General features: G+C 68.5%; 109 protein-coding genes and 1 pseudogene (2 of these 110 running past the window's edge). 44 read left to right on the forward strand and 66 right to left on the reverse strand.

Going from position 1 to position 112,995, the window contains the following annotated elements; translation table 11 throughout:
• The 4 genes from hypE to EJ105_RS03555 form a co-directional block, all read left to right on the forward strand.
• On the forward strand, positions 1-46 hold the 3' end of the coding sequence (gene hypE / locus EJ105_RS03540; RefSeq protein ID WP_250165324.1) for a hydrogenase expression/formation protein HypE. 1,025 nt of this gene lie to the left of the window's left edge; 46 of the gene's 1,071 nt are visible here — the last part of the coding sequence; its start codon lies beyond the left edge, outside the window; its stop codon occupies positions 44-46.
• A gap of 36 nt (positions 47-82) precedes the next feature.
• A complete protein-coding gene (locus EJ105_RS03545; protein ID WP_250165325.1) occupies positions 83-682 on the forward strand; it encodes a HupE/UreJ family protein in 600 nt (199 codons plus the stop codon).
• 148 nt (positions 683-830) lie between these two features.
• Entirely contained in the window at positions 831-1,811 is a 981-nt protein-coding gene (locus EJ105_RS03550) for a phosphotransferase enzyme family protein (RefSeq protein WP_250165326.1), read from the forward strand.
• Between the two features lie 255 nt (positions 1,812-2,066).
• Entirely contained in the window at positions 2,067-4,445 is a 2,379-nt protein-coding gene (locus tag EJ105_RS03555) for a Tex family protein (protein WP_250165327.1), read from the forward strand.
• 60 nt (positions 4,446-4,505) lie between these two features.
• On the opposite strand, the gene EJ105_RS03560 is transcribed toward EJ105_RS03555, so the two are convergent.
• Complete coding sequence (locus tag EJ105_RS03560) at positions 4,506-4,901, reverse strand: hypothetical protein (RefSeq protein ID WP_250165328.1); 396 nt, start codon at positions 4,899-4,901, stop codon at positions 4,506-4,508.
• A 209-nt stretch (positions 4,902-5,110) separates the two neighbouring features.
• Between EJ105_RS03560 and EJ105_RS03565 the strand changes: the two genes are divergently transcribed.
• The 8 genes from EJ105_RS03565 (at position 5,111) to EJ105_RS03600 (ending at position 10,731) form a co-directional block, all read left to right on the forward strand.
• Positions 5,111-5,557: a host attachment protein gene (locus tag EJ105_RS03565; protein WP_250165329.1), complete on the forward strand. Its 447-nt coding sequence runs from the start codon at positions 5,111-5,113 to the stop codon at positions 5,555-5,557.
• A 100-nt stretch (positions 5,558-5,657) separates the two neighbouring features.
• On the forward strand, positions 5,658-6,164 hold the full coding sequence (locus EJ105_RS03570) for a TspO/MBR family protein (protein ID WP_024276807.1): 507 nt from the start codon (positions 5,658-5,660) through the stop codon (positions 6,162-6,164).
• Positions 6,165-6,183: 19 nt separating this feature from the next.
• Positions 6,184-6,378: a twin transmembrane helix small protein gene (locus EJ105_RS03575; RefSeq protein ID WP_029556086.1), complete on the forward strand. Its 195-nt coding sequence runs from the start codon at positions 6,184-6,186 to the stop codon at positions 6,376-6,378.
• 5 nt (positions 6,379-6,383) lie between these two features.
• Entirely contained in the window at positions 6,384-6,977 is a 594-nt protein-coding gene (locus EJ105_RS03580; protein ID WP_250165330.1) for a cob(I)yrinic acid a,c-diamide adenosyltransferase, read from the forward strand.
• A gap of 225 nt (positions 6,978-7,202) precedes the next feature.
• Entirely contained in the window at positions 7,203-7,934 is a 732-nt protein-coding gene (locus EJ105_RS03585) for a rhomboid family intramembrane serine protease (RefSeq protein WP_029556088.1), read from the forward strand.
• A 132-nt stretch (positions 7,935-8,066) separates the two neighbouring features.
• Entirely contained in the window at positions 8,067-8,816 is a 750-nt protein-coding gene (locus tag EJ105_RS03590; RefSeq protein WP_029556089.1) for an electron transfer flavoprotein subunit beta/FixA family protein, read from the forward strand.
• Entirely contained in the window at positions 8,816-9,760 is a 945-nt protein-coding gene (locus EJ105_RS03595) for an electron transfer flavoprotein subunit alpha/FixB family protein (protein ID WP_250165331.1), read from the forward strand. The genes EJ105_RS03590 and EJ105_RS03595 overlap by 1 nt, the downstream gene beginning before the upstream one ends.
• Before the next feature lie 89 nt (positions 9,761-9,849).
• Entirely contained in the window at positions 9,850-10,731 is an 882-nt protein-coding gene (locus EJ105_RS03600) for a 3-hydroxybutyryl-CoA dehydrogenase (protein WP_029556091.1), read from the forward strand.
• Positions 10,732-10,773: 42 nt separating this feature from the next.
• Here EJ105_RS03600 and EJ105_RS03605 read toward each other — a convergent pair whose 3' ends face one another.
• Both EJ105_RS03605 and EJ105_RS03610 read right to left on the reverse strand, forming a co-directional pair.
• The gene (locus EJ105_RS03605; RefSeq protein ID WP_250165332.1) at positions 10,774-12,135 is read right to left on the reverse strand and encodes an ATP-binding protein; all 1,362 of its coding nucleotides are present in this window, start codon (positions 12,133-12,135) and stop codon (positions 10,774-10,776) included.
• Positions 12,132-12,854: a response regulator gene (locus EJ105_RS03610; protein WP_250165333.1), complete on the reverse strand. Its 723-nt coding sequence runs from the start codon at positions 12,852-12,854 to the stop codon at positions 12,132-12,134. Before EJ105_RS03610 ends, EJ105_RS03605 begins: the two co-directional genes overlap by 4 nt.
• A 199-nt stretch (positions 12,855-13,053) precedes the next feature.
• On the opposite strand from EJ105_RS03610, the gene EJ105_RS03615 reads away from it, so the two are divergent.
• From EJ105_RS03615 to EJ105_RS03645, 7 genes are all read left to right on the forward strand, one after another.
• Entirely contained in the window at positions 13,054-13,671 is a 618-nt protein-coding gene (locus tag EJ105_RS03615; protein WP_250165334.1) for a hypothetical protein, read from the forward strand.
• 181 nt (positions 13,672-13,852) lie between these two features.
• On the forward strand, positions 13,853-14,914 hold the full coding sequence (locus EJ105_RS03620) for a substrate-binding domain-containing protein (RefSeq protein ID WP_250165335.1): 1,062 nt from the start codon (positions 13,853-13,855) through the stop codon (positions 14,912-14,914).
• An 8-nt stretch (positions 14,915-14,922) separates the two neighbouring features.
• Positions 14,923-15,951: an ABC transporter substrate-binding protein gene (locus tag EJ105_RS03625; protein ID WP_250165336.1), complete on the forward strand. Its 1,029-nt coding sequence runs from the start codon at positions 14,923-14,925 to the stop codon at positions 15,949-15,951.
• A 21-nt stretch (positions 15,952-15,972) separates the two neighbouring features.
• Entirely contained in the window at positions 15,973-16,791 is an 819-nt protein-coding gene (locus EJ105_RS03630; RefSeq protein WP_250165337.1) for an ABC transporter permease, read from the forward strand.
• Between the two features lie 9 nt (positions 16,792-16,800).
• Entirely contained in the window at positions 16,801-17,592 is a 792-nt protein-coding gene (locus EJ105_RS03635) for an ABC transporter permease (protein WP_250165338.1), read from the forward strand.
• On the forward strand, positions 17,589-18,629 hold the full coding sequence (locus EJ105_RS03640; protein ID WP_250165339.1) for an ABC transporter ATP-binding protein: 1,041 nt from the start codon (positions 17,589-17,591) through the stop codon (positions 18,627-18,629). Before EJ105_RS03635 ends, EJ105_RS03640 begins: the two co-directional genes overlap by 4 nt.
• A gap of 3 nt (positions 18,630-18,632) precedes the next feature.
• Positions 18,633-19,457, forward strand: a complete 825-nt coding sequence (locus tag EJ105_RS03645; protein WP_250165340.1) for a phosphodiesterase — start codon at positions 18,633-18,635, stop codon at positions 19,455-19,457.
• Between the two features lie 58 nt (positions 19,458-19,515).
• Here EJ105_RS03645 and hemA read toward each other — a convergent pair whose 3' ends face one another.
• Positions 19,516-20,799 (reverse strand): 5-aminolevulinate synthase, encoded by a 1,284-nt coding sequence (gene hemA / locus EJ105_RS03650; RefSeq protein ID WP_029556101.1) that lies wholly within the window; start codon positions 20,797-20,799, stop codon positions 19,516-19,518.
• Positions 20,800-21,627: 828 nt separating this feature from the next.
• Here hemA and EJ105_RS03655 point away from each other — a divergent pair.
• Together EJ105_RS03655 and EJ105_RS03660 are read left to right on the forward strand one after the other, a co-directional pair.
• Positions 21,628-22,758 carry a type III PLP-dependent enzyme gene (locus EJ105_RS03655; protein WP_029556102.1) on the forward strand — a complete coding sequence of 377 codons (1,131 nt, stop codon included), beginning with the start codon at positions 21,628-21,630 and terminating at the stop codon, positions 22,756-22,758.
• Positions 22,759-23,010: 252 nt separating this feature from the next.
• Positions 23,011-23,565, forward strand: a complete 555-nt coding sequence (locus EJ105_RS03660) for a GNAT family N-acetyltransferase (RefSeq protein ID WP_250165341.1) — start codon at positions 23,011-23,013, stop codon at positions 23,563-23,565.
• Positions 23,566-23,646: 81 nt separating this feature from the next.
• Here EJ105_RS03660 and EJ105_RS03665 read toward each other — a convergent pair whose 3' ends face one another.
• The 4 genes from EJ105_RS03665 to EJ105_RS03680 form a co-directional block, all read right to left on the reverse strand.
• Positions 23,647-23,985 (reverse strand): MmcQ/YjbR family DNA-binding protein, encoded by a 339-nt coding sequence (locus EJ105_RS03665; protein WP_250165342.1) that lies wholly within the window; start codon positions 23,983-23,985, stop codon positions 23,647-23,649.
• 37 nt (positions 23,986-24,022) lie between these two features.
• Positions 24,023-25,453, reverse strand: coding sequence for a homospermidine synthase (locus EJ105_RS03670; protein WP_250165343.1), 1,431 nt, complete (start codon positions 25,451-25,453; stop codon positions 24,023-24,025).
• Positions 25,454-25,694: 241 nt separating this feature from the next.
• Positions 25,695-26,939 carry an MFS transporter gene (locus EJ105_RS03675; RefSeq protein WP_250165344.1) on the reverse strand — a complete coding sequence of 415 codons (1,245 nt, stop codon included), beginning with the start codon at positions 26,937-26,939 and terminating at the stop codon, positions 25,695-25,697.
• Positions 26,940-27,171: 232 nt separating this feature from the next.
• Complete coding sequence (locus EJ105_RS03680) at positions 27,172-28,389, reverse strand: polyhydroxyalkanoate depolymerase (RefSeq protein WP_029556107.1); 1,218 nt, start codon at positions 28,387-28,389, stop codon at positions 27,172-27,174.
• Between the two features lie 398 nt (positions 28,390-28,787).
• On the opposite strand from EJ105_RS03680, the gene EJ105_RS03685 reads away from it, so the two are divergent.
• Together EJ105_RS03685 and EJ105_RS03690 are read left to right on the forward strand one after the other, a co-directional pair.
• Positions 28,788-29,438 carry a glutathione S-transferase family protein gene (locus tag EJ105_RS03685; protein ID WP_024276784.1) on the forward strand — a complete coding sequence of 217 codons (651 nt, stop codon included), beginning with the start codon at positions 28,788-28,790 and terminating at the stop codon, positions 29,436-29,438.
• Between the two features lie 19 nt (positions 29,439-29,457).
• A complete protein-coding gene (locus EJ105_RS03690; RefSeq protein WP_250165345.1) occupies positions 29,458-30,246 on the forward strand; it encodes a TSUP family transporter in 789 nt (262 codons plus the stop codon).
• 28 nt (positions 30,247-30,274) lie between these two features.
• On the opposite strand, the gene EJ105_RS03695 is transcribed toward EJ105_RS03690, so the two are convergent.
• The 3 genes from EJ105_RS03695 to EJ105_RS03705 all read right to left on the reverse strand — a co-directional run bounded on the left by EJ105_RS03695 (position 30,275) and on the right by EJ105_RS03705 (position 33,396).
• Positions 30,275-31,426, reverse strand: a complete 1,152-nt coding sequence (locus EJ105_RS03695; protein ID WP_029556109.1) for a patatin-like phospholipase family protein — start codon at positions 31,424-31,426, stop codon at positions 30,275-30,277.
• Positions 31,427-31,494: 68 nt separating this feature from the next.
• Complete coding sequence (locus EJ105_RS03700) at positions 31,495-32,244, reverse strand: acetoacetate decarboxylase (protein ID WP_250165346.1); 750 nt, start codon at positions 32,242-32,244, stop codon at positions 31,495-31,497.
• A gap of 147 nt (positions 32,245-32,391) precedes the next feature.
• Positions 32,392-33,396: a WD40 repeat domain-containing protein gene (locus tag EJ105_RS03705; RefSeq protein ID WP_250165347.1), complete on the reverse strand. Its 1,005-nt coding sequence runs from the start codon at positions 33,394-33,396 to the stop codon at positions 32,392-32,394.
• A gap of 149 nt (positions 33,397-33,545) precedes the next feature.
• Here EJ105_RS03705 and hrpB point away from each other — a divergent pair, with 149 nt between their 5' ends.
• Positions 33,546-36,047, forward strand: a complete 2,502-nt coding sequence (hrpB, locus tag EJ105_RS03710) for an ATP-dependent helicase HrpB (RefSeq protein ID WP_250165348.1) — start codon at positions 33,546-33,548, stop codon at positions 36,045-36,047.
• Positions 36,048-36,114: 67 nt separating this feature from the next.
• Here the strand turns inward: hrpB and EJ105_RS03715 are convergent, their stop codons facing one another.
• Positions 36,115-36,507: an acyl-CoA thioesterase gene (locus EJ105_RS03715; protein ID WP_250165349.1), complete on the reverse strand. Its 393-nt coding sequence runs from the start codon at positions 36,505-36,507 to the stop codon at positions 36,115-36,117.
• Positions 36,508-36,817: 310 nt separating this feature from the next.
• Between EJ105_RS03715 and EJ105_RS03720 the strand changes: the two genes are divergently transcribed.
• A complete protein-coding gene (locus tag EJ105_RS03720) occupies positions 36,818-37,939 on the forward strand; it encodes a linear amide C-N hydrolase (protein ID WP_250165350.1) in 1,122 nt (373 codons plus the stop codon).
• A 50-nt stretch (positions 37,940-37,989) separates the two neighbouring features.
• Here EJ105_RS03720 and EJ105_RS03725 read toward each other — a convergent pair whose 3' ends face one another.
• From EJ105_RS03725 to tesB, 9 genes are all read right to left on the reverse strand, one after another.
• Entirely contained in the window at positions 37,990-38,871 is an 882-nt protein-coding gene (locus tag EJ105_RS03725) for a hypothetical protein (RefSeq protein WP_250165351.1), read from the reverse strand.
• A gap of 240 nt (positions 38,872-39,111) precedes the next feature.
• Positions 39,112-40,404: a M16 family metallopeptidase gene (locus tag EJ105_RS03730; protein WP_250165352.1), complete on the reverse strand. Its 1,293-nt coding sequence runs from the start codon at positions 40,402-40,404 to the stop codon at positions 39,112-39,114.
• A 113-nt stretch (positions 40,405-40,517) separates the two neighbouring features.
• The gene (locus tag EJ105_RS03735; RefSeq protein WP_051460529.1) at positions 40,518-41,927 is read right to left on the reverse strand and encodes a M16 family metallopeptidase; all 1,410 of its coding nucleotides are present in this window, start codon (positions 41,925-41,927) and stop codon (positions 40,518-40,520) included.
• A 127-nt stretch (positions 41,928-42,054) separates the two neighbouring features.
• Complete coding sequence (locus EJ105_RS03740) at positions 42,055-42,789, reverse strand: hypothetical protein (protein WP_250165353.1); 735 nt, start codon at positions 42,787-42,789, stop codon at positions 42,055-42,057.
• Between the two features lie 52 nt (positions 42,790-42,841).
• Entirely contained in the window at positions 42,842-43,372 is a 531-nt protein-coding gene (gene lspA, locus EJ105_RS03745; protein ID WP_250165354.1) for a signal peptidase II, read from the reverse strand.
• Positions 43,373-43,477: 105 nt separating this feature from the next.
• Complete coding sequence (ileS, locus tag EJ105_RS03750) at positions 43,478-46,495, reverse strand: isoleucine--tRNA ligase (protein WP_250165355.1); 3,018 nt, start codon at positions 46,493-46,495, stop codon at positions 43,478-43,480.
• Positions 46,496-46,825: 330 nt separating this feature from the next.
• Positions 46,826-48,322, reverse strand: coding sequence for an ammonium transporter (locus EJ105_RS03755; protein WP_024276770.1), 1,497 nt, complete (start codon positions 48,320-48,322; stop codon positions 46,826-46,828).
• Between the two features lie 29 nt (positions 48,323-48,351).
• On the reverse strand, positions 48,352-48,690 hold the full coding sequence (locus tag EJ105_RS03760) for a P-II family nitrogen regulator (protein ID WP_024276769.1): 339 nt from the start codon (positions 48,688-48,690) through the stop codon (positions 48,352-48,354).
• A gap of 329 nt (positions 48,691-49,019) precedes the next feature.
• Positions 49,020-49,895, reverse strand: coding sequence for an acyl-CoA thioesterase II (gene tesB, locus EJ105_RS03765; protein WP_250165356.1), 876 nt, complete (start codon positions 49,893-49,895; stop codon positions 49,020-49,022).
• A 206-nt stretch (positions 49,896-50,101) separates the two neighbouring features.
• Here tesB and EJ105_RS03770 point away from each other — a divergent pair, with 206 nt between their 5' ends.
• A complete protein-coding gene (locus tag EJ105_RS03770) occupies positions 50,102-51,403 on the forward strand; it encodes a ubiquinone biosynthesis hydroxylase (RefSeq protein ID WP_250165357.1) in 1,302 nt (433 codons plus the stop codon).
• A 54-nt stretch (positions 51,404-51,457) separates the two neighbouring features.
• Complete coding sequence (locus EJ105_RS03775; protein ID WP_250165358.1) at positions 51,458-53,335, forward strand: ABC-F family ATP-binding cassette domain-containing protein; 1,878 nt, start codon at positions 51,458-51,460, stop codon at positions 53,333-53,335.
• Here the strand turns inward: EJ105_RS03775 and EJ105_RS03780 are convergent.
• The 23 genes from EJ105_RS03780 to EJ105_RS03890 form a co-directional block, all read right to left on the reverse strand.
• Positions 53,304-54,248 carry a LysR substrate-binding domain-containing protein gene (locus EJ105_RS03780; protein ID WP_250165359.1) on the reverse strand — a complete coding sequence of 315 codons (945 nt, stop codon included), beginning with the start codon at positions 54,246-54,248 and terminating at the stop codon, positions 53,304-53,306. The genes EJ105_RS03775 and EJ105_RS03780 overlap by 32 nt on opposite strands.
• 81 nt (positions 54,249-54,329) lie before the next feature.
• Positions 54,330-55,403, reverse strand: a complete 1,074-nt coding sequence (locus EJ105_RS03785) for a YeiH family protein (RefSeq protein ID WP_250165360.1) — start codon at positions 55,401-55,403, stop codon at positions 54,330-54,332.
• A gap of 87 nt (positions 55,404-55,490) precedes the next feature.
• Positions 55,491-56,048 (reverse strand): SH3 domain-containing protein, encoded by a 558-nt coding sequence (locus EJ105_RS03790; RefSeq protein ID WP_197022944.1) that lies wholly within the window; start codon positions 56,046-56,048, stop codon positions 55,491-55,493.
• Positions 56,049-56,133: 85 nt separating this feature from the next.
• Positions 56,134-56,907 (reverse strand): ferredoxin--NADP reductase, encoded by a 774-nt coding sequence (locus EJ105_RS03795; RefSeq protein WP_250165361.1) that lies wholly within the window; start codon positions 56,905-56,907, stop codon positions 56,134-56,136.
• A 7-nt stretch (positions 56,908-56,914) separates the two neighbouring features.
• Positions 56,915-57,250 carry a ferredoxin FdxA gene (fdxA, locus tag EJ105_RS03800; protein WP_024276762.1) on the reverse strand — a complete coding sequence of 112 codons (336 nt, stop codon included), beginning with the start codon at positions 57,248-57,250 and terminating at the stop codon, positions 56,915-56,917.
• Positions 57,251-57,565: 315 nt separating this feature from the next.
• Positions 57,566-58,441, reverse strand: coding sequence for an ABC transporter ATP-binding protein (locus tag EJ105_RS03805; protein ID WP_250165362.1), 876 nt, complete (start codon positions 58,439-58,441; stop codon positions 57,566-57,568).
• 7 nt (positions 58,442-58,448) lie between these two features.
• The gene (locus tag EJ105_RS03810; RefSeq protein ID WP_250165363.1) at positions 58,449-59,417 is read right to left on the reverse strand and encodes an ABC transporter permease; all 969 of its coding nucleotides are present in this window, start codon (positions 59,415-59,417) and stop codon (positions 58,449-58,451) included.
• A 5-nt stretch (positions 59,418-59,422) separates the two neighbouring features.
• A complete protein-coding gene (locus EJ105_RS03815) occupies positions 59,423-60,853 on the reverse strand; it encodes an ABC transporter substrate-binding protein (protein ID WP_250165364.1) in 1,431 nt (476 codons plus the stop codon).
• Between the two features lie 169 nt (positions 60,854-61,022).
• Positions 61,023-61,799 carry a Crp/Fnr family transcriptional regulator gene (locus tag EJ105_RS03820; protein ID WP_024276758.1) on the reverse strand — a complete coding sequence of 259 codons (777 nt, stop codon included), beginning with the start codon at positions 61,797-61,799 and terminating at the stop codon, positions 61,023-61,025.
• An 80-nt stretch (positions 61,800-61,879) separates the two neighbouring features.
• Positions 61,880-62,485 (reverse strand): nucleoside deaminase, encoded by a 606-nt coding sequence (locus EJ105_RS03825; protein ID WP_250165365.1) that lies wholly within the window; start codon positions 62,483-62,485, stop codon positions 61,880-61,882.
• 148 nt (positions 62,486-62,633) lie between these two features.
• A complete protein-coding gene (locus tag EJ105_RS03830) occupies positions 62,634-63,056 on the reverse strand; it encodes a F0F1 ATP synthase subunit epsilon (protein ID WP_029556130.1) in 423 nt (140 codons plus the stop codon).
• Between the two features lie 131 nt (positions 63,057-63,187).
• A complete protein-coding gene (locus EJ105_RS03835; protein WP_024276755.1) occupies positions 63,188-63,421 on the reverse strand; it encodes a hypothetical protein in 234 nt (77 codons plus the stop codon).
• Positions 63,422-63,448: 27 nt separating this feature from the next.
• Entirely contained in the window at positions 63,449-64,885 is a 1,437-nt protein-coding gene (gene atpD / locus EJ105_RS03840) for a F0F1 ATP synthase subunit beta (protein WP_029556131.1), read from the reverse strand.
• A gap of 33 nt (positions 64,886-64,918) precedes the next feature.
• A complete protein-coding gene (locus tag EJ105_RS03845; RefSeq protein ID WP_029556132.1) occupies positions 64,919-65,794 on the reverse strand; it encodes a F0F1 ATP synthase subunit gamma in 876 nt (291 codons plus the stop codon).
• Between the two features lie 36 nt (positions 65,795-65,830).
• Positions 65,831-67,363: a F0F1 ATP synthase subunit alpha gene (gene atpA, locus EJ105_RS03850; protein WP_250165366.1), complete on the reverse strand. Its 1,533-nt coding sequence runs from the start codon at positions 67,361-67,363 to the stop codon at positions 65,831-65,833.
• Positions 67,363-67,917 carry a F0F1 ATP synthase subunit delta gene (locus tag EJ105_RS03855; protein ID WP_347881300.1) on the reverse strand — a complete coding sequence of 185 codons (555 nt, stop codon included), beginning with the start codon at positions 67,915-67,917 and terminating at the stop codon, positions 67,363-67,365. Before EJ105_RS03855 ends, atpA begins: the two co-directional genes overlap by 1 nt.
• A 236-nt stretch (positions 67,918-68,153) precedes the next feature.
• The gene (locus tag EJ105_RS03860; RefSeq protein ID WP_024276750.1) at positions 68,154-68,879 is read right to left on the reverse strand and encodes an amino acid ABC transporter ATP-binding protein; all 726 of its coding nucleotides are present in this window, start codon (positions 68,877-68,879) and stop codon (positions 68,154-68,156) included.
• The gene (locus EJ105_RS03865; protein ID WP_029556135.1) at positions 68,857-69,516 is read right to left on the reverse strand and encodes an amino acid ABC transporter permease; all 660 of its coding nucleotides are present in this window, start codon (positions 69,514-69,516) and stop codon (positions 68,857-68,859) included. The genes EJ105_RS03860 and EJ105_RS03865 overlap by 23 nt, the downstream gene beginning before the upstream one ends.
• Positions 69,513-70,187, reverse strand: coding sequence for an amino acid ABC transporter permease (locus tag EJ105_RS03870; RefSeq protein ID WP_250165367.1), 675 nt, complete (start codon positions 70,185-70,187; stop codon positions 69,513-69,515). The genes EJ105_RS03865 and EJ105_RS03870 overlap by 4 nt, the downstream gene beginning before the upstream one ends.
• A 74-nt stretch (positions 70,188-70,261) precedes the next feature.
• Complete coding sequence (locus EJ105_RS03875) at positions 70,262-71,071, reverse strand: transporter substrate-binding domain-containing protein (RefSeq protein WP_394009890.1); 810 nt, start codon at positions 71,069-71,071, stop codon at positions 70,262-70,264.
• 237 nt (positions 71,072-71,308) lie between these two features.
• Positions 71,309-72,658 carry a S41 family peptidase gene (locus EJ105_RS03880; RefSeq protein WP_029556138.1) on the reverse strand — a complete coding sequence of 450 codons (1,350 nt, stop codon included), beginning with the start codon at positions 72,656-72,658 and terminating at the stop codon, positions 71,309-71,311.
• Positions 72,655-74,088 carry a murein hydrolase activator EnvC family protein gene (locus EJ105_RS03885; RefSeq protein ID WP_250165368.1) on the reverse strand — a complete coding sequence of 478 codons (1,434 nt, stop codon included), beginning with the start codon at positions 74,086-74,088 and terminating at the stop codon, positions 72,655-72,657. Before EJ105_RS03885 ends, EJ105_RS03880 begins: the two co-directional genes overlap by 4 nt.
• 92 nt (positions 74,089-74,180) lie before the next feature.
• Positions 74,181-76,043: a M3 family oligoendopeptidase gene (locus tag EJ105_RS03890; RefSeq protein WP_250165553.1), complete on the reverse strand. Its 1,863-nt coding sequence runs from the start codon at positions 76,041-76,043 to the stop codon at positions 74,181-74,183.
• Between the two features lie 277 nt (positions 76,044-76,320).
• On the opposite strand from EJ105_RS03890, the gene EJ105_RS03895 reads away from it, so the two are divergent.
• The 3 genes from EJ105_RS03895 to mepK all read left to right on the forward strand — a co-directional run bounded on the left by EJ105_RS03895 (position 76,321) and on the right by mepK (position 81,055).
• On the forward strand, positions 76,321-77,046 hold the full coding sequence (locus tag EJ105_RS03895; protein ID WP_250165369.1) for a response regulator: 726 nt from the start codon (positions 76,321-76,323) through the stop codon (positions 77,044-77,046).
• Between the two features lie 96 nt (positions 77,047-77,142).
• Positions 77,143-79,164, forward strand: coding sequence for a L,D-transpeptidase family protein (locus EJ105_RS03900; RefSeq protein ID WP_250165370.1), 2,022 nt, complete (start codon positions 77,143-77,145; stop codon positions 79,162-79,164).
• A 355-nt stretch (positions 79,165-79,519) separates the two neighbouring features.
• Positions 79,520-81,055: a peptidoglycan L,D-endopeptidase MepK gene (mepK, locus tag EJ105_RS03905; RefSeq protein ID WP_394041519.1), complete on the forward strand. Its 1,536-nt coding sequence runs from the start codon at positions 79,520-79,522 to the stop codon at positions 81,053-81,055.
• Positions 81,056-81,088: 33 nt separating this feature from the next.
• Here mepK and EJ105_RS27740 read toward each other — a convergent pair whose 3' ends face one another.
• Positions 81,089-81,352 carry a DUF2312 domain-containing protein gene (locus EJ105_RS27740; RefSeq protein ID WP_029556144.1) on the reverse strand — a complete coding sequence of 88 codons (264 nt, stop codon included), beginning with the start codon at positions 81,350-81,352 and terminating at the stop codon, positions 81,089-81,091.
• 201 nt (positions 81,353-81,553) lie between these two features.
• Here EJ105_RS27740 and EJ105_RS03915 point away from each other — a divergent pair, with 201 nt between their 5' ends.
• On the forward strand, positions 81,554-82,486 hold the full coding sequence (locus EJ105_RS03915; protein ID WP_250165371.1) for a DMT family transporter: 933 nt from the start codon (positions 81,554-81,556) through the stop codon (positions 82,484-82,486).
• 71 nt (positions 82,487-82,557) lie between these two features.
• Positions 82,558-83,085, forward strand: a complete 528-nt coding sequence (locus tag EJ105_RS03920; protein WP_029556146.1) for a DUF1036 domain-containing protein — start codon at positions 82,558-82,560, stop codon at positions 83,083-83,085.
• 6 nt (positions 83,086-83,091) lie between these two features.
• Here the strand turns inward: EJ105_RS03920 and EJ105_RS03925 are convergent, their stop codons facing one another.
• From EJ105_RS03925 to EJ105_RS03975, 11 genes and pseudogenes are all read right to left on the reverse strand, one after another.
• Positions 83,092-83,766, reverse strand: coding sequence for a hypothetical protein (locus tag EJ105_RS03925; RefSeq protein ID WP_250165372.1), 675 nt, complete (start codon positions 83,764-83,766; stop codon positions 83,092-83,094).
• A 143-nt stretch (positions 83,767-83,909) separates the two neighbouring features.
• Positions 83,910-84,035: a type B 50S ribosomal protein L36 gene (gene ykgO, locus EJ105_RS03930; RefSeq protein WP_024276737.1), complete on the reverse strand. Its 126-nt coding sequence runs from the start codon at positions 84,033-84,035 to the stop codon at positions 83,910-83,912.
• Positions 84,036-84,179: 144 nt separating this feature from the next.
• Complete coding sequence (rlmH, locus tag EJ105_RS03935; protein ID WP_029556148.1) at positions 84,180-84,662, reverse strand: 23S rRNA (pseudouridine(1915)-N(3))-methyltransferase RlmH; 483 nt, start codon at positions 84,660-84,662, stop codon at positions 84,180-84,182.
• A 34-nt stretch (positions 84,663-84,696) separates the two neighbouring features.
• A complete protein-coding gene (gene rsfS, locus EJ105_RS03940) occupies positions 84,697-85,101 on the reverse strand; it encodes a ribosome silencing factor (RefSeq protein ID WP_024276735.1) in 405 nt (134 codons plus the stop codon).
• Positions 85,102-85,186: 85 nt separating this feature from the next.
• Positions 85,187-85,864, reverse strand: coding sequence for a nicotinate-nucleotide adenylyltransferase (locus EJ105_RS03945; RefSeq protein ID WP_250165556.1), 678 nt, complete (start codon positions 85,862-85,864; stop codon positions 85,187-85,189).
• Entirely contained in the window at positions 85,864-87,105 is a 1,242-nt protein-coding gene (locus EJ105_RS03950; protein ID WP_250165557.1) for a glutamate-5-semialdehyde dehydrogenase, read from the reverse strand. Before EJ105_RS03950 ends, EJ105_RS03945 begins: the two co-directional genes overlap by 1 nt.
• Before the next feature lie 182 nt (positions 87,106-87,287).
• The gene (locus tag EJ105_RS03955) at positions 87,288-88,235 is read right to left on the reverse strand and encodes a hypothetical protein (protein ID WP_250165373.1); all 948 of its coding nucleotides are present in this window, start codon (positions 88,233-88,235) and stop codon (positions 87,288-87,290) included.
• A gap of 144 nt (positions 88,236-88,379) precedes the next feature.
• The gene (proB, locus tag EJ105_RS03960) at positions 88,380-89,552 is read right to left on the reverse strand and encodes a glutamate 5-kinase (protein WP_250165374.1); all 1,173 of its coding nucleotides are present in this window, start codon (positions 89,550-89,552) and stop codon (positions 88,380-88,382) included.
• Positions 89,553-89,576: 24 nt separating this feature from the next.
• Positions 89,577-89,696, reverse strand: a pseudogene (locus tag EJ105_RS03965) (type II toxin-antitoxin system VapC family toxin); the annotation flags it as partial.
• A gap of 35 nt (positions 89,697-89,731) precedes the next feature.
• Positions 89,732-90,769 carry a GTPase ObgE gene (gene obgE / locus EJ105_RS03970; RefSeq protein WP_024276730.1) on the reverse strand — a complete coding sequence of 346 codons (1,038 nt, stop codon included), beginning with the start codon at positions 90,767-90,769 and terminating at the stop codon, positions 89,732-89,734.
• A gap of 123 nt (positions 90,770-90,892) precedes the next feature.
• A complete protein-coding gene (locus EJ105_RS03975) occupies positions 90,893-91,342 on the reverse strand; it encodes an RICIN domain-containing protein (RefSeq protein WP_250165375.1) in 450 nt (149 codons plus the stop codon).
• A 153-nt stretch (positions 91,343-91,495) separates the two neighbouring features.
• Here EJ105_RS03975 and EJ105_RS03980 point away from each other — a divergent pair, with 153 nt between their 5' ends.
• The 3 genes from EJ105_RS03980 (at position 91,496) to pdeM (ending at position 94,900) form a co-directional block, all read left to right on the forward strand.
• A complete protein-coding gene (locus EJ105_RS03980; protein ID WP_250165376.1) occupies positions 91,496-93,673 on the forward strand; it encodes a primosomal protein N' in 2,178 nt (725 codons plus the stop codon).
• Positions 93,670-94,131 carry an NUDIX hydrolase gene (locus EJ105_RS03985; protein ID WP_250165377.1) on the forward strand — a complete coding sequence of 154 codons (462 nt, stop codon included), beginning with the start codon at positions 93,670-93,672 and terminating at the stop codon, positions 94,129-94,131. The genes EJ105_RS03980 and EJ105_RS03985 overlap by 4 nt, the downstream gene beginning before the upstream one ends.
• Positions 94,132-94,198: 67 nt before the next feature.
• On the forward strand, positions 94,199-94,900 hold the full coding sequence (pdeM, locus tag EJ105_RS03990) for a ligase-associated DNA damage response endonuclease PdeM (protein WP_250165378.1): 702 nt from the start codon (positions 94,199-94,201) through the stop codon (positions 94,898-94,900).
• An 11-nt stretch (positions 94,901-94,911) separates the two neighbouring features.
• Here pdeM and EJ105_RS03995 read toward each other — a convergent pair whose 3' ends face one another.
• From EJ105_RS03995 to EJ105_RS04005, 3 genes are read right to left on the reverse strand one after another with little or no spacing between them, the layout of a single operon-like run.
• Positions 94,912-95,505 (reverse strand): Smr/MutS family protein, encoded by a 594-nt coding sequence (locus EJ105_RS03995; RefSeq protein ID WP_250165379.1) that lies wholly within the window; start codon positions 95,503-95,505, stop codon positions 94,912-94,914.
• Positions 95,502-96,797, reverse strand: a complete 1,296-nt coding sequence (gene mltA, locus EJ105_RS04000; protein WP_250165380.1) for a murein transglycosylase A — start codon at positions 96,795-96,797, stop codon at positions 95,502-95,504. Before mltA ends, EJ105_RS03995 begins: the two co-directional genes overlap by 4 nt.
• 3 nt (positions 96,798-96,800) lie before the next feature.
• A complete protein-coding gene (locus EJ105_RS04005) occupies positions 96,801-97,514 on the reverse strand; it encodes a Tim44/TimA family putative adaptor protein (RefSeq protein WP_250165558.1) in 714 nt (237 codons plus the stop codon).
• 315 nt (positions 97,515-97,829) lie between these two features.
• Between EJ105_RS04005 and EJ105_RS04010 the strand changes: the two genes are divergently transcribed.
• The 4 genes from EJ105_RS04010 to EJ105_RS04025 all read left to right on the forward strand — a co-directional run bounded on the left by EJ105_RS04010 (position 97,830) and on the right by EJ105_RS04025 (position 101,885).
• Positions 97,830-98,804, forward strand: a complete 975-nt coding sequence (locus EJ105_RS04010) for a tripartite tricarboxylate transporter substrate binding protein (RefSeq protein ID WP_250165381.1) — start codon at positions 97,830-97,832, stop codon at positions 98,802-98,804.
• 63 nt (positions 98,805-98,867) lie between these two features.
• Entirely contained in the window at positions 98,868-99,335 is a 468-nt protein-coding gene (locus tag EJ105_RS04015; RefSeq protein ID WP_029556161.1) for a tripartite tricarboxylate transporter TctB family protein, read from the forward strand.
• Positions 99,332-100,822, forward strand: coding sequence for a tripartite tricarboxylate transporter permease (locus EJ105_RS04020; protein WP_250165382.1), 1,491 nt, complete (start codon positions 99,332-99,334; stop codon positions 100,820-100,822). The genes EJ105_RS04015 and EJ105_RS04020 overlap by 4 nt, the downstream gene beginning before the upstream one ends.
• A gap of 121 nt (positions 100,823-100,943) precedes the next feature.
• On the forward strand, positions 100,944-101,885 hold the full coding sequence (locus tag EJ105_RS04025) for a glucokinase (RefSeq protein ID WP_024276719.1): 942 nt from the start codon (positions 100,944-100,946) through the stop codon (positions 101,883-101,885).
• Between the two features lie 9 nt (positions 101,886-101,894).
• Here the strand turns inward: EJ105_RS04025 and EJ105_RS04030 are convergent, their stop codons facing one another.
• Positions 101,895-102,752: a LysR family transcriptional regulator gene (locus tag EJ105_RS04030; protein WP_029556164.1), complete on the reverse strand. Its 858-nt coding sequence runs from the start codon at positions 102,750-102,752 to the stop codon at positions 101,895-101,897.
• Between the two features lie 96 nt (positions 102,753-102,848).
• Here EJ105_RS04030 and EJ105_RS04035 point away from each other — a divergent pair, with 96 nt between their 5' ends.
• Positions 102,849-103,775: a DMT family transporter gene (locus EJ105_RS04035; RefSeq protein WP_250165383.1), complete on the forward strand. Its 927-nt coding sequence runs from the start codon at positions 102,849-102,851 to the stop codon at positions 103,773-103,775.
• On the opposite strand, the gene EJ105_RS04040 is transcribed toward EJ105_RS04035, so the two are convergent.
• Positions 103,763-104,557 (reverse strand): transporter, encoded by a 795-nt coding sequence (locus EJ105_RS04040; RefSeq protein ID WP_250165384.1) that lies wholly within the window; start codon positions 104,555-104,557, stop codon positions 103,763-103,765. The two genes, EJ105_RS04035 and EJ105_RS04040, sit on opposite strands and share 13 nt — an antisense overlap.
• 318 nt (positions 104,558-104,875) lie before the next feature.
• On the opposite strand from EJ105_RS04040, the gene EJ105_RS04045 reads away from it, so the two are divergent.
• A complete protein-coding gene (locus tag EJ105_RS04045) occupies positions 104,876-105,661 on the forward strand; it encodes a Bax inhibitor-1/YccA family protein (RefSeq protein ID WP_029556166.1) in 786 nt (261 codons plus the stop codon).
• Between the two features lie 89 nt (positions 105,662-105,750).
• Here EJ105_RS04045 and EJ105_RS04050 read toward each other — a convergent pair whose 3' ends face one another.
• Both EJ105_RS04050 and ribA read right to left on the reverse strand, forming a co-directional pair.
• Positions 105,751-106,506 carry an SDR family oxidoreductase gene (locus tag EJ105_RS04050; RefSeq protein ID WP_029556167.1) on the reverse strand — a complete coding sequence of 252 codons (756 nt, stop codon included), beginning with the start codon at positions 106,504-106,506 and terminating at the stop codon, positions 105,751-105,753.
• Positions 106,507-106,592: 86 nt separating this feature from the next.
• Positions 106,593-107,705: a GTP cyclohydrolase II RibA gene (ribA, locus tag EJ105_RS04055; protein ID WP_250165385.1), complete on the reverse strand. Its 1,113-nt coding sequence runs from the start codon at positions 107,703-107,705 to the stop codon at positions 106,593-106,595.
• A gap of 129 nt (positions 107,706-107,834) precedes the next feature.
• On the opposite strand from ribA, the gene EJ105_RS04060 reads away from it, so the two are divergent.
• From EJ105_RS04060 to ptsN, 3 genes are all read left to right on the forward strand, one after another.
• On the forward strand, positions 107,835-109,151 hold the full coding sequence (locus EJ105_RS04060) for a dihydrofolate reductase family protein (RefSeq protein WP_250165386.1): 1,317 nt from the start codon (positions 107,835-107,837) through the stop codon (positions 109,149-109,151).
• 177 nt (positions 109,152-109,328) lie between these two features.
• Complete coding sequence (gene hpf / locus EJ105_RS04065; protein ID WP_250165387.1) at positions 109,329-109,913, forward strand: ribosome hibernation-promoting factor, HPF/YfiA family; 585 nt, start codon at positions 109,329-109,331, stop codon at positions 109,911-109,913.
• Between the two features lie 397 nt (positions 109,914-110,310).
• A complete protein-coding gene (gene ptsN / locus EJ105_RS04070; protein ID WP_029556172.1) occupies positions 110,311-110,775 on the forward strand; it encodes a PTS IIA-like nitrogen regulatory protein PtsN in 465 nt (154 codons plus the stop codon).
• An 84-nt stretch (positions 110,776-110,859) separates the two neighbouring features.
• Here the strand turns inward: ptsN and EJ105_RS04075 are convergent, their stop codons facing one another.
• From EJ105_RS04075 to EJ105_RS04085, 3 genes are all read right to left on the reverse strand, one after another.
• Positions 110,860-111,126 carry a BQ00720 family protein gene (locus EJ105_RS04075; RefSeq protein ID WP_024276708.1) on the reverse strand — a complete coding sequence of 89 codons (267 nt, stop codon included), beginning with the start codon at positions 111,124-111,126 and terminating at the stop codon, positions 110,860-110,862.
• A gap of 43 nt (positions 111,127-111,169) precedes the next feature.
• A complete protein-coding gene (locus EJ105_RS04080) occupies positions 111,170-111,595 on the reverse strand; it encodes an Hsp20 family protein (protein ID WP_024276707.1) in 426 nt (141 codons plus the stop codon).
• Between the two features lie 143 nt (positions 111,596-111,738).
• A protein-coding gene (locus EJ105_RS04085) for an FMN-binding glutamate synthase family protein (protein WP_250165388.1) crosses the window boundary here: on the reverse strand, positions 111,739-112,995 show its 3' portion. Its footprint extends 453 nt past the window's final position; 1,257 of the gene's 1,710 nt are visible here — the last part of the coding sequence; the start codon falls outside the window, past its right edge — the gene reads right to left on this strand; the stop codon is at positions 111,739-111,741.

Here is a 112,995-nt window from a genome sequence, read left to right on the forward strand (position 1 = left end):
CATCGTCGACATGCTGGTCGGCGATCAACTGCCCCGCATCTGCTGAACCTTTTTCAAACCGTCAAACACCGGGGAGACTTTCATGCACCGCACGATCCGCACAGCAGCCGCCGCTGCCACCTTGACCCTCCTGCCGCAGCTCGCCTTCGCCCATACCGGCGTCGGCGACGTGCACGGCTTCAGCCACGGCTTCGCCCATCCCCTCGGCGGCCTCGATCACCTGCTCGCCATGGTCACGGTGGGCATCTTCGCCTGGCAGCTGGGCGGCCGCGCCGTGTGGGCGGTGCCCGCCACCTTCGTCGGCCTGATGGCCGTGGGCGGCGCGCTCGGCATCTCCGGCATCGACGTGCCGTTCGTGGAGCTGGGCATCGCCTTCTCGGTGATCGTGCTCGGCGGCGTGGTGGCCTTCGGCGTCAAGGCGCCGCTGGCGGCGGCCATGGCCATGGTCGGCTTCTTCGCCATCTTCCACGGCCACGCCCACGGCGCGGAAATGCCGGCGGATGCCTCTGGCCTCGCCTACGGCCTCGGCTTCATGTCGGCGACCGCTCTCCTCCACATGGCCGGCCTCGGCCTTGGCATGGCCATCGGCCGCTTCGGCGAGCTGCATGGCGAGAAGTTCGTGCGTGGCGCGGGCGCGGCGGTGGCTGTGGCCGGCGTCGGCATCCTCGCCGGGCTCGTCTGAGCCCGCGCGGCGCCTGAGCGAAGGCCACGAGAAAAGCCCGCGCGGCGCCTGAGCGAAACCAATCGGCGCCGGTCGCAGGTCGGCACCGATGGTGCGCGCCCTCCAACATGCTATAGCGCCCGTCCGACACGCTTGAGGGGCCGGACGGGTGCTGTACGACGAGGCGTATCTGGCGCGGACCGAAGGACTCGTCCGCACCCATCTGCCGGACTGGAGATTGCCGCCGGACGCGGCGCTCCAGCTCCTCTCCATCTCCGAAAATGCCACCTTCCGCGCCACCGCCGGCCCGCAGGACATGGTGATCCGCGTCTACCGGCCGGGCTATCACGAGGCGGCGGAAATCCGCTCCGAGCTGGCCTGGATCGAGGCCCTGCGCGCCGACGGCGTGGTGCCCACCCCCGCCATCATTCCCACGCACGACGGCCACCTCCTGAATGAGGTGAGCGCGGACGGCGCCCTGCGCCGGCTGGCCGCCTTCGCCTTCGTGCCCGGCATCGAGCCGCAGGAGGGCGCGGACCTCGCCCACTGGTTCACCCGCCTCGGCGCCTTCCATGCCCGCCTCCACGCCCATGCCAAGGGCTGGCAGCGGCCGGAGGGGTTCGCCCGCAAGGTGTGGGATTTCGAGAGCATGCTGGGCGACCGCCCGCTCTGGGGCGATTTCCGCGTCGCGCTGGGGCTGGATGCGGCCGGCCGCGCGCTGCTGGAGCGCACGGCGCGCGCTCTGAAGGACCGGCTCGCGCCGCTGACGACGCCCGAGAGCTTCGGCCTCATCCATGCCGACCTGCGCCTCGCCAATTTGCTGGCCGATGGCGACAGCCTGACCCTCATCGATTTCGACGATTGCGGCTTCTCCTGGTACCTTTACGACTTCGCCTCCGCCGTCTCCTTCATGGAGCATTCGCCGCTGGTACCCGCGCTCAAGGAGGCGTGGATGGAGGGCTACCGCTCCCTCGCCCCTTTGCCGGCGGATGCCGATGCGCAGCTCGACGTGTTCGTGATGCTGCGGCGCATGCTGCTCACCGCCTGGGTCGCCTCCCACGCCGAGACGCCAACCGCGCAGGCCATGGGCGCGCCCTATACGGCCGGGACGCTGGCGCTGGCCGAGACTTTTCTGACGCGGCGGAGGTAGGCGCCGTCCTCCCCCCTTTGCACCGCCGTCATCGCCCGGCTCATCCGGGCGATCCACGGTTGGACGGGTTCGGGTTTCAGGACAGCGTGCAGGCGGATGGGTGGATCGCCCGGACGAGCCGGGCGATGACACGTAACAATGTGAGGGCGACAGATAAGGGCACCCGAACGGCGCTTTCCCCAGCCGCAACGTGACATCGCCCCATTGCTCGGCTATGGGCGTCCCCCCGTGTCGCAGGACAGTTGAGGAGACCCCATGGCCGCCGCACCGCAGGGCAACGCAGACGCCATCGCCCGCCTCATCGCCGCCGAGATCAATGCCCGCCCGGCGCAGGTGACGGCCGCCGTCTCCCTCATCGACGAAGGCGCCACCGTTCCCTTCATCGCCCGCTACCGCAAGGAGGTGACGGGCGGCCTCGACGACACCCAGCTGCGCACGCTGGAAGAGCGCCTCTCCTATCTGCGCGAGCTGGAAAGCCGCCGCGCCGCCGTGCTCTCCTCCATCGACGGGCAGGGCAAGCTCTCCGACGAGCTGCGCGGCAAGATCGAGGCAGCCACCACCAAGGCGGAGCTGGAAGACCTCTACCTCCCCTACAAGCCCAAGCGCCGCACCAAGGCGGAAATCGCCCGCGAAAAAGGCCTCGGCCCCCTTGCCGAGGCGATCCTGTCGGATCGCTCGGTCGCTCCCGCAACGCGCGCGGCCGCCTTCCTCAATGAGCAGGTAGCGGACATCAAGGCGGCGCTGGATGGCGCCCGCGACATTCTGGTCGAGACCTTCGCCGAGAATGCCGAGCTGGTGGGCCGCCTGCGCGGGCACCTGAAAGCCAATGCCATGCTCAAGGCCAAGGTGGCCGAGGGCAAGGAGGAGGCGGGCGCCAAGTTCCGCGATTATTTCGACCATTCGGAAAAGTGGGCAACCGCCCCCAGCCACCGCGTGCTCGCCATGCTGCGCGGGCGCAACGAGGAGATGCTGACCCTCGACCTCGTGGTGGACGAGGATGCCACCACCCCGGTGAAGCCCGCCGAGCGCATCGTGGCCGAGGCCTACGACATTCCTCTCGCCAACGGCGCACCGGCGGACGGCTTCCTGCTGGAGGTGGCGCGCTGGGCGTGGCGGGTGAAGCTCTCACTCCATCTCACCGTGGAGCTGATGGCCGAGATGCGCGAGCGCGCGGAGGAGGAGGCCATCCGCGTCTTCGCCCGCAACCTCAAGGATCTGCTGCTCGCCGCCCCGGCCGGTTCGCGCGCCACCATGGGGCTCGACCCCGGCATCCGCACCGGCGTGAAGGTGGCGGTGGTGGACGGCACCGGCAAGCTGATTGCCACCAGCACCGTCTATCCCTTCCAGCCGCGCAACGACGTGCAGGGCGCCATGGCGGAGCTGGCGCATCTCATCCGCCGCCACAATGTGGAGCTGATCGCCATCGGCAACGGCACGGCGAGCCGCGAGACGGACAAGCTCGCCGCCGACCTCATCGCCGCCTTGCCGCCGGACGCTTCGGGGAAGAAGCCCATCAAGGTGGTGGTGAGCGAGGCCGGCGCCTCGGTCTATTCCGCCTCGGCCACCGCCGCCGCCGAGATGCCTGATATCGACGTGTCGATCCGCGGTGCCGTCTCCATCGCCCGTCGCCTGCAGGACCCGCTGGCGGAGCTGGTGAAGATCGAGCCCAAGGCCATCGGCGTCGGCCAGTACCAGCACGACGTGGACCAGGCCCGCCTCGCGAAAGCGCTCGATGCGGTGGTGGAGGACGCGGTGAACGCGGTGGGCGTGGACCTCAACACCGCCTCCGCCTCGCTGCTCGCCCGCGTGTCCGGCCTCGGCGCCTCGCTGGCGGAGGCCATCGTGGCCCATCGCAACTCCGTGGGCGCCTTCAAGACCCGCAAGGAACTCTTGAAGGTCGCCCGCCTCGGCCCGCGCACCTTCGAGCTGGCCGCCGGCTTCCTGCGCATCCCCGAGGGCGCCGAGCCGCTGGATGCCTCCGCCGTGCATCCGGAAGCCTATGAGGTGGCGAAGAAGATCGTCGCCGCCTGCGGGCGCGACGTGCGCCAGATCATGGGCGATACGGCCGCGCTGAAGGCGCTGGACCCGCGCGCCTTCGTGGACGAGCGCTTCGGCCTGCCCACCGTGCGCGACATCCTCACCGAGCTGGAGAAGCCCGGCCGCGATCCCCGCCCGGCCTTCAAGACCGCCACCTTCGCCGAGGGCGTTCACGAGATGAGCGACCTCAAGCCCGGCATGGTGCTGGAAGGCACGGTGACCAACGTCGCCGCCTTCGGCGCCTTCGTGGACATCGGCGTCCATCAGGACGGGCTGGTGCACGTTTCGGCACTCGCCGACCGCTTCGTGAAGGACCCGCACGAGGTGGTGAAGGCGGGCGATGTGGTGAAGGTGCGCGTGGTGGAGGTGGACGTGAAGCGCAAGCGCATCGCCCTCTCCATGCGCAAGGACGATGCCGGCGCGCGCCCCGCGGGCGGGCGGCCGGAGCAGCCGCGCAATGACGGGCGAGGCAACGATTTCCGCCGGCCCCAGCAAGGCAAGCCGGGGGACAAGGGTGGCGACAGGGGCGGCGACAGGGGCGCTCAGGGCGCCTTCGGCGCGGCGCTGGCCGATGCCATGCGGCGCAAGGGTCAGTAGTCCCGAACGAAAACGGCCGGGCTCAACGCCCGGCCGCATTCAAAAGCACAGACGGATGCGTCAGCGCCGGGCGTGGACCCGCGCGAGCTTCGGCACGAGGCGCGTCAGGCGGGCGCGGCGGCCGGAGGGCGGGCCGTCCTCGTCATCCATCAGCATGACGGCGAACCCCATCTGCACGCTGCCGAAGGTGATGCCCAGCGCCATGGTGAGCACCCCGAGGGCCAGAAGCCCATCCGGCGAGTGCGCGAACAGGCTGGCGAGATGCGCCACGTCGAAAGCGACGAGAAGCGCCACGAACAGGGCTGCGACAGCGATGCCGATGGCGGCGTGGCGGAGAAGGAAGCGGACCAGGAACGGCATGGCGGTATCCTCGGTGCGGGGCTGGGCGCTCTGGCTTTGCGTCAGCCCTGACGATACGTCAGAACCCTCGGCGCCGATCACCGCGCGGATCGCCATTCAGCCGCAGACCCTTTCACAAAAGCGTCTCACGCCGCTTCCGATACGACAAGCGCCCGCCCGTCGACACAAGGTCGCAGAGGCCGGCGGAACGGTTTGTCCCTGGACAAGGCGCCGTCCCTTCCCATGTGACACACAGGCATGGACACCGGCCCCAACGGACGCTCAAGCCGGCGCTTCAGGCGCCCCGCGATCAGGGAGACAGGGACATGACGAAAGCCGACAAGATGAACCGCCTCGTGGTGGTGTGCGACGACGCCAAGGCCGTCCTGCTCGCCGATACGGGCATCCCCCCGGCGCCGCGCCTGTCGGTGATGGAGAGCTTCAGCGAACCCCATCCCGGCACCGCCGCCCTGGGCACGGACCGTCCCGGCCGGGTGCATGAATCCGCCACCGTCGCCCGCAGCGCGGTGGAGACCACCGACTTTCACGCCCAGGCGGAAGCCGCCTTCATCGCCCGCGTCGCCGGGCGGCTCGATGCGCTGGTGGCCGCGGGCGAGGCCCCGGCCCGCATCCTGCTCGTCGCCCCGCCCAAGGCGCTGGGCGTGCTGCGGGAGGCGCTGTCTCACCGCGTCAGGCCGCTGGTGGACGGCGAGATCGCCAAGGATCTGGTGAAGCTCCCGGTGGACGAGATCGCCGGCCACATCGCCACCTGAGCACCTCTTACCGGGGCCCGCGAAACGATCCACCGGGGGTTGGCGTTCGGATAAGGAGAAGCCGCCGCCCGCATGGCCGGCGGTGAAAAGGTGCTTCCACATGTCCGTGACCTCCCCCCGCTCGCTTTCGCCCTGCGCCGTCTCCCGGCTGCGGCTCGCCGGTTGCCTCGTGCTGATGCTGGCGGTGGGCGCTGTCGGCGGGGCGGTGACCTCTCCGGCCATCCCCGCCTGGTATCAAGGTCTGGTGAAGCCGGGTTGGACGCCGCCCAACGCCGCCTTCCCCATCGTCTGGACGCTGCTCTATCTGATGATGGCGGTGAGCCTCTGGCGGCTGTGGGACAAGGTGCCCCCCTCCTCCGCGCGCACCGTGGCCATCGGCCTGTTCCTGACGCAGCTGGCGCTCAATTTCATCTGGTCCCCGGTGTTCTTCGGCCTGCACGCGATCCACGCCGGCCTCGTCATCATCATCGGCCTCGTGGTGCTGCTGGCGCTGACGCTGCGCGCCACCTTCCCGCTGGACCGCACGGCCGGCTGGCTGCTGGTGCCCTATCTCGTCTGGGTGTGCTACGCCTCGACGCTCAATGCCGGCATCGCCGTGCTCAACTGAGCGCCGGGAGGAAACGAAGATGGTGCACTGGTCGATCTATCTGTTCATCCCGCTGGCGCTGATGCTGGTGGCCGGGGTGCTCTTCCTCGGCCTGTTCAACTTCGCCTCGGGCGGCTCGCCGCAGCGCTCGCAGAAGCTGATGCAGATGCGCGTGCTGTTCCAGTTCCTCGCCATCATCATCGTGATGGCCACCATCTTCGCCATGGGCCGCTGACGGCCATGGTCAAGCTGAACAAGATCTACACCCGCACCGGCGACGACGGCACCACCGGCCTCGGCACCGGCAAGCGCGTGCCCAAGTACGATTTGCGTGTCGAGGCCTATGGCGCGGTGGACGAGACCAACGCCGCCCTCGGCATCGCGCGCCTCCATCTCTCCGGCGAGCCGTTGCTCGATGGCATTCTGGTGCGCGTCCAGAACGACCTGTTCGATCTCGGTGCCGACCTCTGCGTGCCCCCCGCCGCCAACGAGGAGCCGGGCGCGAGCCTGCGCATCGTCCCCGCGCAGGTGACGCGGCTGGAAGAGGATATCGACCTCCTCAACGCCGAGCTTTCTCCCCTTACCTCCTTCGTGCTGCCGGCCGGCACCGCAGCATCCGCCCACCTCCATCTCGCCCGCACGGTGTGCCGCCGGGCCGAGCGCATCATGGTCGCATTGTCGCACCAGGGCGAAGGCACGGTGGGAGAGGGCGCGGTGGGCGCGCCGGCGCTGCACTATGTGAACCGGCTCTCCGACCTGCTGTTCGTCGCCGGCCGCTATGCCAACGCCCGCGGCGCGGCGGACGTGCTGTGGGTGCCGGGCAAGAGTCGCTGAAGGAACCGCTGAAGGCGCCGGACCTGACGCCGGCTCCGTCGCCAAGGCGCGGCCCTCCGCGTCAGAGCGCGTCCCCGTTCCGCCGAAAAGGAAAAGCGCCCTAGGCTATTGAGCCAACGCATTTTCCTCACGCGGGGCGGTATCCACCCCGCGCGAAAATGCTCTAAGCTTGTCGGCACGGGACAGGACGGCCGCAGGCGGCGGACGGGTCCCCGGGACCGTCTGATGTTCGTTCCGCTTGCCGACACCAATCCCTTGGAGCATGTGCGACGCCCCTACGTCACCTGGGGGCTGGTGGCGCTGAACGTGTTCGTCTTCGTCGCGCTCCAGCATGGTGCGTTCGGGCCGGTGAGCGAGGCCGGCGTGCTCGGCTTCGGCGCCATTCCCGCCGTGGTCAGCGGCGTCGCCATCCTGCCCGAGGGGTACGAGCGGCTGCCGCCGGCCCTCACCCTCGTCAGCTACATGTTCCTGCACGGCGGATGGCTGCACCTCATCGGCAACATGGCCTTCCTCATGGTGTTCGCCGACAATGTGGAGGACGCCATGGGCCATGCCCGCTTCCTCCTGTTCTACCTGCTATGCGGGGTCATCGCCGGGCTGGTCCATGTGGTGGCCGAGCCGGGGTCGGAGGCGCCGCTGGTCGGGGCGTCCGGGGCGGTGGCCGGGGTGATCGCGGCCTATCTGGTGCTGCACCCGAACATCCGCCTGTGGGCGCTGGTGCTGATGAAGATCCCGCTCCGGGTCCCGGCCTACTGGGCCATCGGCGCCTGGTTCGGCCTTCAGGTGTGGCAGATCCTGTCGAGCTCGGACCAGGAGACGGCGTGGTGGGCGCACGTGGGCGGCTTCCTCGCCGGAGCCGTTCTGGTGGCGCTGATGCGCCGGCCGGGCGTCGCCCTGTTCGATCGCGATCCCTCCGGCGTGCCGAGCGTCCGAACGCCGCGCCGGAGCGAGCGTTGACACACTTTCTGGCCCCTCCTACGTTGCCCGCCCGCAAGAAATGCTGCAATGCAGGGATAAGAGCGGAAGTCACGTTTATCGGCGGATTTTACGACCGCCGGTCGAGATTTCGGGAACGGGGAGCGCGTGTCGATGAAGATCCTGGTGCCCGTTAAGCGGGTGGTGGATTACAACGTTAAGGTCCGGGTGAAGTCTGACGGGTCGGGCGTTGAGCTCGCCAACGTCAAGATGTCCATGAACCCGTTCGACGAGATCGCGGTGGAAGAGGCGCTGCGCCTCAAGGAAGCCGGCAAGGCGACCGAAGTGATTGCGGTGTCCATCGGACCGGCCCAGGCCTCCGAGACGCTGCGCACGGCGCTGGCCATGGGCGCCGACCGCGGCATCCTGGTGAAGACCGATGGCGTGGTCGAGCCGCTCGCCGTCGCCAAGATCCTCAAGGGCGTGGTGGGCGAGGAAGCCCCCGGCCTCGTGATCCTCGGCAAGCAGGCCATCGACGACGACTGCAACCAGACCGGTCAGATGCTGGCGGCGCTCCTGGGCTGGCCTCAGGCCACCTTCGCCTCCAAGGTCGTGGTGGAGGACGGCGGCGCGCTTGTCACCCGCGAGATCGATGGCGGCCTGCAGACCCTCAAGCTCAACGGCCCGGCCATCGTCACGACGGACCTGCGCCTCAACGAGCCGCGCTACGCCTCGCTCCCCAACATCATGAAGGCGAAGAAGAAGCCCATCGCCGAGAAGACGCCGGCCGATTACGGCGTCGACGTCGCCCCCCGGCTCGAGGTGCTGAAGACCGCCGAGCCGGCCGGCCGCAAGGCGGGCGTGAAGGTGGGCTCGGTGGCCGAGCTGGTGGCGAAGCTCAAGGATGAGGCGGGGGTGATCTGATGGCCGTTCTGCTCATTGCCGAACACGACAATTCGGCCCTCAACGGCGTCACCGCCAAGGCCCTCACCGCCGCCGCCGCCATGGGCTCGCCGGTGCATGTGCTGGTCGCCGGCCAGAACGCCAAGGCCGTGGCCGAGGCCGCCGCGAAGCTCTCGGGCGTCGAGAAGGTGCTGCTGGCCGACGACACGCTCTATGCGCACCGTCTCGCCGAGCCGCTGGCGGCGCTGCTCGTCTCGCTGGCCCCCGGCTACGACGCCATCGTCGGCCCCTCCACCGCCAGCGCCAAGAACGTGCTGCCCCGCGTCGCCGCGCTGCTGGACGTGATGCAGGTGTCGGACATCATCAAGGTGGTGGCGCCCGACACGTTCGAGCGGCCCATCTATGCCGGCAACGCCATCCAGACGGTGAAGTCCAACGACGCCAAGAAGGTGGTGACGGTGCGCACCGCCTCCTTCGCCGCCACGCCCGAGGGCGGCTCGGCCGCCATCGAGACCGTTGGCGCGGCGTCCGACCCGGCGCTCTCCACCTTCGTGGAAGAGAGCATCGCCGCTTCCGACCGTCCCGAGCTGACCGCCGCGAAGATCATCGTGTCGGGTGGCCGCGCGGTGGGCTCGCGGGAGAAGTTCGCCGAGCTGATCGAGCCTCTGGCCGACGCGCTGGGCGCGGCGGTGGGCGCCTCGCGCGCCGCGGTGGATGCGGGCTATGCCCCGAACGACTGGCAGGTGGGCCAGACCGGCAAGGTCGTCGCCCCCGAGCTCTACGTCGCCCTCGGCATCTCCGGCGCCATCCAGCATCTCGCCGGCATGAAGGACTCCAAGGTCATCGTCGCCGTCAACAAGGACGAGGAAGCCCCCATCTTCCAGGTGGCGGACTACGGCCTCGTCGGCGATATCAACACCGTCATCCCTGAACTCAAGGCGGAAATCGCCAAGGTTAAGGGATAGGATCACTCTGGCTGCGGCCGGACCACCACCGGCCGCAGTTTCGGGGAGGCCCGCCCCGGTCACCGGCAACAAGGCGAAACGAGAGAATCATGCCGCTCGAGATCAAGAAGGTCGGGGTCATCGGCGCAGGCCAGATGGGCAACGGCATCGCGCACGTGTGCGCGCTCGCCGGCTACGACGTGGCGCTGAACGACGCGGACCCCGACCGCATCCGCTCCGGCCTCGCCACCATCAATGGCAACATGGCCAAGCAGGTGGCCAAGGGCACCGTGTCCGAGACCGACCGGCAGGAAGCCCTCGCCCGCATCGTCGCCGCGGACAAGACCGAGGATCTCGCCGACTGCGACCTCGTGATCGAATCGGCCACCGAGCGGGAAGAGGTGAAGCGCAAGATCTTCTCCGGGCTCTGCCAGGTGGTGAAGCCGGAAACGCTGCTCGCCTCCAATACCTCCTCCATCTCCATCACCCGCCTCGCCGCCGCCACCGACCGGCCGGAGCGCTTCATCGGCATTCACTTCATGAATCCGGTGCCGCTGATGGAGCTGGTCGAGCTGGTGCGCGGCATCGCCACCGACGACGAGACCTTCGAGGCCTCCAAGACCTTCGTCACCCGTCTGCACAAGACCTATGCGGTGGCCGAGGACTTCCCGGCCTTCATCGTCAACCGCATCCTCCTGCCGATGATCAACGAGGCCATCTACACCCTCTATGAGGGCGTGGGCTCGGTGGATTCCATCGATCGCGCCATGAAACTTGGCGCCAACCATCCCATGGGTCCGCTGCAGCTCGCCGACTTCATCGGCCTCGATACCTGCCTCGCGGTGATGCAGGTGCTGCACGAGGGGCTCGCCGATTCCAAATATCGGCCCTGCCCACTGCTGGTGAAGTATGTCGAGGCCGGCTGGCTCGGCCGCAAGACGCAGCGCGGCTTCTACGACTATCGCGGCGAGAAGCCCGTCCCCACCCGCTGAGGCATCCGGCGGAGAGGTCGGGCACCCCGGCCTCCCCGCGGATCAGCCCGGCCCGACGTCGCCGGGCTCCTGGTCATCGCCGGCTGCGGCGGCGGGCAGTTCCACCCGCTGCAAAAGACCGCCCCCGGGCCGGTTCGAGAGAATGAGCCGTCCGCCATGGCGGACGATGATCTCGTTGGCGATGGCGAGGCCGAGGCCCGCGCCGGGGATCTTCACCTGCCGCGCCGGATCGACCCGGAAGAACGGCTCGAACACCCGCCCCATCAGCGCCTCGGGAATGCCGGGGCCATCATCCTCAATCACCAGCACCACCCGCGCCGCATCCGCGCTGACCGCGAGCCGCGCGCCGCCGCCGTGGGTCGCGGCATTGACCGCGAGGTTGCGCACCGCCCGCTTGAGCGAGAGCGGCCGCCCCGCGACGCACGCCGGGGACGCGGCGAGGAGAACGACGGCGAGCCCGATCTCCTTCAGTTCCATCGCCACGTCGGCGGCAAGACGGTCCATCCGCACCGTCTCCAGCGTGCCCCCCTCCACCTCCTCGCGCACGAGGCGGATGGCGCTGTCGGCGATGCGGTCCAGCTCCGCGAGGTCGGAGAGCCACTGGGCGCGCTCCTCCTCGTCCGGGATGAATTCCGCGCGCAGGCGCATGCGGGTGAGCGGCGTGCGCAGGTCATGGGCCGCGCCGGCGACGATGCGCATGCGGCTGTCCATGGAGGCCTTCAGCCGCGCCGAGAGCCGGTTGATGGCGACCGCCGCCGCGCGCACTTCGGTCGGCCCCCGTTCGGGCAGCACGGGCGGCTCGCCGTCGGGACCGATGCGGAGCGCCGCCTCCTCGATGAGCGAGAGCGGCTTGGTGAGCCGGCGCACCGCGAACACCGCCACCACTGTGACCCCGGCGACCATGAAGGCAAGCCACGCGGCAAAGCCGAACGTGCCGCCCGGAGGGCCGGGCGGCGGCAGCGGCTGACGGCGGCCATCCACCACCAGCCAGCGCCCGTCCGGCAGCGCCAGGGCGGTGACGCCCGTCGGCCCGCCGGGGGGCGCGGAACCGGGCGCATCCGGCGCTCCGGAGGGCGGCGGGCGGCGCAACACCCGGACGGGCAAGGTCGAGCCGAGCCTTGCCAGCGCCTCGCTCATGAGACGGGTCTCTTCCGGATCGATCTCACCCGCGGGCGGCACCGGGCGCAGCAGCGCCTCGCCGGATTGTGACCGGACCTCGGTGCCGCGCGGAACGGCCGCGGCCAGATCGGCCATGATGAGAAGGTCCGCCGCATGGGTGCCGTGGTCGCCGAACGGCGGCCAGAGCGGGCGCGCGACGAAGAAGGAGGCGCCATTGGCCAGCGCGATCACCACCAGCACCGCCACCACGAGGATGGCGGAGACCTGGGCGCGCAGGGTCCTCACAGCGCGTCCTCGATGTCCACCCGCACGGAGAGCTGGTAGCCGCCGTTGCGCAGCGTCTTCAGGATCTGGAACGCGCCCTGGTCGCCGAGCTTGCGCCTGAGCCGGCTGACCAGCACATCCACAGAGCGGTCGAACGGGCCGGCCTCCCGGCCGCGGGTGATGTCGAGCAGCTGGTCGCGCGAGAGAATGCGGCCGGGCCGCTCCAGGAAGGCCATCAGCAGGTCGAACTCGGCCCCGGTGAGGGGCACCTCCGCGCCGTCCGCCGCCGTGACACGGCGCAGGTCCGGCTCGGCGCGGAAGCCGGCGAAGCCATAGGCGCGGACGGCGGAGGAGGCGGGATCGGTGACGCTGGTGCGCCGGAGGACAGCGCGGATGCGGGCCACCAGCTCCCGCGGATTGAATGGCTTGCCGAGATAGTCGTCCGCCCCGATCTCGAGGCCGATGATGCGGTCCACGTCTTCCTTCAGCGCGGTGAGCAGGATCACCGGGATCCGCGAACGGGCGCGCAGGGCGCGGCACAGATCGAGGCCGGAGGCGTCGGGCAGCATCAGGTCCAGCACCACGAAATCGATGCGCTGGGTGGTGAGCTTCTCTTCCATCTCCCGCCCGTCGCCGGCCGCCGTCACGCGGAAGCCCTGCGCGGCGAGATAGCGGCTGAGCAGCTTGCGGATTTCGAGATCGTCGTCGACGACGAGAATATGCGGACCGTCCTGTTGCACCGGTTCCTCCGTTCGGGCCGATGCTAGCCCGCCTCCCGTGCCGCCGCACGCATCCGTGCTTCCCAGCATTGCCACGGGGCGGCTGGCAACATTGCGTTACAAAATCCGCCCGGCAGGACATCTAACGATACCTCCCCGACCTCATTTGGCTACGAGCCGCCTCCATCCTCGCGTCAACCTGATGGACAGGAGGCACGCCATGACGTGCAACACGCCGATGCCGAAGACGCCGCGCCAGAGTTTCCGGGCCCTCATCCTCGCCGGGGCGACCCTCGGCATTCTGGCCGTCGCGGGCTTCATCGTGTCCTCGCCGGGATACGCCAAGGTGGACGACCACATGCCCCCGCAGGACCAGTTCGCGGCCGGGCCGGATAATCCGGCCATGCCCTTCGGTCCGCCGGGTCCTCCCGCCGCGCCCCGCGGCCCCGCTGGCGGTCCTCCCCCCGGCCCCATGGGCCTCGCCCGCAATCTCGCCGCCGCCGAAGCCGCCCTTGGTATCCGCGCCAACCAGCTCGACGCCTGGCGCGACTTCACCGATGCGCTGCAGGAGGCTTTGCCGCCCCCGCCACCGCCGCCTCAGCCCGGTGCCGCGCCGCTCTCCCTCGTCACCGCGTTCGGCGCGCGCAGCGAGGAGGCCGGCAAGGCCGGAACCCGGCTCCTCAAGGCCGTGGACGCCCTGAAGACGCGCCTCTCGCCCGACCAGATCGAGAAGCTGGGCCGCCTCGAATTCGCACTTCTGCCACCGCCTCCGCCGCCCCCCGGCGGGCCGCTCGGTGGCCACCCCGATCACCTCCCGCCGCCCCCTGCGCGTCCGTGAGGTCACGAGAAGGAAGGGAATCTCGCCGCCCTTGATCTTCCCTTCCCCGCAGCGGGCGTGCCTCGGCACGCCCGCTGTCCGCATTTCAGGACCCGTCCCAACCCGTCACACGCCTGTCGCGCGTTGCACCTATTGATCTGAAAACGGTTTCACGCTCCATTGGAGCCCACCGGGGTCGGACGTGCCGCGCATCGTCACCATCAGGACCGTCGCCGAGCGCGCAGGCTGCTCCATCGCGACGGTCAGCCGCGTCATCAACCGCTCGGCGCCGACCAGCGCCGAAGTTGAGGCCCGGGTCCGTGCGGCCATCGACGAGCTGGGTTTCCGCCCCAGCGAGATCGGCCGGGCGCTGAAGACGCTCAAGACCCGCACCCTCGGCGTCCTGATCCCGAGCCTCACCAATCCGGTGTTCGCCGCCTCCGTGGCGGGGATGCAGGCGGCCGCCCGCGAGCGCCGCCACACCCTGCTCCTCACCGCCACCGATTACGACCCCGCCGCCGAGGCGGAGCTGGTGGAAACGCTGGTGGCGCAGAACGTGGCCGGCCTCGTGCTCACCGTCGCCTGCGCCGAGAACAACGCCACCCTCGACCTGCTGGAGGCGGAGAGCATCCCCTTCGTGCTCGTCCACAACGAGCCGGACACCGATGCCCGTGCCGCCGTCTGCGTGGACAATGCGGCGGCCACCTGCGCCCTCACCGAAGCGATGATCGCGGCCGGGCACCGCAACATCGCCTATCTCGCCGGCCGCTTCGCCACCTCCGACCGTTCGCTCCGGCGCTATGAGGGCTATCGGGCGGCCATGGAGAAGGCCGGGCTCGATGCCACCGCGCCGCTGGAGCTCGACTATCTGGGCGACGCGCCGAGCCACGCCGCCGCGCTCGCCGGGCTGTTCGGCGGCCTTTCCGCCCCCACCGCGGCGCTGTGCTCCAACGATCTGCTCGCCCTCTCCGTCATCGGCGCGCTGCGCGACCTCGGCATCCGCGTGCCGGACGACGTGTCGGTGGCCGGCTTCGACGGCATCGCCCTCGGCCGGGCCATGAGCCCGAGCCTCGCCACCGTGGACACCCCCACCCGCCTGATGGGCGAGCGGGCCGTGGAGCTGCTGTTCGAGATGATCGAGACCGGCGCCGCCCCCCGCGTGGAGCGGCTGCCCTTCAGCCTGCGGTCCGGCGGCACCCTTGCCGCCGCGCCGAAGCGAACCCGCCGACCGGAACCCACCCCACCGTCCCTCCCCACCCCGTGAGGTCCGCCATGCGTTCCCTCAAGACTCTTTCCGCCGCGACGCTTTCCGCCTTCGCGCTCGTCGCCGTGGCGGCCATCGCGCCCGCCCGGCCGGCCGCGGCGGCGGACGCCATCTGCTACAATTGCCCGCCCGAATGGGCCGACTGGGGCGCCATGCTGAAGGCCATCAAGGCCGACACCGGCATCGACGTGCCGCAGGACAACAAGAATTCCGGCCAGTCCCTCGCCCAGATCCTGGCCGAGAAGGCGAGCCCGGTGGCGGACGTGGCCTATCTCGGCGTCACCTTCGGCATCAAGGCGAAGGATGCCGGCGTCACCCAGCCCTATGAACCCAAGGGCTTCGCCGATATCCCCGAAGGCCTGAAGGACAAGGACGGCAACTGGTTCACCATCCATTCCGGCACGCTCGGCCTGTTCGTGAACAAGGATGCGCTGGGCGGCGCGCCGGTGCCGGCCTGCTGGGCGGACCTGCTGAAGCCCGAATACAAGGGCCTCGTCGGCTATCTCGACCCCACCTCCGCCTTCGTGGGCTATGTGGGCGCGGTGGCGGTGAACGGCGCGCTGGGCGGCTCGTTCGACGACTTCAAGCCGGGCATCGAATACTTCAAGAAGCTCCAGGCCAACCAGCCCATCGTGCCCAAGCAGACGTCCTACGCCCGCGTGGTCTCCGGCGAGATCCCGATCCTGTTCGACTACGATTTCAACGCCTACCGCGCGAAGTACAACGAGAAGGGCAATTTCGCCTTCGTCATCCCCTGCGAGGGCTCCGTCGTCGTCCCCTATGTGATGACCATGGTGAAGGGCGCGCCGCACCCCGAGGCCGCCAAGAAGGTGCTCGACTACGTGCTCTCCGACAAGGGACAGGCCATGTGGGCCAAGGCCTACCTGCGCCCCGCCCGCAACATCACGCTGCCGCCGGAGATCGCCAGCCGCTTCCTGCCGGCCTCGGACTATGCCCGCGCCAAGCCGGTGGACTATGCCCGCATGGAGACCGCGCAGAAGGCCTTCTCCGACGCCTACCTCAACAACGTGAAGTGAGGCGGGCGTTCGCCTGAAGCCATGCACAGCGCCGATCGCCTCGCCCGCCTGTTCCTGCTGCCGCTGTTCCTGTTCGTGGCGGCCTTCTTCCTGCTGCCCATGGTGCGGCTCGTCGGCGTCGCGGGGTCCGGCCCCAACGGTATGGCGGAATATGTCGCCATCCTCACCAACCCGAGGCACTTCGCAACGCTGGTGGCGACCCTCGCCCTCTCGGCGGCGGTGACGGCGGCGACCCTCGCCATCGGCACCGTCGTCGCCCTGTTCCTCGCCCGCAACCGCTTCTGGGGCCGGCCGCTGCTGGTCTCGTGCCTCACCCTGCCGCTGGCCTTTCCCGGCGTGGTGGTGGGCTTCATGGTGATCCTGCTGGCCGGCCGGCAGGGGCTGCTTTCCAGCCTTTCCATGGGCCTCGGCATGGGACGATGGGTGTTCGCCTATTCCATGGCCGGCCTGTTCGCCGGCTATGTCTATTTCTCGCTGCCGCGCGTGCTGGTGACGCTCATGGCCGCGGTCGAGAAGCTCGATCCGGCATTGGAGGAGGCGGCCCGCTCGCTCGGCGCGGGGCGCTTCGAGGTGCTGCGCGACGTGACCCTGCCCGGCATCGCCCCGGCGCTGATGGCCTCCGGCGCCATCGCCTTCGCCACCGCCATGGGGGCGTTCGGCACTGCCTTCACGCTGGCGACGCGCATCGATGTGCTGGCGATGACCATCTATACGGAGTTCACCCTGAACGCGAACTTCGCCACCGCGGCGGCCCTCTCCATCGCCCTCGGCCTCATCACCTGGGCGGTGCTCGCCCTCTCGCGCAACCTCGCCGGTGGCGGCGTGGCGGCGGCGGGCTGAGGGCTATCCATGAAAACCCACCGCCTCACCTTCGCCTTCCAGCTGTTCGTCACCCTGCTGGCGGCCGCCTTCCTGATGGTGCCGGCCGGCGCCTCCATCCTCGCCGGCTTCACCGCCAACTACTTCCGCGGCGTCTCCTCCGGCCTCACCCTGGATTGGGTGAAGCAGGTGCTGGCGCTCTATTCCGACACCATCTGGCTCTCCATCGGCATCGCGCTCGGCACCCTTGCGGCGACGCTGGTCCTCGCCGTGCCCGCCGCCTGGGCGCTGGTGCGACGCCCCTCGCGCCTTGCCCGCATCGTGGAAGAGGTGGTGACGCTGCCGGTGGCGGTGCCCGGCCTTGCCTTGGCGCTGGCGCTCATCCTCGCTTATGGCGCCATCCGCGAGTTCCGCATGAGCCCGGCCTTCATCCTCACCGGCCACGTGCTCTACACCCTGCCCTTCATGCTGCGCGCGGTGATGGCGGTGCTTGCCGCCGTGGACATCCGCTCGCTGGAGGAAGGCGCGGCCTCGCTGGGCGCCTCGCCGCTGCAACGCTTCTTCCATGTGGTGCTGCCCAATGCGAAGGGTGGCATCCTCGCCGGGGCGCTGATGGTGGTGACGCTCTCCATCGGCGAGTTCAACCTCACCTGGATGCTGCACACCCCGCTGACCAAGACGCTGCCGGTGGGCCTCGCCGACAGCTACGCCTCCATGCGCCTCGAAATCGCGAGCGCCTACACGCTGGTCTTCTTCGTCATGATCGTGCCCCTGCTCCTCGCCCTCCAGCTGTTCGGCCGCACCACCGGGAGCGCGCGATGACCGCACCCACCGGCGCCGCCATCTCCATCGCCGGCTGCGGCAAGACCTATCCGGACGGCACGCGGGCGCTCTCGCCGGTGGATCTGGAGGTGAAGGCCGGCGAGACGCTGGTGCTGCTCGGCCCCTCCGGCTGCGGCAAGACCACGTTGCTGCGCCTCATCGCCGGGCTGGAGACGCCCGACGCCGGCGGGCGAATCGCCTTCGACGGGGCGGACGTGACGGCCCTGCCCATCGAGAAGCGCAACGTGGGCATGGTGTTCCAGTCCTACGCCTTGTTCCCGAACATGAGCGTCATCGACAACGTGGCCTATGGCCTGCGCGTGCGCGGTGTGGCGACGGCGGCGCGGCGGGCGCAGGCGGCCTCCGTGCTCACCATGATGCGCATCGAGGCTCTGGCCGAGCGGCGCATCGACCAGCTCTCGGGCGGCCAGCGCCAGCGCGTCGCCCTGGCCCGGGCACTCGCCGTGCGGCCGCGCGTGCTGCTGCTGGACGAACCCCTCACCGCCCTCGACGCCGCCCTGCGCGAGCATCTGCGCAGCGAGATCGATGCCCTGCTGCGCCGCCTCGCCATCACCGCCGTCTACGTCACCCACGACCAGGCCGAGGCGCTGGCACTGGGCGACCGCATCGTGGTGATGAAGAACGGCGCCATCGCCCAGGTGGGCACGCCCCGGGAGGTGTACTTCCGGCCGGCGGACGATTATGTCGCCGGCTTCGTCGGCATCACCAACCGGCTGGAGGGCATCGTGCGCAACGGCCGATTCGAGACCGCCGCCGGCATCCTGCCCGTCGCCGCCCCGGACCGGGCCAAGGCGCACCTGCTGTTCCGCCCCGAGGCAGTGCGCCTCGTGAGCCCGGCCGAAGCGACGCTGGTGTTCCAGGTGGCGCAGGTGGAGTTCCAGGGCCCGCGCCAGCGGGTGACGCTGAATGCGGGCGACGGAGCCCGTATCATCGCCGAGGCGCCCGCCGACCTCGACCTCGCTGCCGGCGCGGCCATCGGCCTTGCCCTCGATGCCAACCGCTACACTCTGGCCTGACCCATGCTGATCGCCCAGCTCACCGACACCCACATCCGCCGCCCCGGCACACTCGCCTATGGGGTGGTGGACACCGCGACCTATCTGGAAGCGGCGGTGGCCCACATCCTGGCCCTCGACCCGCGCCCCGACGCGGTGATCGTCACCGGCGACCTGACCGATTTCGACGACCCGGAGGAATTTGCCCGCTTCCGCGCCATCGTCGCGCCGCTCGGCCTGCCGCTGTTTCCCGTTCCCGGCAATCACGACAGCTCCGGCGGGCTGCTCAAGGCCTTCCCGGAGATCGCCGCGCGCTGCGCGGGTGGGCGCGTGAACTATGTGGTGGAGGATTTCCCGCTGCGGTTGGTGATGCTCGATTCCACCGTCTACGGCCGCCCCCATGGCACGCTGGGCGAAGAGGGCCTCGCCTTCCTCGATGCGACGCTGGCGGCAGCGCCGGACCGGCCGGCATTCGTCTGCGCCCACCATCCGCCGTTCCTCACCGGCATCCGCCACATGGACGTTCAGAACCTGTTCGACGCCGCGGCGCTGGAGGCTGTACTGCGGCGGCATCCGCAGGTCGTGGGCTTCACCTGCGGCCATGTGCATCGGGCGGTGACGACCACCTTCGCCGGCATCGCCGCCACCATCGCCCCGGCCCCGGCCCATTCGGTCAGTCTCGCGCTGGACCCGGATGCGCCGCCCACCTTCCACATGGAGCCGCCCAGCCTTTCGCTGCACCTGTTCGCGGAGGGACGGCTCGTGACCCACCGTAGCTTCATCGGCAGCTTTTCCGGCCCGCATCCCTTCTTCGGGCCGGACGGCAAGGCCATCGGCACGCCCGCCTGAGGCTCCAAAACAAAAAGCCCCGGCAGAGCCGGGGCTTTTCAATCGGGGAAAGATCGGGTCAGCCGCCGGCCACCGGCAGCGGGATCGGCGCCGGGCCGGCCGCGGTGCTGCGCGAGGCGGTGTGCTGCGCCACCCGGTCCGCGTAAGGCAGCTCCAGCCGCTCCCACACGTCCGACAAGGCGGTCGCCAGATGGGCGATGAGCGCATCGTCGTGGAACGGGGTGGGGGTGATGCGCAGGCGCTCCGCACCGCGCGGCACGGTGGGGTAGTTGATGGGCTGGATGTAGATGCCGTACTCGGCGAGGAGCAGGTCCGACGCCATCTTGCAGGCCTTGGCGTCGCCCACCATCACCGGGACGATGTGGGTCGGCGTCTCCATCTGCGGCAGGCCGGCGGCGGCGAGGGCCGCCTTGACCTTGGCCACCTGGGTGCGCTGACCGGTGCGCTCGGCCTGCGAATTCTTGAGGTGACGCACCGAGGCGGTGGCCGCTGCGGCGATCGCCGGCGGCAGCGCCGTGGTGAAGATGAAGCCCGGCGCGTAGGAGCGCACGGCGTCGATGACGAGGCGCTTGCCGGTGATGTAGCCGCCGACCACGCCGAAGGCCTTGCCCAGCGTGCCCTCGATCACGTCCACCCGGTGCATGACGCCGTCACGCTCGGCGACGCCGCCGCCGCGCTCGCCATACATGCCGACCGCGTGCACCTCGTCGAGATAGGTCATGGCGCCGTAGCGCTCGGCGAGGTCGCAGATGGCGCCGATGGGGGCGATGTCGCCGTCCATGGAATAGACGCTCTCGAACACCACCAGCTTGGGCCGGTCGCCCGCCGCCTTCAGCAGCTCTTCGAGATGGTCGAGGTCGTTGTGGCGGAAGATGGCCTTCTGCCGGCCGCCGTGGCGGACGCCCTCGATCATGGAATTGTGGTTCAGCTCGTCCGAGATCACCACGCAGTCGGGGATCAGCTTGACGATGGTGGAGATGCCAGTGGCGTTGGAAATGTAGCCCGAGGTGAAGACGAGGCCGGATTCCTTGCCGTGCAGGTCGGCCAGCTCGCGCTCCAGCATCACGATCTCATGGCTGTTGCCCGAGATGTTGCGGGTGCCGCCGGCGCCGGCACCGCGCGCCTTGGCCGCGTCGCACATGGCGGCGACCACGTCGGGATGGCTGCCCATGCCGAGATAGTCGTTGGAGCACCACACCACGATGTCGCGCGGACCGCCCGGCGAGTGCCACACCGCCCGCGGGAAGTGCGAGGCGTCGCGCTCGATCTCGGCGAAGGTGCGATAGCGGCGCTCCTTGCGCAGGGCGTCGATGGCGTCGGCAAAGAAGGTATCGTAGATCATTCCGAACCCTGCGGCGGCAGACGGGATCGCGGGTGGATCCTCATTGTTCTAAGATTATGCTGCAACCTTGCTCCTTGTATTGATGCCAATCAAGAGCCGAGCGCGACGCGCGGCGATCCGGCGCAACCCACGGCCAGAGCTGCACAAATGCCGCAGCGCAGCAGGCGGCGTGGAAGAGAGTGACGGCAAGCTTTCGCCCGAGGTTGGCACCTGGAAACGAGCGGCGAGGGCCGCCCGCCCGGAGAGCATTGCGAGCAGCTCAGACCTGCCCTGCGCCGCTGCACTGATCTTCATCAAATTGCCCCTTGCATGGGCGGGCCGAATCCCCTAAATCCGCGTTGCCCAAATTCGCACGTGCCTGTGGTCGCGTGTCGGTCGGTAGGATCTCCGGACAAGAGGCCGGAAAGCTGCCAGGACGATCGACAAGCCGGAGGGAACCGGCCCACCCCGCTCCTCAATGCGGGGGACGTGACTTGAAGCAACGACGTAAGGGCTTTTTTGGTCTCGGTCGGCCCTCCAAAGGTCGGCGTTACTAAAGAGGCACTACATCTTGCCGGCCGTGCGGAGCGGGACTTCCCTCTCCAATCGTGCGCAGTCGTCCTCGCTCCTGCTTTGCCTTGCGGCCAAGCGGGCGGTTCTGCTGCCGTTCGGTCCGATGATGCGGCCGGGTAAAGCCCCGGCGAAGCGGGTACGGCCCGCAGACGGTCGGCGTGTCCACATCGCCGGGCGAATGCGAGCGCGTGCCCCGGGCTCTCCCAGAAGGAGCGTCCGTCCTGTCGTCGCGCAGTTCCCTGCGCTTCACTGGCTTCAGGTCACGGGGAGGTATCCATGACCGATCGCATCCGCGAATTCCTGCGTACCCGGCGAGAGGATGGCCCCTGCGTGGTGGTGGACCTCGACGTGGTCCGCACCAACTATCTCTCGTTCGCCCGCGCGCTGCCGGACACCCGCGTGTTCTATGCCGTGAAGGCGAACCCCGATGCCGCCATCCTGAAGGCGCTGGAGGAGCTCGGCTCCTCGTTCGACTGCGCCTCCACCGGCGAGATCGACATGGTGCTCGCCACCGGCGCGGGCGCCGACCGCATCTCCTTCGGCAACACCATCAAGAAGGAGCGCGACATCGAGCGCGCGTTCAAGGTGGGCGTTCGCCTGTTCGCGGTCGATTCCTACGAGGAAGTCGAGAAGATCGCCCGCGTCGCCCCCGGCGCCAAGGTGTTCTGCCGCATCCTCTGCGACGGTGCCGGCGCCGAGTGGCCCCTGTCCCGCAAGTTCGGCTGCGAGCCGGAGATGGCCGCGGACGTGCTGGAGCATGCCCATCGCCTCGGCCTCGCCGCCTATGGCGTGTCCTTCCACGTGGGCTCGCAGCAGAAGAACGTGCACGCCTGGGACGGCGCGCTCGCCTCTGCCGCCGCGATCTTCCGCGCCTGCGCCGAGCGGGGCATCTCGCTGTCCATGGTCAACCTGGGCGGCGGCTTCCCCACCCGCTACCTGCAGGACGTGCCCGGCGCCATCTCCTATGGCGAGGCGATCTTCGCCTCCCTGCGCCGCCACTTCGGCAACGCGATCCCGGAGACCATCATGGAGCCGGGCCGCGGCATGGTGGGCAATGCCGGCCTGATCGAGACCGAGGTCGTCCTCATCTCGAAGAAGTCCGAGCAGGACGCCATGCGCTGGGTCTATCTCGACATCGGCAAGTTCGGCGGCCTCGCCGAGACGATGGACGAGGCGATCCGCTACCCGCTGCGCACCCCGCGCGACGGCGACGACACCGCCCCCTGCGTTCTCGCCGGCCCGACCTGCGATTCCGCCGACGTGATGTATGAGAAGACCCCGGTCGAGCTGCCGCTTTCGCTCTCGATCGGCGACAAGATCATCATCGAGGCGTGCGGCGCCTACACCACCACCTATTCGGCGGTGGCGTTCAACGGCTTCCCGCCGCTGAAGTCCTACGTGATCTGAGGGCGGTTCCCGCCCGAAGATCAAAGCCCGCGCGGCGCTTGAGCGAAGCCGCGTAAAACTGCCCGCGCGGCGCCCGAGCGTATTCCGCGACCCGGCCGCAGAAGGTCCCCCGGCACTGGCATGACGCCGTCCGGGGCATGAGGAGGGGATGTGTCCCCTCGTCTTCCGCACCCGTCCTGAAGGCATTTCGCCTGGCTGCGCTGCAGCCGGGACGGGCTTCTTCACCTCTCACGTTGGCGCAAGGAGCTGCCGATGACCGAGATCGTGCTTGAATCCGTGGAAGATGTGGCCCCCCGCGAGGCCCTGCTCGACCTGTGCATGGGCGAGGGGCGCAAGGCCAAGTCCTCCGAGCGTCTGCGCGAGGGCCGCCTGCCGGCGGAAGGCCTCGCCTTCTCCGCCCACGGCCCCGACGGCCGTCTGGCCGGCACCGTGCGGCTGTGGAACGTGACGGCGGGCCCCGCCCGTCCGGCGCTGCTGCTCGGCCCGCTCGCGGTCCATCCCTGGTTCCGCGCCCACGGGCTCGGCGGCGCCATGATGCGCGCCTCCATCGCGGCGGCGCAGGCCAAGGGCCACGGCGCCATCCTGCTGGTGGGCGATGCGGCCTATTACGAGCGCTTCGGCTTCTCCGCGGAGAAGACCGGCGAGCTGTGGATGCCCGGCGCCTACGACCGCAACCGCCTGCTGGCGCTGGAGCTGAAGGCCGGCGCGCTGGACGGCGCCCGCGGCCTCATCAGCCCCACCGGCGCCCGCATCGCCCTGCCCTCGCTGGAAGAGCTTCTGGCGCCGGTACTGCTGAAGTCCGCCTGATCCGATCGCGCGACGACACATGAAAATCCCCGGCTCGATCCGTCGAGCCGGGGATTTTTGTTTCGGGGTCTGGGAATCACGTCAGCCCTTCCGAGGCCGCTTCGGTTTTGGAGCGGCAAGGCGGTGGGCCGCCTGGAGCGCGGAGGCGAGCGTCGCCTCGTCCACCACGGTGAGGTCGCAGCGGGTGGCGCCCATCCGCCCCCATCCGCCCGGAACCGGCGCGAAGGCCTCGGGCACCTGCTCGCAGTAGAAATCGCGCAGGTCGGGATCGAACATCAGATTGAGGTCGAGCCCGCTCGGCCCCAGCGTCGCGAAGATCTTGCGCGGCGTGCGGAATGCCTTGCGATCGACGTGCGGCGCCTCGCTCGCCTCGGGCAGAGCGAGGGCCATCTCCCGGACACGGGCGACATCGACAGCCATGGAAGGCCTCCCTTTCAGCGGGAGGCCTCCGCAGGCCTCACCGCACGATGATGTTCTTGAACTGCCAGGGATCCTCGAGGTCGAGATCCTCGGGGAACAGCTTCTGGCGTCCGGTGAGGGGCGTCCAGTCCGTATAGGTGCCGATCATCGGGCCGAGATAGGGCGTCTGCACTTCGAGGCAGCGGCGGAAGTCCATCTCGTCGGCCTCGACGATGCCCGCCTCGGGGTTCTCCAGCGCCCACACCATGCCGGCGAGCACGGCGGAGGTCACCTGCATGCCGGTGGCGTTCTGGTAGGGGGCGAGTTCCCGCGTCTCCTCGATGGAGAGCTGGGAGCCGAACCAGTAGGCGTTCTTCGCATGGCCGTAGAGCAGCACGCCCAGTTCGTCGATGCCGTCGACGATCTCGTGCTCGTCCAGAATCTTCCAGCTGTCCTGGAAATGCCCGCCGTTGCCGAACATCTCGTGCAGCGACAGCACCGCGTCGTTGCAGGGGTGATAGGCGTAGTGGCAGGTCGGGCGATAGACCACCTGATCGCCGTCGCGCACTGTGAGGTAGTCGGCGATAGAGATGGCCTCGTTGTGGGTGACGAGAAAGCCGTACTGGGCCTGCGGGGTCGGCGTCCACGAGCGCACGCGGGTGGCGGCGCCGGCGGAGAGCAGATAGATGGCCGCGCCGCAGCCCGCCTCGTGGGTGCGGCCGTCCGGCGGCAGGGTCTTCTCGTGGGTGCCCCAGCCCAGCTCGGCGGGCTGCAGGCCCTCGGAGACGAAGCCCTCCACCGACCAGGTGTTCCAGAACTGGCCCATCACCTTGGGCTCACGGGCGCGCTGGGTGTCGCGCTCGGCGATATGGATGCCCTTGATGCCGAGGCTGCGGGCGAACTGCGCCCACTCCTCGCGGGTCTTCGGCTCGGGCCGGTCGAGGCCGGTATCGGCGGCGACGTTGAGGAGCGCCTGCTTCACGAACCAGGACACCATGCCCGGATTGGCGCCGCAGGTGGACACGGCGGTGGTGCCGCCCGGATTGCGGCGACGGGCGGCGAGCAGGCTCTCGCGCAGCGCATAATTGGTGCGCGCGGCGGTGGGCATGGCCTCGTCGAAATAGAAGCCCTTCCAGGGCTCGATGACGGTGTCCACATAGAGGACGCCAAGTTCGCGGCACAGCTCCATCACGGCGATGGAGGACACGTCCACCGAGAGGTTCACGCAGAAGCCCTGGCCGGCGCCGTTGGTGAGCAGCGGGGTCAGCAGGTCGCGGTAGTTCTCGGCGGTCACTTCCGACTGGACGAAGCGGATGCCCCGGGAATCAAGCAGCTTGCGGTGGTCCGCCACCGGATCGATCACCACCATGCGCTCGCGGTCGAAATCGAAATGGCGCTCGATGAGCGGCAGGGTGCCCCTGCCGATGGAGCCAAATCCGATCATCACGATGGGGCCGTCGATCTTTGCGTGGACCGGCCAGTCGCTCATGGTGAAACACTCCTCGGGGTGGCGGCGCCGGCTCGTTACGGCGCCGCGAAAGTCACAGGACGCGCGAAAACGGGGGAACCCGTGGGATCGGCGCGGCGTGGAAACGATGCCGCGCAAGGGCGCGGCGTGGGTGTAGACGCCGCGCGCAAGCGCGGGCGGGCGCACCATGGGAAAAGCGCAGCCCGGCGTCAACCGAAGAGCTTGAGCAAAGCCGGCAAACCAAGCAGCGGCAGGGCTTGGCTCAGCGCCGGGTCTCGACTTTCACCGGCATGGCGTCGACGTGGAAGAGCGCGGGAAAGAGCCGCGTCCAGAGCGCCACGACCATGAGCGTTCCAACGCCCCCCACCACCCCCGCGCCCACCGCGCCGATGAGCGCGGCAACCATGCCGGACTCGAATTCGCCGAGCTGGTTGGAGGTGCCGACGAACAGGGAATTCACCGCGCTGACCCGCCCGCGCATCTCGTCCGGCGTGGAGAGCTGCACCAGCGAGGAGCGGATGACCACGCTCACATTGTCCGCGGCGCCCAGCACGAACAACGCGCCCAGCGACAAAAGGAAGCTGGAGGAGAGCGAGAACACCACCGTCGCCAGCCCGAACACCGCCACGGCGGCGAACATGACGTGTCCCACCTGGCGCGTGGGCGGCCGGCGCACCAGCACGAGGGACATGAGCACCGCCCCCACCGCCGGCGCGGCGCGCAGGGCGCCGAGGCCCTGCGTTCCCACATGCAGGATCTCGGCGGCATAGATGGGCAGCAGCGCGGTGACACCGCCGAGCAGCACCGCGAACAGATCGAGGGAGATGGAGCCCAGCACCACCGGGCTGCGGCGGATGAAGGCGAGGCCCGACAGCAGGGTCTCGAGCGTCATGGCGCTGCGCGGCCCCGGCGCATGCACATGGCGGATGAAGGCCATGGCAACCGCCGCCACCCCATAGCAGACCGCCGCCAGCGTCAGCGGCACGGCAGGCCCGAAGATGTAGGCGAAGCCGCCCACCGCCGGGCCGGCAATGGTCGCCATCTGCATGGCGGAGGAGGCCACCGCCAGCGCGCGCGGCAGCACCTCGCCGGGCACGAGGCGGGGCAGCAGCGCCGCCATGGTGGGTGCCTCGAAGGCGCGGCTGGCGCCGATGGTGACGACGGCGGCATAGATCGGCAGGAGGCCGGCATGACCGGAGCCCTCCGCGAGGGCGAGGGCGCCCACCGTGAGCGCCGACAGCGTCTGGCAGGCCAGCACGATACGCCGCCGGTCGAAGGTATCGGCCACATGGCCCACCAGCAGGGTCAGGCACAGGATCGGCAGGAATTGCGCGAGGCCGACGAGGCCGAGGGCCGCGGCGCTGCCGGTGAGACTGTAGACCAGCCAGCCCACCACCACCCCCAGCATCTGGAAGGCGAGGGCCGAGCAGACCCGGCTGATCCAGAACAGGATGAAGGCAGGATGATCCCGCAGCCGTATCCCGGCTGAAGATGCGGCCGCGGTCACGGCTGCAGCAGGGGGCGGAGCGGGAGAGATGTCGGCAGGCAGGTTGACGGGCAAATCACGGGGCAGATCCGCGCGGTGGCACGTCCGTGGGCCGGACGATCCTTGGACCCTGCCCGCGTACCGTTGCAGGCAGGGGTTGGCAACCCATGCCCCAACGTCCGCTCACGAACCGTTCAGATGCTTGCCGTTCAGATGCTTGCGGTTCAGCTGCTTGGGTTCAGCCGCCCGCCGGTCAATCGCTCGCCAGGATGTGGTTCTGGACGATGGGATAGACCTGACTGGCCCATTTGCGTCCCGAGAACACGCCGTAGTGCCCGACGCCCGCCTGCATGTGGTGGCGCTTCTTGTGCGGACGCAGCGCCGAGCAGATGTCCTGCGCCGCCATGGTCTGGCCGATGGAGCAGATGTCGTCCCGCTCGCCCTCCACCGTGAGCAGCGCCGTCTTGCGGATGGCGCGGAAATCGATGGGCCGGCCGCGATAGGTCAGTTCGCCCTTGGGCAGGCGGTATTCCTGGAACACGTAGCGCACGGTCTCCAGGTAGAATTCTGCGGCAAGGTCCAGCACGGCGAAATATTCGTCATAGAAGGCCTTGGTGGACTCGGCCTTCTCTTCGTCACCCTCCGAGAGGGCATTGTAGAGGTCGAGATGCGCCTTGACATGGCGCGAGTAATTCATGCTCACGAAGGCGGTGAGCTGGAGGAAGCCGGGATAGACCCGCCGCCCCGAGCCGGCAAAGCCCTTCGGCACGGTCGAGATCAAATTCTTCTCGAACCACGAGATGGGCTTGGAGGTCGCCAGCTCGTTCACCTTGGTGGGGTTGATGCGGCAGTCGATGGGGCCGGCCATGAGCGTCATGGAGGCCGGCACCGCCGGGTTCTTCTCCTGCCCCATCACCGCCGCGGCGACGAGGGCCTGCACGCACGGCTGGCACACCGCCACGAGATGGGCGCCCGGCCCCAGGACCTCCAGGAAGCGGATGACGTGCTCGACATAGTCGTCGAAGCCGAAGGGGCCGGCCGAGAGCGGCACCTCGCGGGCATTGTGCCAGTCCGTGATGTAGACGTCATGGTCCGGCAGCATCGTCTTCACGGTGTTGACGAGCAGCGTCGCGAAATGACCCGACAGGGGCGCGACCACGAGGACGCGCGGCTGGGCGATGTCCACGTCCTTCTTGAAGCGCAGCAGGGTGCCGAAGGGCAGGACGGCGGTGTTTTCCTCCGTCACCTGAACTTCGCGATTGCCGACTTCAACCGTTTTGATGCCGAAAGACGGCCGGCCATGGGAGAGGCCGGCACGCTCGATGAGCTCGTAGGCGGCCGCAAGCTGGCGGAAGCCGAGATGGCCGTATCCATTGATGAGAGGGCCGTTGAGGGTCTGCCGCGCGAGGCTGGCGAAGAACCTCATCGGGCTCATGAGGTCGGCCTGGGCCTGATAGGCGGAGTACATCATGACAGCGTGCGCCGGACCGTCCGGCACCGCGGTGCCAGAGGAGTGAACCTGGAAGAAGTCTGCAGCATGATGCCGAAAGGTCCTTCTGCTCCGCGTCCCCCACGCCCGGCCCCCGACGGCCGGCGGAAGCATTAAGTAGTTGTCGCAGGCCCGGCTTTCCGCTTTGCAGCAAGCCTGAACGGATGTACCTGTTAAGTTGATATTGGAGCTATGCGTGGTGCATTGCAACACGCATCCTTAGCAGCAGGGCCGAAGGCCGAGCGACCGCGCCGGATGCCCGACCAAAGTCGAAGCCGCCGGCTGCGCCAAGAACAAGCATGCGCCAAGAGCAAACAAAGGCGGAAGGGTCGAGGGGAACGGTCAGGTCAGGGATCGCAAATCCGAGGCACGGGACAGGCATGGCGACGCTCACCATCTCCAGCAAGAATTACTCCTCCTGGTCCATGCGCGGCTGGCTGCTGTGCAGGATGGCCGGCCTCTCCTTCGATGAGGAGCGGGTGCCGACCGACGATCCCGACGCCAAGGCGGAGCTGCTGCTGCTGTCGCCCTCCTTCCTCGTCCCGCGCCTGGTGCACGAGGACGTGACGGTGTGGGACACGCTGGCCATCGCCTCCTTCCTCAATGAGGTCTTCCCCGAGGCCGGGCTGCTGCCCGCCGACCGCGCGGTGCGCGCCCACTGCCTCTCCATCTCCGGCGAGATGCATTCGGGCTTCGCCAACATGCGCTCGGCGCTGCCGATGAACATCAAGGCGCACTATCCCGGCTTCAAGGTCTGGGCCGGCGCGCAGGCGGACATCGAGCGCATCGCCGCCATCTGGCGCGGCTGCCTCACCGCCCACGGCGGTCCGTTCCTGATGGGCGCGACGCCGACGCTGGCCGACGCCATGTATGCGCCTGTCTGCTCGCGCTTCACCACCTACGACGTGAAGCTCGACCCCGAATGCGAGGCCTACCGCGCCCGCATCATGGCGCTGCCGCTGGTTCGCGAGTGGATCGACGGCGCGATCTCCGAGCCGGAAGAGCTGGAAGAGCTGGACGCCGAATTCTAATGCGGCCGGGTCCAATCCTGTGATCGAAACGGCGGCCGCCGCCGTCTCCTCCGTGAATCTGGGCCTGATCGCCGTCGGTTTTGCCGTGCTCGTGCTGGCGGGCATGGTGAAGGGCGTCATCGGCATGGGCCTGCCGACGGTCGGCATCGGCCTGCTCAGCGTGTTCCTTGCCCCGGCCGAGGCGGCCGCGCTGCTGATCCTCCCCTCCACCGTCACCAATTTCTGGCAATACTTCACCGGGCCAAACGTGCTCGGCATCGCCCGGCGCTTCTTCTGGATGATGGTGACGGTGGCGGCCGGCACGCTTGTCGGCGGCCTTCTCCTGGGCGGCCTCGCCTCGCCCGCCGCGCAGCCGGTGCTCGGTGCAACGCTGCTGGCCTATGGCGCGCTGGGCCTGTCCTCGGTGCAGTTGAAAGTGCCACAGCGGCACGAGCCATGGCTGTCCCCGCTGATGGGCTTCCTCACCGGCCTCGTCACCGGCACCACCGGCGTCTCGGTCATGCCCTCGGCGCCCTATCTCCAGTCTCTGGGGCTGGCGCGGGATGATCTGGTGCAGGCCCTCGGGCTCACCTTCATCGTCTCGACCACGGCGCTTGCCGTGGTGCTGTTCCATCCCGGCGACGGTGGCGGGGCGCTGGCCGATCCCGCCGCGGCGCTCGCCTCCGCCGCGGCGTTGCTGCCGGCCTTCATCGGCATGCAGCTCGGCGCCATGGTGCGCCGGGCGGCCTCGCCGCAGATGTTCCGGCGCATCTTCTTCTCCGGCCTCGGCCTGCTCGGCACCTACATGCTGGTGCGCGGCCTCCTCTGAGCCGGCCGCCGCTCACGCCGCCCGCCGCTCACTCGGAGAGGCGGTGGATGTCGTGCACGACGATGCCGATGGAATCGTCCGGCTTCCGCATCCATTCCTTCTGCCGAAGCGTCTTCACCGTGTCCTCGTAGCCGGTCTGCCAGTGCTCGCGCATGGAGGTCTGCGAGAACTCGTAGTCCTTGGATTCCCGCTCGTATGTCTTTTCCTGATAGATCAGGTGACAGATGTTGACCGGGCCGGAGCTGGCATAATCGTCGATGAGGGCGATGTCCTCTTCCGTCCGCAGCTGCTCGGGAATGCGCTGGAGCGCGTCGTAGAGCTTCGAGCGCAAATCCTGAACCCGCCGGAACACATCGGTGGTGTAGCGGGTGCGGCTCGAATAGCTGATGTCCTTCTGGCGCTCCGACACGTCGAACATGTCCCGCGGCAGTTGCCCGCGGGCGCTGAACAGATCCACCTGGAACACCAGCGCGCTGGGGTGATCCGGCTGGTCGAGCAGGAACTGGAGCGGGGTGTTGGAGACGACGCCGCCGTCCCAGTAGAACTCGCCGTCAATCTTCACCGCCGGGAAGCCGGGCGGCAGCGCGCCCGAGGCCATGATGTGCTCCGGCGCGATCTTGTGCTCCTGATTGTCGAAATAGATGAAATTGCCGGTGCGCACGTTCACCGCGCCCACCGAGAAGCGCTTCTCGCGGGAATTGATGCGGTCGAAGTCCACGAGCCGCAGCAGGGTCTCGCGCAGGGGAGCGGTGTCGTAGAAGGAGGTGGCGCCGGCGGCGCCCGAGGGCAGCAGCCAGGGATTGGGGAAGCGCGGGGTGAAGAAGCCGCGCTGTCCCTGCAGGATGGTGCGGGTGGCGCTGAGCTGGTTGCGCCACTGGCGGAAGATGTCGCCTTCCAGGTTGATCGGCAGGATGCGCTGGGAGGTGATGGTCTCCCAGAAGTCCCTGAGCTTCGTCACCCGGTCCTGCGGCGCGTTGCCGGCGATGATGGCCGAGTTGATGGCGCCGATGGACACGCCGGAGATCCAGTTCGGATCGCACCCGACCTCCGACAGCGCCTCGTAGACACCGGCCTGATAGGCGCCGAGCGCCCCGCCGCCCTGGAACACCAGCGCCACGCGCTTGTACTCGTCGATGATATCGCACAGCTCGCTGGAGCGCTGGTTGGCAGCGTCGGTCATCGCCCTCACCTTCTTTGAAGTTGTTTCCCTCGACCGGCGGCGCGCAGGACGCCGCCGGAAGCCGGACGTCAGGCGCCGTTTTCCTTCATGTAGTCGTAGACCACCTTGCCCATGCCGAGGGTGAGATCAGCCTTGATGTGCACGGCGGAGAGCACCTCCAGCACCGGCAGGGCCGCGACATTGCACAAGGCGTGGGGAAACAGGCCGAGGGCGCCGGGCCCGACCCAGCATTCCTTCAGCGTGATGTCCTCCAGATAGTAGCTCACCAGCTCGCAGATGCGCGGCGTGGCGTCCACGTCCGGGATGATCTTGAGCAGGAAGCTCGGGGTGAGCAGGGAGGCGAGGATTTTCTCCTTGTCGCCGGCCACCCACTTGTAGCCCATGGTCGCGGAAGCGCAGAGCACGCTGCCGTAATGGAGCGTGCCGACCAGCGTGTCGGTCTCCACCTTGAGCTTCGGCTGGGCGTACTTCTTCGGAAAGCCCCACAGCTCGCGCCCGCCGGCGATGGGGGATTCGTCGTCCAGATACATGGAGTGGACGTAGCCGCCGTCCTGCCCGTTGAAACGGACCGGGATGACCTGTCCGGTCTCGGTGTAGTCACCGAAGCCGGTGGAATCGGGCATGCGGATGAATTCGTACTTCACCACCGGCTCGGTGACCTCGAGCGGCTCGGGCACCACCTTCGCGAGCGCCTCCGGATCGGTCCGGTAGGTGATGATCATGTATTCGCGGTCGATGAAGCGATAGGGCCCCGGTGGGAACGAGGGGTTGGTGAGCGGCATCGAGTAGGCAGTGCGGCGAACGTCAGCGATCTTCATCGGCAGTCTCTCGTGCGCTTGTCCCGTTTCGCACCTGCGAATGGACGCCGCCAAGGTAGAGCGGACGGGCGCCCGTGAAAAGCCGCCCGCGGCATGCGTTTCCTGCCCGGCTAAGGACTTGGTGCGCGGCACCGAAACCGCGGCGGTTCAGAAGGCCAGCAGGCCGCCCTGACCCTTTTCCGTCCCGAACGCAACGGCCCCGCCGGAGCCGTGCCAGGCGATGGCGGTCACCGGGTCATTGTCGGGCGCGCGCAGCAGGATCTCGGCGCCGTCCGAGATGCGCACCATCATCACCATGCCGTCCTCGTAGCCGATGGCGACCACCGGGTCCTTGGGGTGGGGCGCCACGACAGTCACCCGCGAGGTGGGCGAGGGCGCGAGCATGGCCGGCTCCTTGCCCATGGGGCCGTCCTTGGCCTGGAACGGCCACAGGATGGCCTCGCCCGAGCCGGACGTGGCAAGCCACTTGCCGTCAGCGGTGAAGGCGAAGGATTTCACCCGAGAGGGATAGCCGGACATGCGCATGTGCGCGCCGTCCACCACGCGCCAGCCGTGCAACGCCGGCTCCTGCATGGTGCTGACGAGGAAGCGGCCGTCCGGCGAGAACGTCACCCCGAGGTGCGAGCCCTTCCAGCCATAGACCTCCGGCTTGGCGCCAGCCGCGTTGGGAAACCACAGCGACACGCCGCCGTAATGGGCCACCGCGAGGCGCAGGCCCTTGGGTGCGAAGGCGAGGCCGCCCACGGTGGAAGGCACCTCCAGCGACTTCGGCTCCCCCTTCTGCTGCAACACATGGGCGACCTTGCCGGCCGAATAGGCGACGGCCCCGTCCGGCCCCAGCGCCACCCGGTCGATCCAGCGGCCCTTCTGCTGCGCCAGCTCGCGGGTGGTGCCGTCCGCCAGCGTCTCCATCACCCGCCCGTCGTCGCCGCCGGTGACCAGCCGCTTGCCGTCGGAGGCCGCGCTGAGCACGCCGCCATCGTGAACCGGAACCAGAACCGGCGCTGCGCCCTCCTCCAGCCCGATCAGGGAGGCCGTGCCATCCGTCCCCACGAAGGCGGCCTTGGACTCAAGGAAAGCGAGGGCGACGACGCCGGCCTCGAAGGCGAGCGGCCGGACCTTGCTGGTGAGGCTGGACGGGGCGGAAACCATGGTGCTCTGATCCCGGTGATGGACGGGGCGTTCCTTAAGGCACCGATGCGGGCCGCTGGCAACACCCCCTCTGCCGCATCCCTCCTCTGCCCCGTCCCTTCAATGCTCTTGGCCTGCGCGCGGCGCGGCCGCATAAGGGCGGCGCCGCCATGTTCGACACCAAGCTCCCCATCGACGCCGTCCTCGGCGACATCCGCTCGACGCTCGCGTCCACCCCCTGCGCCGTGCTGGTGGCTCCGCCCGGCGCCGGCAAGACCACGCGCGTGCCCCTGGCCCTGCTGGACGAGCCGTGGGCCACGGGCGGAAAAATCCTCGTGCTGGAGCCGCGCCGCCTCGCCGCCCGCGCCGCCGCCCGGCGCATGGCCCAGACCCTCGGCGAGGCGGTGGGCGGCACCGTGGGCTTCCGCACCCGGCTCGCGTCCGAGGTGTCGCGCCGCACCCGCATCGAGGTGGTCACGGAAGGCATCTTCACCCGCATGGTGCTGGACGACCCCGAACTCTCCGGCATCACGGCCGTGCTGTTCGACGAGTTCCACGAGCGCAGCCTCGATGCCGACCTTGGCCTCGCCCTCGCGCTCGATTCCCAGCGCGGACTCAGGGACGACCTCCGGCTCCTCGCCATGTCGGCGACCCTCGACGGCGCCCGCGTCGCCTCTTTGATGGGGGTGGGCGCGCCGGCCCCTGTGATCGAGAGCGAAGGCCGCGCGTTTCCGGTGGAGACGGCCTATCTCGGCCGCGATCCGCGCACGCCCATCGACCGCCAGATGGCCGACGCCATCCGCCGCGCGCTGGACCGGGAAGACGGCTCCATCCTCGCCTTCCTGCCCGGCGCCGCCGAGATCCGCCGCACCGAGGCGCTGCTGCTGGAACAGCTGCGCGACCCCAAGGTCGATATCGTCGCCCTGTTCGGCGCGCTGGACGCCGCCGAGCAGGACCGCGCCGTGCTGCCGGCCCCGGCGGGGCGGCGCAAGGTGGTGCTGGCGACCTCCATCGCCGAAACGTCGCTGACCATCGAGGGCGTGCGGGTGGTGGTGGACAGCGGCCTCGCCCGCGTGCCGCGCTTCGAGCCGGACGTGGGACTGACGCGGCTTGAGACCGTCCGCGTCTCCCGCGCCGCCGCCGACCAGCGCCGGGGCCGCGCCGGCCGCACCGAGCCCGGCGTCTGCTATCGCCTGTGGAGCGAGGGTGAGACGGCGAGCCTTCCGGCCTTCGCCACGCCCGAAATCCTCGCCGCCGACCTCACCGGCCTCGTGCTCGACCTTGCCCGCGTGGGCGTGCGCGATCCCGCCGCCCTCCCCTTCCTCGATCCGCCCCCCGCGCCGGCCGTGACCGAGGCGAAGGCGCTGCTGCGCCTCCTCGGCGCGCTCGACGGTGATGAGGCAGTGACGCCGCTCGGTCGCCTCATGGCGCGCTTGCCTCTGCCGCCGCGCCTCGCCCATATGGTCGCCATCGGCGCGGCGCAGGGCGTGGGGCGTCTGGGCGCGGAGATCGCCGCGCTGCTGGTGGAGCGGGGGCTTGGTGGCGACAGCGTGGACCTGCTCGCCCGCCTCGACGGCTTCCGCCGCGACCGCTCCCGCCGCGCGGAGGAGTCCCGTCGCCTTGCCGGGCGATGGGCGGAGATGGCGGCGCGGGAGGCTGCGGCGGAAGAACCGGCGGACGGTGCGCCTCCCTCCCCCGCCGCCCTGCTGGCGCTCGCCTTTCCCGACCGGGTGGCCAAGGCCCGCGAGGGCCGGGCCGGGGAGACCCAGGTGCGCCTTCTGATGGCCAACGGTCGCGGTGCGGTTCTGGAGGGGACATCCCCGCTTGCCCGCGCACCCTTCCTCGCGGTGGCGGAAGCCTCCGGCCGCGCCGAGGGCGCCCGCATCACCCTCGCGGCCGCTTTATCAGCGGACGAGGTGGAAGCCTTGTTTGCCGATGACATCACCTCCGGCCTCGAAGTCGCCTTCGACCCCGCCGCCATGGCGGTGCGGGCGCGGGAGGTACGGCGGCTCAGGGCGCTGGTGCTGGCGGCACGGCCCCAGCCGGTTCCGGCGGACGCGGAGACGGCGCGCGCGCTCGCCCGCGGCATTGCGGATGCGGGCATCGGGCGCCTGCCCTTCTCCGCGGCGTCCCGGCAATGGCGCGAGCGCGTCACGTTCCTGCGCGCGGCCGAGGGCGAGCCGTGGCCGGACCTGTCCGATGCGGCGCTCGCGGGATCGGCGGAGACGTGGCTCGCGCCGTTTCTCACCGGCCGCACGTCGCTGGCCGACATCACGGGCGCCGACGTGGGCAACGCCCTTCACGCCTTGCTGCCCTATGAGCTGACGGCCCGGCTGGAGGCGGAGGCGCCTACCCATTTCACCGCCCCCACGGGCTCGCGCCTCGCCATCGACTACGGCGCGGAGGGCGGGCCGGCGGTTGAGGTGCGGGTGCAGGAATTGTTCGGCCTCACCGCCCATCCGGCCATCGCCAGCGGGCGGGTGCCCCTCACCCTCGCTTTGCTCTCGCCCGCGCACCGGCCGATCCAGGTGACGAAGGACCTGCCGCAATTCTGGCGCGGCTCGTGGCGGGATGTTCGCGCCGACATGCGCGGCCGCTACCCCAAGCACCCCTGGCCGGAAGACCCCGCTGCCGCCCCGCCGACCACGCGGGCAAAACCGCGCGGGACGTGAGGGCCGGGGCTTTCTGCTTTCGCTCAGGCGCCGCGCGGGCTGTGTGTGCCCTTCTTGGGCCGCCCCGCTACTCCGCCGGGATGGCCCGCGGCCGGCCCTCGCCGTCGATGGCGACGAAGGTGAAGACGGCCTCCGTCACCTTCGTCGACTGCTCGCTCTCGCGCGCCCGGCGCCACGCCTCAACCTCGATGCGCAGCGAGCTGCGTCCCACCCGCGCGATGTTGGCGAACAGGCTCACCTCGTCGCCCACCGCAACGGGCGACAGGAAGCTCATGGCCTCCACCGCCACCGTCGCCGCGCGGCCCCGCGAGCGGCGCGCCGCCACGTTTCCGGCGGCAAGGTCCATCTGCGACATCAGCCAGCCGCCGAAGATATCCCCGCTCGGATTGGTATCGGCCGGCATGGCGATGGTCCGGATGACCGGAATGCCATCCGGCATCTGCGACTCCTTGTCGTGCATCCCTTCTCCCCGCACGCCTGAGGCGTGCTCTGCGCAACGTTCCGCCGAAGCTGATAGCAAAATTTCGCCGCAGCGCCGCCAAATTTGATCCATCTCAGAGAATCGGGACCGGGGGTGTGGTTTCTAACGCTTGTCCATGTCTTTTCGGGGCAGACAGGGCATGGATGACCGGCTCCGCCTTGCTGTGTGGGCGGAGCCGGTATCTCTTTCAGCCGAACCTTTTCAGAAGGCCGGCACATGATTCCGCCGGAACGAGGCTAACCTCGTTACCGGCGGTTTTCATTTTGGGCCGGTCGCATCGGAGGCCGCCATGGTCCAGACCCGTCCCGAAAGCCGCATCTCCCGCATCCGCCGCCGCGCCCTCGCCGCCACAGTGCTGGCCGGGGCGCTCGCCTCCGCGCTCGCACCCGTGGCGCAGGCCTGCACCCGCGCGGTCTATCTGGGCTCCGATGGCGTCGTCATCACCGGCCGGTCCATGGACTGGATGGAGGACATGCGCACCAACCTGTGGGCCTTCCCGGCCGGCATGGCGCGCGACGGAGCGGCAGGAGCCAACACGCCGAAATGGGTGTCGAAATACGGCAGCGTCATCGCCTCGGGCTATGATGTGGGCTCGGCCGACGGCATGAACGAGAAGGGCCTCGTCGCCAACCTGCTGTACCTCGCCGAATCCGAATATGCGAAGCCCAACGGCAAGCCGGCCCTCTCCATCAGCGTGTGGGCGCAATACGTGCTCGACAATTTCGCCACCGTCGCCGAGGCGGTCACGGCGCTCTCCGCCGAGCCGTTCGTGGTGGTCACGGCGAACCTGCCCAACGGCTCCGGTGCCCAGCTCCACCTCGCCATCTCCGATCCCTCCGGCGACAGCGCCATCTTCGAGTATCTCGGCGGCAAGCTGGTGGTGCATCACGGCCGGCAGTATCAGGTAATGACCAACTCACCCAGCTACGACCAGCAGCTGGCGCTCAACGCCTATTGGCAGGACATCGGCGGCACGGTGTTCCTGCCCGGCACCAACCGCGCGGCGGATCGCTTCGCCCGCGCCAGCTTCTTCATCAAGGCCATCCCCGCCAAGGCGGCGCCGGAGATCCTGTCCGCCGTTCCGGACCAGACCTACGCCAACCAGGCGGTGGCGAGCGTCGCCAGCGTGATGCGCTCGGTGAGCGTGCCCCTCGGTCTCTCCACGCCGGGCGAGCCGAACATCGCCTCCACCCTGTGGCGGACGGTGAGCGACCAGAAGGACAAGGTCTATTTCTTCGATTCCGCCACCAGCCCGAACACCTTCTGGGTGCCCATCGCCGACCTCGACCTGAAGGTGGGCGCGCCGGTGAAGAAGCTCGATCTCACCGGCGGCAAGGTCTATGGCGGCAACGCCGCCGCGCGGTTCGTGCCGGCACAGCCCTTCACCTTCCTGCCCGTCAAGCTGGACTGAGCCGCTCGCGGAGCGAGCCTGCGCGTCTTGTGCTCGGCTTGGCTCGGTCCCTACTGGGGCGGCGGCGAGAAGGTGCTGGTGGAGGGCGGCGGGGCGAAACCGCCGCTCGACGGGGGCGGCGCGAAGCCGCCGCTGCTGCTGCCGCTCGACGGGGGTGGCCCGAACACGTCCTTCGAGCCCGAAGAAGACGAGCTTGCAGGCGGCGCACTCGCGGCGGCGGGCGCCGGGGCGGGCTGCGCGGCGGCGGCCGGCGGCTTCGGCTTCGGCCGCGAGGCGGACGGCTTGGGCCGCTCGCGCACTTCCGGCGTGCCCTGCGGGTCGAAGCCCACATAGATGATGTAACGCTCCATCTCGTTCGGCTTCAGCAGCGGGAACGCGATCTGGTCCTCCACCACGGTGAAGGGCGCGTGGCCCGGATCGGCCGGCACGTCGACGGCAATGGCGAAGAACTTGGTGGTGACGGTCTTGGGCGAGGGACCCTCGTTCACCACGGCAATGCGAACGGGCACTTTCACCTGACCGGGGCTGCCCTTTTCGCCCATGAGGACGCGACCTTCGATGCCCACCTTCACCATCATCATGCCGTTGGCGATGGTGCATTCGCGGGCGAGGCGGCCGATGGTGGCCTGATAGCGCAGCCCGCCGCCGGTCGTGACCTGCCAGCTGCCAGCGCCGGTGCGCACGGTGAGCATCGGGCAGTCATAGGACAGCTGATCCGGACCGGCGCCGACGACGAGCGAGCCGGAGTTGGCACTGTTGACCACACCGGCAGAGGTGCCGCCCGCCACCGGCGTTGCAATGGCGGTGCCGCCGGCGACGCCCGTATCCTGCGCGCCGAAGGAGCCATCGAGGCCTTCACCACCGGCGCAACCGGCGAGGACCGCCGCCATCAGGCCCGGCAGCACAAGCCGCGCGAGGGAAAGCCGGGGCAACGCGAAACCGCGGCGCGCCGTCGGAGACGACAGGGGTGCGCACACGCGTGAAGCTGCCATCGCGGGCCCGTCGGTGGCCCGGATCTGCGCGACCGTCCGTGTTGCACCCGCCATATCTTCAACTCCATGGGCGCCCTGGATCGCGCGCTTATAGCAAAGGGAAGCCGGCATGAGGACTCCCCGCCCGCCCCTGCGGGTCCCCGGCGCCGGCTCCGTGAAAGTAAGGTTACCGCAGGCCGATCAGCCTCCGAGGCCCACGGGCTTGCCCACCACCACCGTCAGCGCATCCTTCGCCGTGGCGAGACGGCCGGCGACACGCTTGAGATCGTCGAGGGTGACGGCGGCGATCAGGGCGTTGCGACGGTCGATATAGTCGATGCCGAGATCGTCGAGCTGGATCTGCAACAGCTGGCCGGCGACCTTGGACGAGGTATCGAAGCGCAGGGCATAGCTGCCCATCAGATAGCTCTTTGCCTCCTCCAGCTCCTTGGCGGTCGGCCCGTCCTTCAGGATCTGGCCGAACTCATGGGTGATGAGGGAGATGGATTCCGCCGCCCGCTCGTTCTTGGTCGCCGTGCCGGCGAACCAGAGGCCGACGTGGGAGAGCGCCACCTGATAGGAATAGACCGAATAGGCCAGCCCCCGCGCCTCGCGCACTTCCTTGAACAGGCGCGAGGAAAAGGCGCTGCCGCCGAGGATGTGGTTGAGCACATAGGCCGGGATGAAGTCCGGATCGCGCCGCTCCAGGCCGCCGGTGCCCATAACCACCACCGACTGCGAGACGTCGAGGGGGATGACCTCCACGGTGCCGATCTTCTGCGGCGTCACATTGGCGACGGGGGTCAGCGTCGCCTGGGCCGGGAGCTTGCCGAACACCTCGTCGAGCCGCTTGCCCAGTTCCTCGGCGCTGATGTCGCCCACCACGGCGACACGCAGGTTGGAACGGGCGAAGGTCTTGCCGATGAAGCCGGCGATGTCCTCGCGGGTCAGCTTGGCGACGCTGTCCAGCGTGCCGTCCACCGGCCGGCCATAGGGATGGCCGGGGAAGGCAAGCGCGAACCAGCGGTCGTTGGCGATGGCGTTGGGCTCGGTGGAGCGGCGGCGCAGCATGGCGAGCTGGGAGGCGCGGATGCGCTCCACCGCCTCGCTGTCGAAGCGCGGCTCGTTCACGGCGAGGCGCAGCAGCTCGAAGGCCTTGTCACGGTTTTCCGAGAGGGTGCGCAGGGAACCGCGCATCTCGTCGCGGCCGGCGTCGAAATGCAGCTCCACCGCATGATCGGCCAGCGCCCGCTGGAAGGCGTCGGAATCCATCGCGCCGGCGCCCTCGTCCAGCAGGGAGGACGCAAGGTTGGCGAGGCCGGCATGCTCGGGGCCGTCCTGAGCCGCGCCGCCGAGGAAGGCGAACTCGAAGGCAATGAGCGGGAGCGTGGTGTCGTGGACCAGCCAGGCCTTGATGCCGCCGGGGCTCGTCACCTCGGTGATGCGGCTCGACTGGGACTGCGCCGTATCGGCGGCGAGAAGGGAAAGGGCCATCGTAACCATCGCAAGAAAGAGCCGGGCGGCAGGGCGAAGGCCCGCGCCCGAGAAAAAGGCGCGCCGGCCCGAACGGGCCGGCGATCGGAACACGAAAGCCGTGACGGTCGCCGTCACGAGCGATTGTCCTTCTTGCCGTCCGCCTTGCCGGCGTCGCCAGCCTTGGGCTCGGTCTGCTTGAGGTAGCCGGTCACGGCCCGGTCGGTGACGAGGTAACGGCGGGCCACGTCGCGCACCTGATCGGCGGTCACGGCCTTGAGCCGCTCGGGCCATTCGCGCACGTCCTTGGCGGAAAGGCCGGTGGCCCAGGAGGCGCCATAGATGCGGGCGAGCGTCGCCTGATTGTCCTGCGCATAGATGGTGTCGGCGATGAGCCGGGTCTTGGCGCGGGCCAGCTCCAGATCGTCCACGCCCTTCTCCTGCAGCTCGGCCACCACCGCATCAACGGCAGCTTCCAGCGTCTCAAGGCTCACGCCCGGACGCGGGGACGCATAAGCGACGAAGCGGGTCGCGTCGTAGGCGGTTCCTTGATACCAGGAGCCGGCACCGGCCGCGAGGCCCTTCTCCGCCACCAGGGTGCGGTACATGCGGCTGGTCTGGCCACCGCCGAGGATGTGCGAGAGCACTTCGAGCGCTTCCGCATCGCCCGGCGCAGCGGTCCGGGCCGAGGGCACGAGATAGGAGCGCTGCAGGCTCGGCTGGGCGACGCGCGGGTCGGCCAGCGACACCCGCCGGTGGGCGCGCGGCTCGGGCTCCTGCGGGCGGTTGCGCGGCGGGGTGTCAGCCTGGGCGACCTTGCCGTAGGTCTTTTCCGCCAGCGCCTTCACCTCAGCCGGGTCCACGTCGCCGGCCACCACGAGCAGGGCGTTGTTGGGGGCGTAGAAGCGGCGGTAGAAGGCCAGGGCATCCTCGCGGTTGAGGCCCTTGATCTCGTGCTCCCAGCCGATGATCGGGTGCTGGTAGGGATGGTTGACGTAGGTCGTGGCCTGCAAAACCTCGGAGAGGCGCGCGCCGGGATCATTGTCCGTGCGCATGCGGCGCTCTTCCAGCACCACGTCGCGCTCGGGCAGCACCACCTCGTCGGAGAGCTTGAGGCCGCGCATGCGGTCGGCCTCGAAACCCATCACGGTTTCCAGGTGCTCTTTCGCCACGCGCTGGAAATAGGCGGTGTAATCCTGCGAGGTGAAGGCATTTTCCTGGCCGCCGAGGCGCGCCACCTCGGCCGAGAACTGGCCCTGAGGGTGCGCATCGGTGCCCTTGAACATCAGGTGCTCGAGGAAATGGGCGATGCCGGACTTGCCCGGCTGCTCGTCGGCCGATCCCACCTTGTACCACACCATGTGGGTGACCACCGGGGTCCGGTGATCGGGGATGACCATGACCTGAAGGCCGTTGGCGAGCTTGAATTCGGTGACTTCGGGGCCCGCCGCATCAGCAAGGCGGGGAGAAAATGCGGCCGCTCCAGCGGCGAGAATGGCAACCATGGCGAGACGGCTCATCTGCACGTGACGATCTTTCGGCATTCGACGCGCCCGAAGACGCGTCCGTCAAGGAAAGATAGGGTGCCCGCCGCCGCAGAAAAGGACGGGCGACTGCGGTTTCCGTCCGTGCCCACCCTCGGTCCGCCCTTGCGCCGGAGCGCAGACGCCGTCACTGGCGATCGAACAGGGTCGGCAGCTTCCAGGGTTCCTTCTTCTCCTCCACCACGCCATAGGGAGCATTGGGGGCGGGCGTCTGGTAGCCGGTGGGCGGCTGGATCAGGTTCTCGCGGGTGGGCTCGCCGTTGAAGGTGAGCTGCTCCTGCTTGCCGGTCAGGCCGCCGAGCCCGGGAAAGCCGGAGGAGCCGAGCTGGCTGGGCAGCAGCACGTCGCGCTGGGAGCCCGCGCCGACCGGCTCGGTCGGCGAGGAGCTGTTGCCCACCGCCCGCTTCTTGCCGCGGTTGAGCTCGGACGGCATGAGCGGCCGGCCCGGATCGTCGCGCACGATCGGCGCCTTCGCCGCCTGCGCCGCGGCGGCGCGGCGCTGGAGGTCGTAATCCTTGGGCCAGTTGGGATTGGCCTCGGCAGCGCTCTTCTGCGGCGGGGGAAGGGCATCGGGCACGCGCGGCGGCACCACGAGGGGGGCGCGCTCGCGGTAGTCGATTTCCGGCTTCTCGTCCTCCTCCTTCAGCCCAAGAATCTGCATGGCGCTTTCGAAGATATTGGTGCTGCCGTCGAGGTTCTGCGCGGCGGCCGGGGCGGGCGCGGCGAGCGTCAGGGCAAAGGCGGTGAGCAGCGCGCCGCCCCCGAAGCGCAGCGGGATGAGGCGAAGTGCGGGGGACAGAACGGTGCCGGCCGCGCGCGGCGCGGCATCAGCGCTATGCGGGAAAAGGGAAATCTCTCGCATGGGTCTCACGTCCTCGATGCCATCCTCTGATGCGTTCTCAAAGCGTGCGCGCTCACGGCTCGCGCTCAGCTTCGGACCGGGGCGCCATTGGCGCGGCCGAGGGCGGCGATTTTGAGGCGCCGCCGAGAAATGCATCGTAAAGAAGCAGGCCCACGCCGACAACAACCGCCACATCGGCGAGGTTGAACACGTACCAGCGGTATCCGAAGGCGTGCAGCGACACGAAATCGAACACCGCCCCATAGACCACCCGGTCAACCGCATTGCCGATGGCGCCGCCGATGAGCAGGCCCAGCGCGAACGCCTCGAACCGGCTGCGGGCGCGGGCTAGCCACACGGCGAACAGGATGGCCGCCGCCACCTTGATGGCCACCAGTACCCAGCGCCCGGTCTCGCCCTGCGGAAACAGGCCGTAGCTGATGCCGTAATTCCACAGCGCGGCGAAGTCGACAAAGGGCGCGACGGGCTTGATCTGCCCGTCCCAGGACGCCGACCAGGCGAGCACGAGGCCCTTGGAGGCCTGATCCGCCACCAGCACAGCGAGAGCGACGAGAAGACCGAAGACGATGGGACGGCGCTGCAAGGGGCCTCTCTCAGGAACGGCCGCTCTGGCCGATGGCCGGACGCGATCCGCCGTTCATAGACGAGGCCGCCCGCCCCGGCAACGCGAGGGCGGGCGGGGTTCGGTTCACTCCGCCGCAGCGTGGGCGGCGTAGAACTCCCGCAGCGCGGCGGCATCGCGCGGCGTGACGTCGGGGAATTCCGGGTCGGTGCCCACCGCGGGCGAGACCTTCCACGAGCGGGCGCACTTGGTGCCTTCCGCACGGGCCGGCACCACGGCGACGCCGGGCACGTCCGCCAGCCGGAAGGCATCGGCCGGTCCCTCGCCGCGGATCAGCTTCGCGTCCGAGGTGATGGCGATCTCGGCGAGGTCGAGGCCGGAGAGGGCCTCGGCCAGCGCGTCGTCGGTCACATAGACCTCGGGCGCAGCCTCCAGCGAGGAGCCCATGCGCTTGGCGGCGCGCTCCACCTCCAGTGCGCCCAGCACCACGCGGCGGATGAGGCGCACCTTGCGCCACTGCTCCGCCAGCGCCTCGTCGCGCCACGCGGCGGGCGTCTCCGGGAAAGCGAGGAGATGCACCGAGCCCTCCTCATCCCCCGTACGGGCGATGTAGGCCTCCTCGCAGGTGAAGGCGAGGATGGGCGCGAGCCAGGTGATGAGGCGGTTGAACACCTCGTCCAGCACGGTGAGGCAGGCGCGCCGCGTCGGCGAGGAGATGGGATCGCAATAGAGCGCATCCTTGCGGATGTCGAAATAGAAGGCCGACAGCTCGATGTTCATGAACTGGGTGAGCGCCGCGTGCACCTTCTTGTAGTCGAAGGCGCGGTAGGCGGCGCGGATCTCCCCGTCCAGCTCCGCGAGGCGGTTAAGGATGAAGCGTTCCAGCGACGGCATGTCGGCCACCGCCACCTTCTCCTCCGGCCGGTAATGGTGCAGTGAGCCGAGCAGCCAGCGGATGGTGTTGCGCAGCTTGCGGTAGGTGTCGGCCGTGGTCTTGAGAATTTCCGGGCCGATGCGCAGGTCGTCCGCATAGTCCGAGGCGCACACCCACAGGCGCAGGATATCGGCGCCGGACTGCTTGATGACGTCCTGCGGCGAGGTGACGTTGCCCAGCGACTTGGACATCTTGCGGCCGTCCTCGTCGAGGACGAAGCCGTGGGTCAGCACCACGTCATAGGGCGGGCGGCCGCGGGTGCCGCAGCTCTCCAGCAGCGAGGAATGGAACCAGCCGCGGTGCTGGTCCGAGCCCTCCAGATACATCACCTTGTCGCGCCCCGCGGGCGGACGTTCCGCCTTGAGGTCGGGGCGGACTTCCAGCGTGAAGGTGTGGGTGGAGCCGGAATCGAACCACACGTCGAGGACGTCATCCACCTTCTGCCAGCCCTCGGCGGCACGTTCGGCGAGGAAGCGGGCGCTGGCCCCCTCCTTGAACCAGGCGTCGGCGCCCTCGGCGGAGAAGGCTTCGGCGATGCGGGAATTGACGGCGGCGTCCTTGAGGATCTCGACTTCGCCGTCGCCCTTGTCCTTCACGAACACGGCGATGGGCACGCCCCAGGCGCGCTGGCGCGAGACCACCCAGTCCGGCCGGTTCTCAATCATGCCGGTGATGCGGTTCTCGCCCGCCGCCGGCACCCATTCCACCGTCTTGATCCCGGCCAGCGCGCGGGCGCGCAGGGTGTCGGGCTCATTGCCGGCAAGCGTCGCCGGGCGCGGCGCCGCCTTGCCGTCCGCCGCGCGGATGTCCTGGTCCATGGCGATGAACCATTGCGGCGTGTTGCGGAAGATCACCGGCTTCTTGGAGCGCCAGGAGTGCGGATACTGATGCTTCACCCGGCCGCGCGCGAGCAGGTTGCCGGCCTTGATGAGCGCATCGATGACGGCGCCGTTGGCGTCGCCCTTCTCGCCCTTCTCGGTGATGACGCGCTTGCCCTCGAACCCGGGGGCCTGGGACGTGTAGAAGCTGTCCTCGTCCACCGTGTAGGGGATGGCCGGATTGATGCCGCGCTCCTCCAGCCAGCGGCGATGGTTCACCCACGCCTCGAAGTCCTCGCGGCCATGGCCGGGGGCGGTGTGGACGAAGCCCGTGCCGGCGTCGTCGGTGACATGCTCGGCTTCCAGCAGCGGCACCTTGAAGGTGTAGCCGCCGAGCCCGAGGTCCGCGAGTGGATGGGCGAGGATGAGGCTGCCCACCACATCGGCGGGAACATCGCCGCGCCGCTCAAAGGCGGTGACGCGGGCGGCCTTGAACACGTCGTCGGCCAGCTTGTCGGCAAGGATCAGGCGATCGCCGGCCTTGGCCCAGTTGTCGGCCGGGGCGTCCGTGACCTCATAGACGCCATAGGCGATCTTCGGCGCGTAGGTGACGGCCCGGTTGCCCGGCATGGTCCAGGGGGTGGTGGTCCAGATGACGACGGTCGCGCCCTTGAGGTCGCCCTCCGACACCACCGGGAACTTCACCCACACGGTATCGCTCGTGAAATCCTGGTACTCCACCTCCGCCTCGGCCAGCGCGGTCTTCTCCACCACCGACCACATCACCGGCTTGGAGCCGCGATAGAGCAGGCCGTTCTCGGCGAACTTCATGATCTCGCGGGCGATCTGCGCCTCGGCCATGAACGCCATGGTGGTATAGGGATGATCCCAGTCGCCCTCGACGCCGAGGCGCTTGAACTCCTCGCGCTGCTTGCCCACCCATTCCTCGGCATAGGCGCGGCATTCCTGGCGGAAGGCGACCATGGCGGCGGCGTCGGAGAAGTCGGGCTTCTGCTTGCCCTTCTTGCGGTAGTTCTCTTCCTCGATCTTCCACTCGATGGGCAGGCCGTGGCAGTCCCAGCCGGGCACGTAGTTCGAGTCATAGCCCAGCATCTGCTGGGAGCGCGTCACCACGTCCTTGAGGATCTTGTTGAGCGCGTGACCGATGTGGATGTTGCCGTTGGCATAGGGCGGGCCGTCATGCAGCACGAAGCGGTCGCGACCGCGCCCGGCCTCGCGCAGGCGGCCGTAGAGATCGATGCGCGCCCAGCGGGCCAGCAGCTCCGGCTCCTTCTGGGGCAGGCCGCCGCGCATGGGGAAGGCGGTTTCCGGCAGGAACAGGGTCTTGGAATAGTCGGGGGCGGACGGCTTGCTCTCGGACTTCTCGGTCATGGAACGCTCGGGGGATGAAGGCAGGGTCGGGGCGGAAAAATCCCGGCAGCCCCCGCGCGCTCAGCCGCGCCGGCGGGGGGCCGGGCCGATAATTCGCGCCACGAGGGGGCGGCTGCGGCGAGGCAGAACCCCGCGATAATGAGAAAATCCGCTCATGGTGCGGCTTCTATCAGGCGCGGAGGGCCGGGAAAAGCCCGCAGATCGGCGCAGCGCCAGCGCCCTCCGGTTGCGGCGGGCAAAGAAAAACCCCGGCACCAACGGTGCCGGGGCTCTTCTTGGTTCCCCTCTTTTAAAAAACCACGGGGCGGCGACGAGGCCACCCCGCCAGGATCAGGAGTGGTACGCGCGCTCGCCGTGCTCGTTGATGTCGAGACCCTCGCGCTCCACGTCCGTGGAGGGACGCAGGCCGACGATGACCGAGATCACGAACAGGATGACGGCGGTGCCGACGCCCGACCACACCACGGTCACGCCGACAGCCTTGAGCTGGGCGATGACCTGGGCGGTCATGTCGTAGGCCGCGACCGCACCGGTGGTGTAGTCGTAGATGCCCGTGCCGCCGAGCGAGGGGCTCACCAGGATGCCCGTGGCGATGGCGCCGACGATGCCGCCGATCCCGTGCACGCCGAACACGTCGAGGGCGTCGTCATAGCCCAGGGCGTTCTTCACGGCGGTGCAGAAGATGAAGCAGATCGGCGACACGACGAGGCCGAGGACCAGCGAGCCCATGATGCCGGCGAAGCCCGACGGCGGGGTCACGGCGACGAGGCCGGCGACGATGCCCGAGGCGAGGCCGAGCATGGAGGGCTTACCCTTCACCAGCCATTCCACGAACATCCAGGACATGCCGGCCGCGCAGGTGGCGATGAAGGTGTTCATCATCGCGAGGGCGGTGGTGGCATTGGCCTCGAGGTTGGAGCCGGCGTTGAAGCCGAACCAGCCGACCCACAGCAGGGAGGCGCCGACCATGGTGAGCGTCAGCGAGTGGGGCGAGAGCGCCTCCTTGCCGAAGCCCAGACGCTTGCCGACCATGATGCAGGCCACGAGGCCGGCGATACCGGCATTGATGTGCACCACGGTGCCGCCCGCGAAGTCGATGGCGCCGAGCTGGAAGATGTAGCCCGAGTCCGCGTTCACGGCATCGAGCGCGGCCTGCGCGGCAGCCTTGGCGGTGCCGTCAGTGGCAGCGGCGAGGGCCTTGGCAGCGGCGTCGATCGCATCCGGGCCGGCCCAGTACCAGACCATGTGGGCGATGGGGAAGTACACGAAGGTGACCCACAGCGGCACGAACAGCACCACGGCGGAGAACTTCATGCGCTCGGCGAAGGCGCCGAAGATGAGGGCCGGGGTGATCATGGCGAAGGTCATCTGGAAGGCGATGTACACCCACTCCGGAATGGCCACGCCCACCGAGAAGGTGGCGGCGAGGGATTCGCCGGTGACGCCGGAGAGGAACGCCTTGGAGAAGCCGCCGACAAAGGGAGAGCCGCCGGTGAAGGCGAGCGAGTAGCCGTAGAGCACCCAGATGAGGCCGACGATGCACACGCTGTAGGCGACCTGCATCAGCACGGAGAGCATGTTCTTGGCGCGCACGAGGCCGCCGTAGAACAGGAACAGGCCGGGCACCGACATCATCAGCACCAGCAGCGCGGACGTGAGCATCCAGGCGACGTCGCCCTTGTTCACGGTGGGGGCGGCGACTGCGGCGGGAACGGCGGTTGCGGCATCAGTCGCAGGCGGCGCCGTCTGGGCCAGTACCGGCGCGGCTACCGCCAGCGCCAGAAGAAGCGCGGGAACCCCCACGCGGGACCACGTCTTGGACGTCATGGATGAATGCTCCGTGAAAGAGATGAGGCTCAAAGGGCGTCGGCGTCGGTCTCGCCGGTGCGGATGCGCACGGCGTGCTCGATCGGGATGACGAAGATCTTGCCGTCGCCGATCTGGCCGGTCTTGGCAGACGCGGTGATCGCCTCCACCACCTTGGAGACCTGGTCGGCGGACACAGCGACCTCGATCTTCAGCTTCGGCAGGAAGCTCACGGCATATTCGGCGCCGCGGTAGATCTCGGTGTGGCCCTTCTGACGCCCGTAGCCCTTGACCTCGGTCACGGTGAGACCGTGCACACCGATACCGGTGAGGGCGTCGCGCACCTCCTCCAGCTTGAATGGCTTGATGATGGCCATGACGATCTTCATGGATCGGTCCCTGTCCCCTGATGCCGCTGCGCTTCCCGATGAAGCCCGAGCGGTGTTTTTCGCGGCGGCTTCGCCGAGCGGGTCGGGGAGATCCGCGCCGCGGCTGGCAAGCCTGCGGACAGAGGAATCAAGTACCGTGCCAAGAGAGGAGGACTGCGGCGGATGCCGGGAGTCCCGTGCATATTTTTCCGCCACGGCGCGCTTTGCAGGGGCTCCGCCGCCTGCTCGCCGCTTTTTGTGCCTATTTTTTAATCTCAACGCCCACGAGAGCGACACATCTCGTTCGCACTTGCGTGATGACGCATTGCAGCGCGCAATCCGGGGCCTGCCTACGGGCGCGGCGTGACCGGCCGCATGAGGCCTTCCTGTGCCGCAGAAGCGACCAGAATCCCGTCACGGGTGAACAGCTCGCCGCGGCAGAATCCCCGCCCGGCCGAGGCGGCGGGGCTCTCCTGGGTGTAGAGCAGCCAATCGTCGGCGCGGAACGGGCGGTGAAACCACAGCGCGTGGTCGAGGCTCGCCACCTGCACGTCCTTGTCGAACACGGACTTGCCGTGGGGCAGAAGCGCCGCCTGCAGCAACGACAGGTCGGATGCATAGGCGAGCACCGCCTGATGAATGGGCAGATCGTCCGGCAGCGGGCCGCGGGCGCGGATCCAGATGCTCGGCCGCGCCCCCGGCGACCCGAGATAGGCCATGTCCAGGCTGGTGGGCTTCACCTCCAGCGGCCGGTGCGCCATCCAGTCGCGGCCGGAGGCGCCGGGGAAGCGCGCCAGCAGGCGCTCGCGCCACACGTCGTCGCCGGGCAGATCCTCGGGCTGGGGCACGTCCGGCATCTGGCTCTGATGGGTGAAGCCCTCCTCCTGCTTCTGGAACGACACCGACATGCTGAAGATGGCTTCGCCATGCTGGATCGCCACCACCCGGCGGGTGGTGAAGGAGCGGCCGTCGCGGATGCGGTCCACGTCGTAGATGATCGGAACGGTGGGGTCGCCGCCGAGCAGGAAATAGCCGTGCAGGGAGTGGGTGACGCGCGCCTCCTCCACCGTGCGGCGGGCGGCGACGAGGGCCTGGGCGATCACCTGGCCACCGAACACCCGCCCCCCGGTGGGCGATACGCTGCGACCCCGGAACAGGTTGATCTCGAGCGGTTCGAGGTCAAGGATGCCGAGGAGCTTCTCCACGTCGGGATTCTGGGCGGTCATTCAGGGGCTCGCCGATGGCTGCGCACCCTGCGGGCGGCAGCATCAAAGAAGGTGGAACGGGATGCGGGTCGCACGGTTCAGTCGAGGGCAGGACGCCACGCCCACGCCTCGACCGTCAACCCCAAAACGTCAGCCGTCTCCCCTATAGGCGAGCCATTCGCCCCCCGGCAGCGTAGAACGACGAACGATCATCAGGAGTGAAGGTCATGGGCTCCCCGAACGCACCGCTTCCGGAGACCGGCTGGTCCGCAAACCCGGCCGCGGCCGATCGCGCGCCGGAACGGGCACAGGCGGAGCGGGCCGATGTCGCCATCGTCGGCGGGGGCCTCGCGGGCCTGAGCCTCGCCCTCGCCTTGCGCCAGGGCCTCGGCCCGGATGCGGACATCGCCCTTTACGACCCGACCCTTTCCCGCGCCGGTCTCGATGACGGGCGCTGTTCCGCCATCGCCGCCTGCGCGCGGCGCATGCTCACCAGCCTCGGTGTGTGGCACGAGATCGCCGCCAGGGCCGAGCCCATGCGCACCATGGTCGTGACAGACAGCCGCACCAAGGACGTGGCGCGCCCCACCTTCCTCACCTTCGACGGCGATGTGGAGCCGGGCGAACCCTTCGCCTTCATGGTGCCGAACCTCGATTTGCAGCAGGCGCTGGTGGCAGCCGCCCGTTCCGCCGGCATCGACCTGCGCGAAGAGGCGGTGACGTCCTTCCGCAGCGAGGGCGGCGGGGTCGAGCTGGCCTCCGCCTCGGGCGTGCCGCTGCGCGCCGGCCTGCTGGTGGCGTGCGATGGCGCGCGTTCGCGCATTCGGGAGATGGCTGGCATCTCCACGGTGTCCTGGGGCTATGGCCAGAGCGGCATCACCTTCGTGGTGGAGCACGAGCGCCCGCATGAAGGCCGCGCCGAGGAGCATTTCCTGCCCGCTGGCCCGTTCGCCATCCTGCCCTTGCCGGGCAACCGCTGCTCGGTGGTGTGGACCGAGCGCACCGCCGATGCGGACCGTCTCCTCGCCCTGCCCTCCGCCATCTTCCAGGAGGAGCTGGAGCAGCGCTTCGGCCATCGCCTGGGCTGGGTGAAGCCGGTGACGAAGCCCCGCGCCTATCCCCTCGGCTTCGCCATGGCCCGCGCCTTCATCGGCGACCGCCTCGCGCTGGTGGGCGATGCCGCCCACGTCATCCACCCCATCGCCGGGCAGGGCCTCAACATGGGCCTGCGCGACGTGGCGGCCCTCGCCGAGGTGGTGACGGACGCCGCGCGCGTCGGCCTCGACTTCGCCTCGCCCACCACGCTGGAGCGCTACCAGCGCTGGCGGCGGTTCGACACTTTGGCCATGGGCGTCGCGACGGATGGTCTCAACCGCCTGTTCTCCAACCATTCCGACGCGCTGCGTGCCATTCGCGACGTGGGCCTCGGGCTGGTGGACCGCCTGCCCCGCCTCAAGGGCCTGTTCATCAAGGATGCCGCCGGCCTCACCGGCGAGGTGCCCAAGCTGCTGCGCGGCGAGACGCTCTGAGGCGGGACGCTTCCCCATCTTGCCCTGCCCGGCCCCGCCTGCGAAAAGCCCGGCATGATCGTTCTCGACGATATTTCCCTGCGCCTCGCCGGGCGCCTGCTCATCGACCACGCCTCCGTCGCCCTCCCCGAGAATGCGCGCGTGGGCGTGGTCGGCCGCAACGGCTCGGGCAAGACCACCCTGTTCAAGGCGCTCATTGGCGAGCTGGAGCTGGAATCCGGCGCCGTCCGCCTGCCCAACCGCACCCGCATCGGCCGCGTGGCGCAGGAGGCGCCGGCCGGGCCGGACAGCCTGATCGAGCGCGTGCTGGCCGCCGATACGGAGCGCGCGGCGCTGCTCCAGGAGCGCGAGACCACGCAGGACCCCAACCGCATGGGCGAGATCGAGATGCGGCTCCTCGACATCGGCGCCCATGCGGCGCCGGCGCGGGCGGCCACCATCCTCGCCGGCCTCGGCTTCGACGAGAGCGCGCAGCAGCGGCCCTGCTCGGAATTCTCCGGCGGCTGGCGCATGCGCGTGGCCCTCGCCGCCTTGCTCTTCACCGAGCCGGACCTGCTGCTGCTGGACGAGCCCACCAACTATCTCGACCTTGAAGGCACCCTGTGGCTCCAGGACTACCTCGCGCACTATCCGCGCACGGTGATCCTGATCTCGCATGATCGCGACCTGCTGGACGAGAGCGTCGACCACATCCTGCATCTCACCGGGCAGAAGCTGACCCTCTACAAGGGCGGCTTCTCCTCCTTCGACCGGCAGCGGCGCGAGCGGCTGCTTTTGGATCAGAAGGCGCGCAAGAAGCAGGAGATGCAGCGCGCCCACATGGAATCCTTCGTCGCCCGTTTCCGCGCCAAGGCCACCAAGGCGAAGCAGGCCCAGTCGCGCCTCAAGGCCCTCGCCCGCATGGAGCCCCTGGCCGCGCAGGTGAGCGAGGAGGCGGCGGCCATCTCCATCCGCCATCCGGAAAAGCTGCTCTCCCCGCCCATCGTGGTGCTCGAGAAGGTGGCGGTGGGCTATGTGCCGGGCCAGCCGATCCTGCAGAATCTCAATCTGCGCATCGACGAGGACGACCGCATCGCCCTCCTCGGCCCCAACGGCAACGGCAAGTCCACCTTCGCCAAGCTCCTCGCCGACCGCCTGAAGGAGGAAAGCGGGCGGGTGGTGCGGGCCGACAAGCTGGAAGTCGCCTATCTCGCGCAGCACCAGATCGACGAACTGATCCCCGGCGACAGCCCCGCCCAGCACGTGCGGCGCCTCATGCCCGACGCGCCCGAGGCGCGGGTGCGGGCGCGCGCGGCGGAGATGGGCTTTTCCGGCGGCTCGGCCGACACCAAGGTGTCGTCCCTCTCGGGCGGAGAGAAGGCGCGCCTGCTGCTGGGGCTCGCCACCTTCCACGGGCCGCATCTGCTCATCCTCGACGAGCCCACCAACCACCTCGACATCGAGGCGCGCGCGGCCCTCATCGAGGCCATCAACGACTTCCCCGGCGCCGTCATCCTCGTCTCCCACGACCGGCATCTGCTGGAGGCCTGCGCCGAACGGCTGTGGCGGGTCTCGGGTGGCACGGTGAAGGCCTATGACGGCGATCTCGACCAGTACAAGAGCGAAGTCCTCTCCCGCTCCGACGGCGACCGCATGACCGACAAGGGGCGCAAGGACCGCTCCGAGACCAAGGCGGAAGCCACCCCTGCCCCGCGCCGCATCGCCACCGGCCCGCTCAAGAAGCGCATCCGCGAGCTGGAAGGGGCCGTGGAAAAGCTGACGAAGCAGATCGAGGGGCTGGACACGAAACTCTCCGACGCCGGCTTCCACGCCGCCAAGCCCCTGGACGCCGCCCGCTTCGCCAAGGAGCGGGCCGAGGCGGCCGAGAAGCTGGCGCAGGCGGAAGAGGAATGGCTGGAGGTCAGCGCCGAGCTCGAGGCCGCGGGCGGCTGACGGGCGCGGCCGGGGCGATCCCCGGCGCCGCCTCCGGCTCGCGCACCAGCGCCAGCAGGGCCTGCGCCGCCCGGGAATTGTAGCGGTCGGCGTGGCGCAAGGCGTAGAAGCGGCGGGCCGGCAGGGTCAGAGGCAATTGCTTCAGCGTACCCATGGCGAGGCCCGAGGCGGTGACGAGATCGGAAATCACCGTCGCCCCCGCCCCCGCGGCGACCGCGCTCACCACCGCCTCGTTGGACGGCAGCTCCAGCACCACTTTCAGCTGGGACGGATCGACACCGGAGGCGCGCAGGGCATCCTCGAACACCTGCCGCGTGCCCGAGCCCGGCTCGCGCAGCACGAAGGGCATGTCGAGGAGATCGGCCGGGGTCAGCGCCTTGAGCTCGGCGCGCGGATCGTGCGCCGCCACCACCAGCACCAGCCGGTCGCCGGGCACCGCGACCCGCGCCAGCAGCGCTTCCTCCACCTCGCCTTCCACGAAACCCACATCCGCCTCGCCCGCCCGCACGGCGGCGGCGACCTGCGCGGTGTTGCCGATCACCACTTCCAGCGCGATGTCGGGATAGAGCTCGTGAAAGCGGTTGAGCAGCGGGCCGAGCCAGTAATTGGCGATGGTCTGGCTGGCATGGATGGAGAGCCGGCCGCGCCTGAGGCCGGACAGATCGGCCAGGATCGTCTCCGCCGCGCCAGCACGGGCCAGCACGGCCTCGGCTTCGGGAACGAAGACGCGGCCGGCCTCGGTCAGCTCGATGCGGCGTCCGACGCGATGGAACAGGGCGACCCCGCAGGAGGCCTCGAGGGCGGCGACGGAAGCGCTGACCGCCGACTGGGTCATGTTCAGCGTTTCGGCCGCGCGGGTCATGTGGAGCGCGCGGGCGACGGCGACGAAGACCTTCAGTTGCTCCAGCGTCATCCCGCCCGATCACCTCGCCCCGCTCAAACGCCGCGCGGGCTTGGAAAAAGGCCCGGGAGGCAAGCTCTCGGGCCTTTGCTATCACATGAAGGTCTTGATGAGGATAAAGCTCAGCGCCGAGATGAAGAGCCAGGCGGCGGCACCGAGCAGGAGGGGCTTGATGCCCTTCAGCCGCAGCTTGCGCATGTCGGTCTCCAGCCCCATGGCGCCCAGCGCGACGGCGAGGAGGAAGGTGGTGGTGGTGGCCACCGGCATCTTCACCTCGGGCGGCACGTAACCGCTGGATGCGACCATCACCATGGCGATGAAGCCGAACACGAACCACGGCATGGGCGGGCTGGCATGGCCGGCCGACTTGTCGCCGCGCGCCCGCATCACCGCCGCCGCGCCGAGGCCGATGACGAGGGGCGCCAGCAGCATCACCCGCGAGAGCTTCGCCACGGTGCCGAACTCGCCGGCCTGCTGACCGCCCTGGAAGGCCGCCGCCACCACCTGCGCCACCTCATGGATGGAGGCGCCGGTCCACAGGCCGAAGGCATGGGGGTCGAAGCCGGTGAAAGGCATCAGCGCCGGCATCAGCAGCATAGAGAGCGAGCCGAAGATGGTGACGCAGGCCACCGCATAGGCCACGTCCTCGTCCGAGCCGCGCGTCACCGTGTTGGTGGCGATCACCGCCGAGGCGCCGCAGATGGCGGTGCCGGCGGCGATCAGCTCCGAGAGCTGCCGGTCCACGCCCATGGCGCGGCCGATCCAGCGGGTGACGAAGAAGGTGGCGAACAAGGTGAAGGCGACGATGGAGAAGCCCACCACGCCCACCGAGCGCACCTGCTCGAAGGTGAGTTGCAGGCCCAGCAGCACGATGGCGAAGCGCAGGATGCGCCGGAGCGCGAACTTCACGCCGGGCTTGATGATGGCCGCCGTGCCGAAGATGTTGTGCAGCGCCATGCCGATGACGATGGCGAGGATGAGCGGGCTGACGAGCCCCATGCCCGGCACCTGGCGGATGGCATAGGCCGCCGCAGCGATCACCACCGTATAGGCGAGGCCCGGCAGGATGCCGCCGAAGGCCGTCACGAGCGGGCCGCCAGCGGCGGACGCGGTCACCGCGGGTGCGGGGGGAATGAGAGCGGGATCGGTCAGGTGCTTGTCGGTCATGGCAGGGGGTCCTCTTGAAACGAGGATGGCCCCCGGCCATGGATCGATCAAACGAGTTGTTTTTCTACAATTGATCGATGAATCCGATTATCGGACCACCACGCCGCGCCGCACCACCGTGTTGCCGGCCGGGCCGCGCGTCGCGCCAACGTGGCGGCAGGCACCGTTGTAGCAGCGGGTGGCGCCCACATGCCCGACGGGGCCGCGCGCGTAGGGGCCGTAATAGCGGTTCCACTGGCCATACCACGGACGACCCACATAATGGGTGTTCCAGTAGGACTGGTTGAACGCCACCGCCGCGATGCCGAGGCCCGCCGCGACCGCAGCGGTCATCACCACCGGCGAGGCGCCGGCGGAGGGCACGACCTTGATGTACTGCGCCGCCATCCAGCCGCGCACGTTGCCCAGCGCGACATCGCACCACGAATAATCCGCAAGGCAGCCGTAGGTCGCGAGCGCCGCGCCGGCCGGCACCGTGACCACGGTGGGGAAGCTGGTGCTGGGACCGGCCCGCAGATTCACATTCGTCACGGCCACTGCCGGCTGGGCCGCCGCGGCGGCTCCGGCGGCGAGAACGCCGGCCAGCATGACGGCCGCTCCGGCCACTGCGCGCAGGCGCGATCCAAGTTCGACACGTATCGACACCAGCATCTCCATCATCGGGATCTGGCGCGACAGCCTAGCTTCGGATCGTTACCGGCCCGTTGCACGATTTTGCAATGTGCAACGCTCAGCGCTCGGCGAAAGCCTTCTCCACCACATAGGTCTCCGGCCGGTTGCCCGCGCCCTCCACGAAGTCGCGGGTTTCCAGCAGCGCCTTGGTGTCGGCGATCATCTGCGGCGAGCCGCACAGCATCACCCGGTCGTGCTCGGCATCGAGGTCCGGCAGGCCGAGGTCGGCGAACAGCTGGCCGCTTTCCATGAGATCGGTGACGCGACCACGATTGCGGAACGGCTCGCGGGTCACGGTCGGATAATGCAGCAGCTGCGCCTGCGCGTACTCGCCGAGGAAATCGTGCGCCTTCAGATCCGCCACCACCTGCTCGCCATAGGCGAGTTCCGCCACCTCGCGGCAGCCGTGGACCAGGATGATGTGCTCGAACCGCTCATAGGCCTCTGGGTCCTTGGCGATGGAGACGAAGGGCGCAAGGCCGGTGCCCGTTGCCAGAAGATACAGGCGCTTGCCCGGCTTGAGATTGTCCAGCAGCAGCGTGCCCGTGGGCCGGCGTCCGACGAGGATGGGATCGCCCGGTTGGAGCATCTGCAGCCGCGAGGTCAGCGGCCCGTCCGGTACCTTGATGGAGAAGAATTCCAGCTGCTCCTCATGCGGCGCGCAGGCGAGCGAATAGGCGCGCAGCAGCGGCTTCTCGTTCACGTCGAGGCCGATCATGGTGAACTGCCCGCTCTTGAAGCGGAAGGCGCTGTCGCGGGTGGCGGTGAAGGAAAAGAGGCGGTCGGTCCAGTGGCGGACCTCAAGCACGGTCTCGGTGTTCAGGTTGCTCATGTTCGCCTCACGCCTCAGCCGGCGCCGGGGAGAAGGCGCTCTCGAACTTGCCGTCCACGTTCATCCACTGCGCGGCATCCGCCGGCGGCTCCTTCTTCTCGGCGATGTTCGGCCACAGGGCCGCATATTCGGCATTGAGCGCGATCCACGGCGCGGCGGCCGGATCGCTGTCGGCGGAGATGGCGGCGGCCGGGCATTCCGGCTCGCAGACGCCGCAGTCGATGCACTCGTCGGGCTTGATGACGAGCATGTTCTCGCCCTCATAGAAGCAATCCACCGGGCAGACGGCGACGCAATCCATGAATTTGCAGCGGATGCACTTGTCGGTGACGACGTAGGCCATGGGGCAGGTCCGGTTGTTGTTCGATAATTATTTTAGCCGGAGGGGGCAATGGTCTTGAGGACTAAGGCCTTGGAGGGTCAATTAATTGCGGATTTTGTGGAAGGGTAATCGGATCGAGGATCCTGCTCCATCATATCTACCTGCCGTCATGCCCGGGCTTGTCCCGGGCATCCACGTCGACCCGACGGAGCGGCTCCGAGAGTTATGCTCCCGGCCCGACCACGTGGATGGCCGGGACAAGCCCGGCCATGACGATTGGGACAAATGCGAAAATCCTCGCGCAAGTCCTAACCTCGCCCACCGAAGCGCGGCGCCTCACACCACCTCGGCCAGATTCGCGCCATTGAGGTTCACCGCGAGGCCCTTCAGCGCATCCTCGTTCAGCTCGCCGCCCATGGCCTTCAGGCTCTCCTCGCGGATGAGCGCGCCGAGATCGGCCCGGAGCTGCACGAATTCAGGCGAGAGCTGGAGGGCGGCATCGCGCGGGCGCGGCAGGGGCACCGTTACCTCGGCCTTGATGGTGCCGGGGCGGGCGGTCATCACGTAGATGCGGTCGGAGAGGAAGATCGCCTCGTCGATGTCGTGGGTGACGAACAGCACCGAGATGCCCAGCCGCTGCCAGAGGTTGGTGAGGATCTGCTGCATGATGACCCGGGTCTGCGCATCAAGCGCGCCGAACGGCTCGTCCAGCAGCAGCACCTTCGGCCCGGTGGCGAGCGCGCGGACGATGCCCACGCGCTGCTTCATGCCGCCGGAGAGGCGATCGGGATAATGGTCCTCGAAGGCGGACAGGCCGGCGAGACCGAGCAGCGTGCGCGCGGCGACCGCCCGCTCGGACTTGCCCATGCCGCGCATCTTCAGGCCGAATTCCACGTTCTCCCGCACCGTCTTCCACGGGAAGAGCGAATATTGCTGGAAGACCATGCCCCGGTCGGCGGACGGGCCCTTCACCGGCTCGCCATCCACCGTGACCGTGCCTGACGTGGGCTTGAGGAAGCCCGCCACCGCATTGAGGAACGTGGACTTGCCGCAGCCCGACGGCCCGATGATGGAAACGAACTCGCCGGGATTTACAACGAGATCCGCATCGCGCACCGCGATGACGGCGCCGTCGATGGTGTCGTAGGCGAGGTTGAAGTCGGAGACCTCGATGAGGCCGGTCCTCGTCGGCGCGGTCGCGGGGATCGCCATGATGGCCTCACTTGGCGCGCGACCAGGGCGTCACGGCCCGGCCCGCGATGCGGATGAGAAACGAGGAGGCGAGCCCGAGCACGCCGATGGTGATCATGCCCAGCGCGATGTCCGGATACTGCACCAGGGAATAGGCCTCCCAGGTGAAATAGCCGATGCCGAACTGGCCGGAGATCATCTCCGCCGCGATCAGCGAGACCCAGGCAACACCCATGCCCACGGTGAGACCGGTGAAGACCTGCGGCAGCACCGCGGGGAAATAGACCTCGCGGAACGTCGCCCGCTCGGTGGCGCCGAGGCAGCGGGCGGCGCGCACCAGCACCTCGTCCACGTTCGCCATGCCGTGCAGCGTGTTGAGGAGGATGGGGAAGAACGAGCCGAGGAAGGTGATGAAGACGATGCTTTCCTCGTTGGTCGGCCAGAGCATGATGGACATGGGCACCCAGGCGATGGCCGGGATGGGCCGCAGCACCTCCGAGACGGGAAACACGAACTCCTTCAGCAGCTGGAAGCGCCCCATCAGCAGGCCCAGCGGCACCGCCACCACGGCAGCCAGCGCGAAGCCGATGAAGATGCGCCGGCAGGAAATGTAGATGTGGTTGAGGAACGCGCCGGTGGAGAAGGCCGTGCGGGCGCTCTCCAGCACCTGCTCGGGCGAGGGCACGTTGAGGAACCGCACGTAGAAGGTCATGCGGTTCACAGTCACCACATGCCAGGCGAGGATGAACAGGCCGATGGCCAGCGCCCCGAGCAGCGTAGCGCGAATGGTGTGCGCATTGAGCTTCAGCCAGCGCCGCGCGCGCCCCGCGACGGACCGGTCCGGCACCGGCGTCGCCGCCACCGTATCCCGCTCCGGCCGCAGCACGATGTGACCGGGCGCGGCCGACCGATGCACCGCCCCGCCGTCGCCCGCGAGGTGGAACGGGGCGGCGATGGGCGCGGACTTTGCCGCGGACGTCATGGCAATGCTGTTCATGGCGTTCACCCGCGAGCCCCGGACGCGGCCTTCAGCGCATCGGCGAAGGGCAGCACCTTGCCGCCGCCCTTGGCCGCCGCCGCCTCGGCATCGACCTTCAGCATGAAGGGCTGGATCTCGGTCTTTCCGTCCTTGGTGGAGACGGCATAGAAGGCATCGGTCGCGAACAGCTTGATGCCGCGGGCGGTATCGAACAGATAGGTCATGTTGACCTTCTTGCCGGCCGCATTCAGCTCGGCGAGCGCGCCGAGGGTGCAGGCGGCGCTGGAATAGGGCTTGATGCCCTCGCCATCCACCCAGATTTCGCCCGCCTTGCGCGGCTCGGAGATCTTGACCTTGCAGAAGCTGTCGTCGCCGGCGATCTCGTAGTTCGCGAGGCTCTTCAGCTGCGCCTCGTAGTCAAGCCCGAGTTCCTTGTAGGCCTGGCGGACGTAGGTGTCGTTCACCCAGGCCTTGACGTCGAACTCCTTCATGCGACCGAGCTTCTGGAGCACGGCGGCATCCTGCGCGGCGTCCTCCACCAGCTGCGGCTTGATGGTCGGGTCCATGGTCATGATGCCGCCCGGGCCAAGGAAGATGTAGACGACTTCCTTGTCGATGCCGGTCCACTTGGCGATCTTCTCGGCGGCTTCCTTCGGGTTCTTGCGCACCCAGTCATTGGCCTCGATCACCGCCTTGATGTAGCCGACCACGACCTCCGGATACTTCTCGGCGAAGTCCGTGCGCACCACCACGCCGTGCCAGGTGGGGGCATTGGTCTCCACGCCGTCGAAGATCTTGCGAGCGAAGCCGCGGAACGGCAGCAGCTCGGCGAAGGGGACGAAATCGGCGTGGGCGTCGATCTTCTTTTCCTGCAGGTTGGTGGAACCCACCTCCGGCGACTGACTGACCAGCCGGAAGTAGTCGGCCGGCCAGTTCTTGTCCTGCATGGCTTTGAGGATCATGCCGTGGGCCGCCGACCCGAACGGCACGCTCACCACCTTCCCCTTCAGGTCGCTCAGCTCGTAATAGGGCGACTCCTTGTTCACGACCACGCCGTTGCCGGAGCCGTAGATGTTGTAGGCACCGACCGCGATGAGCTGGGACTTGGACTGGGGATTGGACTGAAAGGTGTAGCCGTTCACCACCAGCGGATAATCGCCCATGCCCCCGAACTGGAGCTTGTCGGCCATCATGCCGTTGGTCACGGGCGGGCCGGAGGTGAAGTTCTGCCACTCGATGTTGTAGGTGGCGCCGGCATATTTGCCGTCCTTCGGCAGATATTTGTCGAGAAGCTTCAGCTCCTTGATGACGACGCCGGTGGTCACCGTGTTGGTCGTGGTGTCCTGCGTCCCGATACCGATGTTGATGGTCTCGGCTGCGGCCGGAACAACGGCGCAGGAGGTTGCGAGGGCGACGGCAATGCTGCGAAGAACGTTCGGGCGAAACGGGTTCATCAGATCCACCTCTCGGGGCTAAGACGGCTCTCGACGGTGATCTTCAGGCGTCAGGTTCGATCCGTTCAAAGGAAGATGCGGCGGAGGTGTCGATTAGTTGCCTCCTTTGCGGACCCGCCTGATTTTTCATCAAACCGCACATCTCCGGGTCTCCGGACGGCTCCCGGCCTCAACGGTCGCCACGCATCACGTGCAGCGCGTCCAGGTCGTAAACCACGATCTTGGCCTTCTCGGCCTTCAGAACCCCCTGCTCTTGCAACCGCTTGAGGCTGATCGTCACCCACTGGCGGGTGGCGCCCACCATGTGCGCAAGGTCCGCGTGGGTGAAGGCCGAGCCGATGGCGATGGCGCCCTCTTCCTTCACGCCATAGGTGTCGGCGAGATGGATGAGCAGGTGCGCGAGACGCTCGGTGACGGAGCGGGTGCCCAGCATCTGGGCAAGGGCCGAATAGCATTTGCCCTTGAAGGTGAGCCCCTCGATGAGGCCGATGGCGAAGCCCGGTATCTGGGCGATCAGCCGGCGCAGGGTCTTTCCGGTCAGGTGGACCACCACGCTGTTGGTCGCCGCGACCCCGGACCAGACGTGCTGGCCCTGCCCGAACAGCTCCGGCCCGCCCACGAAATTGCCCGCGCTCCAGTAGGCGAGCGTGATCTCCCGGCCCGACGGCGCGATGTAGAAAACCCGGATGCGACCGCTCTCGATGAGGAAGATGCCATCGTGCGGCGTGCCTTGGGAGAACAGCATCTTCCCGCGATAGACGACGCGTTTCTGCCCCTCCCTCAGCACCTCCTCCCGCTCCTTGGCGGTGAGGCGCTGGAACAGCAGCGGCGGCCCGTTGGTCAGCGCGGCATTTTCGGTGAGGAGCAGCGCCTGCGCCGGGTTGGACCCGGCCAGAAGGGGTGAGGCTGCGGGCACTGGTTTGGCGTGCAGGGGGGCAGTCTGCATGCTGGATATCTCCCGTTTGGACGGCTTCCAAGCGGCAAGAAGCATACCAGCATTTTTAATATTAAATCGATCGTATTAATTCATTTTTTGTCGAACAGGGCGAGGGCCTCGGGCGCGAGCACGCCGCCCGTAATCTCCACCTTCAGGAAAGGTGCGGCCTCGGCCATGGTCCGGGCCACATCCAGCGCTGGCATTCCGATTTGCGGCTGCCGGCCATACCTGGCCGCCACCTGCTCCAGGGAGGCGCCGAAGACCACGCGATTGAGCCCGCACCAGAGAATCGCCCCCATGCACATGGGGCACGGCTCGGCGGAGGCATAGATGGTCGCGCCCTTCAGTTCGTCCGCCGACCGCGCGGCGAGGAAGCGGCGGATGGCGACCATCTCGGCATGGGCGGTGGGATCGTTCAGCTGCCGGCCGAGATTCGGCCCCCGGGAGAGAACCTCCCCGCCCCGCGCGATCACCGCGCCGAAAGGGAAGTCGGACTGGGCTGCGAGCGCGATGGCCTCGCGCATCAGCCCTTCATCCTCCGGGCGCGGCGGCCCCAGCACCGCCTCGGCGCGCGACTCGGATGGGAAGAGCGACAGAACGCTGCTGGCCGCCACTGCGAGGCTTGCGAGAACGCTCCGCCGGCTCGGGGCATGGGCAGCAGCTTCCTCGGTCCGCATCGCGTCTTCAGCGGTCATGGTGTCGCCCCCTCGGGGAAGCTGAGCACGCGGCATGGACGAGGGCAACCGGGCTCGGGCCCGCGACCACATGAGGCGGAGGCCCAAGCAAAGAAAAGGCCCGGGCTTTTTGGCCCGGGCCCTCCCGAAATGTTGCGCTTGTGGACGCTCAGTGCGTGGTGGCGCCGGTCCGGTCGCGCTCCAGCGCCTCATAGACCTGCTGCAGGTCGGCGAGGTGACGGGACGCGCGCTGCTTGGCATCGTCGCCGGTGGCGTCGTTCACGTCCTCGCGGGCGTCCTGGATCTGCTGGGCGAGAGCGCCAAGATCCAGCTCCTCCAGCGGCTTCGCCTCTTCGGCGAGAATGGTGAGGCCGGCTGGGTTCACTTCGGCGAAGCCGCCGCGGACGAAATAGCGGCGGGCGGCACCATCGGCCTTGATGGTGAGGATGCCGGGCTTGAGCATGCCGATGAACGGCGCATGGCCGGCCAGCACGCCGAACTCGCCTTCCGCGCCCGGCACGATCACCTCGGTCACGGCGCCGGAAAAGACGAGGCGCTCGGGGGAGACCAGCTCAAAAGGTAAGGTCGCCATCTGTTCAATCTCCGGGTCGTCCCCGCCGGGGGTCCCGCGGGAGCCTGCCGGCTACCCTCGGGAGGATCAGGCCGGCGGAACGGCTCCGCCATGGGTGGGAGCCGGATGGCTCCGTGAAATCTTCGGTCCGATCAGCGGCGGCGCTCGGCGACGAAGCCGACGCCCAGGCCGATGATCGCGCCCACCACGGCCGCAAGCAGGATGTGGCGGGTCTGCTCGGAGGTGAGGCCGCCGCGCGGCCCCTCTCCCTGAACGCGGATGTCGATGCCCGGGAGGCGCAGTTCCGCCACCTGGGGCCGGGTGAGCCAGCCGGTGATGCCACCGGCCAGCAGCCCGAGGACGAGGCAGACGATCTTGATATTCATCGCGATCGCTCCGCCGCGTGGCTGGGATCAGGCCGCCTCGGCGGCCAGCTTCTTGCCCTTCTCGATGGCTTCTTCCATGGAGCCGACCATGTAGAAGGCCTGCTCGGGCAGGTAGTCGTACTTGCCCTCGACGAGGCCCTTGAAGCCGGAGATGGTGTCCTTCAGGTCCACGAGCTTGCCCGGGGAGCCGGTGAACACTTCCGCGACGTGGAAAGGCTGGGAGAGGAAGCGCTCGATCTTGCGGGCGCGGGCCACGGTGAGCTTGTCCTCTTCGGAGAGCTCGTCCATGCCCAGGATCGCGATGATGTCCTGCAGCGCCTTGTAGCGCTGGAGGGTCTGCTGCACCTGACGCGCCACGTTGTAGTGCTCCTCGCCGATGACCAGCGGAGAGAGGATGCGCGAGGTGGAGTCCAGCGGGTCCACCGCCGGATAGATGCCCTTCTCGGCGATGGAGCGCGAGAGCACGGTCGTCGCGTCGAGATGGGCGAAGGAGGCGGCAGGCGCCGGGTCGGTCAGGTCGTCGGCGGGCACGTAGATGGCCTGCACCGAGGTGATCGAACCCTTGGTGGTGGTGGTGATGCGCTCCTGCAGGGCGCCCATGTCGGTGGCCAGCGTCGGCTGGTAGCCCACCGCCGAGGGAATGCGGCCGAGCAGAGCCGACACTTCCGAGCCGGCCTGGGTGAAGCGGAAGATGTTGTCCACGAAGAACAGCACGTCCTGGCCCTGGTCGCGGAAGTGCTCGGCGACGGTGAGGCCGGTGAGCGCGACGCGGGCGCGGGCGCCCGGAGGCTCGTTCATCTGGCCGTACACGAGGGCGCACTTGGAGCCGGCGGCCGAGCCACCATGCTCGTGCGGGTCCACGTTCACCTTGGACTCGATCATCTCGTGATAGAGATCGTTGCCCTCACGGGTGCGCTCACCGACGCCGGCGAACACGGAGTAGCCGCCGTGCGCCTTCGCGATGTTGTTGATGAGCTCCATGATGAGCACGGTCTTGCCCACGCCGGCGCCGCCGAACAGGCCGATCTTGCCGCCCTTGGAGTAGGGCGCGAGCAGGTCCACCACCTTGATGCCGGTGACGAGGATTTCCGCCTCGGTGGACTGGTCCGCATAGGAGGGAGCGGGCTGGTGGATGGCGCGCAGGCCGTCGCCGACCACCGGGCCGAGCTCGTCCACCGGCTCGCCGATCACGTTCATGATGCGGCCGAGGGTGGCATCACCCACGGGCACCTGGATGGGCGCGCCGGTGTCGGTGACACCCTGGCCACGCACCAGACCCTCGGTGGCATCCATCGCGATGGTGCGGACGGTGTTCTCGCCGAGATGCTGGGCCACCTCGAGCACCAGGCGGTTGCCGTGGTTGGTGGTCTCGAGCGCGTTCAGGATTTCCGGCAGATGGCCGTCGAACTGCACGTCGACAACGGCGCCGATGACTTGGGTAATGCGTCCGGTGGGGTTCGCCATGTTCGTCGTCCTTTGTCCTCGTCCAGGCCGTGGTCAGAGCGCTTCGGCGCCGGAGATGATTTCGATGAGTTCCTTCGTGATCATGGCCTGACGCGTCCGGTTGTAGATCAGCGTCTGCTTCTTGATCATGTCGCCCGCATTCCGCGTCGCGTTGTCCATGGCGCTCATCTGCGAGCCGTAGAACGACGCCTGGTTTTCCAGGAGGGCGCGGAAGATCTGCACCGCGATGTTGCGGGGCAGGAGGTCGGCGAGGATGTCTTCCTCGGCCGGCTCGTATTCATAGACCGGACCGGCCGCATCCGCGTCCCGCGCCTCGAAGGTGGCGGGGATGATCTGCTGGGCGGTCGGCACCTGCGAGATCACGCTCTTGAACTGGGCGTAGAAGAGCGTGCACACGTCGAACGCACCCTGGTCGAGCAGCGAAAGGATCTTCGACGCAATGGCGTCGGCATCCTTGAAGCTGAGCGTCCGCACCGAGCGCAGGTCCACCAGCTCGATGATGCGGTCGGGATAGATCCGGCGCAGCTGGTCATAGCCCTTGCGGCCGATGCAGAAGAACTTGACGTCCTTGCCTTCGCCGAGCAGCTGCTGCGCCCGCTCGCGGGCGAGCCGGACGATGGAGGTGTTGAAGGCGCCGCACAGGCCGCGCTCGCCGGTCGCGACCAGGAGCAGCTGCTTCTGGTCGGAGCCGGTGCCGGCGATGAGGACGGGCGCCTGCCCGCCGCCGATGATCCCGGCGGCGAGATTGCCCAGCACCGTCTCCATGCGCTCGGCATAGGGACGGGCCGCTTCCGCCGCCATCTGGGCGCGACGCAGCTTCGCCGCGGCGACCATCTGCATCGCCTTGGTGATCTTCTGCGTCGCCTTCACCGAGGCGATGCGGTTTCGTAGGTCTTTCAGGCTCGCCATCGTGCCCGTCCGTCAGGTTCGAGGAACAGGCGCCGTTCAGGCAAAGCTCTTGGCAAAGGCGTCGAGGGCCTTCGTCAGCTTCTCGGCCGTGTCCTTGGACAGTTCCTTGGACGTGCGGATGGCCTCCAGGATCTCCGGATGCTGCGAGCGCAGCGCCAGGAGCAGGCCCTGCTCGAACTCGCGGACCTTGGAGACCGGCAGCGGGTCGAGATAGCCGTTGGTGCCGGCATAGATCACCGCCACCTGCTCCTCGACCTTCAGCGGCGCGAACTGGCTCTGCTTCAGAAGCTCGGTCAGGCGGGCGCCGCGGTTGAGCAGCTTCTGGGTGGAGGCGTCGAGGTCCGAGCCGAACTGGGCGAAGGCCGCGAGCTCACGATACTGGGCGAGCTCGCCCTTGATCTTGCCGGCGACCTGCTTCATCGCCTTGATCTGGGCCGAGGAGCCCACGCGCGACACCGAGAGGCCGACGTTCACCGCCGGGCGGATGCCCTGGTAGAACAGGTCGGACTCAAGGAAGATCTGGCCGTCGGTGATCGAGATGACGTTGGTCGGGATGTAGGCCGACACGTCGTTCGCCTGGGTCTCAATGACCGGGAGGGCGGTGAGCGAGCCGGCGCCGTGGGCGTCGTTCAGCTTGGCCGCGCGCTCCAGCAGGCGGGAGTGGAGATAGAACACGTCGCCGGGATAGGCTTCGCGGCCCGGCGGGCGGCGCAGCAGCAGCGACATCTGGCGGTAGGCCACGGCCTGCTTGGACAGGTCGTCGTGGATGATGAGCGCGTGCATGCCGTTGTCACGGAAATACTCGCCCATGGCGGTGCCGGTGAACGGCGCCAGGAACTGCATCGGCGCGGCGTCCGAGGCGGTGGCGGCGACGACGACCGAATATTCGAGCGCGCCCTGCTCCTCGAGCACCTTCACGAACTGTGCGACGGTGGAGCGCTTCTGGCCCACCGCGACGTAGACGCAGTAGAGCTTCTGGCTCTCGGGGGCGTCGCCGGCGTTCAGGGGCTTCTGGTTCAGGATGGCGTCGAGCGCCACGGCGGTCTTGCCGGTCTGGCGATCGCCGATGATCAGCTCGCGCTGGCCGCGGCCGATCGGGATCAGCGCGTCGATGGCCTTGAGGCCGGTCTGCATGGGCTCATGCACCGACTTGCGCGGAATGATGCCCGGCGCCTTCACGTCGACGCGGCGACGCTCGGTGAACATGATCGGGCCCTTGCCGTCGATCGGGTTGCCGAGGGCATCCACGACGCGGCCGAGCAGGCCCTTGCCGACCGGGGCGTCCACGATGGCGCCGGTCCGCTTGACGGTCTGGCCTTCCTTGATCTCGCGGTCCGAACCGAAGATCACGATACCGACGTTGTCGATTTCGAGGTTCAGCGCCATGCCGCGCGTGCCGTTCTCGAACTCGACCATCTCGCCGGCCTGGACGTTGTCGAGGCCGTAGACGCGGGCGATGCCGTCACCGACGGAGAGGACCTGGCCGACCTCGGAGACTTCAGCCTCCTGGCCGAAGCCCTGGATCTGCTCCTTGAGGATGGCGGAGATTTCAGCGGCTCGAATGTCCATCAGCGGACCTCTTTCATCGCATGCCGGATAGAATTGAGTTTGGTCTTGAGCGAGGCGTCGACCATGCGGGAGCCGAGCTTCACGATGAGACCACCGAGGATGGACGGATCGACGGTGACGTCGAGGTTCACGTCCTTACCCGTCTGCTGCGCCAACGCGTCCTTGAGCGCGGCGAAGTGGGTGTCGCTCAGGGGAGCAGCCACCGTCACTTCCGCCGTCGTCTCACCGCGCTGGGCGGCCACGAGGGCGGCATAGTCGGAAATCATCCTGGGCAGCGCGAACAGGCGGCGGTTCTGCGCCACCAGCTTCACGAAATTTCCGGCCAGGCCGGAAATGCCCACCTGACCAAGAACCGCGGAGATGGCCTTCAGCTGCTCCTCGGCCGAAAAGACCGGGCTTTTCACCAGCCGCGCCAGATCCGCGTTTTCAGCAATCAGAGCCGACAGGCGATCGAGATCCGCCTTAACGGAATCGACGGCGCCGGCCTCGCTCGCCAGTTCGAACAGCGCGGTCGCATAGCGCCCCGCCATGCCTGACACGATCGTATCCGCCACCCCGCACCTCTCTCGGACTTCCAGGGCCGGTCACGCACCTTGCGTCACCTCTCCCCAAGCCCTTGATCTGTTGGGAATATAATTGTGCGACCTCGCGAGGGGGCTTAACCCGTCCCTCGAAATCCCGGAGTGCCTAACACAGGCAGATCAAGGCGGCAACATGACGGGAGGATGGCGCATAGGCCGCATTGCCGCACCGCGACAGGCTTGACCGTAACGCAAGGCCCACAGCGGCCTCAGCTTTGGCCGAGAAACTGCCTGAGCTCCGCCGTTTGAGGATTCGCAAATACTTCTTCCGGCGGACCGATCTCATGCACCCGCCCCTGGTGCATGAACACCACCCGGTCACACACTTCCCGTGCGAAGCGCATCTCGTGCGTGACCATGAGGAGGGTCATGCCCTCCTCGGCCAGCTTCTTCACCACCGCCAGCACCTCGTTGACGAGTTCGGGGTCGAGGGCGGAGGTGATCTCGTCGCACAGCAGCGCCAGCGGCTTCATGGCCAGGGCGCGGGCGATGGCGACGCGCTGTTGCTGGCCGCCGGACAGCTCGTCGGGATAGGCGTCGAACTTGTGGGCGAGGCCCACCTGCTCCAACCGCACCCGCGCCTCGGCCTCGGCCTCCTTCTGCGACACCTTCTTCACCACCATGGGCGAGAGCATCACGTTGCGCCCGGCGGTGAGGTGGGGAAACAGGTTGAAGCCCTGGAAGATCATCCCGACCTTCAGCCGGAGCGCACGCAGATGCACCTCGTCCGGCGCCAGCTGGGCGCCGGCGACGGTGATGGAACCGTCGTTGATGGTCTCAAGCCCGTTGATGCAGCGCAGAAGGGTCGATTTGCCCGAGCCCGACTTGCCGATGATGGCGATGACCTCGCCGGCCGCCACATCGAGGTTGATTCCCTTCAGGACCTCGTTCTGGCCGAAGCTCTTGCGGACCTCAGTGATGGTGATGAGCGACATTCAGCTTCCTTTCGAGAAGCTGGCTGCTCTTCGACAGAGGCCAGCACAGCACGAAATAGATGAGGGCGGCGAAGCCGTAGACGGTGAACGGCTCGAACGTGGCGTTGGTGATGATGGTGGCGGCCTTGGAGAGTTCCACGAAGCCGATGATGGAGGTCAGTGCCGTTCCCTTCACCACCTGCACCGAGAAGCCCACCGTGGGCGGCACGGCGATGCGCAGGGCCTGGGGCAGCACCACGTAGCGCAACTGCTCGAAGAAGCTCATGGCCAGCGACGAGGAGGCCTCCCACTGCCCCTTCGGGATCGACTCGACGCAGCCGCGCCAGATCTCGGCGAGGAAGGCGGAGGTCCACAGGGTTAGCGAGACGAAGGCCGCCGCCCAGGGCGAGACGTCGAGGCCCATCAGCGGCAGGCCGAAGAAGATGAGGAACAGCTGCATCAGCAACGGAGTGCCCTGAAACAGCTCGATGTAGAGATTGGCGGCCCGCTGCAACCACGGTTTGCGGGCGATGCGGCAGTAGAGCACCACGAGCCCCACCGCGCCGCCGCCGATGAAGGCGAGGATGGAGAGCAGCACGGTCCAGCGCGCGGCAAGCAGCAGGTTGGAGACGATGTCCCAGGTGGAGAATTGGGTCATGTCGTCTTCCTCCGGCGCGGAAAGAGAAACAGCCCGAGCCCCCGCATGACCTGGCGCAGCAGCACCGCCAGCAGCAGATAGAGCACCGTCGCGACGATGTAGGACTCGAAGGCGCGGAACGTCCGCGACTGGATGAAGTTGGCGGCGAAGGTCAGCTCCTCCACCGAGATCTGCGAGCACACCGCCGAGCCGAACATGACGATGACGATCTGCGAGGTCAGCGCCGGCCAGATTTTTTGCAGTGCCGGCACCAGCACCACGTGGCGGAAGGTCTGGATGGGGCTCATGGCGAGGCTGGAACCGGCCTCGAACTGGCCGCGCGGTGTCGCCTCGATGCCGGCGCGGATGATCTCGCAGGCATAGGCGCCGAGATTGATGACCATGGCGAGGATGGCCGCCTGCATCTCGGTGAGCCCCACGCCAACCGCCGGCAGGCCGAAGAAGATGAAGAACAGCTGGATCAGGAACGGCGTGTTGCGGATCAGCTCCACATAGGCCGAGACGATGGGCCGGAGCCAGCGCGGCCCCAGCGCCTTCGCCCAGGCGCAGGCGATGCCGAGCCCGACGCCGAGGGCACCGCCGACCACGATCAGCTCCACGGTGATGGCGACACCCTTCGCCAGCACCGGCCCGTAATCGGCCAGGGATGAGAAATCGAAACTGTAGGCCATGTCCGGCTGGTCCCCCGATGGCGCAGTGCCCGTGGATCGCTCCCTGCCCCGTCACCGGGCAGGGAGCGGCGTCCTCAGAGGTCCTTCGGCAGCGGGGCGCCGAGCCACTTCTGCGAGATCTTCTCCAGCGCCCCGTCGGCCTTGGCCGCGGTGAGGATGGCGTTGACCTTCTCCAGCAGCTTCGGCTCGTCCTTGTTCAGGCCGACGTAGCAGGGCGAGTTCTTGATCAGCACCTTCACGGTGGGCTTCTTCGGCGGGTTGCGGGCGAGGATGGCGGCGGCCACCACGTTGCCGGTCGCCACCACCTTCACCTGGCCGGAGAGGAAGGCCGAGATGGTGGAGTTGTTGTCCTCGTAGCGCTTGATGTCGGCGGTGGGCGGGGCGACCTTGGTCAGCTCCAGATCCTCCACCGAGCCACGGGTGACGCCGACGGTCATGCCGGCGATGTCCTCCACCTTCTCCACCTTCACGTCGGCGGGGCCGAAGATGCCGTTGAAGAAGGGGGCGTAGGCCACCGAGAAATCGATCACCTTCTCGCGGTCGGGGTTCTTGCCGAGGCTGGAGATGACGAGGTCAACCTTCTTGGTCTGGAGGTAGGGGATGCGGTTGGCGCTCGACACCGGCACCAGCTCCGCCTTCACCCCGAGGCCCTTGGCGATGAGGTTGGCGACGTCGATGTCGTAGCCCACGGGCTTGAGGTCGGTGCCCACCGAACCGAACGGGGGGAAGTCCTGCGGCACGGCGATCTTGATGACGCCGGCCTTGAGGATGTCATCGAGGGCTTCCGCATGCGCGGGGGCCGCGGCAAGGCCGAGGACCATCGCGCTGCCGAGGGCGGCGCCGGCCAGGGTCCGGGAGAGGAAAGATCTGCGGGTTGCCTGCATGGCGGGACCGAAACTCCGTGGGCGGCGCGATCGCGCCATCGACCCCTGAGGAGCAAGCGGTATGCCAGCGTGCATACAATACCACCGCGAGCGGCGCGATCGGACCAACCCTTGATGGCGGTGGGTCACCGCCAGTGCCCTAAAACGAAAAATGCCCCGTCCGAGCATTCGGACGGGGCATTTGCCTAAAGTCTAAGCAGAAGCCGAACGGCGCGCCGTTCGGCTTCCGTCAGGGCATTAATTGGCCTGCGAGGACTTGTTCGGCGTCGCCGGGAAGGCGGCGTTCTTCACGGTGCCCTTCATCAGCTCAACGGCGAGCTTCAGCTGGGTGTCGTCCTTCGGGTCCGGCGGCACGTAGGAGGGCGAGCCGGTCTGCTCGTCGTCGCCGTTCTTCAGGTGGCCCTTCAGCGAGGCTTCGCCGCGGGTCGAGTCCGTGGAAACGCCGAGCTTCTGCTTCATCTCGTCGGGCAGGTCCTGCACCAGGACGATGTCGGGCTCGATGCCCTTGGCCTGGATGGAGCGGCCCGACGGCGTGTAGTAGCGCGCCGTGGTGAGCCGCAGGGCGCCCTGCTGGCCGAGCGGGATGATGGTCTGCACCGAGGCCTTGCCGAAGGTGCGCGAGCCAAGGATCGTCGCCCGCTTGTGATCCTGCAGCGCGCCGGCGACGATCTCGGAGGCCGAGGCGGAGCCGCCGTTCACCATCACGATCACCGGCTTGCCCTTGGTGAGGTCGCCGCCGCGGGCGTTGAAGCGCTGCGTCTCTTCCGGGTTGCGGCCGCGGGTGGAGACGATCTCGCCCCGCTCCAGGAACGCGTCGGACACCGCCACCGCCTGATCGAGCAGGCCGCCGGGGTTGTTGCGCAGGTCGATGATGTAGCCCTTGATCTTGTCGGGGCCGATCTTCGCGGTCAGGTCGTCGATGGCCTTCTTCAGGGTCTCGAAGGTCTGCTCGTTGGTGAAGGAATTGATGCGGATATAGGCGATGTCATCCGCCTCGACGCGCGAGCGCACCGTCTGAAGCTTGATGGTGTCGCGCACCAGCTTCACTTCGATGGGCTTCTCCGCGCCCTTGCGCAGGATGGTGAGCGTGATGGGCGTGTTGACCGGCCCACGCATCTTGTCCACCGCCTCGTTCAGGGTCATGCCCTGAACCTGGTCGCCGTCGAGCTTGGCGATGAGGTCGCCCGAGAGCACGCCGGCCTTGGCCGCGGGGGTACCCTCCATGGGGGTGACGACCTTCACCAGGCCGTCTTCCATGATGACCTCGATGCCGAGGCCGCCGAACTCGCCGCGGGTCTGCACCTGCATGTCGCGGTGATTCTTCGCGTCCATGTAGGAGGAGTGCGGATCGAGCGACTGCAGCATGCCGTTGATGGCCGCCTCGATCAGCTTGGCGTCATCGGGCTTCTCGACATAGTCGGAGCGCACGCGCTCGAAGACGTCGCCGAACAGATTGAGCTGCTTGTAGGTATCGGACGACGCGGCCTCTGCCGCGGTCCCGAGGATCAGCCGTGGCTGGACCGCTGCAACCGCCACGAGGGCGCCAGCCGCCACGCCAAATAGAAAGAGAGACGTCCGACGCATTATCCACGTACCTTCTGACTGTCCGTTGCCGCCCACCATGGCGTGGGGTCGATCGAGAGCCCGTCTTTTCGGAACTCGACATACAATTGGGGCTGTCCCGTGGCCGTTGCGGGCGACGGTGAGCCGTTTTGGGCGGATGCGCCACTCCCCCCGGGACCGATGCCCCCCGGACCGCGCTGCGCCGTATTGGCCACGGTACGGGACAGGCCCCCCATGACCCCCACCGGCTCGCCTGCGAGGACGAACTGGCCGAGGTCCACGGTGATCCGTTCCATGCCTGCCATCAGAATATGGTAGCCACCGCCCGCGTTGATAATCAAGAGTTGGCCATAGCTGCGGAAGGGTCCGGCGTAGACCACCCAGCCGTCGGCCGGCGCGCTCACCGGGGCACCGGCGCGGGTGGCGATGGTGATGCCCTTCTCGGTACCTCCCACCCCGTCCGTCGCGCCGAAATTCCGCAGCGTCACGCCGGCCACCGGAAGCGGCAGCAAGCCTTTGGCCTGCGGGAAAGCAATGGCCGGCGTGAGGCGCGCCGGGTCTTTGAGCGCGGTCAGGTCAGGCCGGCCGGGTTCCTGCGGGCGCGTCACCGCCTGCGCGGCGTCAGCTGCCCTTGCGGAAGGACCAACCTCGTTCTCCAGCCTCGTCACGAGATCGTGCACGTCCCCGGTGGCCTTGGCGACGCTTTCCGCCTGCGCCTTGTCGGCGGAAGCGACAGGGTGCTCCTCCGCCTGCCGCTTCTGGCGCTCGCCTACCAGCACGGCGAGGCGGCGGCTGTCCTCGTCGAGGTCGGCGCGCAGGCTGGTCAGGCTGTCACGGGCGGAGGCCAGCTCCGTGCGCACCCGGGAAAGCTCAGAGAGGTCGGAGGCCAATGTCTCCGCCTCCACCCTGAGTTCCGGCAGGAGGGCACCGAGCAGGATGGCCGAGCGCACCGCGTCCAGCGCATCGTCCGGGCGCATGAGGATAGCGGGCGGCGGCTCGCGCCCCATGCGCATCAGGGCCGCCAGCACCTGGGCGAGGACGCCCCGGCGCTTGCCGAGGGAGGTGTTGAGGTCTGCGGCGGAACGGTCCAGCTGGGCGATGCGGCCTTCCACATCGATGAGCTGCTGCTCCACCGCGCGGGTGCGGGCGGCCGTGTCGAGCAGCATCTGGTTGAGGCGGCCGCGATCGCCCTTCGCCGCTTCGAGGTCGGCGCGGAGCTTGCGCTGGGCCTCCTCGGAGCCCTTCACGTCGGCCTTCAGCGCATCGGTGTCGATGCCGGTGCGGTTCGGGACGGGCGGCGGCAGCGGCACCGCCGGCGGGGGCGCGCCCGGCTGGGCGAAGGCCTGGGGAATGAGGGCCCGGGAAACGAGAGCCTGGGGAACACGCAGCCACGGGGCCGCGGCCAGGAGGGTCGCGGCCAGCGTCAGGAGGATCAGGACCGACCGCGGCTTCATGAACCGATCCTCAACGAACAGGGTTGAGGATCAGTAAAGCCCAAGACGTCCGCAAGCGGCTTTCTCAGGCGGCGCGCAAGGCCCGGGTCCGCTCAGCCCTCCATGCTCTCCAGCTCGGAGATCATGCGGTCGATGAGGTTGAGGCCGGTCTGCCAGAAGGCCGGATCGCGGGCATCAAGGCCGAACGGGGCGAGCAGCTCCGCATGGTGCTTGGTGCCGCCGGCGGCGAGCATTTCCAGATACCGCTCCGCGAAGCCGTCGGAAGCCTTCTCGTAGACCGCATAGAGCGAGTTCACGAGGCAGTCGCCGAAGGCATAGGCGTAGACGTAGAAGGGCGAGTGGATGAAGTGCGGGATGTAGGTCCAGAAGGTCTCGTAGCCCGCACCGAGGTGGATCGCCGGGCCGAGGCTCTCGCTCTGCACCTGCATCCAGATCTCGCCGATCTTCTCCGAGGTCAGCTCGCCCTGGCGGCGCTCGGAATGGACGTTGCGCTCGAAGGTGTAGAAGGCGGTCTGGCGGACCACCGTGTTGATCATGTCCTCCACCTTCTGGGCGAGCATGATCTTGCGCATCCGCGGATTCTCCGCCGAATCCAGCAGCTTGCGGAAGGTCAGCATCTCGCCGAACACCGAGGCGGTTTCGGCGAGGGTCAGCGGGGTGGGCGCCATCAGCGCACCCTGGCCGGCCGCGAGCACCTGGTGGACACCGTGGCCCAGCTCATGGGCGAGCGTCATCACGTCCCGCGGCTTGCCCTGGTAGTTGAGCAGCACATAGGGGTGGGCGGAAGGCACGGTGGGATGGGCGAAAGCGCCGGGCGACTTGCCGGGGCGGACGGGCGCGTCGATCCAGGACTTGTCGAAGAAGGTGCGGGCGATGTCGGCCATCTTCGGCGAGAAGTTGCCGTAGGCGGTGAGCACCGTGTCCTTCGCCTCGCCCCAGCCGATGTCGCGGCTCTCCACCTTGGGCAGAGGCGCGTTGCGGTCCCAGAACTCCAGCTTGTCCTTGCCGAACCAGCGGGCCTTCAGCGCGTAATAGCGGTGCGAGAGGCGCGGATAGGCCTCGCGGATGGACGAGACCATGGCATCCACCACCTCCTTTTCCACCCGGTTGGCGAGGTGGCGGGAGGAGGCGACATCGGGGAAGCCGCGCCAGCGGTCGGAAATCTCCTTGTCCTTCGCCAGCGTGTTGGTGACGAGGGTGAACAGGCGCAGGTTCTTCGAGAAGGTATCGGCGAGGGCGAGGCCGGCGGTGCGGCGCACCTCCTCCTTGGGGTCCTGCATCAGGTTCAGCGTCGGCTCGATGGCGAGCTCCTGCCCATCCACGTTGAACCGCAGCGAGGAGATCGTCTCGTCGAACAGCCGGCTCCAGGCGCTGCGCGAGGGGCTCGACTTCTCGTGGAACAGCTGCTCGATCTTGTCGTCGAGCTGATAGGGCTTGTCCTTCCTCAGATCCTCGATCCACGGCCGGTAGTAACCGAGCGCCGGATCGGCCATGGCGGCTTCCAGCGCCGCATCGTCGAGGCGGTTCAGCTCCAGCGTGAAGAACAGGAGATGCGTGGACGAATCGGTCAGCTTCTCCTGGATGTCGCCGTAGAACTTGGCGCGGGCCGGGTCCGAGGTGTCGCCGGCATAGATGAGGCTGCCATAGGAGGCGATGCGGCCGAGGAGGTCGTCCACCGCCTCGTAGCGCTTCACCGCCTCGGCCAGAGCCGCACCGGCGCCGGGCGCGGCGAGCATGGCGGCGAGCTTGCCCTTGTAGGCCTCCTCGAACGCGTGGCACTCGGCATCGGCCTTCGCGATGTCCGCCGCCAGCTCCGGCGCGTCCATGGCGGCATAGAGATCGGTGAGGTTCCATTCCGGCAGCGTCTCGGTGGCTGCGGCGGAGGCAACGGCGGTCTGGGCGGCGTGACGGGCGGCGGAAAAGGCGCTTTCGAAATCGTGCGAACGAACGGGCATCGCCGAAACGCGGGCAATGGCGTGCGGAAGAGTGTGCGGCATGGAACCTCCGGAAACGGGCGGCGCGGTCCGTTTGGGCCGCACCCGCTCTTGCACTCGATCGTGGCGGACAAAATCGCCGCAATGGCCCCGCGCCGCAAGCCGGGTCGGCAAAGGCGCGGTCGGCAAGGGCGCGGTCGGACCGCGGGAGAGCGTACGGCATCAGGGTGAGGGGTTCTTAACCATCGCCGCCCAATGTCGGGGACAAATCTCACCCGACCGAGTCGCCCGCCCTTCCATGTCTTCTTCCCTTCTGATCGTCGAAGACGATTCCGACGAGGCGCGCCGCCTCGAACAGGCGCTCACCCGAATGGGCTACCGCTGCACCGTGGCCCATGACGGCGACGCGGCCCTCGCCCGTCTTGCGGCCGAGCGATTCGACGCGGTGCTGCTCGACCTCGTGCTGCCCGGCCTCGATGGCATGGGCGTGCTGTCCGCCCTCGCGGCAGGTGGTAACGAGACCCCGGTCGTGGTTCAGGTGACCCCGGCCGGCCTCGATGCGGCCGGCGGCGCCATCCGCGCCGGCGCGCGCGACTTCGTGGTGAAGCCCGCCGGCGCTCTCCGCCTGGAGGTGGCACTCGGCAATGCCGTAGCCCTCGCGCGGGCTGCTTCGGGCAGCCGCCCCGCCCCGCTACGGGCCCCCACGCCCGTCGCTCAGGACAATGTGATCGCCTTCCCCTCGGCCGCGACTCAGGCTTGCCCCGAGCGTGGGACGGAAGAGATGATCGGCACCGCGTTTGCCCGGCTCGATGCCTCCGGCCACACACGCAGACTGGACCAGATCGAGGCCGAAGCCATCCGTTTCGCTTGCCATCTCTATGGCGGGCGGATGGCCGAGGTGGCGCGCCGTCTCGGCATCGGCCGCTCGACGCTCTACCGCAAGCTCGCCGAGCTCGGCGAGACAGAGGTAGAGACCAACCATCAGATGGAACCGTCGGCGGCACAATTTGTTGCTGCCGAGTGACAAGACACCACAAACCCGGCATTCGCCCAAGCTTGTGAGTTGATTGAAGCCTCCCGGCACGGCACCAACACAGCGGGTGGAGGCGAGGAGAGCACAATGGGTATCGCGCAGCGTGAGGTTAGCGTCGCGGGCACGTTGTGCCGGCTTATGAGCGCTGGCCTGGTGGGTCTCTCCCTCGGCGTCGCCCCGGCCGCCGCAGCAACGGGCGACATTCCCGTCACAGCCAATGCCGGCATGGGCACGGGGGATATGGGCCCAAGCGATGCCGCCCCCTCCGGCGCCCGCGCGACCGGCGGTATCGACGGCGCCGGGAATGCATCCGTTCCGCTCACCACGCCCCTGCCCCCGGCGGCCACTGCCCCGGCGCCCGCGCCCCGTGCCGCCGCTCCCGCCTCCGTTGCGAGCCCCGTTCGCGGCGGCGTCGATTCGGCTGGCGACAGCCCGGCCCCCGCCCCGGTTCAAACGCCCGCCGCAGCCCAATTCAACCCCGCTGCGGCCACCCCCGCCCAGGCCAATCCTGCTCCGGTCGCCCCCGCCCAGCCGGCTCCGGCCCAGGCGGCAACGCCCGCTCCCGCGCCGCAGCCCGTCGTCGCCGCCAGTCCGCTCGCGCCGGTGAGCGAGGCCATCGCCGCGCTCCTCGCCACGCCTGAGAGCATCACCCCTTCCAAGAAGGAGCAGGAGGCGCTCGCGACCTTCTATGGCGCGCGCCAGACCATGCCGGTCTTCGTGACCGACACCGGGCTCGACGCGCGCGGCAAGGCCGTGATTGCGCGCCTCGACGCCGCCGGCGAGGACGGTCTCGATCCCGCCGACTATCAGGTGCCCCTGCCGAAGAAGGGCGCCACGGCGGCCGATCTCGCGCGCACCGAGCTGAAGATCGCCGTCGCCGCCATGACCTATGCGCGCCATGCGCAGTCCGGCCGCTTCGATCCCGGCCGCATCTCTTCGCTGGTCACCCCGGTGCGCGATATCCCGGACGCGACCGCCACCCTGACCAAGATCGCCTACGCTCCCGACGCCAACGCCGCGCTTGCCGCCTTCAACCCGCCCCACCCGGGCTACAAGGCCCTGAAGGCGCAGCTCGCCAAGGCGAACGGAAGCGCACCCACCATCCCCGCCATTCCGCCCGGCCCGCAGGTGAAGCCCGGCGCCAGCGACCCGCGCATGCCCACCCTGCGCGCCCGCCTCGGCATCGCCGGCAAGCCGGGCGATGATCTCGTCTACGATCCGGCCCTGGTGGAGGCGGTAAAGGCCTTCCAGGAAGCTTCGAAGATCAAGCCGACCGGCATCATCGGCCCGGCGACGCTCGCCGCGCTCAATGTGGGCGCCACCAGCTCCAGCGGCAGCCTGCGCAACGACGTCATCGCCAATATGGAGCGCTGGCGCTGGCTGCCGCGCGACCTCGGCGAAAAGTTCGTGATGGTCAACATCCCCGAGTTCATGGTGCGGATCTACCAGGACGGCCGGGTGATCCACGAGACCCGCGTGGTGGTGGGCAAGCCGGAGACGCCGACGCCGCTGCTCACCCGCGAAATGCAGTACATCGTGGTGAATCCGGCCTGGAACATCCCGCCGAGCATCGCCCGCAACGAGATGATGCCGCTGCTGCGCAGCGACCCCAGCGCCCTCGCCCGCCGCGGCATCCAGGTGGTGCGCAACGGCTCGGGCGGCTACTCATTCCGTCAGGACCCGGGCGAGCGCAATGCCCTCGGCCGCATCAAGTTCATGTTCCCCAACGACCATTCGGTCTATCTGCACGACACGCCGTCCAAGGCGCTGTTCCAGAACGATCGCCGCGCCTACAGCCACGGCTGCGTGCGCGTCTACGAGCCGCTGAAGTTCGGCGAAGTCATCTTCAACGCCGGCCTGCCGGGCGACAACTGGACCGAGCAGCGCATCTCGAAGATGTTTGGCGGCTCGGAGCGCTACATCAACCTGAAGCAGCGTTTCCCGGTCCACATCGTCTATTTCAACGCCTTCGTGGATGGGGCCGGCCGTCTTGTGATGCGCGAGGATCTTTACGGCATCAATGCCGCGACCAAGACCTACCTGGGCCTCGACGGCAAGCAGCGAATCGCCGACAGCGCGACGCCCAAGACGGCGCCCCGCGCCCGTTGATCCCTGATCGATCGCGAAGGCCCGCTCCGGCGGGCCTTATTTTTTATCAATAGCTTAGCTGCCTACCGCCATCTACACCGCGTCAACCTGCCGCGATTCTGGCAGGAAAGTCAGCACTACTGCCCCTTGCCTGATGCATGGAGGCCACAGCCCGACGCAACGTCTGGCACGTTTTCGCCATACTCCGCCGCTACTCACGGGACCGTGACCCGAGGCAAGGCCATCTGCCGCCCTCGGTGAGCTGGGGGAGCCGGGTGTCAACGCACCCTTAACCGAACCCGACAAGACTCCGTCTCCATCGCTTCGCGGCAACACATCGCGAAGTCCTTGAAATCTGAGCCTCGGGTTCGAGACATTGGCCATCCGCACCACGCCTGAAACCGTCCGCCACACGCGCCGCCCCAGCGGCCAGCGCGGCCGGTCCGCCTTTCAGGCGATCCTGCCAGCCCTCGCCATGGCGGGAAGTCTCATCCTTGCCGGCACCACCTCACTGCAGAATGCGGTGGCCAACGGCGATACCCGCACCATCACCCTGCACCACACCCATTCCGGCGAGAGCGGCAGCTTCACCTTCAAGAAGGACGGCCGCTACGACCAGGCGGTGCTTGCCCAGCTGAATCACTTCCTGCGCGACTGGCGCAACCAGAAGTCGACCCAGATGGACCCCCAGCTGTTCGACATCGTCTGGGAGGTCTACCGGGAGGTGGACGCCAGCGCCCCCATCCAGATCGTCTCGTCTTACCGCTCGCCGGAGACCAACTCCATGCTGCGCGCCCGCTCCAGCGGCGTGGCGAAATTCTCCCAGCACATGCTGGGCAAGGCGATGGACTTCTACATTCCGGGCGTGAACCTCACCGACCTGCGCGTCGCCGGCCTGCGGCTCCAGCGCGGCGGCGTGGGCTTCTACCCCACCTCCGGTTCGCCCTTCGTCCACATGGACACCGGCAACGTGCGCCACTGGCCGCGCATGACCCACGACCAGCTCGCCCGCGTCTTCCCGGACGGCAAGACGGTGCATGTGCCCACCGACGGGCGTCCGCTGGCGAAATACGACGTGGCGCTGGCCGAGATCCAGGCGCGCGGCTCCAAGCCCGGTGTGGGCGTCGCAAGCGCCGGCAAGGGCAAGAACTTCTTCGCCAGCCTCTTCGGCAAGAAGGATGCGGACGACGACGAGGGCGGCGAGGCCCCGACCGCCGCCTCCTCCACGGTCGCGTCCGCCGAAGACACGGCCAGCCGCGAGACGCCGGCTTCCGCGCCCACCCGCGCGGTGCGGACCGCGTCCGCCACCATGCCCATTCCCCCGACCCGGCCAGCCGAAATCGTCGCCGGCGCCATGGTCAGCGCGCAGGCGACGCGCAACGGCTTCCTCGCGCCGCTGCCCCTGCCCCGCCCGGCGGAGGCCGACCGCAACACCCGCACCGCCAGCCTCACCTCGGCGCCCGTGCCGCTGCCCTCGGTCATCACCCGCGGCACCGAAGGGGAGACCGGGCCGGTTCTCGGCTACGCCGCCGCCGGCTCCATGATGGATCAGCGGATGCCGCTGACGGGTGGCTTCATGGCCGGCGCGCACGGACATCCGGCGGCCGTCGCAACGGCGCCAGTGACCGCGACAAGCGCTCCGGCGAGCGCACGCCCGCGCACCAAGCTTTCCGAAATCGCCTTCGGGCGGCTGTTCCTGTCGCCGAGCCTCTCCAACGAGCTGTATCTGCGTGTGCCGGAGATGCGGCAGCTGGCGACCTTCATGGCGCCGCCGCGTGAAGTGGTGGCGACGGCCTTCTCGCGGGACGGCTCGTTCGGCCTGAAGGCCCGCTTCGCCGGCACCGCCGTGGCGGACCTGCCGACTTACGTGTTCCGTGCGCCCCAGGTGGCCTACAACAGCCAGCGCATGTGATCCGCGCGGGCGGTCCCTCCGCCCGCTGCCGTCTCAGACGAAGATGCCCAGCGCCTGCATATAGAGATCGACGATGGCCTCGTGCTCCTTGCGCTCGTCGACGTCTTCCTTGCGGATTTTCAGGATGGTGCGCAGCGCCTTGACGTCGAAGCCGTTGGCCTTGGCTTCGGCGAACACGTCCTTGATGTCGTCGGCAATGGCCTTCTTCTCCTCCTCGAGGCGCTCGATGCGCTCGATGAAGGACTTGAGCTGTTCCTTGGCAAAGCCCGCGGGGGAATCTGAAGCGTCTTCCGCCACCTGGACGGTCTCCTTGGGTTCCGCCGCGCGTCCGTCGAGGCCATGCCGGGCCGGCGCGCGGGTCAAAGGGTGGAGCCTTGATGGCTCCGGAGGGAAAGCTGATAGAGGCGGGCGGAAAGCCGCGCGTCAAGGATGCGTCCCCGCTTTCCACCCCGCCGGTGATCCACAACCGGCCCGAGACAAGCGGCGGGACAGGTTTTCGTGAGCAAGAACCCCTCTCTTACCCTGGCGTTCGGTACCTTGATGCTGACGCTCGGGGCGCTGGCCATGGGCGCCTCGGTGCTGTTCGTCCGCCTCGCGGATGTGGGGCCGTTCGCCAGCGCCTTCTGGCGGGTGGCGCTCGCCTTGCCACCGCTGGCGCTCTGGGCGGCTCTCGCCGAGGGGACACGCGCCTTCCGGCCCGACCGGCTGTCGCTGCTCGCCGGCGCCTTCTTCGCCGGGGACCTCTTCTTCTGGCATCTCGCCATCCTCGGCACGACCGTCGCCAACGCCACGGTGCTCGCCACCACGTCGCCCCTGTGGATCACCGCCTTCGCCGTGCTGGTGCTGCGGCAGAAGGTGTCCCGTGCCGGCCTGATCGGGCTTGGCCTGTGCATTGCTGGGGCGCTGGCACTGGTGGGGCGCTCGTGGCAGTTCGATCCGCAGCATCTGCCGGGGGACGCCGCAGGGCTGGCGACAGCGGTATTCTTCGCCGGCTATTTTCTCGCCGTCAGCCGGGCCCGCGCCTCGCGCGGTGCGGCGGCCATCACCCTCGTCTCCACCGCCACCACCGCGCTGATCCTGCTGGCAGTCGCCCTCATTGCAGAGCCGACCCTGTGGCCCGCCAGCGCCGGCGGTCTTGCGGCGCTGGTAGCGCTGGCCCTCGTCTCGCAGGTGGGCGGACAGGGGCTGATGGCGGTGGGCCTTGCCTCCGTGCCACCGGCGTTCGGCGCGCTGGTCTTCTTCCTGGAGGTGGCGTCCGCCGCCGCGCTGGGCGCCATGCTCCTGGATGAGCCCATTACCGGGCTTCAGGCGGCGGGCGGCGCGCTGATCCTCGCCGGCATCGTGGTGGCCCGTCCGCGCCCACGTCCGGCACGCACGGGAGAGGCCGGGAAGGACCATTCCGCCACCGGCTACCGGGAGGGCAGGCATTGACGCCCCGGTCCCCACGGGGCACACAACACACCATCATGCCCTTCGCCGCCACGCCCCTCCGCTTCGACGGCATGCCCGAACCCTGCGCGGCGCTTGCGCCGGCCCGACGGGTGAACTCCGCGCCACGGAGCCTTGCGCTCGCGCTCAGTGCCGCCTTCGCGCTTGGGCTCGGCATTAGCCTTATCCCCACGCCCGCGGCCGCCGAATTCCGGCTGTGCAACCGCACCCAGAGCCGGGTCGGCATCGCGCTCGGCTACAAGGACGGCGACGCCTGGGCCACCGAAGGCTGGTGGAACGTCGCGGCCAACAGCTGCGAGACGCTGCTGCGCGGCGACCTCGCGGCGCGCTTCTATTACCTCTATGCCGTGGATTACGACCAGGGCGGGGAGTGGGCCGGCAAGGCCTACATGTGCACCCGGGAAAAGGAATTCACCATCAAGGGCGCCGAGGACTGCCTCGCCCGCGGCTTCGACCGCACCGGCTTCTTCGAGGTGGACACCCAGGAGCAGAAGTCCTGGACGGTGCAGCTCACGGAATCGAGCCAGAGCAAGCCAAGTCCGGCCGCCGCTCCGCTGCCACCCCCCCGCGCGAAGCCCTGAAGCAGATCAGATTCCCCGGCCTTCGACCTTGATGGCGAGCTGGCTCTCCAGCTCACCCGCCCCATCGAGATGCGGATTGACGGCGAGCGCCTGCCGTACGGCCTGCAGCGCCCGCTTGTCGTCGCCGAGGTCCCGCATGATCAAGGCCAGGCCGTAGAGCATGGCGAAATGGCGCGGCTCGCGCGCCAGCACCTCCCGGATGTCCGCAAGGGCCGCGCCATAGTCGTCGCGCATGTAGAAGATCGTCGCCCGGCGGCTGAGCGCGCCGATATAATCGGGCTCGATCTCGATCACCTCGTCCAGCAGTTGCACGGCAAGGTCCGTCTCCTTCGCCTCGGCTGCCGCCGCCGCGCGGGCCATCAGGAGATCGGCGCTGGGACTGCCGGAATCGCCGAAGATCTGGTCAAGCCGATCGGCGATCATCTTGGCGCTGCGATCGTCGGGGGCGACCTTCAGGGCGGCGAACAGGCCTTCCACCTGGGTCCGCTTGTCCCTGGGCAGGCGCGGCCGGGCCGGGGCGGAATCGGATGGGCTGGCGGACGGGGGACCGGGCTGCGGCATGGCCTTGTCGCCGCGCAATTGCTGCGCCTGCGCGAGACCGCCGGAGATCATCACCGTCAGCACGGCGGCAAGAAAGAGACGCGGCGCACGCAGGGCGCGGTCGGCAAGGCGGAGAGGCATCGCGCTAAAGATCATCGGCGAAGTGTCCGCCGCGATGCACGCGCCGTCAACAACTGCGCCGGCCACAGGGGAGCCCCGGGCCGGCGCAGCAGATCACGTTTGCTCAAGATCGAAGGACCGGACCGGAAGTCCAGCCTGAGCGCTCAGCCCTGGCGGGCCTTGTAGCGCTTCTGGGTCTTGTTGATGATGTAGACGCGGCCCTTGCGGCGCACGAGACGGTTCTCGCGGTGGCGGCCGAGCAGCGACTTCAGGGAATTGCGGATCTTCATGACAAACTCGCTCGTGTCGAAGTTCGGAGCCGACCGCGGCGCGCTTGCCGCGCGGCCTATCGACACCGGGAATTGGATCGGAGCCGGCGTGATAAGGGGCCGGGACCCGGATGTCAATGCAAGCAGCCGATTCCCGCGCCGCGCTCACGCGCGATGGTAGGGATGCCCGGCGAGGATGGTGACCGCCCGATAGATCTGCTCCGCCAGCATGACCCGCACCAGCTGGTGGGGAAACGTGGCCGTGCCATAGGCGATCATCAGGGACGCCCGCGCCCGCACCTCTTCCCCGAGCCCGTCCGCACCACCGATGACGAAGGCAAGGGCGGAGAGCCCGCCATCCCGGTCGGAAGCGATGCGGCGGGCGAAGTCCTCGCTGGAGAAATTGCGCCCGCGCGGATCGAGCACCACGAGTCCAGCCCCCGCAGGCAGCGCCGCGAGAAGCGCCGCCGCTTCCTCGGCCATGCGGTCCTCGGCGCGGCGGGCGGCGGATTCGGCGATCTCGATCATGTCGCACGGGCCGAGGCCCAAGGGCCGGCCGGCGGGGCGGATGCGATCCACGTAGCGGGTCACGAGCTCCCGCTCGGCGCCGGCTTTCAGCCGGCCGACACAGGCGAGGACGAGGCGCACGTCGTCTACAGGCCCGCCGGAACCGGAAACGCCATCAGGAGCGGGGCGTCCCGGACCACATCTTCTCGATATTGTAGAAGGTGCGGACCTCGGGCTGGAAGACGTGGACGATCACGTCGTTCGCATCGATGAGCACCCAGTCGCAGGCCGGCTGGCCTTCCACGCGCACATGCTTGATCCCCGCCGCCTTGAGCGCCTCGATGAGGTGCTCGGCGATGGCGCCCACGTGCCGCTGCGAGCGGCCGGAGGCAATCACCATGTAGTCGGCGATGGAGGTCTTGCCGCGCAGGTCGATGGAGACGATGTCCTCGGACTTGTCGTCATCCAGCCGGGCTTGGATGAGGGCGAGAATTTCCGCAGCGTCGGGAAGCGCCTCGGAAACCTTGGCGTCTGAAACCGTGGCGGGCGGTGTCATCTCAGCGGCCGCCTGAAGTGCCATCGTGGACAGGGGTCCAAATCCTCTCGCTCAAGGCGACGGTCCAAACCGTCGCACCACCTCAGAATGCCTGCAAATCAATGAATTTTCAAGACGTATGGCGGGCGGCCTCGATCTCGTGCCCTCCCTGCCCCCCGCGTGCGGCCCGGATTCCCGTTGAGGAGAGGGGAGATTTCAGCCCGTGGAGGAACACCCAGGCGGGTGGCGCGCAGTCCGCCAGGAGGCGGGCCTCATGCTCGCCGAGACGATAGCGTGCCAGCGCCTGCGCGGCCGGCGATGCGGTCGCGGCAAGGCTTTGCCCCATGCGGTCCACCACCGCGATGGGCACGAGGTCGGCGATGCCGCGCCAGTGCTGCCAGCGGTCGAAATGGGCGAGATTGTCCGCCCCCATGATCCAGACGAAGCGCACGCCCGGCAGCCGTCGCACCAGATAGGCCAGCGTCTCGTAGGTGTAGCGGGTGCCGATGCCAGCCTCGAAGCCGGTGACGTCGATGCGCGGATGGCGCGCCACCGCGCGGGCGATGGCGATGCGCTCCTCCAGCGGCGGCAGGGCGCGGTTGTCCTTCAGGGGATTGCCGGGCGTCACCAGCCACCACACCCGGTCGAGGCCGAGCCGGCGCAGGGCGAGGAGGCTCGCCGCGCGGTGGGCGGCATGGGCGGGGTTGAAGCTGCCGCCGAACAGCCCGACGCGCAGCCCCTGCGTGACGAAGGGCAGACGCCGCGCGGCACGCGGCGTCACAGGCTCCACGACGGGGCCGGACGACATCACGGACGGGTCTGTCCCGACCCGTGGATGCGGTATTTGAAGGAGGTGAGCTGCTCGGCCCCCACCGGCCCGCGCGCATGCATCCGCCCAGTGGCGATGCCGATCTCCGCGCCAAAGCCGAACTCGCCGCCATCGGCGAACTGGGTGGAGGCGTTGTGCAGCACGATGGCGCTGTCCACCTCGGCGAGGAACCGGTCGGCCGCCGCCGCATCCTCCGTGACGATGGAATCGGTGTGGTGGGAGCCGTGCGCCTCGATATGGGCGATGGCGTCGCCCACCCCATCCACCACCTTCGCGGCGATGATGGCGTCGAGATATTCGGTGTCCCAATCCTCGGCCGTTGCCGGCTTCACGCGCGCATCCACCGCCTGCACATCGGCGTCGCCGCGGATCTCGCAGCCGGCGTCGATCAGCATCTCCACCAGCGGCTTGAGGTGCGTTCCGGCCACCGACCGGTCGATCAGCAGCGTCTCGGCGGCGCCGCAGACGCCGGTGCGGCGCATCTTGGCGTTCAGCACCACGGTCTTGGCCATGTCGAGGTCGGCGGCCTTGTCCACATAGACGTGGTTGATGCCGTCGAGATGGGCGAACACCGGCACCCGCGCATCGCTCTGCACCCGCGCGACGAGGCTCTTGCCGCCACGGGGCACGATCACGTCCACGGTGTTGCCGAGGCCCGCCAGCATGTGCCCCACCGCTGCGCGGTCGGGCACGTTGACGAACTGCACCGCATCCTCGGGCAGACCGGCGGTGGTGAGCCCGGCGACGAAGGCGCGATGGATGGCACCGGAGGAATTCAGGCTGTCCGACCCGCCGCGCAGGATCACGGCGTTGCCGGCGCGCAGGCACAGGGCAGCAGCGTCCGCCGTCACGTTCGGCCGGCTCTCGTAGATGACGCCGATGACGCCCAGCGGCGTGCGCACGCGCTCGATGATGAGGCCGTTGGGGCGGGTCCAGCGCTCGGTGACGAGGCCGATGGGATCGGCCAGCTCGGCCACCTGCTCCACGCCCTCGGCCATGGCCTCCACCCGCGCGGCGGTGAGGGTGAGCCGGTCGAGGAAGGAGCCGGTCATGCCTTCCGCCTTCGCCTTGGCGACGTCGATGGCATTGGCCGCGAGGATTTCACCAGCTGACGCGCGGATCGCTGCGGCCGCGGCCTTGAGCGCCTGCGTCTTCACCTCGGGCGCAGCGAGGGCGAGGCTGCGGGCGGCGGCACGGGCGCGCTTGCCCATGGCCAGCATCACCCCCTCCAGCTCCGCCGGCGGCACGGGCCGGCCCGCAGTGGCGGCGGCATCGGTGCGAAGGGCGGAGGCGGTGGACATGGGATGACTCTCAGAAGCAGGACAGGACGTTGGCCCTCATATGGGGGCGCAGGTTCTCCCTAGCACATTGCCCGCCGGGTGCGACAGGTGGGCGCGGAGGGTTAGAAGTCCTCGGGCGGCTCGTTGGGGGCCCGATCCATGAGCGGAGCGGACGGGGCGTCCTCGGCGACCTGGCGGAGATAGGCGAAGGCGAGCGAAACGTAGGCGGCGAGCGCGATCGCGCCAATGACCGACAGGATGCTGGAGAGGAACCCGTTGATGAGGGCCGGGATGAACGGCATGCCGGGCGTCTCGAAAGACCGCATCTCCAGGTAAAGCGGCCCGACGGGCGTGGATTTCGTCTGCGATACGACGTGCATGTCCGTCGCCGAGAACGAGCCGAAGAGGAACTGCACGGGGAGCACCACGACGATAACGACCGCCAGCATGGCGAGCGAAAGGAGCAACGTGCCGCCGACCAGCCGCAGGGTATTTCCGCGCCCCAGACGCCAGACGTCGTTCCATGGCATCGGCTGGCCGATCGACCGGGACGGCAGCCTGAGGCTCAGCCGGGTGACCACACCGATCGCGGCAAGCCAAACGGCAAGCGCGCCGACGAAGATAGCGAATGTCGACCAGCTTCCGATTCGCGCCAGGGCGACGACGGCAGTGATCCCGGCGACGGAGAGCATCGCCAGAATGAGAGTTGCCAGAAGCAAAACAAGGGAATCGAACAGGTAGGTGAGGCCGCGAATGCCGAGCGGACCCATGGTCGCGGCATTGAAGCCGCCTGATCCACGCAGGATTTCGTTGTGGGTCAGCAACGCCAGATAGATGAAGGCGAAGCCCTCTATTGCGTTCAGCCCGTAGATCTTCACGAACGCCATCGCAGTGGGCGGTCGTTCGGCCTCGACAACATCCCCCAGCAGGATCAGGCCCGCATAGTTCCAGACCAGCGTTCCAACCGCATAGATCAGTGCCACGATCCAGTGCTTGCGCAGAACCGTCAGCGTCCACCGATAGGTGAATTTGAGCGCCTGGAAGACGGGAAACTTCACGCGCTGGGCCATCACGAGGCGCCTGTGGGAGGCGACGCGGACGACGGACGACGGCGCGCCCCTCGCCCCCGCGATCACAACCGCTATCCCGCCGCACACAACCTGTCGAGGGGTTTCAGCGCCTTCCCTAGCGGTACCGCGTTGCGCTGATGACCTTCACTCCACCCCGAGCGCCAGATCGTCCCGGTGCACCATCTCGGAGCGGCCCTTCACGCCCAGCAGCGCCTCGATCTCCGAGGTGGAGTGCCCCATGATGCGGGCGGCGTGGGTGGAATCGTAGGCGACGAGGCCGCGCCCCACTTCGGCGCCGTCCGGACCGCGCAGCACCACGGCGTCGCCGCGGTCGAACTGGCCGTCGATGCGCTTCACGCCGGCCGGCAGCAGGCTCGCCCCGCGGCGCAGCGCGGCCACCGCGCCGTCATCGAGATGCAGCGTGCCGCGCGGCTCCAGCGCCCCGGCGATCCAGCTCTTGCGGGCACGCACGGGATTGGCTGACGTGAGGAACCAGGTGCAGCGTCCGCCCTCCATGATGCGCTTCAGCGGATTCTTCACGTGGCCGGAGGCAATCACCATGTGGGTGCCGGCGGAGGTGGCGATCTTGCCCGCCTCGATCTTGGTACGCATGCCGCCGCGCGACAGCTCGGAGCCGGCATCGCCCGCGATGGCCTCGATCTCGGCGCCGATGCGCGGCACCACCGGGATCAGCGTCGCGTTGGGGTCCTGCGCCGGCGGGGCGGTGTAGAGGCCGTCGATGTCGGAGAGCAGCACCAGCAGGTCGGCGCTGGCCATGGTGGCGACGCGGGCGGCGAGGCGGTCGTTGTCGCCGTAGCGGATCTCGGTGGTGGCGACGGTGTCGTTCTCGTTGATGATCGGCACGGAGCGCAGCTCCATCAGCCGGCCGAGGGTGGAGCGCGCGTTGAGATAGCGGCGACGCTCCTCGGTGTCACCCAGCGTCAGCAGCACCTGCCCGGCGGTGATGTTGTAATGGCCGAGGATATCCGCCCAGGTCTTGGAGAGGGCGATCTGTCCCACGGCGGCGGCGGCCTGGCTGTCTTCCAGCTTCAGCGGCCCCGACGGCAGGCCGAGCACGGTACGCCCCAGGGCGATGGCGCCGGACGATACCACCATCACCTCGCAGCCCCTGGCGTGCAGGGCCGCGATGTCCTCCACCAGCGAAGTCAGCCAGGCGAGGCGCACCCGGCCCTGCGCCCGGTCCACCAGAAGGGCCGAGCCCACCTTGATGACGATGCGGCGGAAATCGGCGAAGGCGGGCGTCTTCGCCTGCGCATCGGAGGACGCTTCGAAGGATGCAGACTCGGGAGAAGCCATGGACATGCGAACCGGCAAGGCACTTCAGGCGTGCGGGCGGCGCACGTCGGTGCGGGAGAAGTCATCCCCCTTGAAGAGGAGCGGCACGTCATGCGCCTTGGCCACGGCATAGGCCATCGGGCTGCTGAAGTTCAAGCCCGCCGGCAAATGGCGAAACGGAATGGAGACGAGAACCTGGCCTAGGGCCGCCACCCATCCCGCGGTGCCGCCTCTTCCTTCTCGACGCCGCGCGCCTCCTCCACAACCTCAAGAAGCGCCCTCAGCGCCTCCGGCACGCCCTGGCCCGAGGTGGCGGAGAGGAGCAGAGGCTTCTTCTTCGCCGCGCGCTGGAGGCGCTCCTTCTGCTGCTTGAGCAGTTCGGGCGAGAGGGCATCCACCTTGGAGAGAGCGACGATCTCCGGCTTCTCGTCGAGACCGTGGCCATAGGCGGCAAGCTCGGCGCGGACGGTCTTGTAGGCCTTGCCGGCATGCTCGGAGGTGCCGTCCACCAGATGCAGCAGGGCGCGGCAGCGCTCCACATGGCCGAGGAAGCGGTCGCCGATGCCGATGCCCTCGTGGGCGCCCTCGATCAGGCCGGGAATGTCGGCCAGCACGAACTCGCGCCCGTCCACCCGCACGACGCCGAGGCCGGGATGCAGCGTGGTGAAGGGATAATCGGCGATCTTGGGCTTCGCTGCCGTGGTCGCGGCGAGGAAAGTGGACTTGCCGGCATTGGGCAGGCCGACGAGACCGGCGTCGGCAATCAGCTTCAGCCGCAGCCAGATCCACCGTTCCTGGCCTTCGAGGCCGGGATTGGCGCGGCGGGGAGCCTGGTTGGTGGAGGTCTTGAACTGGGCGTTGCCGAAGCCGCCATTGCCGCCTTCGAGCAGCTTGATGCGCTGGCCCACCTCGGTCATGTCGGCGAGGATGGTCTCCTCGTCCTCGTCGAGGATCTGGGTACCGGCCGGCACCTTCAGCACCACGTCGGCGCCCTTCGCGCCGGTGCATCTGGCGCCCCTGCCGTGGTCGCCCTTCTTGGCCTTGAAATGCTGCTGGTAGCGGTAGTCGATCAGCGTGTTGAGGCCGTCGACGCACTCGATCCACACGTCACCGCCGCGTCCGCCGTCGCCGCCATCGGGACCGCCGAACTCGATGAACTTCTCGCGCCGGAACGAGACGCACCCTGCCCCGCCGTCTCCGGAGCGCACATAGACCTTGGCCTGATCGAGGAATTTCATGGGTTCGAGGTAGAGGCCGACGGCCCACAAAGCAAGGCCGCCGACGCACGAGGACGCACGAAACCCGCCATCAGGGCCGCGGATGCAGCCCCGATGCGGCCGGGCCGTCCGCCTTTCCCTGCCTTAGCGCGTGCCCCACTGCTGGTTGGAACGGTCTTCACCGCCGCTCTTGCACGGCCAGGCAACCACGCCCGTTCCGGCCCCGCCGAAACGGGGCACATCCAGGCACATATTGTTCTGACCGATGATTTCGCCGTTCGCGCCGACCCGCCACTGCTGATTGGCGCCGCCGTTGCACGAATAGATGATGACCCGGTCTCCGGCGCGCGCCGCACCGCCCGAAATGTCGACACAACGCCTGCCGGCCCGGATCGTCCCGTCACCCATGAAGGTGAAGGACTGATTGTCGCCGCCGTTGCACGGAAAGACGATAATCGACGTGCCATTGGGCTGGTCAAGGCCGCCCTTGACGTCGAGGCAGAGGTTGCTCGCATGGCCCGGGCGCAGCTCGCCCGCACTTGCCCCGCCCACCAGCACACAGCAGATGGCGGCCGCCGTCATCAGAATTCGCATTGTTTCCCCCCGGAATGAGGTTCCACCCTACCATTACAGCCAAGCTTCGCAACCCCTCCGAGCTTGCAGAGAAAATAGGTTGGGCTCCTCCGATCCCCTGTCAGAGCCACCCCGCCCTTTGACCTTTCCCGCGCGCCGGACCAAAAGACGAACATGAGCCCGCGCACCGTCGACGTCCTGCTCCCCCTCGGCCTCGACGCCGCCTATTCCTACCTCCTGCCCGAGGGGATGGAGGTGTCGCCCGGCGACCTCGTTCATGTCCCGCTGGGCACCAAGAGCGTCATCGGCGTGGTCTGGCCGCGCGCGCAGGCCGGTGGCAAGGCGGTGGAGACCGGCAAGCTGAAGGCGGTGAAGGCCAAGCTCGATTACGTTCCGCTGCCGCCTGACCTCATCAGGCTCATCGACTGGATGGCCGACTACACGCTGGCGCCGCGCGGCATGGTGCTGCGCATGGCCTTGCGGCACGGCGAAAGCCCCGGTGCGGCGCGCGAGCGGGTCGGCGTGCGGCTCACCGGCACGGCGCCTACGCGCATGACGGCCGCCCGCGCACGGCTTCTGGATACGCTCGCGGATGGCTTCGTGCGCGGCAAGACCGAAGCGGCGCGGGAGGCCGGCGTCTCGCCCTCCGTGGTGGACGGGCTGGTGGATGACGGCACGCTGGAAGCCGTGGTGCTGCCGCCCGAGCCCGCCGCCTACCCGCCCGATCCCGACCACGCAGTACCCGAGCTGTCGCAGCCGCAGTCGGAGGCGGCGGCTGCCATGGTCGCGGCGGTGAAGGCGAAGACGTTCGCCGTGCACCTGCTCGACGGCGTCACCGGCTCCGGCAAGACCGAGACCTATTTCGAGGCGGTGGCCGAGGCCATCCGCAGCGGCCGGCAGGCGCTGATCCTGCTGCCGGAAATCGCCCTCACCCAGGCCTTCCTCGACCGCTTCACCGAGCGCTTCGGCGTGAAGCCAGCGGAATGGCACTCGGGCGTCTCCACCCGGCGGCGCGCGAAGGTGCTGAACGAGGTCGCCTCGGGACAGGTGAAGGTGGTGGCGGGGGCGCGCTCCGCCTTGTTCCTGCCGTTCCGCGACCTCGGCCTCATCATCGTCGATGAAGAGCACGACCCCGCCTACAAGCAGGAGGACGGCGTCTGCTACCACGCGCGCGACATGGCGGTGGTGCGGGCACGCCTCGCCTCCGCCCCCATCGTGCTGGCCTCGGCGACGCCCTCCATCGAGACCGAGGTAAATGCCCGGCGCGGGCGCTATCGGCGGCTCGCCCTCCCCGTGCGCTTCGGCGGCGCCAAGGTGCCGGGCCTCTCCCCCATCGATCTGCGCAAGGAAGGCCCGCCGCGCGGCCGCTGGATCGCACCGCGGCTGGAAGCCGAGATCAACACGACGCTGGAGGCGGGCGAGCAGGCGCTGCTCTTCCTCAACCGCCGGGGCTACGCGCCGCTCACGTTGTGCCGCTCCTGCGGCCACCGGATGCGCTGCCCCTCCTGCACCGCCTGGCTGGTGGAGCATCGCTTTCGCCGCCGCCTCACCTGCCACCACTGCGGCTATCAGGCGCCGGTGCCGGAGAAATGCCCCGCCTGCGACGCGCCGGACAGCCTCGTTCCGGTCGGGCCGGGCGTGGAGCGGCTGCAGGAGGAGGTGCAGACCCTTTTTCCAAATGCCCGCGCCCTCGTCCTCTCCTCGGACCTGCTTGGCGGGGTGGAGCGGATGCGCGCCGAACTTGATGCGGTGGCGAAGGGCGACGTGGATGTGGTGGTGGGCACCCAGCTCGTCGCCAAGGGCCATAATTTCCCCGGCCTCGCTCTGGTCGGCGTGGTGGATGCGGATGTCGGCCTCGGCCATGGCGACCCGCGCGCCGCCGAGCGGACGTTCCAGCTGGTGCATCAGGTGGCCGGGCGCGCCGGGCGCGGCAAGGCGGAGGGGCGCGGCTTCATCCAGACCCACATGCCCGAGCATCCGGTGATGCGCGCGCTCGTGACCGGCGATCGCGACGCCTTTTACGACGTGGAGATCGCCGCCCGCGAGGAGGCGCACCTGCCCCCCTTCGGCCGCATGGCGGCGCTCATCGTCTCCGCCAGCGAGGCCCATGTGGCCGAAGGCCATGCCCGGCGCCTCGCCGCTTCCGCGCCCATCCTGCCCGACGTGCGCATCCTAGGCCCGGCGGAGGCGCCCCTTGCCCTGCTGCGCGGGCGCCACCGCTGGCGCCTGCTGGTGCGATCGCCGCGCAACTTCGACCTGCCGGCCTATCTCAGGGAATGGCGGGCCGTGGCACCGAAGATCACGGGCAATATCAAGGTGGCCATCGACGTGGACCCGCAGAGCTTCCTGTGAGCAACGCCATCGACCGCCCCGCCGCCCGGATCCTCGTGCTCGATGGGGAGGACCGGCTGCTGCTGTTCCGCTTCGCCTATGCCGAAGGCGCGCTGGCCGGAAACGTCTTCTGGGCACCGCCCGGCGGCGGGCTGGAGCCGGGCGAGACCTATGAGGCCGCCGCCTGCCGCGAGCTTCTGGAAGAAACCGGCCTCCGCATTGCCCATCCCGGCCCGGCCGTCGCCCAGCGCGAGGTCTCGTTCACGATGCCGGACGGGCAGCGGGTGCGTTCGCGGGAGTTCTATTTCCTCGTGCGCGCACCGGGCCTCGTGGTCTCGTCCGCCGGCTGGTCGGACGATGAGCGTAAGGCGCTCGTGCATCACGCGTGGTGGACGCCGGATGCGCTGGCCTCTCTCGCGGAGCAGGTGTGGCCGGAGGATATTTTCGTGATGCTCGCAGAGGCGGGCGTCTGGCGCTGATGGTGCGTCGATGCCGGCGCCACTGTCCCGCTTGCTCGCCGCGCGCCGTTGGGCACAATCCGCCGCCATGCTCGCCCTCGCCGAATCAGCGGACCTCTCCCTCGCGCGGATCGACCTCCGCGGTGCGGAGCTTGAGCTTGACCCGTCCGGTGCCCTGCTCTGGCCGGACGAGCGGCTGATGGTGGTGGCGGACCTGCACCTGGAGAAGGGTTCCGCCTTCGCCCGGCGCGGCCAGATGCTGCCGCCCTACGACACCCTGGACACGTTGAAGCGCCTCTCGGCCGTGGTTGCCCTGCACCAGCCGCGCATGGTGATCGCGCTGGGCGACAGCCTGCACGACCGCTGGGCCGGCGAGCGCATGACCGACCCGCTCCGCGACGAGATCCGCCGCATCCAGACCGGCCGCACCTTCATCTGGATCGCCGGCAACCACGATCCCCTGCCCCACGACCTCGGCGGCGAGGGTACGGCCATGCTCGCCCTTGGCCCGCTGCTCTTCCGCCACGAGCCGGAAGAGGGGCCGGCGCCGGGCGAGGTGTGCGGTCATCTCCACCCCGCTGCTCGGGTGGTGATGCGCGGACGGGGCGTGCGGCGGCGGTGTTTCGTCACCGATGGCAGCCGCATGATCCTGCCGGCGTTCGGCGCCTATGCCGGCGGCCTGAGCGTCGCCGATCCCGCCATCACGCGGCTGTTCCCGGCGCAGCGCTTCACCGCCCACCTGCTCGGCGCAGGACGCACCTACGGAATGCCCGCGTCCGCCTGTCTCTGAATTAAGGACGCTCAGCGGCGGCGGCGGATGCGGACGTAGAGCGCACCCTCCCCGCCATGGCGGCGTCCGGCGGACTCGAACCCCACCACCACCGCCCGCAGGTCCGGCTCGGCAAGCCACAGGGGCACCGCCCGCTTGAGCACGCCCCGGCCCTCGCCGAAGGCCGGCCCCGAACTCATCAGGCGCTCGGGATCGCCCTTGCCGGTGATGACCAGCACCAGCGCATGGCCGCTCGCCTGCGCCTCCATGAGGAACAGGCGCAGGCGGCGATGGGCGGCCGCCTGGGTGAGGCCGTGCAGGTCGAGGCGCGCATCCACTTCCGCCCCGCGGGTGAGGCGGCGGCGGGTCTTCGGCTCCAGCGCGGCCAGAGGCGGGGGTGGCGGGGACGTGGGGGCGACGACCTTCGGTGGGGTGCCGGACTTGGCTTTCGCTTTCGACTTGGTCTCGGGCGTCGGCGCGACGACGGGGGGCGGCTCGGGGGCGGGCACCAAAGGCGGCGCGACAACGGGCTTCTCAGGCCGCAGGCGCTTCACCGAGCGCACCACATGGTCCCACAGCGCGCGCTCTTCCGCATCGAGTATCCGGCGGCGGCCCCGGCGGCTCATGGCGCGCCTCCGGAGTCCACCTTGGCGAAGCGCGGCACCAGCATGGTGAACTTGCCCGAGTGCCGGATGCGACCCGCTACGGCGCCCGCTGCATCGCCCGCACCGAAAAAGAGATCCGCCCGTGCCGGCCCGACGATGGCCGAGCCGGTGTCCTGCGCGATCATCAGCCGACGGAACGGCTCGGCCGTGCCGGGAGCGGAGAGCGGCAGGTCGGCCTCCACGAAGATGGGCGTGCCGTAGGTGTGGAGCTTGCGGTCCACCGCCAGCGAGCGGCCCGCCGTGAGCGAAACGCCCTGCGCGCCCATGGCCCCCGCATCGGCACCAAGCGTCAGGGCCTTGAAGAAGGTGAAGGTCGGGTTCTCCCGCCGCAAGGCGCGGCCCGCCGCGGGATCAGCCTCCATGAAGGTGCGGATGCGCGCCATGGACATCTCTTCCCGCGGCACCAGCCCCCGCTGGATCAGGAGACGCCCCACCGCCACATAGGGCTGGCCGTTGAAGCCGTCATAACCCAGCCGAAGAATCCGGCCATCCGGGAGACGCACGCGGGCGGAGCCCTGGATTTGCATGAAGAACAGATCGACGGGATCCTTGAGCCAGACAATCTCCAGCCCGCGCCCCGCCAAGGCGCCATCCTCGATGGCGGCGCGATCATGATACGGCACGAGGGCGTCGCCCTCCCGCCGGAAGGCGGAGCCGGAATTGGGCGTGGCCCCGGGACCCGTCATGACGAGATCGCCGGGACGTCCATAGACCGGAACATCGAAGCCGTTGCCGGGCTGGAGCGCACCCTCTACCTCCGGCTCGTAATAGCCGGTGTAGTAGCCGCCCGTGCCGCCGTCCGGAATCACCCGCCACGCGCGGAAATTGGCCTCGAAGAACAGGCGGGCGAGAAGGGGAGTGGGTGCGTCCGGACCAAGCCGCGCGGCCGCAGCGCAGGCGTGGCGCAGTCCGAGCCGGAGCGTCGGTGCGGAAGCCGGCCCCACATCTTTCGGCGGTGACTTCAAAGCCGCGCAGCTGACGCGGAAGGTGGCGAAGGCCGCGGCGTGGTCGTCGGCGGCCCAGCCGTCGAGGTCCGTGAAGGCGACGGGCTCGAGCCGCGCGCCGGCCACGGCGGGAACGATGGGCTGGAGCGTCATGGCCGGTGCCGGGATGGGTCGGGAGGCCGGGGCGGCGACGCAGGAGGAGGTCGCCGCGAAGAGCGCCACCACGATCCCGGTGAGGCTCGCGCATCGTGCGGCAACGCCAGGAGCGAAGCGCCGCACGCCGGCTGTGACGGCGCGCGCCTGTGCCATGGGCTACTGGGCGGCTTCCGTCGCCACCAGCTTCCAGTTGGGGTCCCGCGTGCCGAGATCGCGAGCGAAGGTCCACACGTCGGTCACATCGGCCACCGTGTCCGGGCTGCCATCCACCACCGAGCCGTCCGGGCCGCGGGTGACGGAAATAAGCTTCGACACGAAACGCACGGTCAGCTGCGCATTGGTCCCGCGCACGGTGACGTCTTGCAGGTCCGCCGATTCGATGGAGACGAAGCGCGATTCCATCGTCTCCTTGCGGCTCTCGCGGTCGGCGATGGCGGAGACGAAGCCGTCATAGACGTCCTTGGCGAGCAGATCCTTGAGCTGGCGACGGTCGCCCGTGGCGAAGGCGGTGACGATCATCTCGTAGGCCGCGCGGGCGCCGGTCAGGAAGTGCTTGGCGTCGAAGTCCGGCTCGATACGGGCGATCTCGTCGAGCGCGGAGGCGGTGGCGGATCCTTCCGCCACAACACCCTCCCATCGGAAGGCCGGCGCCTCGACCTCGGCCGGGCCTGCGGCGCCGGGCGGCGGTCCGTTGCGCTCGGGCAGCGTCACCACCTTGCCCTCGGGGGCCGGCTGCGGCGGACGAGCGGTATCGCGGGAATAGGGATCATAAGGCGGGCGCTCACGCCCCGTCCTCTGCCCCAGAACGCTGCGCAGCCGGACGAAGATGAAGACCGCAAGGGCCAGGAAGATGATCGTGTAGATGTCCAGCACTGCGCTTCGCCATGCCTCTCGGGCGCGCCGATCTTCGGCCCGCCGGGTTGCCTCGACCGGTTGCGCGCGCCCCGCCGCGTGCGCTTCCTGCCCATCAGCTTATGTACGTCGAAGCTGACGTATCGCCAGCCCCTGCGCCTCAGAAGCTCACATTTTCCAAGGAAGCTTAAGCCACCGGGGCCGCATGCGCCACCTCCCGCCGGCAGATCGCGGAGGCTGTCATCGCCTTGACCTCAGGGAGGCACTGACCTACGGTCATTCAAAACGATTAGATTTCGGCCAAAGAAGCCGAATGTCAGGGAGAGAGACACCATGCGCCGGTTTCTGATGGCGGGGCTCGCCCTCGCCGTATCGTCTTTTGCCGCCCTTGCACCGAACGCCGCCGCGGCGGCCTACCCCGATCGCCCCATCACGCTCATCGTGCCGTGGAACGCCGGCGGCGGAACCGATGCGGTCGCGCGCATCGTCGCCTCGCTTCTTGAGAAGGATCTGGGGCAGCCCATCGCGGTGGTGAATCGCACCGGCGGGCAGGGCGTGGTGGGTCATCAGGCCATCGCCGATGCGGCACCGGACGGCTACACCATCGGCATCATCACCGTCGAGATCGGGATGATGCACTGGCAGGGCCTGACCCAACTTACCGGCGCCTCCTACACCCCCCTCGCCCTCATGAACGAGGACCCCGCCGGCGTGCAGGTGCGTACGGACGCCTCCTACAAGACGCTCGACGACCTGATCGCCGACATCAAGGCCAACCCCGGCAAGTTCAAGGCCTCCGGCACCGGTCAGGGCGGCATCTGGCACCTCGCCCTTGCCGGCATGCTCTCGTCCCTGAAGCTCGATCCGAAGAGCGTGCCGTGGGTGCCCTCCAACGGCGCGGCGCCCGGCCTGCAGGACCTCGTGGCGGGCGGCGTGCAGGTCGTCACCTGCTCCATCCCCGAGGCGCGCTCGCTCATCGACGCCAAGCGCGTGAAGAGCCTCGCCATCATGGCGAGCGAACGCTCCAAGCTGATGCCCGATATTCCCACCCTGAAGGAAGCCACCGGCAGCAGCTGGACCATCGGCGCATGGCGCGGCTTCGCCGCCCCCAAGGGCCTCGACAAGGCGGCCTCGGACAAGCTCCAGGCGGCCCTCAAGAAGGTCTACGACAGCAAGGAATATCAGGAGTTCCTCACCAATCGCGGGTTCGGCGGGCGCTATGCGGACGGCCCCGGCTTCGCCGAGTTCATGGCCAAGGCGGATGCCTCCCTCGGCGCCGTCATGAAGGAAGTCGGCCTCGCCAAATAGCGAGGGCTCCTGAACGCGGCGGCCCGGGCCGCCGCTTCCTCCCCGCGACGCCGGAGCCGCATCATGCGCTTCAGTGACCTGATCCTCGGCCTGCTGCTGCTCGCGGGGGCTGCCGTCTTGTTCTCCGCCGCATCCGGGCTGCCACCCATTCCGGGGCAGGCTTACGGCGCGGATGTCTTCCCCGTTCTGACGGCCGCAGGCCTTGCCGCCTGCGGCTTCATCCTGACGGTGGGCTCGGTTCGCGCCGGCCCCTTCCCGCTCGCGCAGACCACATGGGTCCGCACGCCCGGCGCCAGCTTCAGGGCGGCGGCGACGATCGCCCTTGTCCTCGCCTATATCGTGCTGACACCGCTCATCGGCTTCGTCGCCACGGCGACCGTGGTCCTGACCGGCCTTTTTCTCGTGGTGCGGGTGCCGGTGGCGCAGGCGATCGGAATTGCGCTGGCGACGGCCCTCTTCACCTACCTCTCCTTCAACATGTTCCTGCGCGTACCGCTGCCGCGCGGCCTCGTGGAAGGCTTCCTGCCATGAATGCCGTGCTCGCCGGCCTCGACCTCGTCCTGCGCTGGGACGTGATGCTCACCATCCTCGTCGCGTCGGCCTTCGGCCTCGTCGTCGGCGCCATACCGGGCCTGACGGCGACGATGGCCATCGCCCTCCTCGTCCCGATCACCTTCTTCATGGACCCCATCCCCGCCGTGGGCGCCATGATCTCCTGCTCGGCCATGGCGATCTTCGCCGGCGACATCCCGGCAACGCTCATGCGCATGCCCGGCACGCCGGCCTCGGCCGCCTATTCCGACGAGTGCTACGCCATGACCCGCAAGGGCGAGGCGGAAGTGGCGCTCGGCGCCAACGTGCTGTTCTCGGCGCTGGGCGGGCTGTTTGGCACAGCCATCCTCATCGTCTCCGCGCCGCTGCTCGCGGAGATTGCGCTCGGCTTCTCCTCGTTCGAATATTTCTGGCTGGCGCTGATGGGGCTGGCCTGCGCCATCTTCATCGGCTCGGGCTCGCCGGTGAAGGGGCTGGTGTCGCTGTTCCTCGGGCTGTTCGTGTCGCAGATCGGCATCGACAATCCGGCCGGCGTACCGCGCTTCACCTTGGGCAATTCCAACCTGCTCGGCGGGGTGGACTTCATCCCGGCCATGATCGGCCTGTTCGCCATGTCGGAGGTGATCCGCACCATGGCGGCCGGCGCGCCAGACTGGTCGGTGCGCCAGACCTCGCTCGGGAATCCGCTGAAAGGCTGGGGCCACCTCATAGTGAAATACTGGCCGCAGCAGATCCGCGGCAACATCACGGGCACCGCCATCGGCATCCTGCCCGGCGCCGGCGCGGACATCGCCGCCTGGGTGTCCTACGCCATGAGCCGGAAGTTCTCGAAGACACCGGAGAAATTCGGCACCGGACACGTGGAAGGCATCATCGAGAGCACGTCCGCCAACAATGCGGCCCTCGCCGGCGCCTGGGTGCCGGCACTGGTGTTCGGCATTCCGGGAGACAGCATCACCGCCATCGTCATCGGGGTGCTCTATCTCAAGGGGCTCAATCCCGGTCCGACCCTGTTCCTGAACAACCCGGAATCCATCTACGCGGTCTTCATCATCTTCATCATCGCCAACCTCGCGATGATCCCGCTCGGCCTCGCCGCGCTGAAGGCGGGAACCGCCCTTCTGCGCTTCCCCCGGCGTATTCTGATCCCGCTTATCCTGTTGTTCTGCATCGTCGGTGCCTATGCGGTGAACAACTCGGCCTATGGCGTGGTGCTGATGCTGGTGTTCGGCGTGCTCGGCTTCCTCATGGAAGAGCACGACATCCCCATTGCCCCATGCGTGCTGGGCATCGTGCTCGGCAAGATGCTGGAGGAGAGCTTCGTCACCTCCATGATCAAGGCGGACGGCAACCTCCTCGCCTTCTTCGAGCGGCCCATCGCGGGCGGGCTCGGCGTGCTGACGCTGCTGATCTTCTGCCTGCCCATCTGGGGCGCGCTGAAGCGGCGGCGCGCGTCCGTGGCCTGAGGCATCGGGGAACCGCATCGGCTCCGCCGGGCTTGAGGTCCTGCCGGCAAAGGCGAAGCCGGCACGCTTGCGTCGCGGCCACGCTTGGCGCAGTAGAAGCTCTCCATCATCGGACTCTCCAATGGCTCCCACAGTCCTGCTTGCGGATATCGGCGGTACAACCACCCGGGTCGCCCGGGCCGGAGCCGACGGCATCCCGTTCGATGTCCGGCTCGAAGCCAACGATTCCTATGCCTCGCTCGAGGATCTGCTGGGCACCTACCTCGCGTCCGTGAGCGGGGAGGCCCCGAGCTGCGGGGCACTGGCGGTCGCCGGCCCCATCGACGGCGACGACGTGCGGCTGACCAACCGCAACTGGCGCTTCTCGACGGAGAAGCTCGCGGCCGATCTCTCCTTTCGCCGACTTTCGGTGCTCAACGATTTCGAGGCGTTCGCCCACGGGCTGCCGCTGCTCACCCGCGACGATTTGCTGGAGGTGGGCACCGGCCGTGCGGTCGCCGGCGCGCCCATGCTGCTGTCCGGTCCTGGAACCGGGCTCGGCACGGCCCTCATCCTGCCGCGCGAGGCCGGCTACGAGGTGCTGGCCAGCGAGGCCGGGCACATGCGTCTCGGCGCGGTGACGACAGACGAGGCCCGCATCGTCGCCCATCTGGTGCGCGACCTTGGCCCGGTGTCGGTGGAACACGTGCTCTCCGGTCCCGGACTGGTGCGCCTGCACCGCATCCTCTCCGGCGAAAGCCTGTCCTCCCACGCCATCATCAAGGCGGCGCTGGATGGTCAGCGGCAGGAAAAGGAAAGCTGCCACATCTTCCTGCGCCTGCTCGGCCGGGTGCTGGGCGACCTCGCCCTCGCCGTGGATGCCAAGGGCGGCGTCTATGTGGGCGGCGGCGTGGGTCGGGCCATGGCGCATCTTTTCGCCGAGAGTCCGTTCCGCACCGCGTTCGAGGAGCACCCGCCCTATCACGACCGCCTCGCGCAGATCCCCATCCATGTGGTGATGCACGCGACCCCCGGCCTCGTGGGCATCGGCGAGATCGGCCGCCGCCTGCTGGTGGAGTGCTGACCCAACCGCTCAGGCTGCGGCGCGGGCCTCCCGGCCGCAGAAGGCGGCGATCAGGCCGGCCAGCTCCCGCGAGGCGGAACACGCGTCGCTCGCAGCCCGTAGCGCGAGTTCGGTCGGCGGGATGGCTGGCCAAAGGTCCGATGTGCGCAATTCCCGGAGCTTCGGGTTGAGCGCGAGATCGCTCAGGACCGTCACCCCCAGCCCACCCGCAAGCGCCGCCTCGATGCCGATCAGGCTCGGGCATTCATAGGCCACGCGCCAGGAACGACCAGCCTTTTCCAGGGCGTGGACGGCCCGGTTGCGGTAAAGGCAGCCCTGCCGGAAGGCCGCGAGGCTCACCACCGCCTCGTCCGGCTCGAAGCCCGCTCCGCAGACCCACACCAGCCGCTCCGGCCAGGCCTCCACGGCAGGGCCGGCCCCCGGCTCGCGCTTCAGCAGCACCACGTCCAGCTCGCCGCGGGCGAAACCGGCATCGAGATCGCAGCTCAGCCCGCACTCCACCGCGAGACGCACCGCGGGCCGGCTGCGTGCGAACTCGGCCACCACGGAGGTCAGGGCCGCCAGGGCGAAATCGTCCGGAATGCCGAGCCGGACCACCCGGGCGGGGGCAACACCCGACAGGGCCGCGCGCGCCTCCGCGCCGAGGGCGAGGATCCGCCGGGCATAGCCGAGCAGGCGCTCGCCTTCGGCCGTCAGGCTGACGCCGCGGGCGTCGCGGTTCAAAAGCTGGTGGCCGAGTTGATCCTCCAGCCGCCGCACCTGCTGGCTCACGGTGGATTGGGTGCGATGGACGCGCTCTCCCGCACGGGTGAAGCCGCCGGCATCCACCACGCTGACGAACGCCTTGAGAAGATCCATGTCCAACATGGCAGCACCTGACATTTGAATTTCCACTAGCCAACATCAAATCATTCAATTTTTCAATGTTGCCTCGGCGTGCTTCTCTGCGGTTCAGGAGATGTCATGACCGCCACGCCCCTTCCCCTCGTCGCCTCGCGCCGGACAGACGCGCTGCTGCCCGTCTTCATCGCAGCGTTCTGCATCATCTGGAGCTCGGCCTTTGCGGTCGCCAAGGTGGCGCTGGCGGACTGCCCGCCTTTGCTGCTCCTGTCCGGGCGCTTCCTTGCGGCCGGGCTGCTTGTGCTCGTCGGCTGCGTGCTGTTCCTGCCCGCCTCCCATTTCCGCCGCCTGGACCTGCGCGATATCGCGGCGCTCGCGGCGATGGGCATCCTCAACAACGCGGTCTATCTGGGCCTGAGCTATGTGGGCATGACCCATGTGTCGGCGGGCTTCACGGCCGTCCTCGTCTCCGCCAACCCGCTGCTGACGGCGCTCGGCGCGGCGGTGCTGCTGGGGGAGCGGCTGACGGGGCGCAAGCTGCTCGGGCTCGTCCTCGGCATGATTGGAGTGGCCATCGTGGTGCGCTCGCGCATCGTCTCCGGCCACGAGGACCCGCTGGGCACCGCTTATGTGGTCGGCGCTTTGCTGGCGCTCACGGCGGCAACGCTCATGTTCAAGAAGGTGCGCACCTCCGCGTCCCTGTTCGTCGGCAGCGGCATCCAGTCCTTGGCCGGCGGGCTCGCGCTGCTGCCGGTGGCGCTGTGGCGGGAGGATGTGGCGTCGATCCACCCGACCCTCTCGCTCGGCCTCTCCTTCGCCTGGCTCACGCTGGCGGGCTCGGTCGGAGCGTTCAGCCTGTGGTTCTTCATCCTCGGCCGCACCAGCGCCACCCGCGCGAGCGCCCTGCACTTCCTGATGCCGCCGCTCGGGCTGATGTTCGGATGGCTGCTGCTGGGCGAACCGGTGCCGCCGCTCGACCTCGTCGGCATCGTGCCGATTGCCCTCGGCATCCGCCTCGTGACGACAACGCCATCGGCTCAGAAACGGTAATAGGCGGCGAGTACCACGCCGTTCTCCTGCGGCGCGTTGCGGGCGAAAACGGTGCTGACCACGGACAATTGCACGGTGACGGCCGCCGAGAGATCGTAGGCCGCCCCGAACTGCAACTTGTAATACTCGTAGGAGTCGCCGAAGTACGGCCCGGTGCCCGCCCCCTCCGAGATCACGTTGAACGACTGGGCAAGCAGTTGCCAGCGCTCCGCGACGCGCCAGCCCAGCGTGACATCGAGATGCAGTTCGTCCGGCGGCGGACCGAAGCGCATGCGCTGGGCCAGCTGGACATCGAGGAAGGCCGCCTTTCCGAACATGGTGAAAGACAAGCCGTAGAGCAGACGGAGATCGAGCTCGGGGTCCTCATAGCCCACCGCTGCGGCGCTCTCAGAATTGCCCGTGCCCGGAAAGCGTCCGACGACCTGCGCCGAGACCACGCTCGCCTCATCCCGCCACAAGCGCATGCGCGCGCCCACATCCTGATAGCCCGGCCCGGTATAGGACGAGGGCGACGGCTCGCCGAACGAGACATAGAGGAATTGCGGCGCCGCGATCAGCGTCAGCCAGTCGGTCGCGCCATACTCGAAGACGAGAGTGACCTCCACCTTGTCGTAGGGCCGGCTGGCGTAGAGATCGTAGGACGGGCCGAACTCGGTCGCGGAATAGGCCGCCGAGCTTTGCAGGATCACCTGCCCGTGCCCCTCCTCCTGCGTCCAGGCGCCAGCGCGCGCCGGCGCGGGAACGGCGAGGAGGATCGAGGCGATGAGCACGGGCACGGGCACGGGGCAGAACCCGGACCAATCGCAAGCCGATTTGCCGAAGTGGATTTTTCCGCGCGCCAGTCCGCAGGCGGCAAGACATGCCCGCCCGGCTTTGATCCGGTGCTTGAGATAATCCCCCATCCGCATGCCCTGACCCCATGCGGGTTGAAACTATACCTTAACGCCGCGTAAGGGCACGCCTGACGTAAAGTGACCTTGCGTAAATTTCATCCAGCCTTGTCTTGCCGCCCCAACGCGAACCCACCATATTGACGGCGAACGTACAGGCGCGGCCTCGGCCGGTCTTGGACGTTTGAGATTTCTTCAAGGGGAACGACGATGTCCGATTATGATCGCAACGTCGCCGGGCGTTTCAACCCGTCGGTGGCACGCTCGCAGGCCGCGATCGACCAGGGGCTGCGCACGTACATGCTCAGCGTGTACAACTATATGGCGCTCGGCCTCGCCATCACGGGTGCTGCTGCGCTCGGCATCTACATGCTGTCGGTGACCACCGATCCCGCGTCCGCCGCGGGCCGGATCGCGGGCGGCATCATGCTGACGCAGTTCGGCTACGCGCTGTTCGTGAGCCCGCTGAAGTGGGTGGTGATGCTGGCCCCGCTCGCGGCGGTCTTCTTCCTGAGCTTCCGCATCGAGCGCATGAGCGTATCGGCCGCCCAGCTGACCTTCTGGGTCTATGCGGCGCTGGTGGGCATCTCGCTCTCGACGATCTTCCTCGTGTACACCCACGAGAGCGTCGTGCGGGTGTTCTTCATCACCGCGGCCTCGTTCGGTGCGCTGAGCCTCTACGGCTACACCACGAAGCGTGACCTGTCCGGCATGGGCTCCTTCCTGATGATGGGCCTGTTCGGCATCATCATCGCCTCGCTGGTGAACATCTTCCTCGGCTCCACGATGCTTCAGTTCATCGTGTCCGTGGTCGGCGTGCTGGTTTTCGCGGGCCTCACCGCCTACGACACGCAGCGCATCAAGGAAATGTACTTCGCTGGCGACGACGTCGCCGTCGCGGGGAAGAAGGCCATCATGGGCGCGCTCGCGCTCTACCTGGACTTCATCAACATGTTCATGATGCTGCTGCAGCTTTTCGGCAACCGCAACAACTGACGCGACGCCCCCTCGGGGGGCTCGCCCGAAACAGGAAGGCCCCGGCATTGCCGGGGCCTTTTTCTTGCGCGCGGAGATCGGACGACGGGTCAGCCGCGGCCGATGAAGGGCATCTTGGTGGCCATCACCGTCATGAACTGCACGTTGGCGTCCAGCGGCAGGCTCGCCATGTAGACTACCGCGCTCGCCACATGCGCGACATCCATCACCGGCTCCACCTTGATGGAGAGGTCCGCCTGGGGCACGCCCGCCTTCATCTTCTGCGCCATGGGCGTGTCGGCATTGCCGATATCGATCTGGCCACAGGCGATGTCATAGGCGCGCCCGTCCAGCGACGTGGACTTGGTGAGCCCGGTGATGGCGTGCTTCGTGGAGGTGTAGGGCGCCGAGAACGGCCGGGGTGCCGTCGCCGAGATGGAGCCGTTGTTGATGATCCGCCCGCCGCGCGGCTCCTGCGCCTTCATCACCCGGAACGCCTCCTGGGTACACAGGAAGGGGCCGGTGAGGTTCGTGGAGACCACCTGCTGCCACTGGGCGAAGGTGAGATCCTCCAGCGGGATCGCCGGGGCGCCGGTGCCGGCGTTGTTGAACAGAAGGTCGAGGCGCCCGAACGTCTCGACGGTCGCCGCGAACAGGGCGCGCACGGCATCCGGATCGGTCACGTCGGTCGGGACGGCAAGGCTCGGCGCATCGCCGAGAGCCGCCACGGTCTCTTCCAGCGCATCCAGCCTGCGTCCGGCGAGGGCCACCGCATAGCCCGCTTCGGCTAATCCCACGGCCACCGCCCGACCGACACCCGAGCCGGCTCCGGTCACGATGGCGACCTTTCGTCCTGCCTTGCTCATTTGCTTCCTCCCGCCTTTTTGCCGGGCGGTTCTAAATCGTTTCGAAGCTTGTCGACAAGGCGGATCGGATGGTTGGCGCGCCAATCTCAGTCCGGCGCGCGGGCGGCGAGGGCCTCGAAATCGATGTAGTGGCCCGCGCGGTCGCGCTTGGAGGCGAGATAGCGGACATTTTCCGCCGTCGGGCGGCCGAGCACCCGCTGGTCGGCAACCACCTCCAGCCCGGCCGCGTTCAGCGCCTCGATCTTCTGCGGGTTGTTGGTGAACACCCGAACCGCGGACACGCCGAGCTGGCGGAGCATGGCGGCGGCAAAATCGAACCGGCGCTGATCGAGGTCGAAGCCGAGCGCAGCGTCCGCATCGTAGGTGTCAAAGCCCTGTGCCTGCAGGGCATAGGCGCGCATCTTGTTGGAGATGCCGTTCCCGCGGCCCTCCTGGTCCAGATAGAGCAGGATGCCGCCCTCGCCCTGCGCCATCCGTCGCACCGTGTCGCGCAGCTGATCTCCGCAATCGCACTTCAGCGAGCCGAAGAGATCGCCGGTCAGGCACGCGGAATGCAGCCGCACCGCCACCGCCCGCGACAGGTCCGGACGCCCGACGATGATCGCCACCTGGTCGCGCAGGCCGTCGCCGCCGCGAAAGACGACGAACTCGGTTTCCGGAGCGCCTTCGAGCGGCACTGGCGCGCGCCCGACAATTGTGAGCCGCGCAACCTCTGCGGCCCGGAAGGCCATGATGTCGTGCGCCTCCACCGTCACCAGACCGGCAGCCATCCCCTCCGGTACCGAGCAGACCACCGCTGCCGGGAGAACCAAAGCGAGCGCGAGCAGTTCCAGCGCGGCGACTTGGGCCGGCGTCGCCGGGGCGACCGGCGCGTCGAGCCGAGTTTCGGGCTTGAGCGCCAGACTTGTCACTCGGGCGATATCGAGATGCGGAAGGGCGACCGCGCCCGCCTGGGCACGAGGCGATCCCAACCGATTCAGCCGCGGGGCCGCCAGCACGAGGCTGGCATCAGCGGCGCCAGCGCCCTCGAGCACTCCGGCCATCGTCGCGTCAAACGCCTCCGCCGCCACGACCACCAAACGGACGTCACCCGCCGCGATCACAACGGCGCGAGCGGACCGGACCTCGGCAATGGCGCGCTCCACGGAAAGCCGCCCCGCGTCCGGCGCAAACCCAAGACCTTCAACGATGGACGCCATTTTGACCTCTCACAGCGGGAAACGCGACCAGCCGACGGCGCGAACGATCTGTCGTATCGGCAGGAGCGTAACAAACGGCATGATGACGCGTTCCTGATCGAACTGTCTGCTTACGCCGGGCGAGGACCGATGGATGACACGACCCTGCGGCTCCGGTCGCACAAGCGAGTGAGTGGATATCCGGCGCAGGACCAGGAAGCGGCGGCAAATCCTCGCCCCCACGTCATCGCCCAGCTCGGCCAATCCCTGGACGGGCGCATCGCCACCACCTCAGGCGAGTCGAAATACATCAACGGCCCCCATGCCCTCGACCACCTGCACGCGTTGCGGGCGTCCGTTGACGCTGTGGTGGTGGGGGTGGGAACGGTCTGTGCGGACGATCCGCTGCTGACGGTGCGCCGCATCGCCGGTGTGAGTCCAGCGCGGGTCGTGATCGATCCCTCGGGCCGGGTCGATCCAAATGCGCGCTGTTTCGCCGAGGATGGCGTGCGCCGGCTCGTGGTTCGGCGGCGGAGTGTCGTTGCCCCTCCGCTGCCGGACGGCGTCGAAGTAGTGCCCATGGACGACGCTCCCGCCTTCGATCCGTCCGCAGTCCTTCAGTCCCTTGTGCAACACGGATTCAGGCGCATCCTCGTGGAGGGAGGTCCCACCACCCTCTCAGCCTTCCTCGAAGCCGACCTCGTGGACCAGCTTCACGTTTTCGTGTCCCCGGTCATCCTGGGAGCCGGCCGCATCGGCTTGTCCCGCAAGGCATGCGACACTCTGGCTCACGCGCTGCGCCCGAAGGCGCAGGTGCATGTATTCGCCGATTCCTGTTCCGGTGCGATCTGCGGGAGAGCGCCCGCGGTGCCGGTCCGCGGGACGCGCCTTCGCCAGTGGAGGCCAATCCCCCCGATGAACAGCACGTCTCATCCCGAGCCCTACGCGCCGCCGGCTAGGCGTATCCACTGGATCATGGCGGCCCTGGTGATCCTCGTGATCCCGCTGGGGTTTGCCATGATGAACATGGATTCCGGCCCCACGCAGGACCGGCTGTTCGATCTCCACCGCTCCATCGGCTTCACCATCCTCTGCCTCGCGGTGATCCGCGTGCTGATTCGCATCCTCAATCCGCCTCCAGCCCCGCCCGAGGGCATGCCGAAGGCACTCTGGATCGTCGCCAATTCGGTGCATTACGCCCTCTATGTGCTGATCTTCGTCATGCCCGTGCTCGGGTGGCTGGCCTCCAACGCCTTCGGCAGCGCGGTGAGTATCTTCGGGCTATTTACGCTGCCCAACATCGTCGCAAAGAACGACGCCCTCGCCGATCTCTTCGGCGACTGGCACGCGCGGCTCGGCTTCGTCATGACCGCGCTGGTAATCATGCACGCGGGGGCGGGCCTTTGGCATGGCGTCATCCTGCGCGACGGCGTGCTCTCGCGCATGTGGCCGGGCCTGTCGCGCTGATCGAGGAGCTGCGGCGCCGCGTTCCGTTAACGATTGGCGCTCCCAAAAAACCGTTCGGTTTCCGGCCGCTGTTTCCGTTGACATGCCGGCGAAGCACTCCTACCTCTTTAGGTAGCCGGCCGGTTTGCAATGCATGAGACGGTCCCTCGCGGGACCGTTCATAGGGGATCAAATCGCATGGCCCTACGCGTGTCCGGAAAGAATCTCGACGTCGGCGAAGCTCTTCGCCAGCGTTTGACCGAGCGGGTCTCGGAAGTCCTCGAAAAATACTTCGACGGTGGATGGTCAGGGCACGTGACCGTCACGAGGGACGGCTCCGGCTACCGCTCCGAATGCATGCTTCATCTTGATTCGGGCGTGAACCTTCAGGCGCACGGCAATGCGCAGGATCCGAATGCCTGCGCCGACGTGGCGGTCGAGAAGATCGAGAAGCGCCTCCGCCGCTACAAGCAGCGCCTCAAGGATCGTCACGGGCATGGCAACGGCAATGGTGTCGATCATGCCGCCCAGAGCTACATCCTGAGCGCCGCGCCCGAAACCGAGACCGAAGAAGAACTCGTCGGCTGGAGCCCGACCGTGGTGGCGGAGCAGGTGACGCGCCTGCGCACGCTCTCGGTGGCGGATGCCGTCGTGGAGCTCGACATCACCGGTGCTCCCGTCGTGGTCTTCCGCCACGCCGGCCATGGCCGAGTCAGCGTCGTCTACCGCCGGCCCGACGGCCATGTGGGGTGGATCGACCCGGGCTCCGAGGAATTGCACTAGAACCACGCGCGGGGGGCCTGCTTGCAGGCTCCCCGATGCGCACGGAAGATCTTGGAAGTCGAGCCCGGGCGGGAACGGTGCCCTCTCGGGTCATGGCAATGCCGGGGGGCAGATGCTGAAAGCCGTGCCGGAGCCTTGCCAAGCGGGCGGGCCGGGACGCTTCGGAACAGCGCCGACCCGCACCAACGAATCTCTGCGCATACCGCCCCGGCTTGAGCCGGAGGCTGGTTAACGCTAGATGGAGGCCGCATGAAGACCTCCGGGAGGGACAACCCTCCCGCGTTTTGAATGGGGACGGAGCAATGCATCGGCGCTTTGGGGGCGCCGCCGCCTTTGATCCGTTCCTTGCGTCCGCCGCTTTACCGAGCCTCGGCCGCTCGCCCCAGGGACCTGATCGATGCCGCTCGCCGACCTCCTTGCCCCGGACGCAGTGTTTCCGATGCTGCGGGCGAGCAGCAAGAAACAGGCCCTGCAGGAACTCTCCCACCATGCAGCCCTGCTGATGGGCCGCGACCAGCGGGACATCTTCGATACGCTGCTGCAGCGCGAGCGCCTGGGCTCGACCGGGGTCGGCAACGGCATCGCCATTCCGCACGGCAAGCTCCCCGGTCTCACCAAGCTGTTCGGCCTGTTCGCGCGGCTGGAGAAGCCCATCGATTTCGAATCGCTGGACGGCGCGCCGGTGGACCTCGTGTTCCTGCTTCTGGCTCCTGAAGCCGCCGGCGCGGATCACCTCAAGGCGTTGGCACGGGTTGCCCGAATGCTGCGAGACCCCGATGTTGTGGAAAAGCTCCGGGCCACGCGCGATGCCGGCGCGATGCACGCTCTGCTGACCGCCACCTCGGCCTCAAACGCTGCCTGAGCACGAGCGGCAACAAAAAGCCGGGTCGTTGCCGACCCGGCGGGAAAATTCAGAACCTTAGCCCGTTGACCGGCCTTCCGGCCGTCAGTGCACGCTGACGGTCACCAGCTCGTGCTGCATGGCATTGGCCAGCGCGGCCTCGCGGCTGTCGGTCAGCATGATGGGCGTGCCATCGGCTGCGTGCAGCGTGAACAAGGTCATGCCGGGCGCGATCTCCGGCGCCTGCGGGAACAGGGACGGCACGTCCTCCGACTTGATGCTGCGCACGTAGGCGATTTCGCCGCCGCCCAGGACAGCCAGAGCCTCCGGGGTGATGTCCGCCAGGACTTCGTGTTCGGTATCGTGGGTCATCAATCTACTCCTCTACTCCTGGCAAATCCGGCACCTCTCCCCTTCACGAGCGGGAGACGATGTCGATTCGCTTGGCGTGGCGGGCCGGCTCGGGGCGAACCAGATCCACGGACAGGAGGCCGTGCTTCAATTCGGCACCCAGCACATTCATGCCTTCAGCGAGCACGAAGGTGCGCTGGAACTGCCGGGCGGCGATCCCCCGGTGCAGGAAAGTCCGGCCCTGTCCATCCTCGACCTGACGGCCCCGAATGGTCAGCTCCTTCTCCTCCAGCACGACCTCAAGCTGCTCCGCCGTGAAGCCCGCCACCGCCAGGGTGATCCTGAGGCGCAGCGGCTCACCGGCGGCTTCGATCCTCTCCACATTGTAGGGAGGATACCCGTCCGCGCTCTTGGCCACCCGGTCGAGCGCCCGCTCGACCTCGTCGAACCCCAGAAGAAAGGGGGACGACAGGGAAGACATCCGCGACATCAGCCAAAGTCCTCGTCAAGCGACTTTGCATTGCCGGGCATGCACCTATCCGGCCATGCCCGCCGGGACCCTCTCGGCATCCCGACAAGGGTGCATATGGGGGGCACCCCATCCCCCCGCAAGGCTCGATGCCGCGGGTGGACTCAGGCGGCGCGGCGCGGGCCCACGGTCTGGCGCGGGGCGAAGCTGTCGGCGTCGGCCGCATGCCACTCGGCGGCATAGGGTGTCTCGTCCGGCGCATCCAGAAGGGAACCCGCCTCAAGGAAGGTGTAGATGCGGTCGAGCGCCTTGACCTCGATGGGACTCACCCGGTGCCAGACGTGATGGGGCAAGAGGTCGCCGGGATGCTCCAGCCCCGCCGCCGCGATCAGTTCCGCCAGCGCGTGCACCGTATGCCGGTGGAAGCTCGCCACCCGCTCCGCCTTCTCGTCCACGACGAGGCCGCGTTGCAGGTGAGGATCGTTGGTGGTGACGCCCGTCGGGCAGGTGCCGGTGTGGCAGCGCATGGACATGACGCAGCCGAGCGAGAACATGAAGGCGCGGGCCGCGTTGCACCAGTCGGCACCGATGGCCATGTTGGCGGCCATGGAGAAACCGGACGTGACCTTGCCTGAGGCGGCGAGGCGCACATTCTGCCGGAGCCCGGTGCCCACCAATGCGTTGCGCATCAGGATGAGCCCTTCGCGCAGCGGCATGCCCAGATGGTCCGCGAGCTCGTGGGGCGCGGCGCCGGTGCCGCCCTCCGCCCCGTCGACCACGACGAAATCGGGCTGGATGCCGGTCTTCACCATGGCCTTGGCGAGGGCGAACACCTCGCTGGGATGGCCGACGCACAGCTTGATGCCCACCGGCTTGCCGCCGGACAGCTCCCGCAATTGCGCGACGAATTCCATCATCTGGGCCGGCGTCGAAAAGGCGGAGTGACGCGACGGCGAGATGCAGTCCTCGCCCAGCGGGATTCCCCGGATCTCGGCGATCTCCGGCGTTACCTTGGCGGCCGGCAGCACGCCGCCGTGACCCGGCTTGGCGCCTTGGGACAGCTTGATCTCCACCATCTTCACCTGGGGATCGGTCGCGCGCTCGGCGAAGCGCTCGGGCGAGAAGGTACCATCGCGGTTGCGGGCGCCGAAATAGCCGGAACCCAGCTCCCACACGATGTCTCCGCCGTGGATGCGGTGATAGGGCGACAGTCCGCCCTCGCCCGTGTCGTGATAGCAGCCGGCGGTCTTCGCCCCGAGGTTCAGCGCCTCGATGGCGTTGCGTCCCAGAGAGCCGAAGCTCATGGCGGAGACGTTCAAAACCGAGGCGGAATAAGGCTTTGCGCAGGCACTGCCGCCCACCGTCACCCGGAACGGCTCGTGCGCCACCGGCGCCGGGGCGAGGGAGTGGGTCATCCACTC

It is taken from the genome of Xanthobacter aminoxidans (assembly GCF_023571765.1).
Classification (GTDB): Bacteria; Pseudomonadota; Alphaproteobacteria; order Rhizobiales; family Xanthobacteraceae; genus Xanthobacter; species Xanthobacter aminoxidans.

Coding starts and splice junctions, on each gene's coding strand:
- EJ105_RS03545 (WP_250165325.1), top strand. CDS start 83: ATGCACCGCACGATCCGCACAGCAGCCGCCGCTGCCACCTTGACCCTC.
- EJ105_RS03555 (WP_250165327.1), top strand. CDS start 2,067: ATGGCCGCCGCACCGCAGGGCAACGCAGACGCCATCGCCCGCCTCATC.
- EJ105_RS03560 (WP_250165328.1), bottom strand. CDS start 4,901: ATGGCGATCCGCGCGGTGATCGGCGCCGAGGGTTCTGACGTATCGTCA.
- EJ105_RS03565 (WP_250165329.1), top strand. CDS start 5,111: ATGACGAAAGCCGACAAGATGAACCGCCTCGTGGTGGTGTGCGACGAC.
- EJ105_RS03570 (WP_024276807.1), top strand. CDS start 5,658: ATGTCCGTGACCTCCCCCCGCTCGCTTTCGCCCTGCGCCGTCTCCCGG.
- EJ105_RS03575 (WP_029556086.1), top strand. CDS start 6,184: ATGGTGCACTGGTCGATCTATCTGTTCATCCCGCTGGCGCTGATGCTG.
- EJ105_RS03580 (WP_250165330.1), top strand. CDS start 6,384: ATGGTCAAGCTGAACAAGATCTACACCCGCACCGGCGACGACGGCACC.
- EJ105_RS03585 (WP_029556088.1), top strand. CDS start 7,203: ATGTTCGTTCCGCTTGCCGACACCAATCCCTTGGAGCATGTGCGACGC.
- EJ105_RS03590 (WP_029556089.1), top strand. CDS start 8,067: ATGAAGATCCTGGTGCCCGTTAAGCGGGTGGTGGATTACAACGTTAAG.
- EJ105_RS03595 (WP_250165331.1), top strand. CDS start 8,816: ATGGCCGTTCTGCTCATTGCCGAACACGACAATTCGGCCCTCAACGGC.
- EJ105_RS03600 (WP_029556091.1), top strand. CDS start 9,850: ATGCCGCTCGAGATCAAGAAGGTCGGGGTCATCGGCGCAGGCCAGATG.
- EJ105_RS03615 (WP_250165334.1), top strand. CDS start 13,054: ATGACGTGCAACACGCCGATGCCGAAGACGCCGCGCCAGAGTTTCCGG.
- EJ105_RS03625 (WP_250165336.1), top strand. CDS start 14,923: ATGCGTTCCCTCAAGACTCTTTCCGCCGCGACGCTTTCCGCCTTCGCG.
- EJ105_RS03630 (WP_250165337.1), top strand. CDS start 15,973: ATGCACAGCGCCGATCGCCTCGCCCGCCTGTTCCTGCTGCCGCTGTTC.
- EJ105_RS03635 (WP_250165338.1), top strand. CDS start 16,801: ATGAAAACCCACCGCCTCACCTTCGCCTTCCAGCTGTTCGTCACCCTG.
- EJ105_RS03640 (WP_250165339.1), top strand. CDS start 17,589: ATGACCGCACCCACCGGCGCCGCCATCTCCATCGCCGGCTGCGGCAAG.
- EJ105_RS03645 (WP_250165340.1), top strand. CDS start 18,633: ATGCTGATCGCCCAGCTCACCGACACCCACATCCGCCGCCCCGGCACA.
- hemA (WP_029556101.1), bottom strand. CDS start 20,799: ATGATCTACGATACCTTCTTTGCCGACGCCATCGACGCCCTGCGCAAG.
- EJ105_RS03655 (WP_029556102.1), top strand. CDS start 21,628: ATGACCGATCGCATCCGCGAATTCCTGCGTACCCGGCGAGAGGATGGC.
- EJ105_RS03660 (WP_250165341.1), top strand. CDS start 23,011: ATGACCGAGATCGTGCTTGAATCCGTGGAAGATGTGGCCCCCCGCGAG.
- EJ105_RS03665 (WP_250165342.1), bottom strand. CDS start 23,985: ATGGCTGTCGATGTCGCCCGTGTCCGGGAGATGGCCCTCGCTCTGCCC.
- EJ105_RS03670 (WP_250165343.1), bottom strand. CDS start 25,453: ATGAGCGACTGGCCGGTCCACGCAAAGATCGACGGCCCCATCGTGATG.
- EJ105_RS03680 (WP_029556107.1), bottom strand. CDS start 28,389: ATGATGTACTCCGCCTATCAGGCCCAGGCCGACCTCATGAGCCCGATG.
- EJ105_RS03685 (WP_024276784.1), top strand. CDS start 28,788: ATGGCGACGCTCACCATCTCCAGCAAGAATTACTCCTCCTGGTCCATG.
- EJ105_RS03695 (WP_029556109.1), bottom strand. CDS start 31,426: ATGACCGACGCTGCCAACCAGCGCTCCAGCGAGCTGTGCGATATCATC.
- EJ105_RS03700 (WP_250165346.1), bottom strand. CDS start 32,244: ATGAAGATCGCTGACGTTCGCCGCACTGCCTACTCGATGCCGCTCACC.
- EJ105_RS03705 (WP_250165347.1), bottom strand. CDS start 33,396: ATGGTTTCCGCCCCGTCCAGCCTCACCAGCAAGGTCCGGCCGCTCGCC.
- hrpB (WP_250165348.1), top strand. CDS start 33,546: ATGTTCGACACCAAGCTCCCCATCGACGCCGTCCTCGGCGACATCCGC.
- EJ105_RS03715 (WP_250165349.1), bottom strand. CDS start 36,507: ATGCACGACAAGGAGTCGCAGATGCCGGATGGCATTCCGGTCATCCGG.
- EJ105_RS03720 (WP_250165350.1), top strand. CDS start 36,818: ATGGTCCAGACCCGTCCCGAAAGCCGCATCTCCCGCATCCGCCGCCGC.
- EJ105_RS03730 (WP_250165352.1), bottom strand. CDS start 40,404: ATGGCCCTTTCCCTTCTCGCCGCCGATACGGCGCAGTCCCAGTCGAGC.
- EJ105_RS03735 (WP_051460529.1), bottom strand. CDS start 41,927: ATGCCGAAAGATCGTCACGTGCAGATGAGCCGTCTCGCCATGGTTGCC.
- EJ105_RS03740 (WP_250165353.1), bottom strand. CDS start 42,789: ATGCGAGAGATTTCCCTTTTCCCGCATAGCGCTGATGCCGCGCCGCGC.
- ileS (WP_250165355.1), bottom strand. CDS start 46,495: ATGACCGAGAAGTCCGAGAGCAAGCCGTCCGCCCCCGACTATTCCAAG.
- EJ105_RS03755 (WP_024276770.1), bottom strand. CDS start 48,322: ATGACGTCCAAGACGTGGTCCCGCGTGGGGGTTCCCGCGCTTCTTCTG.
- EJ105_RS03760 (WP_024276769.1), bottom strand. CDS start 48,690: ATGAAGATCGTCATGGCCATCATCAAGCCATTCAAGCTGGAGGAGGTG.
- tesB (WP_250165356.1), bottom strand. CDS start 49,895: ATGACCGCCCAGAATCCCGACGTGGAGAAGCTCCTCGGCATCCTTGAC.
- EJ105_RS03770 (WP_250165357.1), top strand. CDS start 50,102: ATGGGCTCCCCGAACGCACCGCTTCCGGAGACCGGCTGGTCCGCAAAC.
- EJ105_RS03775 (WP_250165358.1), top strand. CDS start 51,458: ATGATCGTTCTCGACGATATTTCCCTGCGCCTCGCCGGGCGCCTGCTC.
- EJ105_RS03780 (WP_250165359.1), bottom strand. CDS start 54,248: ATGACGCTGGAGCAACTGAAGGTCTTCGTCGCCGTCGCCCGCGCGCTC.
- EJ105_RS03785 (WP_250165360.1), bottom strand. CDS start 55,403: ATGACCGACAAGCACCTGACCGATCCCGCTCTCATTCCCCCCGCACCC.
- EJ105_RS03795 (WP_250165361.1), bottom strand. CDS start 56,907: ATGAGCAACCTGAACACCGAGACCGTGCTTGAGGTCCGCCACTGGACC.
- fdxA (WP_024276762.1), bottom strand. CDS start 57,250: ATGGCCTACGTCGTCACCGACAAGTGCATCCGCTGCAAATTCATGGAT.
- EJ105_RS03805 (WP_250165362.1), bottom strand. CDS start 58,441: ATGGCGATCCCCGCGACCGCGCCGACGAGGACCGGCCTCATCGAGGTC.
- EJ105_RS03810 (WP_250165363.1), bottom strand. CDS start 59,417: ATGAACAGCATTGCCATGACGTCCGCGGCAAAGTCCGCGCCCATCGCC.
- EJ105_RS03815 (WP_250165364.1), bottom strand. CDS start 60,853: ATGAACCCGTTTCGCCCGAACGTTCTTCGCAGCATTGCCGTCGCCCTC.
- EJ105_RS03820 (WP_024276758.1), bottom strand. CDS start 61,799: ATGCAGACTGCCCCCCTGCACGCCAAACCAGTGCCCGCAGCCTCACCC.
- EJ105_RS03825 (WP_250165365.1), bottom strand. CDS start 62,485: ATGACCGCTGAAGACGCGATGCGGACCGAGGAAGCTGCTGCCCATGCC.
- EJ105_RS03830 (WP_029556130.1), bottom strand. CDS start 63,056: ATGGCGACCTTACCTTTTGAGCTGGTCTCCCCCGAGCGCCTCGTCTTT.
- EJ105_RS03835 (WP_024276755.1), bottom strand. CDS start 63,421: ATGAATATCAAGATCGTCTGCCTCGTCCTCGGGCTGCTGGCCGGTGGC.
- atpD (WP_029556131.1), bottom strand. CDS start 64,885: ATGGCGAACCCCACCGGACGCATTACCCAAGTCATCGGCGCCGTTGTC.
- EJ105_RS03845 (WP_029556132.1), bottom strand. CDS start 65,794: ATGGCGAGCCTGAAAGACCTACGAAACCGCATCGCCTCGGTGAAGGCG.
- atpA (WP_250165366.1), bottom strand. CDS start 67,363: ATGGACATTCGAGCCGCTGAAATCTCCGCCATCCTCAAGGAGCAGATC.
- EJ105_RS03860 (WP_024276750.1), bottom strand. CDS start 68,879: ATGTCGCTCATCACCATCACTGAGGTCCGCAAGAGCTTCGGCCAGAAC.
- EJ105_RS03865 (WP_029556135.1), bottom strand. CDS start 69,516: ATGACCCAATTCTCCACCTGGGACATCGTCTCCAACCTGCTGCTTGCC.
- EJ105_RS03870 (WP_250165367.1), bottom strand. CDS start 70,187: ATGGCCTACAGTTTCGATTTCTCATCCCTGGCCGATTACGGGCCGGTG.
- EJ105_RS03875 (WP_394009890.1), bottom strand. CDS start 71,071: ATGCAGGCAACCCGCAGATCTTTCCTCTCCCGGACCCTGGCCGGCGCC.
- EJ105_RS03885 (WP_250165368.1), bottom strand. CDS start 74,088: ATGAAGCCGCGGTCGGTCCTGATCCTCCTGACGCTGGCCGCGACCCTC.
- EJ105_RS03890 (WP_250165553.1), bottom strand. CDS start 76,043: ATGCCCGTTCGTTCGCACGATTTCGAAAGCGCCTTTTCCGCCGCCCGT.
- EJ105_RS03895 (WP_250165369.1), top strand. CDS start 76,321: ATGTCTTCTTCCCTTCTGATCGTCGAAGACGATTCCGACGAGGCGCGC.
- EJ105_RS03900 (WP_250165370.1), top strand. CDS start 77,143: ATGGGTATCGCGCAGCGTGAGGTTAGCGTCGCGGGCACGTTGTGCCGG.
- EJ105_RS03920 (WP_029556146.1), top strand. CDS start 82,558: ATGCCCGAACCCTGCGCGGCGCTTGCGCCGGCCCGACGGGTGAACTCC.
- EJ105_RS03925 (WP_250165372.1), bottom strand. CDS start 83,766: ATGCCTCTCCGCCTTGCCGACCGCGCCCTGCGTGCGCCGCGTCTCTTT.
- ykgO (WP_024276737.1), bottom strand. CDS start 84,035: ATGAAGATCCGCAATTCCCTGAAGTCGCTGCTCGGCCGCCACCGCGAG.
- rsfS (WP_024276735.1), bottom strand. CDS start 85,101: ATGGCACTTCAGGCGGCCGCTGAGATGACACCGCCCGCCACGGTTTCA.
- EJ105_RS03945 (WP_250165556.1), bottom strand. CDS start 85,864: ATGTCGTCCGGCCCCGTCGTGGAGCCTGTGACGCCGCGTGCCGCGCGG.
- EJ105_RS03950 (WP_250165557.1), bottom strand. CDS start 87,105: ATGCTGGCCATGGGCAAGCGCGCCCGTGCCGCCGCCCGCAGCCTCGCC.
- EJ105_RS03955 (WP_250165373.1), bottom strand. CDS start 88,235: ATGGCCCAGCGCGTGAAGTTTCCCGTCTTCCAGGCGCTCAAATTCACC.
- proB (WP_250165374.1), bottom strand. CDS start 89,552: ATGGCTTCTCCCGAGTCTGCATCCTTCGAAGCGTCCTCCGATGCGCAG.
- obgE (WP_024276730.1), bottom strand. CDS start 90,769: ATGAAATTCCTCGATCAGGCCAAGGTCTATGTGCGCTCCGGAGACGGC.
- EJ105_RS03975 (WP_250165375.1), bottom strand. CDS start 91,342: ATGCGAATTCTGATGACGGCGGCCGCCATCTGCTGTGTGCTGGTGGGC.
- EJ105_RS03980 (WP_250165376.1), top strand. CDS start 91,496: ATGAGCCCGCGCACCGTCGACGTCCTGCTCCCCCTCGGCCTCGACGCC.
- pdeM (WP_250165378.1), top strand. CDS start 94,199: ATGCTCGCCCTCGCCGAATCAGCGGACCTCTCCCTCGCGCGGATCGAC.
- EJ105_RS03995 (WP_250165379.1), bottom strand. CDS start 95,505: ATGAGCCGCCGGGGCCGCCGCCGGATACTCGATGCGGAAGAGCGCGCG.
- mltA (WP_250165380.1), bottom strand. CDS start 96,797: ATGGCACAGGCGCGCGCCGTCACAGCCGGCGTGCGGCGCTTCGCTCCT.
- EJ105_RS04010 (WP_250165381.1), top strand. CDS start 97,830: ATGCGCCGGTTTCTGATGGCGGGGCTCGCCCTCGCCGTATCGTCTTTT.
- EJ105_RS04015 (WP_029556161.1), top strand. CDS start 98,868: ATGCGCTTCAGTGACCTGATCCTCGGCCTGCTGCTGCTCGCGGGGGCT.
- EJ105_RS04020 (WP_250165382.1), top strand. CDS start 99,332: ATGAATGCCGTGCTCGCCGGCCTCGACCTCGTCCTGCGCTGGGACGTG.
- EJ105_RS04025 (WP_024276719.1), top strand. CDS start 100,944: ATGGCTCCCACAGTCCTGCTTGCGGATATCGGCGGTACAACCACCCGG.
- EJ105_RS04030 (WP_029556164.1), bottom strand. CDS start 102,752: ATGTTGGACATGGATCTTCTCAAGGCGTTCGTCAGCGTGGTGGATGCC.
- EJ105_RS04035 (WP_250165383.1), top strand. CDS start 102,849: ATGACCGCCACGCCCCTTCCCCTCGTCGCCTCGCGCCGGACAGACGCG.
- EJ105_RS04045 (WP_029556166.1), top strand. CDS start 104,876: ATGTCCGATTATGATCGCAACGTCGCCGGGCGTTTCAACCCGTCGGTG.
- EJ105_RS04050 (WP_029556167.1), bottom strand. CDS start 106,506: ATGAGCAAGGCAGGACGAAAGGTCGCCATCGTGACCGGAGCCGGCTCG.
- ribA (WP_250165385.1), bottom strand. CDS start 107,705: ATGGCGTCCATCGTTGAAGGTCTTGGGTTTGCGCCGGACGCGGGGCGG.
- EJ105_RS04060 (WP_250165386.1), top strand. CDS start 107,835: ATGGATGACACGACCCTGCGGCTCCGGTCGCACAAGCGAGTGAGTGGA.
- hpf (WP_250165387.1), top strand. CDS start 109,329: ATGGCCCTACGCGTGTCCGGAAAGAATCTCGACGTCGGCGAAGCTCTT.
- ptsN (WP_029556172.1), top strand. CDS start 110,311: ATGCCGCTCGCCGACCTCCTTGCCCCGGACGCAGTGTTTCCGATGCTG.
- EJ105_RS04075 (WP_024276708.1), bottom strand. CDS start 111,126: ATGACCCACGATACCGAACACGAAGTCCTGGCGGACATCACCCCGGAG.
- EJ105_RS04080 (WP_024276707.1), bottom strand. CDS start 111,595: ATGTCGCGGATGTCTTCCCTGTCGTCCCCCTTTCTTCTGGGGTTCGAC.